Source organism: Candidatus Glassbacteria bacterium, from assembly GCA_019456185.1.
Classification (GTDB): domain Bacteria; phylum Gemmatimonadota; class Glassbacteria; order GWA2-58-10; family GWA2-58-10; genus JAJRTS01.
Window position 1 is genome coordinate 1 of record VRUH01000004.1, and the last position, 110468, is coordinate 110468.

Genomic DNA, 110468 nt, shown 5'->3' on the forward strand with positions numbered 1-110468 from the left:
GAGTGGTCTACGTGCCGGAAATAGTCGCTCCCGACTCCCGGCAGGCAGCCGGCTGGGAAGGGTCCTGGGACGGTCACGAGGGCCGCGGAGCCTGGATCCTGCCCTCGAACCGCCGCGACCTCGAACGCGCGGTCCGCAATGCCTGCGGGGGACGGCTGAGTGTGGAAGTCGAGGCTCCCGACTGGGTGGTTGTCGAACAGACCCAGAAAGACAGGCTGATCGTGGTCCATCTGGTCAACTACCGCGACGGAGACACGCGGACAGCGATCCCGGTGGACGTCCGTCTGGATCAGGGGCGAAAAGTCAGGGCGGTCCGCGTGATTAGCCCGGACCGGCCGGATGAACAGAACCTTCAATATACGGTCGATAACGGCCGGGTATATTTCGTGGTGCCTGAACTCGAAGTCTACGACATGATAGTAATCGAGCAATCCTGACAAGCTTCGGGAGAGAACTTTTACTCCGCTCCATTCTCAACTCGATGACAGGAGTTAGCGATGAGAACTGCTGCCTGGTTTGTCTCGTTGTTCCTGCTGGCCGCTGTGCTGGTATCCTGCGGGCCCGGTTCCCGGCAATACCCGATCCGCTGGGTTTATATCAGCCGCGGACTGAGCAACGATCAGCACGTGGAGGATATCCGCGAGATCGCCAGAACCGCCAGCGAGCACGGCATGAACGGCATCTACCTCTCGTCTGGTTTTGACGGGATCGACCTCAAGGGCAAGGAATATTTCCGTCGCCTGGGCGAAGTCAAACAGATTGCCGACGAGTATGGCCTGGACATTATCCCGCGCTGCATGGATATCGGCTACAACGGCTCGATGCTGGCGCATAACCGGAACCTGGCCGCAGGGATCCCGGTGCGCGACGCCCTGTTTGTGGTCAAGGGCAAGCGGGTCATCCACATGGCCGATCCAGCCGTGAGCCTTGGCAACGGCGGGTTCGAGAAAGCCGGCCGGAGCGAGGTGCCGGGCTGGGAACTCCCCGGTGCGCTGGGAGAGGTGACGTTTATCGACAGGGAAGAGGTCCGCGAGGGCAGGATCGCGCTGCGGTTCGAGAATTTTGGCGGCAAGGAGGATAATCCCGGCCGTCTGGTGCGCAAAGTGGAAGTCACTCCAGACAGGCTTTACCGGCTCAAGCTGTGGGTCAAGACCAGCGGGATGGATGAGTCCGGCGCGTTCGGCTCCGGCAATTTCCAGGTCCATGTCCTGGGCGGCGAGGACAGGCGCGAACTGACCTACCTCCGGCCCCGGGTGGGACAGGACACCGACTGGACCGAAGTGGTGGTGGGCTTCAACAGCCGCGGCTACGAAATGGTCGAAATCGTGATCGGGATGTACGGAGCGGACCAGGGTACTTTCTGGCTGGACGGGATCAGCCTGGAGGAGATCGGGATGGTCAACCTGCTGCGCCGCGCCGGAACTCCGCTGACCGTCAAGGGTGAGAAAAGCGGCACGGTCTATGAGGAAGGGCGGGATTTTCTGGAAGTCGCCGACAATAACCTGGATTTCAACTGGGACCACGACAGCCCGCCGATCGTGCTCACCGACGACAGCCGGATCAGCGACGGCGAAAGACTGAGGGTCAGTTTCTACCACGGCGTCAAGGTTTACGCCAGCCAGGTTACTGCCTGCATGAGCGAGCCGGAGATATTCGACGTCTGGCGGCGGACGATCCCGCTGATCGAGAAACACCTCGATCCCAAATACTATTTCATCAGCGTGGACGAGGTCCGCGCCGGCGGGACCTGCGCCGCCTGCACCAGCCGCAACATGACCATCGGGCAGATCCTGGCGGATTGCATCACCAGGCAGGTGCAGCTGGTCCACGAAATCGCGCCCGATGCGGAGTGCATAACCTGGAGCGATATGTTTGATCCCAACCACAATGCCGGAGACCGTCGCGGACGGGGCTATTACTACCACGTTGACGGCACGTTCGACAACAGCTGGGTGGATATCCCCCGCGAATTGATCATGGCCTGCTGGAATCACCGGATGCGCCACGAGAGCCTGAGTCATTTCTCTAACCTCGGCTTCCGTACGTTCGGCTGCGGTTACTACGACAAAGACGATATCTCCAATGACACCACCTGGGTCGAGGCGCTGGACGAGACCCCCGGCGCGCTGGGCCTGTTGTACACCAGCTGGCTGAACAAGTTCGAGCTGCTCGATGAGTTCGGCGACATGTTGAGCGCCCATGTTGTGCCCGAGGAAATTGTCCGGAGCTGGAAGCGGTATCCGGTCACAGACTGAATGCTGAAGAGGAGTTGCAATGATGATTGCGATCCGCGGAACCATCCTGCTGGCGGCCGCGCTGATGCTGGCGGCCGGTGCGCTGCACGCGCAGAAAGACTACCGGTATAAATTGGTTTACGTCACGGGCAAGCCGCTGGATAACGCCAGCTTGACGGGGCAGGTCAAGGAACTGGCCGTGACCGCCGGTAACAACGGTCTCAACGGCCTGGTCCTCGATGCCTATTTCGACCGGATCACCCGCGAGGCGCCTTACAGCTACAAGTTCCTCCGTGAGATGGTGGACGCCTGCCGGGAAAACGGTGTCGAGTTTATTCCGGCCATGATGGGCATGGGCTACAATGCTCCGATGCTGAATAATGACAAGCATCTGCTCGAGGGCCTGCCGGTCACCGACGCGCTGTTTATTGTCAGGGGAAGAGAGGCCAGAGTGGCCGACGACCCGGCGGTGGCACTGGTCAACGGCGGGTTCGAGCAGGGCAGCGGCGGCAGCCCGGCGGGCTGGAAAGTCGGCAGCGACAGGGCGAAAGCAGAGATCGACAGCAACGAGAAATACGCCGGGAAATCATCGCTCAAGGTAACGATGAGCGCCGAGGCCGAGGACGATTTCGTTCCGGTGGTCAGCCAGGAAATCACAGTTGCCCCCTGGCGTAATTACCGTCTGACCCTGATGATCAAAACCGAGGGGATCGAGAGCAGGGGCGACGTGTTCCCGATACTGGTGCAGGGCCCCGACGGCCGCCGGCTGCAGTACTACATCCCTCCGCTGCAGGCCACCGCCGGCTGGACCGAGGCCAGGGTGGCGTTTAACAGCCGGGAATACACTAGCGCAAGGATTTCTGTCGGCGCACCCGGCGGCGGCGGCGGGACATTCTGGATCGACAACTACGCTATCGGCGAGGAAGGGCCGGTCAACATCCTGCGCCGCGAGGGCACACCGCTGGTGGTCAAGGGAGAGAAGTCCGGGGTCGTGTATGTCGAGGGCCGCGACTACGAGCCGCTCTACGACCCCCTGATGACCATGCTCTACGATCACGAGCCGCCCGCGCTGAAGCTGACACCCGGCAGCAGGATCGCCGAGGGTGAGCGTCTGAGGGTCAGCTACTGGAACAATCACCCGATCTACCACGGCCAGACGCCGGCCTGTTTCAGCGACCCCGGCATTTACGACTGGTGGCGCAGGAGCGTCAAGTTCCTCCACGAATATATCCGTCCGGAGACGTACTACCTGGGCGTGGATGAGCTCCGCCTGGCCGGCACCTGCGAAACCTGCCGGGCCAGGGGGTTGAGCCTGTCCGAGATGCTGGGCGAGTGTGTCAAGAAGCAGGTGTCGATCATCCGCGAAGTCAACCCCGATGCGGAGGTACTGATCTGGAGCGACATGTTCGATCCGCACCACAATGCCGACTACCCGGATAAGCGGAGGGACTACTATTACCTCAACTATGAGGTTTTCGACAACAGCTGGGAGTATATCCCCAGGGACCTGATAATCGTCTGCTGGTACGGCACCAGGCGCGACCTGAGCCTGGAACATTTTTCCAGCCACGGGTTCCGCACGATCGGCTCCAGCGCGGGCAACCTGGACACTGCCCGGGGCTGGCTGAAATCGCTGGATGCGACGGATAACGCGGTGGGGATGATGTACACCACCTGGAGCAGTAACTACGACATTCTCCCGGAGTTCGGCAAGCTGGTGAACCGGAAGATGGAGTGAGCCTGCCGTCTCTCGTTGCATAAAAAAGCCAGCAGACAGAGCTGTCCGCTGGCTTTTTTACTGTGGGCGAAGAAACTCTCGTCACGATTATAATGTCGGGGCAGACCCATGTGTCTGCCCGCGGGCGCACACGCGGGTGCGCCCCTACAAAATACGGAATGTTATTTCTGATACAGAACACTAACGCTACTGTGACTCCAACCGTCTGGCCGCGCCCAGGAGGTTGACATCCAGCTCCAGCGCCTCGCGGAACTCCGCCTTCGCTTCTCCCTCATTGCCCCGGCCCAGCAGGCCGAGTCCGAGCAGGTAGTGGGCTTCGGCCAGCCACCGGTTCTCGCTCTCGCCCACGCCGAACTTGGCGAAGTAGTCTATTTCCCGGCTGCTTTCCAGACGGTCCCGGCCGGTCGACTCCAGCGCCTCGAATATCTGCGCGGCCTTGTCCCGCTGTCCCAGTTCCAGATAAGCCAGCGCCTGGGTGTAGGCCAGCTCGCTCACCGGCGGCCTGAGGTTTTGCACAGCCAGTTCGTACTGTTTTCCCGCCTCCGCGCTTTGTCCCATCGCGGTATAAGCCCTGCCGATAAAGTACATCACCTCCGGCTCCCGTCCGCCGTTACGCGGGCGGCCCACTGCCAGGTTGGGCGGCCAGGTCAACGCCAGCATGAAATCCTCGAGCGCGGCCTCGTGCCGCCCGTTATTCATCCGGTTGCGGCCGCGGGCCAGCAGGGCGTCCACCCACACGTCGTGGATGTTCCCGCTGCCCTCCCAGACCGCGAACGTATGGCTTGTCAGCAGGTCTATCGCCCGGTCGTAACTGCCCTGGCGGACATAGAGCACGATCTCGCGCGCCAGGATACCATCGTGCTCGTCCACAACCGGCTGGCGTTTTTCCAGCAGGGCCAGCCGCTCCACCGGAGTTTTGCCGGCCGTTTCATAAAGCTGATCCAGTTCCAGCAGGATCCGCGCGTCATCTGGCTCCAGTGCGTGCGCCCGCTCCAGGCTGACAATCGCCTGTGACCGGTTACCGTTTACCCGCGAGTATGCCAGCCCCAGGTTGCGGTGCAGGGTGGAGAAATCGCCGCCCAGCCGCCGGGCTTCCTCCCAGAGGGCCAGCGCTTTTTCGGGCTGATGGTCGAACAGCAGGTTGCCCAGGTAGTAGCGCGGCATCGGGTCGCCGGGGCGGCTGGCGATGGCGTCGCCGAGGATCATGATACTCTCCAGCCGGAACGGAAACACCAGCTCCGGAGTTTGGCTCGACGCCTGCGTGTAATATTGTCCGGCCAGGGTGGAATTTCCCATCATTTTGTGACAGTAACCGAGGAAATAGTAGGCCATCGCTTTCGAGCCATCGGTCAGACTCGGCGCGTCGGTGACTCCGCCGGCGTTATAACTCCGGTATGTTTCCTCAAGGTCCACCAGCCGTTCGAGCACCGCGATCGCTTCATCCCACAGGCCGCAGCCGCCGTAGTCCGCCGCCAGTTCGAGATAGCTCTGGCACGAGCCGCGCATCCTCACGGCCAGGGAATCCATCACGGCCCGCCCTGCCGAAAACCCGCCCATTGCCTGCAGGGCCAGGCCCAGTTCGTTGGCGGCCCAGTGTTCCAGCGGGTCTTCTTCCAGCAGCAGGCGCGCCACCTCGACAGCCACCTCGGGGCGGTCGGTTCTGCGCAGGATTGCGGCTTTGAGGCAGAGCGCGCGGTTGTTAAGCAGGTTTGCGCTCAGGCTGCGGTCCAGATAGTCGAGGGCCTGGTCGAACTGTCCGTTCCAGGTGTCGAGCCGGGCGATCTCGTAGAACGCGGGGGCGTAAAACGCTAAGCTCCAGCTTGCGTCGAACAGGGCGTCGCGCGCGCCGTCCAGGTCTCCCAGGGCGCGGCGGGCCAGGCCGAGATAGTACAGCGCCTCTCCATCGCGCGGCCGGGTATGCTTGGCCGTAATCCTGGCCACCGCCCGCTCCAGGTGCTTTTCGGCTTTATCGAACATCCCCCTGCGGATCGCCAGGATTCCCAGGGCCATGTTGTTGCGGTAGTCGCCGGGATCGCGGCGGAGCGCTTCCTCGTAGTACGGTTCGGGAGCGATTGCGGAGTTGTGGAACTGCTCCAGCCGCTGGCCCGCCAGGTAGAGTTCCTCGGCAGAGCCGATTTCCTCCGGAGCATCCGGCGGGGTAACCGCCTCGGGTTCCGGTCGCTCCTGCTGCGGCTCCTCCTTGTATCCGACAAGCACGTTGCCGCCCGAGTCGAACAGAATCGCTTCCAGCCCGCTCGCTTCAACACCCGCGGGAAGAGAAAGCTCCATGCTGAACGGCGCATCCGGGGCCACGTCGGCAGTTTCGTCCAGCAGCACCTGATCCCCGGCGCGAACCAGCACGCGGGCGGACTGGAACGCGGCCGATGCGTTAAATGCCACCTTAGCCCGGCCCCCGCCCGCCGGCTCGATATTCACCGCCGCGTCGAGCGTAGCCTCCTTGACCCCGCCGATCCCCGACAGGGGCCACCAGGTCATGGTGAACTTCTTGGTCTCGAACGGCTGGATCCAGCTGTAATCGGGCTGGTTGTCGCTGTACGCGCCGATCATCAGCTCGATATAGGGCCCGTCCTCGTCGGTAAGCACGTTGTCCCACATCCGGCCTGCGTCGCCCGGACCCCATTCCCAGAGTTTCTTGCCCGGCACCAGGTGATGATCGGCCACATGCACCACGCCGGCGCGCAGGCGGTGGTTGTAGCCTGCCAGGAAATCCTGCTTGGAATTGTAGGCGAAAATGGAGATCGGCGAGGGATGGGCTTTCCACCAGTTGAGGTCGTCGCCGGGACTGTAACCGTCGCGGCCCAGCACGTCGCCGCCGGGATGAATCGGCCAGCGGGTGAACTCGTGCTTGCCATGACCCGTTCCCCACTGCTGCGGCGGCGGGAAAATGATCTGGTAGGACGAATCCGCATGGACAGCCACGTTGGCGAAAAAGAGGAAAGAGTTGACCATCGGAGTGCGGTTATACAGCCTGCCGGTCACCTCAACCTGGCTGCGACCGGGTTTGAGCGTTACGCCGACCATCCATTTCATCCGGTGCCGCCACTCGGTCTCGCCCATCCAGACCGTTTTGCTTCCATCCGGCTTTTCCTCCAGCCGGTAGTCGACCGGCTGGAAGGTGGAGGTGCGGTGATGGTGCGGGACGTTCCACTCCACGCCGCCCGAGAGCCAGGCTCCCAGCACCGAGATCAGGCCTGGTTTGATCACCTGCTGGCGGTAGAAAAAATCGTAACCGGTGGTTTTGTCCACCGCGCTGAAAATCCTTCCTCCGCCGCCCGCACCGGGCATCAGGCCCACTTTCACGTACTCGTTCTCCAGGTATACCATCCGATGGGAGCGCATTTCCTTGCGGTGCTTGATATCGGCCAGCAGAGGATAGGGATACACCCGGCCCTGGGCGCCCTGATACACGCGGCCGGCGTAGAATATCGGGTCGTCCTCGGGCGGCCCGATCAGATAGGTAGGCAGTTCCACGTCCTCTTCCCACATCGTCACCTCGGCCGCGGCGGGGGATGCCGCCAGCACGGCGAGAACCGACATCAGCAGAACAGCGGTAAACATTTTGTGACGCATGCAAACACTCCGACAGGAAGAGTTATAGTGTGTAACCGGTTTGGATGAATTGAAATATAACCGGCGGCAGGTTGATGGAAAAGGTAAAACACGGCCACGGGATATTTTTTTTTGAGACCTTTGATTTAATCCCAAACCGGTTGCAGAAAATATTTTTTGGCACCCCTATGGCGGATTTTATATGATAAAATGAGCTTTAAACTCAAATATATTACATATTTCGTAGGGGCGGACACATGGGTCCGCCCGCGGGCGACCGGCGGTCACCCCTAAGGGCTCGGCGGTATTATTGTTTCAAAGTTCTCTCGTTTACAGCTTGCGGGATTGGCTAAGTTGCACGTTGCAGCCCGTGCCCCCCGGAGGCTCTACCTCAGTTGCTGGCCCTGGACCGACAGATCGACTCTCCCGGTGCGCGAACGCAACGGAGGGCTCTACCGCACAGAAGACGGCGGAGCCAGCTGGAAACTTGTATTCGACCAGTCGGCCCATGTCTATGCCGCCGCGCTGGACCCCAACAGTCCCTCCACAATCGTGATCAACACGTTCGACAGCGCCGCTTTCCGCAGCGATGACCGCGGGCAGAGCTGGTATCGGCTGGAGGGCTACGACTTCAAGTGGGGCCACCGTCCCGCGTTCGATCCGCATAATCCGGGGATGATTTACCTAACTACCTTTGGCGGCGGAGTGCATTACGGCCCCGCGATGGGTGCGCCGGGGGCCGAAGGGACGTTTGTGAACGGGGATTTCCTGCGCTGGCGGTAGGAAAGATCATTCCGGCTCGCCGATCATTTCCAGGTAGCGGCGCGACCGGTCGTCGCCGGGGTCATACTGCAGCGCCATGCGAAACGAACTGACGGCCTGCTCCGCCCGCCCCTGGGCGTACATCACTATTCCCAATCCTCTCCAGGCGCGGGCCAGTGTGGGGTCTGTCCTCAGCGCTCCGGAAAACATCTCTCCGGCTTCGGCGAACATTCTCTGCTCCAGATAGCGGATTCCCAGATTGAGCATCGACTCCACGTGCTGCGGGTCTTTGGACAGCGCCTGCTTGTACTGGTTCAGTTCGAGCTGTTTTTCGCCCAGCCTGCCGTAGCCCAGTCCCAGATAATAGTGAGCCTCGGCGCTGGTTGGATCTACCACCACGGCCTGCTGGAGGGCTTCCATGCCCTCGTCGTCAAGCCCTTCGGAGAAAAGCGCCAACCCCAGGTTAATCAGCAGCGCCGCGTTTTCCTGCCCGAGCCTCCGCGCGGTCCGGTAGTGGCGTACGGCGCTGCGGTAGTTCTCCAGCTTGAACTCGATATTACCCAGGGTGCTGTGAATCGACGGATCGTCGGGGCTTTGCTCGATCAGCCGGCCGAACAGGTCCCGGGCCTCGCCGAAGCGCCCGTGCTCGGCCAGGGCCATGCCGGTCCGCAGGCCGACCCTGTAATTGTCACCGGCGTAGCTCAGCATCCGCTCGTAATAGTCGCCCTCGGCCAGGTAGTCGTCACGGTAGCGGGCATACTTGCAGCTTGCCGGGTTCATCCGGGCGGCCGAGAGGAAATCGCGGCGCAGGAGATAGGCTTCCGCCCGCCAGTATGGCCTCAGACTGTCGTCGAGCGCGGCCGCGCTCAGGCTGTCCAGCCCGGACAGGTAACCCGTCACAGGTTCCCGGTTGCCCTCCAGCATCGACAGGATTTCATGCGGGCCGGACTGTTCACCGGTGAACTGGTAAAACGGCAGGTCGTCGGTGCTGACCCGCGCTCCCGCGCTCATCCGGCGCGCGCCCTCTGGTCCCATCAGGAAACAGTCCAGCAGCTCCAGCGGACTGTCGAGGCACCACGGCTCCAGATCGGCGGCAACATGCTCCTCGGCCAGCGCCGACCTCAGCGCGGGGAAGTCGATATCCAGCGCAGCGGGTGTGCCCGCAAGCACAGTATAGTCCTTGGTCTGCCAGATACTGGTGTTGGGAAACACGGTCTGGAACGTCCGCACGACCGTATTGTACGTTTCCGGGGAGCCGGAATGCACCGGCAGCCACTGAGCCATCACCCCGCCCGGATTGAGCCGGGAGGCGCACAACCTGTAGAATTCCACCGTGTAGAGCAGCCAGCTGTCCACCGACGCAGGATTGGTGGCGTCGGAGATAATCACGTCGTAGCTGTCGCGGGTGACAGCCAGGTAGTGACGGCCGTCCTCGAGGTGGATTTTCACTCTGGGGTCTTCGACAACCGCCCGGTTCTCCGTCCGGTAGGCGCTGGACGCCGCTGCTACCACGGCCGGTTCCAGTTCCACTACGTCCAGCCTGTCGATCGGGTGGACCGCCACCGCGCCGCTGGCAATCCCCCCGCCGAAAGTGACCATCAGCACGTTGCGCGGCTCGCCTTCGTGCAGCAGCAGGGGAAGGTGGCCCAGCACCTTGAAAGTCTGCATCCCGGTGAACGAGTTTTCGACCTCGCCGATGGAGTTGATATACAGGCTCCTCATCCCGCTGATCCTGTCCTCCAGCACGACCACCGTCCCCGAGAGTCCCTCGCGGTAGAATACCGGCGTAGTGTAGGGACGGTCTTTGAGAGCGAACCGGCGTACCTGGTTGCCGGGCAGCGCCGCCATGACAACGAACACGGTAACCGCAACCGCGGCGGCGGTCCGCTTGATGGCCGTTGCGTGCCCGGACACTGTCCGCTGGTGGAACAGCAGCCAGAGTCCTGTGGCCAGCACAACCGCGGAAATCAGGATCAGCGAGCCCTGCACGCCCACGGAGCTGATCAGCAGGAAGCCGGCCAGCAGGGAGCCGGAGATTGCGCCCAGCGTGTTGATTGCATATACCTCACCGGTCTGCCCGCCGATATTGTCCGGCTCGGAGACATAGACCGCGCAGACAGCCGGGAATATCGCGCCCAGCAGCAGGGCGGGGACGAGCATGGCGATCAGGGTGTAGACCAGCCGCAGCAGGATCATCGAGACGAACGGGCCGGCGCCGAGGGTGACAAACAACTCCCGGACTGCGGTGTTGATCAGCAGGCTGTCATCGCGCAGGTAGAGTCCGGCGCAGGCCAGGTAGCAGACAATTACGCTCAACGCAAGCATGATTTCCATCCCCGCCAGCAGGAGCAGACGGTCCTTGAACCTGCCGAGCCAGCGGGCATAGATCAGGCTGCCTGCTCCGATGCCGAACAGCATGGTGGAAAGCATCAGGTAATAGGCGTAGATGTCGTTGTGCAGGATATAGCTCAACAGACGCGCCCAGACTATCTCGAACGCCAGCGCGGCAAAACCGGTTATCCCGGCTGCCAGCAGCAGCAGGTGACGTGTATTGGCCGGCAGGAGTGGGGCAGGCGGCTTATCCGCGGGCGGAGACGCGGGGATTCCTTCCGGCAGGCCCCGCGGCAGCAGACGTAATAAGAGCGCCAGCGAGGCCACCGCCAGGTTGAGCATCACTGCGAATTGAAGAGATGAGGTGATACCGGCGGTGCGCAGCAGCCAGAAACCTGTCAGTGCGCAGCCCGCAACCGCGCCGAGCGTGTTCCAGCCGTAAAACGCGCCCACCCGTCTTCCGGAAAGCTCCACATCGCTGGTCGTGAATGCGACCAGCACGGGCAGAGTCCCGCCCATCAGTGCGGTGGGCACAAGCAGGATAGCCAGGGCCAGCAGCACCCTGAACAGATCGACCAGCAGGGGCAAACCTGAGAGCAGATGCCAGGCGGGAGCGACGAGGAAATGGAGCTGGGGGATCAGCCAGCTGGCCGCCAGAGCGGAGAGCGCAACCCCGGTTTCCAGCAGCACGTAGAGACGGAGTCGGTCGGAGACCAGCCGGATCCGCGAACCGACCAGCCAGGCTCCGAGCGCGAGTCCGCCCATGAACGCCGCGAACACAGTGGCGGCCGAGTGGAGGCTGTTGCCCAGCACGAGGGCGAACATCCTCAGCCAGATGGCCTGGTACACAAGTGCCGACACGCCGCTGAAGAGAAACAGCAGGTACAGAGAAACAGTCAGGGCGGACCTGTTAAAGTTCATCCGGTGTGCTCCACCGGCGTCCCGGTATCTTTTATTGAACCGGGGCCGGTACAGAGGAGTTATCTGCTAAAGCAGAATATTATCCATGCGAGCTTTTCAAAGGGTCCTGCCCTTTATTCCCCCCTCGAATAAAACATCACAAGCTCGCCATTGCCGGATATCCGTGGGGAGGTATTCCCGATAATCAATCTCAGCAGAGTGATTACGTCACCAATGCTCCAGACACCGTCACCGTCAATATCGTACGACGGTTCCGCCCTGTTGCGCAAACCTTTCAGCAGCAGGGTCAGGGCGTCGGCCACACTGAAGCGGTTATCGCCATTGAAATCATAGGACGATTGCAGAGCGGAACCAAATTCGTAGGCGCCGATATCGGGAGCTCGTCCCGCGGGTCTCGACTTTTGCAGGAAATCTTCCGGCGGGAGCGAGTCGAGCCGGGCGAGAAGCCAGTCCGTGCCCTCCAGCCCGGAGACCATTGCGCGGACGGTATCCAGCGGCGCGGCGGCGTCGATTGCCGGGCTGGAATCCAGGGGGAAGAAATCGAATTCCGGGATACCGCGGAACAGCGGGTCGGCACGGAAGGAGTGCAGATCGTTGCCGGTATCGGTGCGCCACTGCTCCAGGCTGAGCACAGTCTCGTTGCGTTCCACCAGCGCGCTTTCCTGAACGCCCCAGAACAGGTTGTAATCGCTGATAATGGACCGCAGGTGCTCGGAATTAACCTGAATGTTGCCGCGGCTGCCGCCGGAGACGAATATATTGCCGGTGATAACCACTTTTTCGCTGGTTGTCTGGACATTGACCCCGCTGCGACCCTCACCCGGCGCGTAATAAAGCGTATTGCCGGTGATCAGCACCCGCTTGGAACCCTGCTCGAACGTGCCGGTGTCCTGATAGACTGTGATCCCGCCCGCCAGGTTATTGTGAATCAGGTTGTTGCGGACAATAATATCGTGGACGTGGGTCATGTTGATCGCCGCGCCGCCCGCTGCGCCGTTGTGGTGGACGTGGTTGCGCTCCACCACTCCCTCGTTCAGCACCCCGTCGCCGCCCGGGATCTCCGGGTCGCCGTTGAGATGGATCCCGTTGCCCCGGTTGTGGTGGACATGGTTGCCGCGAATGACAAACCGGTCGCCGCTGTTGGAGTGGTAAATTCCATGCTCGACCTTGCTGTTGCGGGTCTCGTTGTATTCGACAGTCAGGTCGTCGGCGAAACTGGTAAAAATACCCCAGGTATTGTTGTCGGTGAACAGGCAGCCGGAGATTCGCACGTGGTGGGAGAAACGTACCGCTGTTCCGGCTCGCCCGGCGTTACGGACTGTCAGGTTTTCCAGCACCACATAAGCAGCGTCCTGGATCCGGAGCGCATCGATACCTTCCGGGCTGCCGTCGATAATTGCTTCCAGGCTCTCGCCACGGATCACCAGCGGGTTTGTCTCGCCTGCTTCGACAGAGACCTGCACGCCGCCCGCGTACACGCCGTTGCTGATCAGCAGCGTATCTCCGGGGATCAGGCAGGTAACCGCCCGGGCCAGGGTGGCGAATTCGGCGCCGGGGCCGCAGTCGCTGGCGTCGTCGCCGTCCGGGCTTACGTAAAGCGTTCGGGCCTGCGCCCGTGACCCGAGCGCCAGCATGGCAACCAGCACGAGCGCCGGGAAACACTTTTTATAAAGAGTATGCGTCATCGTTTGCGGCAAGCAGCGAAGAATTTTCCATCATTATCCTCAGCAGCGCGATTACGTCACCAATGCTCCAGACACCATCGTCGTCAATATCGTACGACTCCTCACCCGGATTGCGCAAGCCTTTCAGCAGCAGCGACAGGGCGTCGGCGACGTTGAACCGGCCATCGTTGTTGAAATCATAGAGCGACTCTGGCCCTGCGCCCACCTCGAACGCACCGATATCCGGCCCGTCACCCGCGGGGCGCAGGTTTTCGTTGATATCCTCGATCCTGATCGAGTCCAGCCGCCCGAGCAGCCAGCCGGCGCTGTCGAGACTGGCGACCATGGCGCGCACCGTGTCCATCGGCGCGGCCGCATCCACCGCCGCGCTGGTATCCGACGGCACGAAGCTGGTGTCCGGGACCGAGACGAACGAGGGGTCGGCATAGCGGGTATGCTTATCGTTGCCGCTGTTACTACGCCAGTTGCCCAACGAGTATCCCAGCCGGTCGCTGGTGGTGACGATATTGTTGCTGCTGTCGATTCCCCAGAACAGGTTGTAGTCGCTGATCATGGTGCTGGAATAATCGGACCACATCTGCAGCACGGGCTCGAACCCGCCGGAGACCAGGATGTTGTTGACTATCACCGTGCTTTTGCTGGTGGACTGAATATTGATTACAGCGCGTCCACCGGACTTGAAATGGACCGTGTTGTGCATGATCAGCGCGCGCCTGCTGGTATATCTCTGATCATCCGTGTCCGCATAATACGTGAATCCTCCGGCGAAGTTGTTGTAAATCAGGTTATTGCGGCAGATAATATCCTGGACGTGGGTCATGTTGATCCCGGCCCCGCCGCCGGCCCCGTTGTCGTGGATGATATTGCGCTCGACAATGCCGAAGTTCAGCACGCCGTCATCACCTGGCTCGGACATCAGCTCCGGGTCGCCGTTGAGATGGATCCCGTTGCCCCGGTTATGGTGGACATGGTTGCCGCGGATGATAAACCGGTTGCCGCTGTTGGAATGGTAAATCCCGTGTTCGTCCCTGGCGCCGTAACTCTCGTTGTTCTCGAACAGAACATCGTCGGCGAACCCGGTGAACAGCCCCCACTTGTAGTTATTGGCGAATACGCAGTTGCGCACGGTGATATGGTCGCAGCGGATCAGGCTCAGCCCGGCGCGGCTGGAACGGCGGAACGTGAGGCCGTCAACGATAACGTGCGAGCTGTGGTCCAGACGCAGGTTGTCCCTGTTGTCCCGGTTGCTGGTGTCAATCACGGCGTTCAGGCTCTCGCCCATGAGCACGATCGGCGCCTCGGCGGTACCATCCAGTTCCACGAGCGGTCCGCCGGTGTACTCACCCTCGCGGACGAATAAGGTGTCTCCCGCATCCAGACAGCCCAGCGCCGCCTCGAGCGTGGCGAACTCCGCTCCGGCCCCGCAGGCTGAGTTATCATCTCCGCCGGCGGACAGATAGATCGTTTTGGCCGGCGCCGGCAGCGCGGACAGGCACAGGACGAGTGTGATTTTAAGCATGCTGGAATGAAACAGCATGAGAGCCTCCCGTAAAAGCACCGGTTATTGCTCTTTTCCAGTCGATGAAAAGAACCAAAAATCTCCGCTGCGCCGGACTCGCTGGACCATTTGGACAATGCCGGCCGACTTGTAAGCGCGGTTAAACAGGCGCTGCCGATCGTGCTCGCCCCGTCGCATAACGCCGCGCCGGACCTCGCGAAGTACGCCCGGGAATGCAGGTCATTTGAGCCGAAACGGATGTGCCTCTTACGACCTCAAGCCGACCTCGTCCATCAGCCGGGCGGTCTCGGTGTAAGCCTTGCGCACCCACTCGACAATTGCCTCCGGCTGGGGGCAGTACTCTAGCTCGATACTCAGCGCCCCGTCGATATCCATCTCCTTGAGCACCTTCATGAACGGCCGGAAATCGATCACGCCGTCGCCGGGGGGAAAGTCGCCGTGGACCTTGCCGTCGCAGTCGGAGAAATGAACGTGGTGCGCCTTGCCGTCGAGCAGGCGCAGCTTCTCCGGCTGGTCGCCGGCCAGGGCCACGTGGCTCACGTCGATATTGGCGAAGACGGCCGGATTGGCGACATCGTCGAGAAAGCGGGCCATGTTCTCCACGTTGTTGACGATCGAGAGTTTGAACGGTTCGAGTTCCAGCACGATCTCCAGGCCGTTCTCCCCGGCGTAATCACCAATTTGTTTGCAGCCTTCCACGGCCCAGTCCCACTGGGCCTGCGGGGGGATAACTTCCTGCTGCCAGAGGTACTCGCCCAGCACGAGCAGGACATTGCGCGCGCCGATATCGCGGGCGAAATCGACAAACTTTTTGGTCCGCCGGACGTGGAACGCCCTGACGGGGTCGGCGAAATCGGCGATTCCCAGCGAGCAGACCGGGACCGAAATAATCGGCAGGCCGTTGTCTGCGCACACGCGGATAATGGTATCCTTTTGCTCTTTACTGATATCCCAGGCTTCGGTATGGATATCCACCGTGTCGAAGCCGATCTCGGCGATATGGCGGATTCCCTCGCTGAACTCGATCCCAACCTGGTCGAAAGCGCTGTTGATCAGTCCCAGTTTCATGCTTGTTCCCCTTTCAGCCATTTGTCTGGTGCGACGGCGACATGGTTCACCGCCGACTCGTAAGCCGCCTCCACAACGGCCATCGTGCCCAGGTTGCTTTCACCGCCCAGGTTCGGTTCCGCGCCCGTTTCCAGGGCGACCAGCAACTCGGCCATCGGCCCGGCGAACGCGTCAGGGAACCAGACCTCCTCCCAGCGGGGGCTGTGCCACTCGCCGTTGTCGTCAACCGTCGTGTAGTCGATCGTGCTCGGCGTACGCGCCGGGTATTTGGGCCACCCGATAGTCCCTTTGGCCAGCCCTTTGGTGCCCTCGATACGCCAGTGGATTCGGATATCGTCACCCGCCCCCTCGCGTGCCGGACCTGTCCAGACATCATCCCAGGAGGTGGCCCGCAGGCCGGTGTTATCGTATTCCAGGATGTAGAGGCAGATACCGTCCGTGTGCTCGAACTTGGTACGCGGGTCGGGGCGCGTGCTGGCGAACACGCGGTCCGGGTTGCCGAACCAGAAGCGGAACGTATCGAGGTGATGGATCGACATGATCCGCAGGGTGCACCAGCCCTGACGTTCCTGCCACGGCATCCAGTGGGGGATAGCGCGCATGTCGATCGTGGCCAGGACAGGTTCTCCCAGCGCCCCATGATCCAGCAGACTTTTAGCCGCGCGGATACTCTGGTCGTAGCGCATGTTCTGGTTCACCGCCAGGGTGATTCCGGCCTCGCGGCAGAGCCTGACAATCTCGGCGGCCTCGGCGTAATCCGCTCCCAGCGGTTTCTGGGCCAGGATCCCTCGGACATGGTCGGCGTGCCGGACCGTTTTACGCACCATCTCCAGCTGGATATCCGGCGGCACGCCGATATCGACCACCTCGATTTCCTTATCGGCCAGCAGCGCGTTGGCCGTGTCGTAGACTCTGGGGATCTTGTGACGGTCGGCGGCTTTGCGGGCGCTATCGCCCCTGGAGGCGATCGCCACCGGATTGAACCCGGCGTCGCGGTAGGCGACCAGGTGGCAGTCGGCGACGATAAAGCCCGCGCCGATACACCCGATCGGCACGTCGCGGCGAGCGGGCATCACCGGCTTGTAGTCGAGTTGAACACTCACGTAACCTCCTGTCACTTGACAATGATATCGAGCAGAGCGTTGCGCACACGGTCGTAGTCGTCGCCCCGCTGGCTCCAGGGCACGGGGTCCTTCATCTCGACTTCATCCAGCCCGCGCGGGACAATCTCCTTGACCATCGCCAGCACCTTGTCCCTGCCGACTTTGTGCTGGGCCAGCCACATCAGCTCGAAATCCTGCTGGCCGCGGCGCATGTTCTTGAGCCGGATCGAGGGCAGGATCCGGGTCAGGCCGCGGTCCTCTTCGGGGTAAAACGGCATGCGTCCGGGGTAGAACACGATCCCGTCGCCGTTGCCGAAATTCATCCCCCAGCTGATAAAGGTCAGCGGCTCGGTGAATACCCGCTGATGCAGCCGTCCCTTGGGTCCCTGCGAGTTGTGCTGCCAGTGGTTGCCGTGCCAGAGGAACCAGGTGTCGACTCCGTAGAGATACTTGACCCAGGCGTTGACCCGCAGGTCAACAGCTTCGGCTTCCAGGATCACCGAGCCGTAGCGCGGGCGGGAGCCGTTGTAGAACCAGTGGTTCTTGCCCTGCTGTTTAAGTTTCGGCAGGGCTTCCAGGTCCACACCATGGCCGCCGGCCCAGATATCTATCGCCTCATCGAGTTCGGGCGTGTACTGGCGCGTGGTAAACACGGGCAGGCGCTTGCCGGGTCCGGGGTTGGAATGGACCCAGTCGGCATGCTCCTTGATCCAGGGGAACTGCACCTTGCCCGGCTCGTCGATCATGTACCAGAAATAGGTGACATCCGGCGCGTTTTTCTCGAACCAACTCACCCACTTGTCGCTTTCGGCCCGTGTGTTCTCCATGCTGTTCATCACCCTGTCGGTGATCGCACCGTACATCCCGACCGAGAACAGTTTTTCGCCCTCGCCCTCGCCGGGGCCGTGGTAACCGTTGGCGGGAGTAAACGCACTGCCGTCGAGCCAGCCCTTGTACGAATCCATATCCGCCTGGTCGAACGGGTTGCGGTGGGCGTCGCTGCCGCCGACCAGGTCGGCCCGGTGACGGTGGGAGATGAACTTGAGCATCTTCTCGGCTTCTTCGTCGCTCAGCTCCGGGAGATAGGTCTTGATCGTGCCCACGCCGGCATAGAGCCAGATATTCGAGTGGTTCTCGTCGGGAAGGCGGGCCGGCAGCAGTTCGACACTCAGCGGGATGCGGCGTACTTCCGCGCCGTTTTCGCTGACCCGTACCGTGCTGGTATAGACTCCCGCCGGCCAGCGGCGGTCGCGGGGCAGATAGAGGTCCACCCAGAAGCCCTGGTTCTGGGCCGCCTGGCGGGGATTAATCTCCAGCGTGTTCTGCCGGCGGTTGACTTCCTGACGGGTAGGCTGGATATCCAGCGGAAACCCGCCGCGTCCTGTGCGGGCGTCGGTCGGGATCAGCGCGTCCGGAATCCAGCCGGTCATCTTCTCCGGTGCGCTGGCCTCCGATCCATAGAACCATTGCGGTTTGGTGGGGCGTCGCACGCGAAGGTAGTGCTGGCTGAACAGCTCGACAGTCCCGCCCGGACCATAAAGCATTCCACCCGAGCTCATCGCCACGCCCGCGCTCTGATGTACCGGCGGGTCGACAGCGATCTCCACGCCCTTGGCGCCGAGGCTGTCGGCAACGACAATCACCTGGAAGGCCAGCACCTCGTTATAGAGGCCCCGCAGGCTGATCCGCCGGCCGTTCCAGATACTATTTTTGGCTTTGGAGGGATGGTCTTCCTCGTAGCGGAACACTTTCTCGCCATCGCCGAGCGCCCAGGCGTCGATTACCGCCGCCTGCGAGATTGCGCCCGAAAGGAGAAGAGACAACAGTACGACAAAGCTCGTTTTCACCAGACTTCCGTTGGTCACTAGCGCACCTCCATCTGTAAAAGTGAGAACAGAGAACTAGTTCAAATCCACGTAGGCGCCATCGGGCAGCAGGTACTCGATCGGCCAGGTTTCCTGCATGCGCTCGACAATCCCGGCCCAGTCGACCAGCTTGCCGTCGGGAGAATTGACCAGCCCGAGCCCGTCGATTGACCCGGCGGCGGCCGCGGCGAGAGTGTGGGCGTATTCGCGTCCGCTAATATCGAGTGCGGGCAGCCCGAGTTTTTCACTGGCGAATTTACTCACGATTTCCACATCCTCCACCATCTGCAGGAAATACGGCCGCCCGGTGAGCAGGGTATTATAGACGTAGTTGGCCATCACACCGGAAAGCTGGCTGTAATACTGCTCCTTCAGCGCTACCGCCGCCAGCCGGGGATCATCGATACTGGCGACAGCATAGCGCATCATGTTCTCGCCCTGGCCGCGGAAATCGAAACTGATGACATCGTAGCCCTGCTCCAGCAGTTGTTCCACCTGGTTGAAATTGTCCTCACCCAGTTTGCGACGGTGGCCGAGCCAGAGGATCGCTCTGCTGCCGGCGGACCCGGCGTTGGATTTGACATGCAGCACCGGGATACTCAACAGTCCGCTGTGGTGCAAAACGTACCTGTCGATTGTGTAGCCGTTATGTTCAGCCGAGCCGGCTGCCTCCCAGCCGATTTCCTGCAGCGACTTGCCGTAGCGCCAGGGGACTACTGTCCAGCGCGCGATACCGGGATAGTTTCTGCCATGGTAGATGTCCCTGATCCCGATACTGCGGGAGTCTTTCCGTTTGTGATAATAATCGCGGACGAGCTCGAGGAAATGCTTGCCGTCGGGATATTCCACCCGGACCTGGCCGGATTTGGTGGCGTTGAGCTCCTCGACATCCAGCAGTTTGAACGGTTCGAAGCCGTGGCGCTCGGGCAGACCGTTCTGACGGTCGAGGAAGCCGAAAGCGAACAACTGGTTATGGTCGCTGAAGCTGTGCGGATGGTAGCCCTCGCTGATCGCGACCTTGTCCGCATGCCCGAACCGCCGATAAGCGGCCTCGACCTCGCGCCAGGTCTTGCGCGCGCCCTCGATCGGGAAGAAATCCTCGACGGCCACCGACAGCACAAGCGGCCGCGGGTAAGTCAGCAGGCAAAGGCCGGGATGGCCGACACCCGAGGAAACTATCCGGTGGACATCCTGCTCGGGATCGCTGTCGGGATCGCGGAAGATGCGGTTGGCCATTCTCATCGGCAGGCTGCTGATATAGCACGACGGCAGGCCGGCGAAAATCCGCGGCTCCAGGGCCATCGCCAGCGCGCTTTGCACGCCGCCGCCGCTGGTCCCGGTGATCGCAATCCGCTCGGGATCGACTTCGGGGCGGGTGGCGAGGTAATCGAACGCCCGGATGCAGTCCCAGGCCTCGTGGCGCGCCAGGCTGGAACCGGCCAGGTAGGCGACGTTGCCGAAGATGCCGTGTTCCCCGCAGACACGGTTGTAGCGGCTGTCGTTTTTCGTTTTATCCCAGTACTGGCTGCGCTCGCCCTGGCCCACCGGGTCGAGGCAGATAACCAGATAGCCCCGCTGAACCAGGCGGGCTGATATTTCCTGATAGTTACGGAAAGCCTTCGCAACCGGCGAGTGCCCGCAGGTTACAATGACTGCGGGACGTTTACCCTGAAACCCGGCCGGGACATACACCGCCGCGGTCACATGGAAACCGGGCAGGCTTTCAAACACCAGCTTTTCTATCCTGTAACCATCCATCTCGATAGTGCCCGTGATACGCGGCCTTAGCGGCGTTTTCTCCTCCGGCAGACCGCCGATAATCTCCAGCAGGCGGCCGCGCAGATCGCGCTGGTATTCGAGAAACTCGGTCTCGGTTCGGACAGCGGCCAGTTCGGCCTGACGGCGTTCATCCTGACGCCAGGCCATTTCCACCTGGTAGCGCAGGAACGGTGTAACCTGCATACCAGAGTCGGGCGGGGGACTGATGGCGGTGAAAATGTCCTGACCGGCGGCTGACACCGCCAGCGGTAAACTGAATGATATCAGCAGCGTAAGTAAACATATAATGCATGATCGGCGAACCGTAGCAATAAACAGGGTGAGAATTTTCACCGGTATCCTCTCTGCAAAGTTTGAGTGCGAACAGCGATTAATACCAGCTAAGATTCACGGTTAATTGAATTGATTACGGTCGGGAAGTATTGTGCGCAAGTATATAGTAAACAAATCCGCTGGTTTTTTGAAGTATCTGGTTGTCGGCACTTCAAATTCAGGACCGGGCATTTAATTAAAAGCCCGGCCCGGCATTATGCCGGGCCGGGCTTCATCTTCACATGAGTTCAGATCCGGAACACTGGTGTTAGAACCCGAAGCTCACGGTGAAGAAGTTATCGGCGGTCAGGCGGCCTTTGTTGCGATAGGCATAGTTGAACGTGATCGCCTTGCCACCGATATCACGCCTGAGGCCACCGCCGAAACTCAAGCCGCGCCAGGTGGGGTCATCACCCAGGTACTCGTAGCCGAAGTCGTCCATGCTGTCCGTGTACTCGTCGGTCTGGATCAGCCAGCCCCCACGAAGCGCCGCGGACATGAACGGGGTGAAGTTGAAGTTGATTTCCGTGCCGGTGGCATAGCTGAGCGGCGTGGTGCTGTTTCTCCACAGCTCAGTGGAAACCAGCCAGTTGGTGTTTTCGGAAGTGAGCAGGTTGTACGACAGCGCCAGCTTGACCACCGAAGGCAGACGGTAGGTGTGAGTCTGGCGGTACGCCCAGCGGTTCTCCCTGCGGGGCAGGGCGAGGGGGCTCGAGCTGTAGTCGGTATAACCTGTCGGGATATTACCACCCATGCTCTCGGGACCGACCTCGTAAAGCAGGTTCGGACCCTTCATGGTGATGTTGGTTCCGAGGTTCTGGATCGCGAAAGCGAAACGGATCTCGCGGTCGTTGAGCTCGGTGTGGTAGATCGCACCCGCATCGATTGCGAACGCGCTGCCGCCGATGTTGTTGAACATGTCCTGGTGGACATACTTGAGGTTCATACCGGCGATGAAGCGGTCGCTGAACGTGTAGGCGAACGACGCACCCGCCTGGAAATCGTAGGCGTTAAATGTACGCCCGATACCCTGCGGGGAACTGAACGTCGTTATTTCCATCTCGGGAATGTCGAGATACCCGAAGAACGCGCCCAGCACCAGATTGCCGTCGGCAACAGGGACCGCCGCCGCGGCGTAGCTGTAGGTCAGGTCCATGGTGTAATCGACAACCGTCAGCATCACTTCCTTCTGCTGCAGGAATCCCAGTCCGGCGGGGTTCCACCAGATCGAACTGATGCCGTCGGTGACTGCCGAGTAGGCGCTTCCCATCCCGATGCCCCTGGCTCCCACTGGAATCTCGAGGAACTCAGCGGCTCTTACGCCGACAAAGGAAGCAGCATCCGGACGCCCCTGTGAGAGATACTTATCCAGACCGGTGTACTCCTGTCGCAGGATACCCTGTGCCATCAGCGGCACGGCGACGAACGACACGAGTACGCCGAGGATAATCAAGGCGCGTGTGGCCGTTTTGGTTAACATAAACAACCTCCATTTGGTCTCAAGAGAGAAATTCTTATCTGTGTAAGTCGTCATCTTTCATCATCCTTTGCGATTTAGTTGATGACGTAGAACTTACCAGTGTGAGTTTCTCCCCTCTCGTCCGTCACGTGGAAGAAGTACAAGCCGCTGGCCACAGTCTGGCCGAAACGGTTCCGCAGGTTCCAGGCTTCTGTCCCGCCGTGGTTGTCCCAACCCGTGAACTCACGCGGGTCGCCAGCGATACTCAGACGGTCAAAGTCATCGTAGTTACCCCAGCCGTGGCGGTTGGCGCCGATATGGTTGAGCACGTTGACCAGGTGGCCGCCCAGTGAATAAATCCGAATGGTGCAGCGCGCGGGCAGGTTGACAAACTCGATCCGCCGCTGGTCGGGTGACAGATCGAGCGCGGAGGAAGCCATGTACGGATTCGGCACCACCATCACCTTGCTCAGGTCGGCGTCGTTCGGATCAAAAGTCATCGGCTTAATGGTGAACTTCCATTTGTCACCGGGCATCAGCACGTCGGCGCCCTGGATGAATGTGTTGTCATCCCACGAGCCCAACGCGCTGCGCAGCACCATCACAGCGCTGCCCGGCATCGTAATCGGAGCGCCGGACAGGTGGATAATGTGGCCGGCGACCCACAGGGCGCAGTCCTCGGTGTTGCCCGCCGGCAGTGATTCCACCAGCAAGGTCGAACGGTCCGACTGCGGAGCATAAGACCTCGGGCCCCAGCCCACGTTGGTTTCGCTCTTCAGCACGGACGGGTCCACTCCAACAGGAACGAAACCCCAGCCCACGTCGTCGATATACGGGCTGAACGGAATGCTGACGCCATGGGTGCGGTCGGTTACGCTGACAGTTACGTTGCCACCCGAGCTGCTCCAGCTGATCTCGTAGGCGGCGTTCCGAATGTAGGCCTGATAGTAACCATTCTCGGAATAATGGGAAGCCCCGCTGGCGGCCAGGCTTTTGTTGCCCAGAGCAACGGTGGCGCCGGTGTAGCCGCCCGGATCGATCTGAACCTGTAAACGCCGGCCTTCGTTTAATTGCCGGCGGCCGGTGTATGTCAAGGCCGACACAGCCCAGGACACGCCATCCGCACTCATGTTCCCGGAATAAGCTAAGGTAAAAAGGTGCGAGCCTCGATTCCTGGTACGAACGTCGACACGAAACGGATCGGTCACCGCGTTACCGCTGGCATCGGCAAACACCACGGAGCGTCTGCCGTTCTGAAAACCCATGGTCTCCATTTTGTCGGTAGCCTGGAGATAGAACACCTCTTCCGAGGTGATCCGCTCACTATTCACCGCATCCCATGACACATTGGTCAGGAATCTCGGGATAAAGGCCGGATCCTCTGTCAGCAGGGTTCCGTCACCGGCCAGGGCGACAGTCCCCCCTGCGGTCGGCGTGGCACTGTATCCGGAGGGCGGGACGTATTCATAACCGACCAGTTCCGCCGCTTTGAAGCTACTGGCATCGCTGCGGGGCTGGACCGTGTACAACTGCGCGCCGGGTCTGTTCCACAACTTACCGCTGGCGGGATCGGGCAGACTGAAGTAGGCGTCCTCACCCGGATCGTAGTTGTAATCGTAAGGAACGAGCGCATACCAGATGCGCATGCCGTTGTTCATCCGGAACAGCGGGTTGTCACTGCCACGCGTGTCGATAAAATGGAACGCCAGGTCGCCGCCGCCGATGCTGCCTTCCCAGATCAGCTCGGAATGCGAGTCGCTGGGACCGACAAACGAGCGATACAGGCGGTAACCCTCGAAATCGTACTCCCGGTACAGCCCACTGGGATCGAGCGAGGGGTTATCCTGCAGGAAGCCATAATACGCATCGGGCGTATTGATGTTGACGTCGCTCCAAGTGATGGTCACCTGTTTCGCGCCGGGGATAATCGTCAGTGGCGGCGGAGCCGGTGTTTCAGGCAGTATGAAGCCGCCGGCAGAGACGATCTCGGCCACGTCATTGTAGGCCAGCACCGTGCTCAACTGATCCTGCACATCGGGATTGTCCAGATTGGGAATATCCGATGGCGGGAAAGTGAACGGCGGGTTCTTGGGCTGCACCCACGAATACACCGCGTCCAGGCTGAAGCTGTCGCGCGGTGCGAAGTCATGGTACTCGCCCCAGAAGTTGTAGGAGTTGTAGGCGTTGCGCGTACCCCACCACCACTGGTCGTAACGCGGCTCTTCCGGCAGAGGCACGCCGGGCCAGCCGTACACCGGACCGCCGGTCCAGGGATTTACGTAGCCGGGATAGAACGGAGCGGTGGGATCGTAGCGGCCGTTGCCGTAACGGTAGGCCCTACCCGTCGGATAACCGCCCTCGAGCACTTCCTCGGGCTGCATCAGGCCGTACTCTGTCGACCAGCCATGGGCGGAGCTGTTGGAGAACCGGATTTCCTCGCCCTTCCAAACGGGTTTACGCAGCATCATCATCGACACCATCGCCGGATGCCCGGTGAAGCTGCCCTCGATGCCGTCCCGGTCCGCTACGACAATGATTTCGCGCGGGAAGTAATATGCCCACGCTTCATCGCGGCCGCCGATCAGGAAGCCGTTGCCGTAGTTATAATTCAACTGCATACCGATCCAGACCTGGCCGTTAGGCGTGGAGGCGATCTGTGCCGTTATGTCCGGATTGCCGTTCCACTTGTTGTACTCGCTCATGTTACGGAAGAACACATGGGCGTAAACCATGTTGTTGCTTTCCGCGAAGTTGAGGAAATGGAAGCGCCATTCGATCGAACCGCCCATAGCTTGGCTTTGGTTGAAACAGTCGCCATTGAAGGTAACGATAGTTTCAGCGCCGTGGAAGATCGGGGCGCCGCCGGTGGAGCGGCCTTCACGGAACTCGGCGGGCCAGTCGGCGATGTCGCCGGGATCGGAGGTGGTATAGACCCGGCTCTGGGGTAGCCGTCTCGCGGCGTCTTCCATATCCTCACCGGCTGCTTGCAGAGATGTCAGCAGATCGAGAGCTTCCAGCGAGCAGAGCATGCCCGGGAAGCGTCCGGCCCTGGAAAGGTTGGCCAACGTGTCGTTAGCCACACCGTCGCCGGTGCCGTCTCGAGCGACACATAATCCCCAGTTCCAGCGACCTGGCTTGTAGATGTTACCCGAACCGCGCGGGAATTGGGTAGGCGTTCCACCGCGCATCGGTCCGCCGTAGCTCGTAGACACCGTTAAGCCGACGTTGTTGCCCTGGGCCTGGGTACTCTGCTTCCATTCTGCATTCGCAGTGGAAACGAATAGAACCAGCAGGGTCACAACCGCCAGCTTGATCGGAATAATGAGATATTTATGAAGCATAGGTTATCTCCTGTGAATTTGCTATGGAATAACCGGCAAAATGCCAATCAGCCACGGAGTTAGAAAGTAAACTCGGCGCCGAAACGGATCTGCCTGGCCAAGCCATAGGCGCCCTTGTCCATCGTGGACATCATCACCGAATGGGCGATGTTGCCCTTGGCCTGCTCTTCAAGCGAAAGTACGCCGTCCTGGTTGAAATCTGCATTGAACCAGGTTTTGGTTTCCCGGCTCGCGTTGTCGTCCCACTCCATCACCACTCCGCCGCCGGCGCGCCTGTAATAGGACTCGAAGTGCAGGCCCGACGGGTATGCTGTCGGATACTTCTTGCTGAACGTGTTAAAGATTTCGCTGAAGAGGTTGATCCGATAGGCTCTGCCCAGGCGGATCTGCTTGGTGAAACGCAGGTCCAGGTTATAGTCCCAGCGCCCGCGGAAGTAGTTGACGCCACCGATCGGACGCCCGTTGCGGCGGGTCAGCCACGAGACGTTCTCGTCCGCGGCCATCCAGTAGGTGGAACCGGAGTTGACGATCCTGTCGTAAGCAGGCGCCCCGCTTTGCAGGGTGAACAGCGCAAAGATGCGGATGTCCCTCAGGACCGTATTGTAGATCGTCCCGGACTTGAAGTCTTCCGGGAAGAGGTAGTTGAGGGTGGCGGTCACCTTGTGGGTCACGTCACCGTTGATCGGCCTCAGCTCGTCGGGCGGAACGAAGACCGCGCCGGTTGAGGGATCGAGGAAGACGTCAAACTCACCGGTGGTGGCGTAATCACTACCGGTGGTGCGGGAGAACTGCATGGTGTACATCAGGTTGTAAGCGAAATTGTTGCTGAAGCGCTTACGCATGGTAAGGTCCATGCCCTTGATGTTACCACTGTCCCTGTTGGTGAAACCCGTGGTCCAGTCGCGAATCGGGCGTTCCTCGTGCCACTGGTAGTAGTCGCGGAAGAATTCCTTGCGAGCCACGTTGCCGATAACGTCGCGATAGTAACCCACCACGTCCATCACCATGTCATCGCTGATCAGATAGCTCACGCCGCCCTCGAACGAGTCCGTGCGGCTGTATTCCAGACCGCCGGGGTTGCTGCCGCTGAAGATGTAGCTCATGCTGGGCAGCTGGGAGAACACGCCGTAGCTGAAACGCATCTGACTCTTGTCGGTAACCGGGAAGCCGACATCGAAACGAGGCGACCACTCGTCGATAACGTTGGCGAAATATCTCTCGCCCCAGTCGTCGCCGCTGCGGAATCCCCAGTTGTCTACCGGATCGAACCTGTCAAAGCGCAGGCCGTAATTGAAGATGAAGTCGCCGAGATCGGTACGGTTCTGAAGGTAAAGAGCCAGTATCGTCGGCTCGTAGTTGAACTCGTTATCTAAATCTCTGCGGAACCTCATGTTATGCAGCTCGTACTTCTGGTTCTCGAAGTCCGAGAACTGCAGGCCCAGCTTGGCGCGGTTGTAACGGTTAATCTGGAAATCGATATCGACCTTGTAGTTGTTCTGCCACTCGCGCTGGTAGAAGTAGCTGAGCCAGTAGAGGTCGTTACCGGTAATCAGCCGGTAAGGATACTCCAGGTCCCAGTTACGGTGCCATGGACCGTCGCCGTCGGGATAATAGATCTTGCCTAAGTCGGAGCCCTGCAGCGGCATGTTCATCTCGGGGAAGGTCTCGATCTCGAAGGGGATGTCGTGCATTGACCAGCCCATGAACGTGGTGTTCTCGCTGCGGACGTAGCCATCGCGCGGGCTCCCGCTCGAAATATCCTGGGTCCTGAACCTGGTGTAACGGAATATCAGCGATGCGCTCCGGTCTGCGCTGCGGTAGAAGTCCCAGTCGCCGCCCAGCAGCAGGTTGCTTGTGCGGGTACGCCGGGCGTAGCCCTGCGGGACCACCAGCATCGTATCCGACTCGTTCTCCCAGGCCCTGGCCGGCAGGGTGGATTGAGTAATAACGCCATCGGTAAAGTAATTACCCTGGCTGCGGGGGATGCTGTTCTGGTTGCGGCTGTAGTTGATCGAGCCCAGCAGCTTCATACCCTGGAGCGGGTAGTAAGTAATCTTGCTGCTGGCCAGGCTCCTGTCGCCCCAGTTTTCCGGGACACGCACGGGGTTGCCCGGATTGAACAGCGCTGCGCTGTTGCCGGTCTTGCCGGCGTAGAAGTCGCGCCCTGCCTGGAGGTCTTCCAGGCTGAAAGCTGGGGTCTGAATGCCGAAAACCGGGTCGTTACGGACCGCGGCGTTCAGCCGCGCCACGAAATCTTCGTTGATGCCGCGGAAGCCCTCGTCGGCGTGAGTCGGCTGACGGTCGGCCATTCCCTGAATTTCACCCGAACCGTGGATGTACAGGTTGGGGATGAAGGAAAGCGGTCCGCCGATCGAGACGGTCATCTGGTTATAGCCGTAATCGGAGGTGCGGGGGTTGGTTTCATCGGTGGTGTACCTGATGTTACCGTGCCAGTCCGCGCCACCTTCCTTGGTTACGATATTGATCACACCGGACTGGGCGTTGCCGTACTCGGCCTGGAACCCGCCGGTGATGATGTCCACCTGCTCGACCGCAGCCGCGGAGAACTCCAGAGGAGACGCATCCTCGGCGCGGGAACCGAGCTCCTGCTCCCACACCCAGCCGAGACCGCTTCTGAACGGGTCGGCGGTGTAGTTGCGCACGGTCATGCCGTCGATGATCATCACTTCTTCACCCAGGCGGCCGCCGCGGATACGCAGGCCGCGGCCAAGGGCGTCGGGACCGCCGGTCTGCACGCCGGCCTCGAGAATCATCATGTCCTCGAGCGTGGTGGCGGGTATTTCGGCGATTTTCTCCGCGGTCATCCTCTGTTTACTGACCGTGTTATCACGCGGCATCAGCACATCGGATTCACCCTCGATAGTGATTCCCTCGAGCTGGACCACGGTGGAACTCATGTTTGAATTAACAGTCGTGGTCTGGCCGGCGAGCAGCAGTTGATCACCAATCGTCACCTTCTGATAACCGGTGTATGTGAAGGTGATATCGCGCCGTCCAGGCGGTACGTTCAGGATAAAAAAGTAACCGTCCGCATTGGTTACGTTTCCCAGCCTGGTGCCTTCGATCACGACCTGCGCACCCTGCAGGGGTCCGCCCGTATCGGCGTCCCGGACTGTGCCCTCAACCTTGGAGGTATTGAGCTGAGCCATTGCAGGCAAGGCCCAGATCAATGCAGAGAGCAGCAGTATGCCGGACCTTCCGAAAAGACGTTTGTTAATCGACATAGATCCTCCTTCAGGATCCTTCTGGAACAATTTGCGAATGTAAATGCTTCCTGTTGCCTTCTTTGCGCCTGACCGAAATTCCTGAAAACCGCTCATCTCTTTCAAGCCACTCATCAGTGCAAGTGCTTCATTCGCCCTCCTTGGAATTGAGTTGTGGTTTCGCTGGAACATTCGGTACGAAAGATGAGTTCCAGCATTTTGTCGAAATTTAAACCGAGCAGAGCAATTACTTTCCGTTGCCCCTCTTCGGAAATAAAAGTTGACGAGATTGCGAATAGTTTATATATTAACGTAGCAATCCCTTGGGATTGCGCTTGTGGCCCATGCCGGATGAACCTTGGCGGAACTGACGGCATGGGCCCTTTTATATTATTCCGTTCAAACAAAAATCCCCTGGATTGCGCTCGTGGTCCATGCCGGATGAACCTTGGCGGAACTGACGGCATGGGCATTTCTTATTCGTTGTCAGAAATTTGCTCTGAGCAAAAACTTGTTTTTCATCAATGAATTATGATCTTTTTGTCCTTTTTTATAATCCAGATTACCAGCTTTATATGGTGAATCCCGGATGAAATCAGGCTGGAACTCCTTCCAGCCTGGATGTTTTGCTCGTTGATTTTCTCGTTCTGGCTACCGGCTGGGATCCGTCGTCGTGATCGCCGAGCATGTGCTGCAGGACGAGGGCGCGCGCGCCGCTGAATGTAGGATTCTGCAAGGAGCACGGTACAATCAGGTCCGGCAGGTGCTCCATCGGGTACGGCGCCCTGCTGCGAAGCTGGTCCAGCAGCTCGGGATAAATCAGTTTCCACGCCTTTACGAGGTGGCCGCACAGAATGATCCGCTCCGGGTCGAGTCCGTTGTTGATATTGGCCAGGCCCGCTCCCAGCCATTTCGCGGTTTCCCGCAAGGCCTTGCGCGCATCGGAATCTCCCTCGACAGCCATATCGATCAGTCTGATCGCCTGGCTGCCGAAATCGTCTTCCCTCGGCTGACCGGAAAGCTCACAATAACGGTCGACAATACCCTCGAACGACGCCTTGTCCTCCCAGGTAGTGCCTTTGGAAGGTGTTTCGTAATCCCCGTCGATCTCCACAATCCCCGAGTAGAACCTACCGTCCATGAACCGGGCTCCGTTATAGAGCTTCCCGTGGATTACCGTACCGATGCCCACACCCTCGCAGACGAGAACGTAAACGAAATTACTCAGCCCCCTCGCCTCATCGGCAAACCAAAACTCGGCTACCGCACCTGCCTTGGCGTTATTTTCAACAAAGACAGGGCACTCGAAATGGCGCTCGACCGGTTTGCGGCAGGAAACGTTTTTCCAGCCCAGACGGTTGTTCCAGAAGATCATGCCGGTCTCCGAATTAAGCACCGCAGCGACAATCACGCTTACGCCGGCCAGGGGCTGCGTAAATTCATCGACCATCTCCGCAAGTCTGGCGGCGCAGAGATCGAAGAATTTGTCGGCGTCGTTGGGGAAAGTTTCGATTTGTTGTTGAGAAAGGACTTCGCCTGAAAGGTCGCAGACCGACAGGGTAGCATGGCGAATGGTTGTATCAATCGATCCGTAAATCCGGTAACTCGGGCTGACCCTCAGGTTGACCGGCTTGCGGCCCAGCGCGTTGGCGTCGTCCTGGCTCGCCTCGTAGATCGCACCCTCGCCGATAAGCTCGCTGGTGATCTTGGAAACAGTGCTCTGGTTCAGCCCTGTGCTCCTCGACAGTCTGACCCGGGAGATCGGACCGTGTGTGATGATTGTATTCAATACCGCCGAGCGGTTGAGTGCCCGGATTTTCTTGTGGGCATGCGGCATTAATTTTTTTACCCGTATAGTTCCTGAGATACGGTATGGAGGGAATGACATCTTGTCGTTCCAAATACCAAACGACAAAACGCTGTACTCATATCTGTTTAGCCGCTAACTGTTGAGAATCCCGGTCAAGTAATTTACATGGGAAATGAGTGGATAGGTATCTGCAAAAATTTTCTTTCGGAAAGAATATTTGTATTATATTAGCATATTCCGCAATCGTTGTCAAGAAAGAAGTCCAAAAAAACAGAGCAAAACCGTGAATCGTGTTCGCAACTGTGATCCCGTTATCTAAAGTACAAGCAAGGGTGTCCGGGATGAAAAAACGCCTGTTGGCACAACACCGGTTTCTGGAAAGAAATCTTTTTTTTCCATCAAACTAAATATTAACACAATCCATCGAAAAAAGATTATCCGGGCAATCTGGTTTCAACTAGATTATTTTCTGGAAACTTGAGAACAGCAGAATAATCCTTGTAGTTTAACCCATGTCACGTCCGGATGATAAAACTGTCATACTGAGCCGGAACATACCGGGAACGCAAACCATCGTTACAGGGGAGGGACAATTGATCATTACAATTCGCCGTCTGACTCAAGTGGCTCTGTCGGTATTCATGTTTGCAATCGGTACAGCTGCCTGCGGAGTTGAACAGTCCCGTCCTGTTCAGCCGTCGGATACCGCGGATCAGGCCGCCTGGCGTGTAATCGGTCCGGGCGGTGGCGGAGCGCAGTTCCTCTCGACAATCAACCCGCAGGACCCGGATCACGTTTTTGTCCGCTGCGACATGACCGGGGCCTATCTGACAGTCGATGGCGGCAAGAGCTGGCGCATGTTTAACCTGCGCACGGTTGTCCGCGATTTCGAGTTCGACCCATCCAACCCGAGCACGGTTTATGCCTCCAACAGCGGGGTCTATCGCAGCGATGACCGCGGCGGGAGCTGGCGGCTGATCTATCCCCGTCCCGAGGATATCGCCGAGGAATTGATGGTGGGCGATCACGCTAACCACGGCTTCCGCACGAAAGATAGTGAGGTGCTCCGCAGCATTCCCCAGGTCCTGGTCGATCCGGAGGATGGGAACAACCTCTATATCGGTGATGTCCGCCAGGACGGGGTCAGGGTGATGCACAGTCCGGACCGCGGCGCAAGCTGGCGCCGGGTGGCAACGGTGGAAGGCTCCGGCGTGCTGAATATCTTCCCCGGATCATGGTACGGCGAACCGGACCAAATCGTCCTGTTTACCACCACTTCCGGCTGGCGGATCGACACCGGAGCCGGAAGCGCCGAGGAGATCGAACTGCCGCGCCAGGATATCCTGGTCGCCGATGGCGGCTACACTGCCGGCGGGGCAGTCTTCTATGTAACTGCCCGGACCAGTGAGGAGTCAGGTAAATTGGCGGGCGGCGTGTACCGTTCCTCCGACGGCGGCGCAAGCTGGCGGCAGATCAACAACGGTCTTGCCGGCGACTGGAAGAGCGGCATGCGCGTACCCGGGTTTTACGCCCTGGCGGTCTGCGAAAGCGCTCCCGAAGTGGCGTATTTATCCTGCGGCTACAATCCGGTCGTCCGGGCAGATGGTGAGGTGGAGCGCCGCTTCGGCGTGTTCAAAACCACTGACGGCGGCGAAAGCTGGCATTGGGTATACCGGGCGACCAGTGAAAAAGTGCTCAGCGAGAACCACGAGGGCGGCTGGATGGTCGAAAACTACGGCCCCGAGTGGGGCGAGTACCCGCTCAGCCTGGGCGTGAGCCCGACCGACCCCGAGATCTGCTGGGCCAACGATTTCGGCACCACCTACCGCACGCTCGACGGAGGCGCACACTGGGCGCAGGTATATACCAGCCAGATGCCCGACGGTTCCTGGGTCAGCCGGGGCCTTGATGTCACCACCAACTACGGCGTCCATTTCGACCCGTTCGACCCGCTGCACGTATTTATCTCCTACACCGATATCGGCGCGTTCCACAGCTTCAACGGCGGAGAGAGCTGGGTCCACTCTATCGAGGGCGCGCCGCGCGCCTGGCGCAACACCTGCTACTGGATGGTGTTCGATCCCGAGCTCAGGGGACGGGCCTGGGGAGTCTGGGGATCGGGCCACGACCTGCCCCGGCCCAAGATGTTCCGCAGCGGGCGGTTCGACCGCTACGTGGGCGGCGTGACAGTCTCCGATGACGCCGCCCGCACCTGGCGACAGAGTAACGAGGGGATGCCGCCCAACACGGTCAGCACCCATATCCTGCTGGACCCCGACAGCCCGGCCGAGTCGCGCACGCTCTATGTCAGCGGCTTCGGCAAGGGAGTGTTCAAGAGCACCGACGGCGGGGCGACCTGGACGCTGAAAAACGAGGGGATCGCGGGTAACCTCAACGCCTGGCGGATAACCCGTACTCCAGACGGCAGACTCTACCTGCTGGTGGCCCGCGGCCTGGAGAAGAGCCAGGTGGTGGACGGCGCGATGTACACCAGCACCGACGGGGCCGAAAGCTGGCAGCCGCTGGCTATGCCGCCCGGGGTCAACGCGCCCAACGACCTGATCTACGACCCGGCCGAGCCGCGGCGGATGTATCTCAGCTGCTGGCCGGAGCCGGTGAACGGGGTCGATAAAGGCGGCGGGTTGTGGCGCACCGGGGACGGCGGCGCGAGCTGGAAGCTGGTGTTCCGCGAGGACGCCCATGTCTACGGCGCGGCGCTGGACCCGGAGAATCCGAACACGGTGATAATCAACGGCTTCGACAGCGCGGCGTTTCGCTCCGATGACCGCGGGGAGAGCTGGTATCGGCTGGAGGGCTACAATTTCAAGTGGGGACACCGCCCGGTGTTCGATGTCCACAACCCCGGCATGATCTACCTGACCACCTTCGGCGGCAGCGTGTTCCACGGCCCGGCCACGGGCGTGCCCGGAGCGTTCGAGGATATCCTGGAGCCCACCTGGCAGAAATGGTACGGCAGGTACTGAAACTGATTTACTGCCTCAATGCTTGATAAGGCCCCGTCAGGGGCCTTTTTTTGTGCCCCCGCTCCATTCGATCCATCCCGCCAAACCGCACGGAACAGCCCGTTCGCACCGAAAAGATATTTTCGCGATAATTATCTATTCACTTCACCCACGCCGGCCAGCTCACCTCCGGGCGGTAGTTGGACTCGTTGTAAGCAGGTGGCCGCACGGGTGCGTAAAGGCTGTCCCCGTCGAATGCGTCGGACTGGGTGTAGATATAGATCCACTCCGGGTCCCAGGTAATTATCTCGTCGCGCGCATCGCCGGTCAGATCGTGGACCAGGCAGGCCAGGTCCGGGTGGCCGTCGTCGGGGAACATCACCGCGCGCCGCCCCCAGCCGTCCACCATCCCGCCGGATATAGGGTTGGTACTGAGCAAAATCAGCTCGGTCCCGTCGCCCCGCCAGTTGACCGGCAGGATCGGCGAGCCCTGGTGGATCGGCTCGAAGTCGATAATTTTTTCACCCTGTGCTGAGTAGAGCGTGATCAGTCCCGGTTCGCCCCAGAAATTGATGTTGCACATCTCAAGGCCCGGAATATCCGGGCGGAACTGGCCGATCGAGGGCGTCTGGGCGTGGCCCACCCTGTCGTGCAGCAGGATCTTGCCGTCGATATCCGCCACCGCCACCCCGTCGTCACTGGCGGTGATAAACACCCGCTCGGGCCCCTGTCCCAGGCTGAAATCCCCGGCCACTATCCCGTCGGCGTGCTCCTGCAGTTTGTCGTCCAGGCTCCAGATTATCGTCCCGTCATGGTCGAACAGCGTGTAGCCCAGGAACACCTCGTCGCGCCCGTCGCGGTCGTAGTCGTAAAAGTAGGGGTAGTGGCCCAGGTTGGCGCTGTTGGTCCAGAGCAGGTTGAACTGGTTGTCGAAGGCCCACAGCCGGGTGTGACGGTCCTTGATGATAAAATCCAGCGGCTTGCCCGTGCCGCGAAGGTCACAGAAGCTGAAGCAGTCGACATTCAGGTAGTGAAGGTGGTCGCGGCGGTAGTAGTGGTCGTATTCGTCCCAACTGGTCTCGCCGGGCAGGATCCTGCTTTCGGGAACCAGGTGCTGCTGCTCGAGTTCTCCGGTTTTGCCATTAAGGATTTTGATCCAGCGCTCATCGGCGTAAACCACTTCCGCCTCGCCGTCCCCGTCGAAATCATGGATCTGTACAGCCACGTCGTAGGTGACCCAGGCGTGGTCCGGGTCCGGGGTGCCGGTCTGCCACAGCACACGGCCGTCGGCGTCCAGCGCGGTCATGCAGCTTATCCGGTTGTAGTTCCGCCCCAGGAACGCGATATTCTGCACCAGCAGGAAATCCGTGCGCTTGTCGCCGTCCAGGTCGCCCAGGCGCATCGCCCGGGCCACGCCGAACTCGCTGGTCCTGATCCGTTTCCATAGTACGGGCCGGGGATTGGTCCGGCGAAGGCTGTCCAACTCGGCCTGGCGGGCTGTTGCGGCCCGCTCGAATTTTTTCTTAGCATCCGCGGTGGCGGTCACAGTCACATTGTGGTAACGTACCGGGGCCTGGGGGATCAGGCCCACCTTGCCGCCGGAGTAACGGCTGTCGTTTACGTCGAATTTTTTTACCCCGTCTACATAACAGCGAATCCGATCACCTTTGGTTTCGACCCTGAATGTCCGGGGCCGGGTCAGATCCAGCTCCATCGTGCCCGTGCCGAGTATTTTCCAGCCGTCGCGACGGAAATCCTTTTCCCCGTCGCGGTAGCGCAGGCTCAGCGTGTCGCCGGGGCCGAAAGCGAACACGTAGTAATGACGGCCGTCCCGGTAGCGGAAGACAATCCCCGACATGTCCTTGGTGCTCAGGGGAGTGATATCCACTTCCAGCGCGTAGTCCTCCCACAGTAGGTCGCCGGTGACAATGATCGGGTAGATATAGTCTTTCGTCCAGACCGTGCTGTTGTAACCCATGTAGTCCAGCACCTTGCCGCCCTCGTGCTCGAACACGTACCACTCGTCGGGCGTGCGGTTGTTGACCAGCTCCCAGCTGTCCATGAACTCCATCGGCACGTGATGGTACTCCGGGAAAGCGGGCGAGGCCCACTGGGCGAACTTGCCGGGGGAGAGAGTGGAAAAATCCGTGTGGAACAGCAGGGTGTCGGCGGGAGCGGCGGAGAGCAGAGATGCAGCTAGAATCGTAAAACATACGAACAATAAGTTGCGCATTTCAATCCTCCAGACTCTAGTAAATTAGGATCGCTTTTTCTTCGGCACCGCCCGGGTGGCCCCGGTCGAAATCCCGCCGTCGACCAGCAGCGTCTGCCCGGTGATATAGCGGCTGCTTTCGGAGGCCAGGAACACCACCGCCCCGTCCAGGTCGTGGGGCCGGCCCGGACGCTTGAGCGGAATCCGGTCGGTCAGGTACTCCAGCCACTCGCGGTCCTCGTACATCACCGCGTTCTGGGCGGTCTTGAACCAGCCCGGCGCCAGGCAGTTGACCGTGATCCCATGGGGGCCCCAGTCGTCGGCCAGGCTCATCGTCAGCTGCCTCACCCCGCCCCGGCTGGCGCAGTAGGGCGCCAGCCCCGCGTAGCCGAACACGCTGGTTACACTGCCGATATTGATTATCCGCCCGTAGCCCGCCGGGATCATTTTCTTTGCCGCTTCCTGGGCGGTAAAGAAAGTGCCTCGTAAATTGGTGTCCAGCACCAGATTCCAGTCGTCCCAGGTTATCTCTGTCGAGGGCTTGCGGACGTTGCAGCCGGCGTTGTTGACCAGGATGTCGATCCGGCCGTAATGCTCGTGCGCCGCAGCGGCCATCGCGATGATACTCTCCCGGTCGCGGACGTCGAGTTCCAGCGGCAGCGCCCGCCGCCCGATTTTTTCGATCTCGGCCTTGAAATCACCGAGCGAATCCAGTCTGCGGCTGGTGATCGCAAGGTCGGCTCCCGCCCGGGCCAGCGCCCGCGCAAAATACTGTCCCAGGCCGCGGCTGCAGCCGGTGACAATCGCCACCCGGCCCGAGAGGTCGAACAGTTTGGCATGTTTATTATCGGACATTGCGACAGTTCCTTAATTTGTTAAAATAATGTAGGGGAGAGGCATGCCTCGCCCGAAAGTTCTTGTCAGGGTCGCAGGATAACTTTGAACAGCCCCGGCTCGCCATCATAGAGCCGCTTGAACCACGACGGACCCTCCTCCAGCGGGGCCACCGCGGATATCAGCGGATCGACCCGCACTTTGCCGGACTCCAGCAGTTCCAGGCATTCCGGGTATTCCCCGGCCGAGGCGCAGCTTCCCCTGATCGTGATCTCGCGCACCACCGCCCGCTGCAGCGGCAGCCCGGCCACGGGACGGAAATTACCGACCAGCACGCATGTCCCCTGCTTGGCCAGGCAGGTTACCGCCGCGGCCAGGGTCTCATCCACCCCCACCGCGTCGAACGAGAGCGCCGCGCCACCTCCGCCGGTCAGCTTGCGGGTTTCGGCGGCGATATCGGTTTCCCGCGGGTCGAATGTTTTATCCGCGCCAAGTTCGGCGGCCAAGGCCAACCTCTCTTGATTAACATCCACCGCCCAGACCTGCTCGACACCCCGGGCTTTAAGCACTTGAACGATTAAAATACCGATCATCCCCGCGCCGAACACCACCGCCGGGCCGCCCGGCACGCTGCCCGCCCGGTTGACCGCGTGCAGCGCCACGCTCAGCGGCTCCACGCAGGCCGCCTGCTCGAATGAAACTTTATCGGGTATTTTGTAAATACCACGCGCCGGCACGGTAACATACTCCGCGCAGGCCCCGTCCTGACAGTACTCGTCGCAACTGACTCCGAATACTTTCCTGTGTTCGCAGAGGTTTACATTTCCGCTCTCGCAGCAGGCGCATTTGCCGCAGTAGATCGTGCTGTCGAATGTCACCCGTTGGTTGGGGTCGATACCGCTGACCTCGCTGCCGGGCTGGATCACAATCCCGGCGGCCTCGTGGCCCATCACCACCGGCGGAATCCGCCGCCCCGTGCTGCCGTCCATCCCGTGGACGTCGCTGCCGCAGATTCCGACTGCCCGCACCCGGATCAGAACCTCGTCGGGGGCCGGCTCGGGGTCCGGGCGCTCGATGATTACCAGTTTATTGTATTCTTCCAGCAGAAGTGCTTTCATTCGGATATCCTTCCGTGGTTGGTCGATCGTTCAAATAATACGGACGGCGGTGCTGGAGGTCAACTGTCCAGTTGCTGCCGAGCCAGTTGACATGGCAGGGTTGGGGATGTTAGGCTGTTGCGGAGGATCAATCTTGTACAGCATTGCTGAGACAGTCTTCTATCCGAGTACAGAACGGGAGGACAAGATGGGCAAGGTGCCGGCGCCGAAAGGACCGTATTCGCCGTGGGTCAAGGCCGGCGGTTTTATCTATGTCTCCGGCCAGGGCCCGGTGGATATCGACACCGGCGAGCCGTTCCTGGGCGATATCGCCCGGCAGACCGAGATGACCCTGGACAACGTGGCCGCCGTGCTGGCCGATGCAGGCGCGGGGCTGGGCGATGTGGTCAAGACCACGGTTTTCCTGACAGACATCAACGATTTCACCCGCATGAACGAAGTCTACGCCAGATATTTCGGAGACAGCAAGCCCGCGCGCAGCACGGTCCAGGTGGCCAAACTGCCGACAGGAATCAATCTCGAGATAGAGGCGGTGGCGGTGGACCCGGCCGCCGGAATCGATATCGTGCGCCTGGGCGACTGATCGATCGTTAACCTTTCCACCTCCCCGGAGGCGCCGATGAGATCCAAGCTGATCCTGGCCGGTTTAATCGTCCTGGCGGCATCGCTGGCCGCCTGCGCCGGAAAAACAAGTCCCAAATTCGATATCCTGATCACCGGTGGGACCGTAATCGACGGCACCGGCGCTCCGCGCAGGCAGGTCGATGTGGGTATCATCGCCGATACGATCGCCGCGGTGGGGGACCTGGCTGGAGCCTGGTCCGGCCGGCTGATCAACGCCTCCGGGCGGATTGTCGCTCCCGGGGTGATCGACATCCACGGCCACAGCGATTACAGCATCCTGGTGGACGGCACCGCCCAGAGCAAGATCCGCCAGGGCGTGACCACCGAGATTATCGGCGAGGCGCTCTCCGCGGGGCCGATCAGCAGGGCAGGACAGAATTTCAAGCGGGTCGAGGCGCCGCTGTGGGACGCGGATATCGAGTGGAGTACCCTCGGCGAGTATTTCCAGGTGCTCGAGCGCAGGGGGAGCTCGATCAATATCGGCTCGTTCGTGGGTACGATGAGCGTGCGGCGCTACGTGATCGGCGACACCAACCGCAACCCTTCCGATGTGGAACTGGACAGCATGTGCGTGCTGGTGGACGCGGCCATGCGCCAGGGCGCGCTGGGAGTGTCCTCGGCTCTGCTGGGCAGCCCGCTCACCACCGCTGAGCTGATTGCGATGGCCAGGGTGGCCTCGCGCCACGGCGGGATTTACAGCACCCATGTTCGTGATGAGGGTTCGCTGATATTTTCCTCCCTGGACGAGGCGTTCCGGATCGGCCGCGAGGCGGATCTCCCGGTCGACGTTATCCATCTCAAAGTGGCTGAGCGCGACCTGTGGGGCAGGATGGACAGCGTGCTGGCCCGGTTCGAGCAGGCGCGCGAGGAGGGGCTCGACGTCACCGCCAACATGTACCCCTATATCGCCGGGCAGAACAACCTGTCGGCCCTGATTCCGCCGGAGGGACAGGACGGCGGCCGGGATAAGATGCTCGAGCGGCTGCATGACCCCGGCTGGCGCAGGCAATTCAAGGAAACGCTCTATGCCGGCGGCCGCCCCGACTGGTACAACCACTACACCTCCAGCGCCGGCTGGGAAAGCATGCTGGTTGTCTCGACAAAGGCTGAAAAGAATCAGGACCTGATCGGCAGGCGGATGAGCGAGGTGATCGAGATGCGCGGCGGCGAGCCCACCGACGTCCTGTTCGACTTGCTGCTGGAGGAGGGCGGCTCCGTGCCGACAGTCTATTTCCTGATGAGCGAGGAGGATGTCCGCACGGCGATGGTCCATCCGCTGGTCTCGTTCTGCAGCGACGGGGTGGCGGTCCGCCCCGAGGGTCCGTTGGGCAAGGGCAAACCGCACCCGCGCTGGTACGGAAGTTTCCCGCGGATTCTGGGCCGCTACGCCCGCGATCAAAAGGTCCTGAGCCTGGAGTCGGCTGTCCATAAGATGACCTGGCAGAATGCAGAAAAACTGGGTATCACCGGGCGCGGTCTGATCAAAGTGGGTATGGCAGCCGACCTGATGCTCTTCGACCCGGAAAGTGTGCTTGACCGCGCCACGTTCAGCGACCCGCATCACTACCCCGAGGGAATCGAATACGTGCTGGTCAACGGCACGGTTGTCATCGATAAGGGCGAGCACACGGGCGCGCTGCCGGGCCGGATTATCTACGGCCCGGGCAGGGAATAACGTAAAAAAGCAGGAGTAAGAAGAAAAGATTAGCTTTGCAGAATAACAGGAGAGAGAGTGAGACCTCCGGCCTAAGGGTATGTGTATTGAAGTCTTAGTTATGACCTAATATGTGTTAAGCATTTTATAATGACCAGATGGGTAACCTTCTGTATTCATTAAACTGATGTTAGGAGCCATCTCTTTTTTCGATTGCTTTTCTCTTTTCCTCAGGTAGCGATTGGTATAAGGCATCAACTTCTTTTGGTTGTGTTATCCTATCATGAGCTATGAAGTTAACCAGACGAAACATTTTTTGGACTGTATCGATATCGTCTTTTAAATCCAATACTCCAGGATGAACGGCTTCGTTTCCAGTGACCCTTACAATATCAAGTGCCTTTTGAATTCCTACGGGCATTCCATCTTTTACTAATGAGGCTATATCTTCATTGATATTTTTGCCCGGTTTACCCAATTGCTTACATAATTTTTGAATGCATAAACGCAATAGGGCAGCGGCTGCTCTCGGCGATTTAGGCGTTATGGATTTTGCTTCATTGAAATCATCTTGAATATCTTTTTTTAAATCCGGATTAGGAGTATCGGAGATTTCAATGTCCGGCAAAATCATTTTTTTATTGACCCAAACGGCTTGATTATTACATGCGTTGCATTTTGAAATATACAGATAATCTGCTGGGTTATCTGCATCGGGAGAAGCGCTATCATCTTTGAACCATTTTATTACCCTGTACCAGAATTGTTGAGCGTGAGCATTACAAACAGGACATTCAAAACTTCTTTTTTTATAATTTGGAACTACAGCCATTTATCCTCCTGGCAAGAGTTTTGTTAAATATAACGCATGTCAAAGCAAAAAAAAAGACACACTTGTAGATGCAAGGTATTACCTGTTTATTGCTGATTCTTTTAATATTAAGGATACTTCACTACACTTGGCCTAACAGGAGGAGGACAGTTAACTGTTCAATGCCTATTAATAGCGATTCTGGCTTCTGACTCCTGACTTCTAAGGTAGACCTATGAATAGTAAAATAAATATAGCTTTAGTGGGACTTATTCTACTTTGCCTGGCGCCTTCTTTCTCCCCCGCACAGTACCAGGACACTGAGCGTCAGTGGGAAAAAATCTACGGCAACCGGCTGTTCGAGCTGATCGAGGAACGTCCGCTGGCCTGGCTCCCGTTCGGCGTACTCGAGCGCCACGGCGAACACCTTCCCTGGGGCCTGGACGGCGACAAGGCTCACCTGGTCTGTGTGCGGCTGGCCGGGAAAATGGGCGGAGTGGTGCTGCCTGCCAGCAACCTGGCCGGGGTTCACGGCGACCGCCGTCCTGACCAGGACGAGGAGCAGTTCCGCAGAACGCACCGTGAGGTCGGCGATTTTCTTTTCAGCGAGGGTTTTCTGCACCGTTTCCTGCTCGAATCGTTCGATGGCCTGGCCAATCTGGGTTTCGCTGTGATTGTCGCCTACTCCGGCCACTGGTCCTCCATTCAGGGTGAAATCCTTAAGGCCGCGGCGGAGGAATTTAATTCTACCGGCAAGGCCATTGTGATACCGTTCGGCGAGATCATGGCCTGCGGTGTGGTAGATCATGGAGCCAAATACGAGAGTTCGATGTGGGCCGCGCTGGTGCCCGGCGGCGTCAGGATGGATTCAATTGTGGACTACAGCACCGGCCGCAAGGACTGGTACCGGGGCAAGGAGATCGCCAGCCAGATCAGCGCCGAGTTCGGCGAAGAAGTGTTGAAAATGATCGAAGACTACATGGCCCGTGAGTTGGACAAGGCGTTCAGCAGCGTGGATAACGGCAGGGGAGAGGAATGAGCGCTAAGAGGCTGATGTTATTCATCATCTGTTATGCTGTTACCGGTTGCGGCGAAATATCCAAACAAAAATCACCCGCCCCGCTAACGCTGCCGATCAAGCTGTTCACTCATCACGATACCTCGATGTCGATGCTCAACATGCTCTATGTCAGTTCGCCGTGGCAGGCCGGCGAGTACATGGCGCTGGATTTTCCAGAGCACAGTTGGGGGAAGAATTTCAGCGGTGTGAGCACTGACACCCGCGACGGCAATCCGCACCCCAGCCGCTGGCAGTTCAACGCTGATTCAACCGAGGCCTGGTACGAGGTAACCGCCCGCGATGGAAACCTGTACCGTGCCTCGGCCAGCGTGGACTCGATGGCTGTCCGGCTGGAAATGAAATTCACCAATCGTACCCAGCAGCCGATCAGCGATATCCGTATCCTGGTCTGCACCAGGCCGAACACCATGCGGGCATTCGCGGATACTTCGTTCGCCATGACCTGGGTGGCGGTAGATGGCAAACCGGTGCAGTTGGGCGAGGGCACGACGATGATCGGCGAAGTGCCCGAGGACCACGTGCGGCATGTGATGAATATTCGTGGAGGACCTGATAACCGCGATCTTGGCGATCTCGGCTGGTTCACCGCCTCCTGGGGCAAGCCGTTTTGCCGCCTGGCCGAGGAGCACGCCTGGCCGCCGGTTGTCGCCACCCACGCGCGCGGGGACATGACCCGTTGGCTGGGCACGATCTGGAACCCCTCGCGAGCCATATTCTCCAACCCGCGTATCCCGTGTATCCACTCTGACCCTGTGCCCGCGGACTGTCCCCCCGGTGAATCGACCGTGGCCCGGGGCGCGGTGTTTTTCCACAACGGGACCATGGCTGGCCTTATCGAGCGCGCGGGCCAATGGAAGGATAGTCTGACGGAATAGCTCCGACGAAAGGATTTGAGATGGACAGGCGTGCTTTTATCACCAGTTGTGCCGCGGGAGCGTTGGCCGCCGGACAGTTGTATTCCGGCCCTGCCGCTGAAGCCGAAAAAGGCCTGGCGGTAAAATATCCGAACGACAGAAATATCGAATCGGATCCCGACGTGCTGATGGTCGAGGGATTCGAGCGGGACGACTGGCGCGACAAGTGGCAGGAAATCAGCGGGAACAGCCGCAAATACGGCCTTATCGAAGCCGATCCGGAAAAAGTGCTGACCGGTGAGCACTGCCTGCGGCTGGATTTTGTCCCCGAGGCGGGCAAGGGCGCGGCCGGCTGGATGCACCACTGGTGGGATGGCTCCGAGGTGGCCTACATGCGTTACTACTTCAGACTCAGTGCGGGTGGCAACTGGGGTAATCAGAAAATCATGCAGCTCCACGGCCACCCCAGAGGTAAGCGCTACGGTACCGGTGCCGGCAACCGCCCCACCGGCTACGACTGGTTCTGTACGGGAACGGGGATCGGTGGGAAGGATGGCCCGCCCTGGAACAGGGTTATCCTCTACACCTACTACCCGCACCAGATTGGGCCCTACGGTGATAACGTGACGCCGAACCAGGGCTGGCAGCCCTCTGTGGACGAGGAGCGCTGGACCTGCTATGAGTATATGATCAAGCTCAACGACGTGGGCAACTTCAATGGAGAGCAACGGCTGTGGATCGATGGCCGCCTGGCGATAGAACAAACCGGCATGGAGTGGCGTAAAAGCGAAGACATGGTGATCAACAACGTGATGCAACCCACCTACACCCACACTCCTCCCGCGGATGGACGCCGGCGCTCGCTGTGGCTCGATAATCTCGTGGTGGCTCGCTGCTATATCGGTCCGCTGAACAGGATTTAGACCGGAGGTAAGATGAATCGGGTAACGGCTTTAGCAATATTTCCAGTTGTCGCGCTGCTGGCTTGTTCCTCGGAGAGCATCCAGAGGCAAACCATACCGGACCCGGTGCCCGGTCTTTCAACCTTCACTGAGATGCGTACCGGCGGCGTGCGGGATATTTTTATCCACTCGCCGTGGCAGCCGGAAAAATCCCTGTCGCTTGGCTTCCCCGAGCACTGCTGGGGAGCCGGTTTGCCCAACACCAGTCACGACAGCCGGGAGCCGGTAGCCTCACCGTGGGGCTTCAACGCGGACTCCACGGAAGCCTCGTACGAAAACGTGCCGAAGCCTGATGTTGTTTACCGTGCCAGGGCATGGGCGGACTCGATGGCGGTCTGGTTGAGCGCGACGATAGTCAACCGCACCGACGAGCCGATCACCGATATCCGCTCATTGGTCTGCCTCAAGCCCGATTCGCACAAGGGCGCGCCGAAACGGCCCGATGCGATTGCCGGTTTCCGCGATACGAGTTTCAGCCGCACATGGATATTCGTGGATGGCCGTCCCGTGCGGCTCGGCGAGGAGACCACCTATAACGGGGATATCCCCGACAGGGGCTGGGCCGAGCACGAAATCCGCAGCAAGATCAACTGGGGCGTGAATATCAAGGGCGGGCCGGACAACCGCACGATCCGGGATGTCGGCTGGTTCCGCGGCAACAGCCCTGGACGGATCGTGGAGGAGCTGGCCGAGCCGCCGCTGATCGCGGTCCGTGACGAGTTCCACGAGGACCGCTGGCTGGCCACGATTTGGCAGCCGGCGCGGGTGTTGTTCAGCAACCCGCAGAACCCCTGTTTCCACTCCGACCCCTCGTTCCCCGACTGCCCGGCCCGCGACTCAGTGACCGTGCGCGGCGCGGTGTTTTTCCACCAGGGTTCGCTGAAGGGCCTGCTGGCGCGGGTGGAAAACTGGCGGGCAAGTGTGCCGGAGTAAATAACTATAGCTGTTGTCAAAAGTCTTTCTTTTTGAAAAGGAAAGAAGACATTAAGAATGGTACGGAAAAACTTCCATTGCTAAAGAAAATCGTAGGGGCGACACATGTGTCGCCCGTCAACCTGTGCACCTGCTGAATTCTTTGCGGGCGAGGCATGCCTCGCCCCTACAACGTTTGGTGTTAACGGGGGTGTAAGAATTCTCATTCTGTTGCATAAGAGGCCCGGACAAAACGAGGTTTTACCGGTGGCTGCGGACAAAATCGGGTCAATATGCAGTGAGAAAATATGAGAAAAAACGAGTGGAAAATGAAAACCTCTAAACACTATATGTTGTGGTTTGAGAAATACGTCCGACCGCGCCCTTGGCAGTATTATAGGGCTTTTGCTTGTATCCTTTTACAGCCTCAATACAGACCTTAACCACAATATTTCGGAATTGCGTAAGTGTTATATTCACAGTCACATCAGGATCAATATTTTGCATAGACATTTTCCCGTCGGAGAAGAAAAACTGCCAATATTTACCTTCATGTACAACATCGCATCTGACATCGTACAAGAAGTCAATTATTTCTCTGAGAGTCAAAGGTTTTTGATTAGGATTAATAATATTGTGCCTGAATCCGTTTTTTAGGTATTCTCGTTCCTGTTGTGGGACAATTTCCTCAAAAAACTTTCGTGTGTAAATCCTCGATTTTCCTTCCTTATTGAAGTTATGGTAAAGCTTCGAAATGTTTTCTGCGCATATCAGCAAGAAAAGCAATTGAAGGGATTCGCGGTCGGGCTTAATTCGGGGCAAATCGTCTGCCAAGGATATGAGCCTTTGCGCTTGATGCATCATTATTGTAGCTTCATGTTTTTGATCATTTGGGCCCAAACTCTCTAAGCTTTCAACGAACTGCCTCGCATCTTCAAGTCTATTAAAAAAAAGGAGAATAAAAGTCTAGCCACTCATTCATGGCCTCAACTCCTGTTTAGAGAATACAGCAAAAAGTTATCATAAAGATATGTCTAAGTTATACAGCGAAATAATACAGGTAAATTCAATAGATATTTTGATCATGCTGATGAATCTCTCTCGCCATTAGAGGGTTATATATTACAACAAAGGGACACGGCATGCCGTGTCCCTTTGTGTTTAAAGAATAATTTTGTTGCTAATACAGATCTATCATCTTTCCAGTTCGGGTATTTTCACATCGTAGCGCGAGGCCTGCATCAGCACGTGGCGCGTATCGCTCAGCGGCCAGGGCCACGGGCAAGATGGCAGGTAGTTGAGGTCCACTTCCACCATCGCCACGCCGGGCCGCTCGGTGGCCTCGGCCAGCAGGGCGCCCCACGGGCCGTAGATCCTGCTCTCCACGTCGTAGCCGCAGCTTGCCACGTAGACATGGTTCTCTATCGCCCGCGCGGCGATCAGGGTGTTGTTGCCGCCCCAGATCGGCAGCAGGATAATCTCCGCGCCGGCGGCGGCAAGCGCGCGCGCCGGATCGACAAACCAGCTGTCCCAGCAGATCATGATCCCAACGCGGCCGAAATCAGTCTCCCAGACCGGGTAACTGTCGCCGGCGCTGCAGCCCTGGTCGTACTCTCCCTCGGGCAGATGGACCTTGCGGTACTTGCCCTTAACTTCGCCGTCGCGCCCGATCAGCACGGCGGTGTTGTAAATCACCGCTCCCTCACGCTCGCCCAGCGCCGCCACGATATACATCCCGTGCTCTCTGGCCACTTTACTAAGGGCCTCGGTGGTCGGGCCGGGAATCGGCTCGGCGACATGCTGGTATTTGCTGGCGCCTCCACCGGGCCGGCCCACGCCGATCAGGTTGATTCCCTCGCCGAGACAGACGATATCCGCACCCTGAGCACCTGCTTTATCCGCCACGGCGCAGAACTCGGCGACTGTTTCGGCCACCGATGAGTTCCCGCCGGGACGGCAGTTGACAGTTGCCAGTTGCACCACGCGATGCGGCGGCGGCCGGACCTCGATCAACTGGATATTGTCCCACCAGACACGGCCCTGGGGCGCCTGGCTGATAAACAGCTCAAGTGCCACGCTGCGCGCCGATTCGGGGGCCTGGAACGTGTGCTCCACGAACCGCCACTCTCCATCGGTGATCCCATTCTGCGGCGGGTATTCACGCGTATTGCCGATCTTCCCGCCCTGCGCGTTGCGCCACTCCAGGCGGGCGAACACCCGGTGGTGAGTCTGCCGGATACCCGTCGAGGCGAAAGCGGCGGAGAAAGTGTAAAACGCTCCGCCCTCGATTCCCTCGACCACCTTGCGCCAGCAGCCGCGGGCTGAGCTGTTGGAGGCGCCGTAGAGGCTGAGACTGCCCCGGCCGGTCATGCTTTTGTTCAGGTCGACACTGAACTCCGGGCTGATCTCCTGGCGCTGGCAGGCTGTTTCCCACCCAGCGCCGGAGGAATCGAACGTGTCCTGGCTCAGCAGGGTTTTCCCATCGTGAGAGTGACCCGGCAGCGGCAGGGCCAGCAGCGCCAGCAGGATCAGGGTTGGATGGATCAGGGCCGCTTCCACGGTGCGCCCGGGTGCAGCCGTGAGGGTTGATTCCTGCTTACCGGTAAGTCTGGTCATCCTGGTCTCCTCCAGGCAGAGATTTTCAGTTTCCGAAATGTTTTTGGCAGGCCGGGCGGAAAAATTGAAACCATCCGGCTGGCTGGCGTGTCATATATAACAGAAGCAACAAGTTATTTCACGGTCTCGGAAAAATTCACGGGTAAGGGAGGGCGCAATGAGCAAGCGCGAGCTTTTCAACATGGTCTGGCACACTGCGGTTGTGATCACCATATATTTCGGACTGGTTTACATGCCAGTCGGCATGGCTTGACAGCAGCGTATGTCGGATCGGCCGCACTCTGACAATTGGAGTGGCGGCCTTTTTTTGTCAATTTCCGTTCAGAACTTTTATCCTGATATTGCGGAAATCGACCCCGGTCTGGTGGTTCTGCACGCCGATATGGCCGCTGCGGGGCCGCTGTGCAAGGGGAGTCAAACCGCCCTGGCCCACCGTGTACTCGTCCATGTTCGCCCGTGTAACCTCCGTTCCGTTCAGCTCGATCACCACCAGGGGACCGTCGCAGGTGATCCGGAAATGGTTCCATTCTCCCGGAGAGTTGGCCGCACCCTGCCTGGCAGCCACCTGGTAATAAATACTCCCCGTCTGCTGTGCCGGCTTGATGTCGCGGTGTTTTTCAGCCTCGTCGTCAAGCACCTGGATCTCCATCCCGGTCTGCGAGACATGGCTTTCGGGCGGAAACCTCAGGCCGACCCCGCTGTTGCCCTCCGGCGGGATTTTCCAGTCCAGTTCGAGAATAAAATCGGCGTAGGTCTCGTCTGTGGCCAGCCAGCCGCCTCCCCCGCCCACGCAGCGCAGAACTCCGTCCTCGGCTTTCCAGGCGGCGATATCGCCGCCATCGGCGTGCCAGCCCTCCAGGGTGCGGCCATCGAAGAGCGGTACGAAACCATCTCCGCCGCAGCCGTTAAGAGTCAAACTCAATAAGACAGCTACCACCGCCAGCAGGACTCCGTTTCTCATTGGTCCCCCGCAAGATGTACGGTTCGATTACTCGAAAGCGCCGGCTTTTTTGAGCATGTTGGCCAGGTCCTTGCAGTGGCTGTGCTGGGTAATCATCAGCGCGGTCTGGCCGCCGGCGTTCTTTTCCTGAAGGTCGATACCGAGGTCGAACAGCATGTTGAAAATGCCGATATAACCGGCTTTTCGGTATGTCCAGAGCGCCCCTTCCGCGGCGTGCATCAATGCGTTGTGGCCGGAGTTATCGCGGAGTTTTTGGTTGGCTCCGGCCTCAAGGAGCAGCTCGAAAGTTTTTTTGAGCCCGCGGAACGCTGCGGCCATCAGCGGGGTGCGGCCCCTGTCGCTTGCAGCGTTGACATCGGCCCCGGCCTCGATCAGCGCCCTGAGCACGGGCAGGCGGTTTTTTTCCTGGAGAGTGCCGCCGCCGCTGCGCACCTGGGCTATCACCGCCGTGCGGCCCTTGCTGTCAGGGGCTTTGACGTCAGCCCCGGCCTCCAGTAGAATTTTCACGCGCGAAACTGTTTTGGACCTGCCGATCGAGGCCATCCGGGTGGCCCAGACAGTTGCCAGGATCAACGGGGTATTGCCGCGTTTATCGGCTGCGTTGACGTTCGCCCCGGCCGCTACAAGCGCTTCCATCACCGGAGCCTGTCCGTGTCTCGACGCGGCCATCAGCGCGGTCTCTCCGTCCGTGGCCGGGGCATTTGCCGCCGCTCCCGAGTGCAGCAACAGTTTGATCGCGGAAAGCTGGCCCAGGCCGGCCGCGATAACAAGCGGGGTCAAACCCTGCTTATCGGGCTCATCGAGATTTACTTTGTCCGCCAGGGAGCGGACCTTATTCATCTCAGCCTGCTTGATCGCTTTTATCAGGCGTGTATGCCTATTGTCGAATATCATGCCGGTTATCCGCTGAAGTTATATTCGTCCGCCGCAGGACCAAGTTTAGCACTCGCAGGCCCGCGCGGTCAAGTGCCAGCCGTATTCAGTAGCGATTCGCGGGAGAGACGGATCGAGGGATGGATCTCAACTGATCGGCGCAGCGGACGGTGAAAAGGGGCGCGAAACTACCGGGACCACGGTTTCAGGCTGATTCTGAAGAACGAGGAGTTTTTCAACTTGTAGTCTTCGATCATCGTGTCGTTGCGGTATGTTTCGAACTTGCGGTAGAGAGTTCCTCCGCCCTCGAGCATCAGCTTCCAACCCCTGCCGACCTGTGCGGAAAGGAACGGACCGGCGGTGATATTCGAGTAACGCAGCCCGTCGATACCCCCGGCCGCTCCGGTCATGCCGAACGCGCCCAGGCCGTAGCGGTCGCCATCGACACGCACGGCTCCGCCGATCTCAAGCCCGCGGCCAGTGCGCCAGGTAAGCTCGGTAACTGTGGGCAGGATAATTCTGAGGTGCGGGTTAGCGCCGAAAGGGCTTTCCAGGTGGACCAGGGGCAGGAGCAAGTTGTCGCCGAACGAGGTGGACCAGCTTGCTCCGAGACCGACTACAAATCCGCCGGACAGAACCCGGTCCAGGAGCAGACCGGCCTGGACCCGCCAGTGGCCTGAATCGGCGCCGCCCTCGAAATCGCTGTATACTCCGGGGTTGATTTGAATGATTGTCCGCCATTTAGGGGATGGACGCAGGAGCAGTGCCGCCTGGTATTCTGCTCCGTGGAGCCTGTCCAGCCGGTAGGCCGAGCTGGTGATCGACAGATTTTCGTACATTACCCGGCGCTGGTGGTAGGCCAGGCCGTGCATGATCGACCACCTTGTACCGCCCTCTCGATCCCTGCCCGGTCTGCGGATGCCGATGGGGGGGAGGTTCAGTTTTACACGCAGGGTGGTGAGTTCCACTTTGGCGCCGGGGTTGAACTCCGGCCCCGGACCGTCGAGTTCAGCCCCGGCAATGAACTCGTAATTCAGGCTGAGGGGGGAAAAGCCGCCAATCCTGCGTCCTCCGCGCTGGGCGTACAGTTCGCCGCCGGCCAGGGCAATTAACAGCGCCAGCAGTATTATCCTGTCACCTGTCCTCACGGTTCAGCCTCCGGCCGTTATGTCTGAATCAACCGTTCCAGCATTCCACTGACGATTTCAATCTCTTGCTCGTTAACCTCGTGTCCCAGGCCGTCGTAGAGGTGCATGTCCACTTCGGCGTTCATCCTCCGCAGAGCCTCGGCTGTTTCCTCTCGACCCTCTTGCAAGGGAATATAGGGGTCGGGGTCCCCGCAGCCAAGAGAGACGGGAGTACTCTCGAGTGAGCCCGGAGCGGGCCGGATGGGTGGCGGCCAATTCCAGGGCCATGCAGGCGCCCTGGGAAAAACCGATCAAAGCCGTGCTTTCAAGTCCGAGGCCCGCGCTGCCGGCCCGGCGCAGCAGCCCCTCGATCGTCCTCATTGAAATGCCTGGCGCCCAGTTTCTCCAGGTCCGTACGGGCGATCCTTTCCTGAGCGTTTACCGTACCTGTCAGCAGGATAAAAATAGCGGTGCGAAGCAAGAGTTTCTCTCCAATAGGTGCGTTTGCAACAAAAGGGGCCGCACCTCGTAACGGGATACGGCCCAATTTAAAGAATAAACTGAAGATACCCGGCTACCTGTTTTTCCGGTTATAGTCGATCTGCCGCTTGATCCCGGCAAGACGCTCCCGCATCGTGGTAATTTTATTTACGTGACGCTGGGTACTCCTAACCATCTTGGGATCATTCGTGGAAATTTCCCGCAAATCAGCCATGGCCTTGGCATAATAACTCAAGGCACGGTCGACTCTTGCATGGTTCATTATGCCGAAGCCGATAAGAGCGTCAATATCCGCAACCTCATCGGAGGCGTAGTCCAGCTCCCTGGCGTATTCCAGGTAGGCTGTGGCTCGAAAATAATGAGCCATTTCGTTCATATATATGTCATTGGTCTCCAGCGCGGCGGTTAAGGCGGTGACAGCCCGCGGGTAGTCCTTGATTTTCTGGAGGTTGATTACACCGATCTGAAAATTCAAAGCCGCTTTCTGGGCATCCTCCGCGCAATTGACCGCCTTTTCGTAATAGTCTATCGCTTCGTCGAATTTTCCGGCCAGATGGGCGTAGATACCCAGGTTATAGCAAGCGCCGGGAAATGCAGAATCCAACTCCGCGATCCTCCGCAGGGTTTCGATCTCCTTCCCGGTATCGTTGAGTTCGTGCTGCAACGTGGCCAGAAAATTCAATCTTTGACAATGAGATTCTATCCAGGATGGGTCGGACGGGTTGCCTGCCGAGTTGGATATCTCGCAGCCACGGGTCATGTAATCAAGGGCTTTGCGATCCAGGGGTCCGGATGTGTCCGATTTGCAGGCCGCTTCGAGTTCACCGGCTTTGTTGTAATAGTAGTCGGCCATCAGATGCCGGACATCGGCGTCTTCGTCCCTGATCCCGATCAATTTTTCATAGACCTCGATGGCCTCGTCCTGTCGCTCGAGCCTTGTCAGGCTGGTGGCCCAATAGTGGGTGTACGTGTAGCGCTCCGGATCTATTTCCGCCAGTTTGCTGAAATGCCTGAGTGCGCCCTCATAGTCATTGCTGGTGTAATAGTAATGGTTGGCCAGTATTTCGTGGGTTGGCACGTGCGAGGGATCGATATTGGTGAGGATTTCATTGAACCTGGCGACTGCCTCGGCGTACCGCTTCAGCTTCATTAAGCTCATCGCCACCATAAAGTTGAAAGTGCGATTTTCCGGCTCCATGGCTACCAGCTTACGATAGTTTTTCAATGCCTTATTCATGTTTTTCCGTGCTGGAAATAGTTTCCATACCTTGTCGTATATTTTATTGTTATAATAGGGGCGGGCAATTGACATCGTTATGATCAGCTTTCTGGCGGCGAAGACCACATCGACAAACTCTCCGGCCAGGTTCCAACTCTTCTTCTCGCTTTCCACCGAATACCACTTACTCTCTATCGTATAATCATCTTTCGTATAGTGGTCTTTCGGATAAATGTAAGTGACCTGGGCCGAGAATTCCGTTCCCGTGCCACCCGGCTGGCTGATTGTCGAGCGGGCAAAGATAATCGACTGGAGGTCTTCCATCATCTGCGGCAGGACTGAATCCGGGATGGCTTTGACTCCGGTCATGTTGTGCTCTTGCAGGTAGTTCTCGTATTCCTTTTGAGTGACGCTCTCGAAATATCGGCATTTATCGAGGACGTCGGTCAGGTCCCATTGGAACTCTTCCTTTACCTTCCGGTCTATTTCAGTTTCGGACTCTGGGGGCAGCACCAGAATTTTCGGCCAGCCGGCCTGTGCCGGTCTGCTTAGGAGGATGAAAAAAACCAGCATCACCAGGAGACGACCCGGGAAGACAGTCATGACTAAGCTCCATTCGAACTGAAATCAGGGACTGATCATGGCATCGACCGCAATTAATTGTGGTGACGATGGCGGGCACTACCTCCCGAACGGCAGTTTGAAAAAACATTATCTAACCTTAGATACCATCCCGGATTGTTGGTTGTTCCAAATCTGAGCGAAATCTTTCGTCCTTTTCAGCTTGAAGCGAGGGGTTCCTATCGTTTTTACAATATAATATAACACTATCATCGGGACACCATAGAGCACTCGGGCTGCGACACCTGTCAGCACTTTCATCCATTCCTCCTTTTTGTGGTGAACATTATCACCGTAACTATTCCCGTCTCCTCAGAAGCGGACGGTAAAAAAGGCAACGCCGGATCAACCTCTCAACTTATCGAGCAGCTCGTTGAGCCTGGCCGCCTGATGGCTGCTGACAGGATGGAATTTTTCGATCCGTTCACCGGCGGAACGGTCGAGTTCATTAAGCAGCTCAAGACCCTTGTCCGTGATGAGGATATCCACTGCGCGACGGTCCCGCTGGCACTCGCTGCGACAGACAAGGTCTTTCTGTCTTAATTTTTCAACCAGCCGGCTGGCATTGGATTCCCTGTCAAGCATCCGTTCCCGGAGGTCGTTGACCGAGGCAGGTCCGGGGTACCTGCCTCGCAGGATCCTAAGAACGTTATACTGCTGGGAAGAAACTCCGAATTTCTTCAGCCGCCGGTCATTCGACGAATTCAGCCAATTGCCGGTGAACAGCAGATTTGCGATCAGTTTCTCATGCTCGCTGCCGAAACTCTTCTGCTTGATTTCCTGCTCGATCTTCAATTGATTTTCTCCTCGAGGTTAAGTTGTCAATACCTGAAGTCAATTGTCACCAAATCCCTTGAAAATAGTTCTTTAACTCAGGTAAAAAATGTGATAGGATGGATATCGACTACACTTTTCGTGGTTTCCCGAAAATACTGTTTGGATGATAATCCGCTGATTCAGAAATTGAGTTTGGAGGCGACAGTGACTGACAGCAATGACATGGGTAAAATCGGGCGCAGGGGGTTTATCAGCACCGTACCGGGGATGGCTGCCGCGATTGCCGCCGTGCCGGGCGTGATGCAGGCTGCAGGAGAGAAGCCGGGCGGCTTGAAGGCGGGCGATGTGCGGAAGTATCTGATGGGCCTGGACGGCGGGTGGGTAAGGAAAGACAATACCGTGGATACGTTCAAATCCGGGAAAGCAATAAACGAGGTGACTGGGATTGCGGTGGGCTGGATGTCTTACACGTGGGCGCTGAAACGGGCACTCGAACAGGGCTGTAACATGTTTGTCACCCATGAGCCTACATATTATAACCACCGTGACAACGATGAGGAGATTTTCCGTTTCAAGAAAGTTGAACAAAAGCGCGAGTTTATCGAAAGCAGCGGCCTGACGATCCTGCGCTGTCACGACCTGTGGGACCAGTTTCCCGATGAGGGGATCCCGAACTCGTGGGGCAGGGTCCTTGATCTGGGCGATCCGGTCGACGGGGGCGGATATTATTACGTGTATGACGGCGAAGGCCGTAAAGCCGTACATGTCGCCCGGAGAGTGGCTCGAAAAGTAACCTCGATGGGCCAGCCCGGCGTGCAGTTTATCGGTGACGGGGACCGGACAGTGAACCGGATTGTGATCGGCTGCGGAGCCATTACGCCGATGTTCGACTTTATCGAGGAATTTAACGCAGATATGGCTATTTGTTCCGACGACGGGTTCACCTACTGGCGCGACGGCGCATTTGCAGTTGATACCGGGTTTCCCGTGGTGATTGTCAACCATCCGGTGACCGAGGAGCACGGGATGAAACTGCTGGCGGCCAGGCTGAAAGGAGCTTTCCCCCAAGTGCCGGTACATCATATCCCACAGAACTGCATGTACAAAGTGTTTACTGCATGACCGGCTACAGGGTCGAAACGGATGCGGGCCGGCACGTTCATTGCGGATCGCCTGGCTACGGGGAGTTGCCCGGAAGGTTGGTGCGGGCAATGAACGTGCCGGCCCGCACCGCAGCTCGCAAAATTCACACGTCAATATCAAGATTACTGCCAGGATTTCGATGTGCATAAACGCAAACAGCCCTGTCGATCAGGGCTGTTTGCGTTAGATCCGCAGGCGGAACTGATTCTATTCCATCACTGGCAGGATAATCAGGCTGGCCATCCCATCGCCGTGGTATACCTGCTGCTCGGCGACAACCATCTTTGTCTTGTCCGCGATTCCAGCGCCTGGTGTATTCAGGTTACGGGCGAACCTGGGAAAATTGCTGCTTGAAATTTCCACCCGGATTCTGTGGCCGGGCAGGAATGTTATCGCGGTCGGCCGCAGGCTGATTGTAAGATCGTACCGTTGGCCGGGAGTAAGTTCGTTCCAGCTGTCGAGTCCCTCGCGTTGGGGAGCGCGGATGATCCCGCCGGTTATGTTGATCGCGCGGCCGTCGGGATGGACATCCACCAGCTTGGCGGTGAAATCGGTATTGACTGCGCTGGATGATGCCCAGAGTTTGACTTTCACCGGACCGATTACGGTGATGGACTGGCCGAGCTTGTCGCTCGAATACACCAGGACGTCGTCGCGTCGCTCCACGGGCCGCTGATCATATGGGCCCTGTGTGACAATCGACTCGCGGCAGCAGTCGTTACCGCCGAGAGTCGGTACTGGATTGGAGGGATCGTAGCTGAATTTGTCGACGGTTTCTCCCGCTGATGGCGGTGTCATATCCAGGGTCCCGTCGCCCAGCAGGCTGTTTGCCCCCTTGACGGAGTGGAAATAGTAACTGATCTGCTTTGCGCCCTCGGGGGGCCATGACCCGTAATCGCGCCACTTGTTCTCGCCCATCACGAACAACCTCACCGGCGGTTTGTCCATCAACCCGTTGTCTTTACCTTTGAGCCAGTAATTGAACCAGTCCAGTTGGAGTTGACGGCTGTCGAGCGCCGCCTTCGGTCCGAAATCGAGTTGCCCTGATTCGGGATGGCCGAAACTGCCATGGAACCACGGGCCGATAACCAGACGCGACCCCTCCCGTGCCTGAGACGATCCTCCTATGGATATCATTCCGGCGAAATTCTCCAGCGTCCCTTCAAGGAACACGTCGTACCACCCGCCCATGTTGAATGCCGGCGCTTTGATATCCTCGTATCTGCGTGATACGCTAAGGTTTTTCCAGTAGTCGTCGTAGGTGGGATGAGCCAGCCACTCATTGTACCAGGGCACCTCTCGCCCCAGCATGGCCGGGATTTCGCTCAGCGGGAGCACACGGAACAACTGGTCCCAGTCCAACGGCTCGGCGCCCATGTCCTGCCCCACGCGCGCGGAGATACTCAGCGCACCCCACATGGTGTTGAAACTGAGCGCGAACACTCCGCCGCTGTAAATCCAGTGGCGGTAAAAATCGCTGGCGGCCACAACCGGCAGCATGCACATCAGGCTTTCGTGAGCCTGTGAGGCCGGCAGCCACTGGGTCGCCCCCACGTAGCTGCCGCCGAACGTCCCAAGCTTGCCGTTCGACCAGCTCTGGGCGGCGCACCAGGCCTGAGTGTCGTAACCATCGGTCGCCTCGTTGACAAACGGGTCGAACTCTCCGTAGCTGTCGTACTTGCCGCGCACGTCCTGCAGCACCACTGCGTAGCCCCTCTCGGCTAACCGATAGCCCGTACCGGGATCGAAATTATTGTACGGCGTGCGCATCAACAGCACTGGCCACTTTCCTGCGGAGTCCGGGTGGTAGATATCGGTCGAGAGCAATGTCCCGTCGCGCATCGGCACCTTGACGTTGAATTCGGCTTTGACATCATAAAGATTTTCCTGTGCTCGCGCCGGAGGAGCGGCTGACAGGAGGAGGCAGGTAATTACGGTCAACAGCCTGCCAGTCAGCCAGTCTGTCGGTATGCGGCCATGTCCTGCGAGTTTCATCCGGTTTCCTTGCGCGCGGTTGTTTGAGGTGAGGCTGGTCAGTTCATTCCATCATCTGATCGTAAATTGTGCAGACGGTGGTTCGGACCATGAGCGGTAGGCGGCGGCGACTTTGCCGGTGTCGGCATCTCCGGAATGGACCCACACCCGGTAACGGGCTCTCAGCGGCTTGCCCGCTACCAGCCAGTACGGCTCGATTCCCGGCCAGGCGATTCCGCTGAACCCGTAGTGGCGAAGGCACCAGCCGTTGGGGAAGTCGATATTATCTTCGTGGTCGAAAATTGCCGCGCCCGAATACTCATCGCTTCCGCCGAAACGCGCCGAAAAGTCGGCCCAGGCGAATGGAACACGGTTACTGTCGTCGCTCTGTACTCCACCGCTGGTGGTAATAACCGGCTCCTCGAACGGCGCAAACCGGAGGCTGAATCCACCGTAACCCTTGATATCCGCCGACCCCTGGATCCCCACCGGGTCTTCTGTCGCCTCCCAGCTCAGCTCGAAATCCATGATCCGGCCAAGCTCCGAGCCGCGATAGACCGTAACCCACACCCGCTCGTCCACGATCCGCCGGCCGCTGTCGGTATACCATCCGTTCCGGGCTCCCAGCCTGGCGAATACTGGTCCGGTTTCGCGCACCAGCCAGTCGTCGAACTGCTGCTTTACGCCCCTGATATCCCACAGGCTGAGAGTGTCTTCTCCCACGAACACCTGAGGCCAGGTCCAGAAGATACCCCGGTGATGGTAATGGTCCTCGGGGAAATCGTCGCTGATTATCCGTCCTGCCGGAGTCCGGACCGGATGGAAATAACTGGCGCGGCGCCTGTCCTCGGGGACTCCGTCGGCCAGGTGCATGCCGTAAACATAGCCGATTGCCGGAGAGCCGTTTTCGGTAACGAGCAATCTTTCTGCCGATACGGAATCGAATTCGAACGGGCTTTCTGCGAGCTCACGTCGGCGGACCGTGAACGTCTGCCGCATTTCAGAGTCACTTTCCGGCGGCCGCCAGAGGAATACCAGTTGACCTGTGCCGGTGAACTGGACAGGAACGGCTGTGGCTGGAGCTCCTCCTGCCGTGATAACTTCCCAATCTTGCCCCCCGGGGTCGAAACCCGGCGGAATCTCGGCCATGATCGGCACATGTACCGCGGAAGAGGTTCGCGGCGGATAGGTTGCAACCAGCCGGTACAGGTCACTGCCCGGTCCTTTTTTCCCGCCGCAGCCGGGAAGCAGCAGAAAGCCGCAGATCAAGGTGGTCCAAGCCACCGGGATTGCCAATCTGGTCGTCACCGGTCAGCCCTCCCTGATTTCGCGGGCCACCGGGTCATAGCTTACCCTCCTGCCGATATCGGCGGCACGGTGGGCCATGATCGCGGCCAGGGAATGGCTGAATCCGTGCTCCACGGTGGCGTTGGGGTCCTTGCGGGTCCGAAGGCACTGGACCCAGTTGAGCATGTGGTCCATGCCCGCCGGGTCTGGTTGGACTTCGATCCCAGCACCCTGCCCTTGCCCTTCGTGCATGGCGAACGCGCTGGTGGGGTACTGGCGGTTTCCTGGTTCCAGACGCTCCGGCAGCACCCGGCCCTCGCCGGTAATTTTCCAGGTCTTGGTGTCCAGCACTCCGGCGGTGCCGTAGAACATCGCCTCGGCTCTCATCGAGCTGTTGCCGAACCTGGTTTCGTAATGAACCAGGAAACCGCCGGGGTATTTGAATGAGGCGTGAATGGTGTCGTAGTGCTCGCGGTTGGGCCAGGTCAAGGTGGCCCCGGTGGCGGTGACGCTTTCCGGCCACTGCTCGTCCATGTACCAGTGGAGCAGGTCCGTATGGTGAGCGCCCAGCAATCCAACCACACCAATCGAGTAATCGCCGTAGAGGTGCCAGCAGCGAAACCGGCGGGCATCGAACGCCCGGGCGGGCAGGTGCATCTGATATCCCTCCCAGTCGATATCGCCTGCATGGACATTGCCGTACTGCCGCTCCCAGCGCGGCCCCGCGTCGTTCCACTTGAGTTCCACCACACAGACCTTGCCCAGTTTGCCTGCCTGGACAAGCTGCGCCCCGCCCATGTAGATCGGGTCGCTGCGGCGCTGGGTGCCGATCTGCACTACCCGGCCGTTGGTACGCACCGCGGCCACCGCCTCGCTGGCCTCCCCGACAGTCATCGCCATCGGTTTCTCGCAGAACGCATCCTTGCCGGCGCGGCAGGCCGCGGCCAGGATCGTGCTGTGACCGAGGTCCGAGGTGGTGACCATCACCGCATCCACCTCCGGGCTTTCCAGCATGTCCGTGTACCGTTTGAATACTTTTGGTTTTGCGCCGAACTGTTCGGTTATCTGCCCAATCCTCGCCTCCCGGTTGATCTTCCAGACATCGCAGACCGCGGAGACGGTGAAATTTTCCTCATTGTGAAACCCGGCCATCGATTCCAGCAGGTAAGCCGCCCGGTTGCCGCAGCCGATCACGCCGATATTGATCCGGTCGTTGGCGCCGGGAACGCGGGCACGGGAGACGGCGCTATCGCTCAGCAGCGCCCCGGCGACTGAGGCGGCGGAGGCGGAAATGAACCGTCGGCGGCCCATGGGGTTGATTTGGCGGTTATTTGCAGGCATGGCTTACCTCCCGGCGAGGATAAAAGAAATGGATGGCTATGCTTTGTCCTTGCGGTCTGTCTGCGGGTGATTATAACACCCGGCGGGAATGGCGGTCAATCGTTTCAGAGGGAAGTCGTCTCAGCCGTTGCCGTTGCTTTTGCGGATCTCGATAGCCATGCGCTACCGGTCCATCAGCCATGCAATACTTGTCCAGCCGCTTTCAATGGTTAAATTATGGAGCGAACTGTATTTCTGTTCCATGAGCCTGTGCGAAGCAGCAGCTTAACCGCAACCGCCGCCTGCCGGCAGGAGGAACACATGGCCCGACTCATATCTTATCTCCGTCTATCCGGTTACTTTTGTCTCACTCTGGCCGTGCTGACCGCAGCCATGGTGATTTCACCGCCGAGCGAAGGGCTGGCAATGGACAATCTCAAAATCGCAATCGCCCAGCCGCGCTGCACCGACAGCGACCTGGATGGCAACCTGGCCCGGCTGGGAGCGCTGACGGCCCGGGCAGCCGGCGAGGGAGCCGGAATCGTCTTTTTCCCCGAGACTGTTGATCTGGGCTGGGTAAACCCTGACGCCCACAGGCTGGCCGGGCCGGTGCCGGGAGGAGAAGCCGCGGAGGCGGTCTGCGCGATGGCTGCGGAGAACGGGATCTGGATCGGGATCGGGCTGAACGAAAAGGACGGCGACAAGCTCCACGACACGGTGGTGCTGGTAAACAGCGAGGGCAAGATCGTGCTTAAGCACCGCAAGATCAACCTGCTGGACTGGCTGATGGACCCGCCGTACACCCCGGGCGCTCCGGCCGATATTTCCACGGTCGAAACACCGTTCGGCAGGGTGGGTCTGCTGATCTGCGCCGACAGTTTCAAGGAAGAACTGGTGCGGAAACTGGCCGGCCAGAAACCTGACCTGGTCTATATCCCCTACGGTTGGGCGGCAAAACAGCCCGACTGGCCGGAACACTCGTTCAGCCTGGTTCAGCGGGTGCAGAAAACCGCCAAAGCGATCGGCGCGCCGGTGATCGGCCCAAATCTGGTGGGCAGGATCAGCAAAGGCCCGTGGACAGGATATACCTACGAGGGCCTCAGCACCGCCGCCGATGCTTTCGGGATGAGTCTGGTGCAGGGCAAGTGGAACCGGGAGGACCTGATTCTGCTCGAGATCGAGCCGGGAAATATCTACAACTGACAACACCCGTATCACTCACTGGATGAGAATTCCGCAAGCTTGAGCATTCAAAGGAAGCGAGCTGAAGATGGCCAGATTTCTTACCGTATTGATCTTTGTTGCCGTTGCCTCCTCCGCCAACGCGGCGGTCGATATCTGGGTGCACCCGTGGCTGGCCCCGATGGAGAAGGCGGCTGTGCGGCCCTCGGCGGTCCCGGAGATAATCGCGCTGGCGGTCACTCCCGGCGAGTACGAGCCGGGCGCATTCGCCGTCCGCAGCGACAGAAACGCCACCCTAGCAGTCTGGCTCGTTCCCGGACGTGGCCCCGGCGGCATCCCTCCCGACTGGTGCGAGCTGCACGTTGTCGAGAGCCTGGCCGACAGCACCGAGCCTAATCGACTTTACGCTTTCTCACTGCCGGTTGATGTTGTAAAAGATCAAACGCGCTATTTCTGGCTCACTGTCCGGCCGCCAGCGGGGACGCCTGCCGGTACCTACCGGGCGAGTGTGCGGGTTAGCGCTGACGGATTCGAGCAATCGGTAAAGATAGCCTGCACCGTGCTGCCCTTCGAGCTGCGGCCGGCGAAAGTCGCCAGCGGGGCGTTCATGGCCGGTACCAATCTTCCGGAAAGCTACTACCGCGACATGAAAGAACACGGCCTGGACGCGATCCAGTTTTTCTGGGGCGGAACGGGCGTGGAGATCAGCAATGTCGATGGCGAAATCGTGCTCGATTTCAGCCGCACGGAGCGGTTCATGCGCCGGGTTGCCGCCGCCGGGCTGAAAGGGCCGGTCACCTTCAGCCTGGGCAACGACCACAGCCTGCACTACGAGCGAAGGATCGCCGAGGCGTTCGGCTTTGAAGTGATCACGGAGGAGAAAGTGGGCAACAAGGCCGTGATCGGCCCGCGGGTGACTCCCGAACTGGACAGCCTGTTCGTGGAGGGCCTTCGCCAGATAAGAGACTGGTGGGAGGAGATGGCCTGGCCCCAGGAGCTGGTAATCCTGATCTACGACGAACCAACCGAGCGCCTGCTGGCCCGCTGCAAACAACGATACGACCTGCTGAAATCGGTCATGCCGGGAACGAGGGTCTACGGCGTGGTGATGAACCGCAGGACGTGGGCCGAGAGCATGGTCGACCAGTGCGATATCGTGGTCTCGAACGGCGATTTTCTGGGCTGCCTCGAGGTGACGCAGAACTACGATCTCGGTTACTGGGTCTACAGCTTTCCGCTCAGGGCCGTGCATGTCAGCCGTCACGACATGGGGTTCCTGCCCTGGCGGGTCCGGGCCGAGGGCGCGTTTTTCTGGATGTACAACTACTGGAATTATGACCCCGACAACTGCGCGGTGTATCGTGATCCGGTCAACCCCGGCCTGCCGGTGCGCTCAACTCCCTGGGAGGCTATCCGCGAGGGCCACGACGACCTGCGCTACGCGGCTACCGCGGAGTGGCTGATCGGCCGCGCGCCAACCGGGCTGAAACAGAAAGCGCAGCGCAGGCTGGAGGAAATCAGGATGTCGGTCGTGCCGAACCGCCGCAGGCGGGCCCCGCGCGGCGAGTTCCACGACGAGATGAGCGTGCTGGCCCACTACAGCGAACCCCAGCGCGTGCGCGAGGAGTTGATACACCTGATAATGGAGTTACTGGGAGAGGGCTATCCGGGTGATAAGGAGAAAAATTGGGAACTGTAAACGGCTCTTACAAGCGACTGATAAAACTTGTCCGCGAAACTGGCATATTGCACTCCGTGGCGGAGTTGCTGGAGTGGGACCAGGAAGTCTGCATGCCCGCCGGGGGGAATGCCCACCGGGCGGAGCAGATGGCATTGCTGGCCGGGATGGTGCACGAGAAAATCACCGCGCCCGAGATCGGAGAGCTGCTGGCTGAATGCGAGCAGGCTGGTTTCCCCGCCGGCGGCAGGGAGGAGGCCAATGTCCGCGAAATCGGGCGCAGGTACCGTAAAAAAACCTGCTTGCCTGTCGAACTGGTCCGTGAACTGGCCCGGGTGACAGCCAACGCCCACCCGGTGTGGGTACAGGCGCGAAGCAGCAGGGATTTCTCCCTGTTCCGTCCCCACCTGGAGCGGATTGTGGCCCTCAAGCGCGAACAGGCGGCGGCGGTCGGCTACGAAAGCAGCCCCTACGATCCCCTGCTGGACGATTACGAGCCGGGGGAAACCGCCGGTCATCTGGCCGGGCTGTTCGACGGCCTGGCGCCGGCACTTGCCTCTCTGCTGTCCGGAATCCGGGAGGCTCCGCGCAAGCCTGACAGCACGCTGGTCCGCCGCCGTTACCCGGCCGAGGCTCAGCGTAAGCTGGGTATCGAGGTCTCGCGGGCGATCGGGTTCGATTACGAACGCGGCCGGGTGGACACGGTTGTCCACCCGTTCTGCCTCACGGTCGGTCCCGGCGATGTGCGGATCACCACCCGCTATAACGAGCGGTTCTTCAACGAAGCCTTTTTCGGTTTCATGCACGAGACCGGCCACGGCCTCTACGAGCAGGGGCTGGTGGCGGAGGATTTCGGCCTGCCCGCGGGCGAGAGCGTATCGCTGGGGATCCACGAGTCTCAGTCCAGACTCTGGGAAAACGCGATCGGCCGGGGAAAGCCGTTCTGGAAGTTCTTCTTCCCTAGGCTGGCCGCGGCGTTCCCCGACGCCCTGGCGGGCGTGAGTCTGGACGACTGGCTGCTGGCGATCAACGAGGTGAAGCCCTCGTTTATCCGGGTCGAGGCCGATGAGATCACCTACAACCTCCATATCATCCTGCGGTTCCAAATCGAGCGGGCGCTGATCGAGGGCGACCTGGACGTGGCGGACCTGCCGGATGCCTGGAACGGAAAGTTCAGCGAAATGTTCGGGCTGGAGGTCCCCGACGACTCCCAGGGCGTGCTGCAGGATGTCCACTGGTCGGCCGGGCTGTTCGGCTATTTCCCCACTTACTGCCTGGGCAACATCTGCGCGGCCCAGTTTTTCGCGGCCGCCAGGGAACAGATCCCTGGACTGGAGTCCGGCCTGGAAGCGGGTGAGTTCGCGCCGCTGCTGGAATGGCTGCGGGAGAAAATCCACCGCCGGGGGATGCTCCTGATGCCCCGGGAGCTGGTCCGCGATGTCACCGGCAAGGAGCTTTCGGTGGACTGCCTGCTGAGTTACCTGGCAGAAAAATTCGGCAACCTGTACGGGATCTGATTTATGACTCCGCCACGTAATCTCCGCTTGATATTTCACCTGGTACTTTTATCCCTGACAGCGCTCGTTTGCGCCACGACGAGCGATATGTTGCACCCGGAAATGAGCATCGCGAGCGGCGAATCTGCCGTTGCGGAGCTGGCTGTCTGCGGCTGGGACGAAGTGTTTATCCTGCGGCTCGAGGGGCCGACCGACAGTATCGGCCGGGTGGTCTGGAGCTGGAATGCCGCCGATGAGCAGGACCTTCCCGATACGATGAAAACCAGGTTCGGTTCAACCGACGACTGCAAGCCGGTGGACGGCGGCCGGGCGATCCTGGTCACCTCCTCGGGCGATGGGGTAGCGCTGGTGGAGCGGGCCACAAAAAAAGTGCTGTTCTGGGCTTCGGCGGTCAACGCCCACAGCGCCGACCTTCTGCCCGGAGGTCTGGTGGCTGTGGCCGCCTCGCATGACCCGGACCGGCCCGGAGACAGGCTGGTGCTGTTCGCGCCCGGTACTCCCGGCCGCGAGATAGCTCACTACGAATTACCCAGCGGGCATGGAGTTGTCTGGGACAGCCGGCGCGAACTGCTTTACGCTCTGGGCTACGACCTGGTCCGGGTGTTCAGGCTGAGTGGCGGTTTGACCGGGGAAGGTGCGCTGGAGGAAGTCAGCCGGATCGAGCTGCCGGCCACGGGCGGCCACGAGCTGTATCCGGTCCCCGGCACGCCGTACCTGAGCGTGAGCACGAGCAGGCAGTGCTGGCTGCTGGACCGGGACACGGAGACGGTTGTTCCCCATCCGGTGCTGGCGGACCATGCCGGTGTGAAATCGATCGGTGTCAATCCCCGCAGCGGCCAGCTGGCCTGGACCGAGGCCGAGGGCAGCCACTGGTGGGCCACCAGGATCAGGATGCTCGATCCGCCGAATCTCGTCCGGATGCCCGACCGTCGGCTCTACAAGGTCCGCTGGCTCGAGCAGGAGTGAATTTCAGGCGCCTGCTAGTGTTGTGTCCCGGAAGTATATGTAGTAACTCGAAGCTCTGGTAATGGTTCGATCAACTCAAGCAGAAATCCCACCTGGCCCCCCTTTGGTAAAGGGGGGAAGCGGCCTCCCCCTTTCGTAAAGGGGGATCGAGGGGGATTTATAATTCGTTTTATGTACATTATTTGCAGGACACCACAGTAGTTGCCGTTACAATTCAGCCACCCTTATCGGCCCGTCTGCTGATCCCGGAGGCGGGCTTTTTGTTGTCGTGGGACTTGACACGAAACCCGCTGCTGTCGTTTATTGAGAGAGATCGAGCGATCAACATTCTCGCACGGGGACACAACGATGATAAGCAGAATTATCGGTACGGCAATGCTGATGTCTCTAACCGTCCCGCCTCTTCCGGCCTTTTCGGCTTTCAGCATCGAGGACCTGACCGTGCTGGATGCGCCCGCGGACACGATGATGCGGGCATATCTCACGGAAAAAGTCGGCCGCCAGTTCGCCAGGCGCGATTCCCTGCTGGCCGGTTTCACCACGAAGGCGCAATGGGAGCGGCACGCGGATTATATCAGGGAAAAATTCCGTGAGTGGACCGGGCCGTTCCCCGAACGTTCCCCCCTGAAAGCCCGAGTCGCCGGAGTATTGCAGCGCGAGGGCTACCGGGTGGAAAAGCTCTGCTTCCAGAGCAGGCCGGGATTCTATGTCAGCGCGAGTCTTTACGTGCCGGCCGCCGGCAGCGGACCATTCCCCGCCGTGCTCTATGCAGTCGGCCACTCTATCGCCGGCAAGGCGGCCGCCTATGTCCAGCCCTACTGTATCGCCCAGGCCCGTAAAGGGTTTGTCGTGATGGTGATTGACGCGGTGGGCCAGGGAGAGCGCAGGCAGGAGGAGTACTTCGTGTTCGGAGGGTCGCCGGGTTCCGTCCACCAGGCCGTCGGTTTCCAGGCATTCCTGGCCGGAACGCACGTGTTCAACCTGATGGTCTGGGACGCGATCCGTGCGCTGGATTATCTGGAATCCCGGCCGGAAGTCGACAGGCACAGGATAGGGATTACGGGGAGCTCGGGCGGCGGAATGATGAGTACCTATATCCTGCCGTTCGAGAACCGGATCGCCGCGGCTGTTCCGGCCTGCAATCCCAATACCTGGCTGGCCCGCGTAAAGGCCGGCCTGGCGACCGACCACGAGCAGGTATTCTTCGGCGCGTTCTCCGAGCTTGTCGACCCCCGCGGCGACCCGCTGCTATGTCTGGCCCCCCGTCCGCTGCTGATCGACGCCACCAGCCGCGACCAGCTCAACCCGCCGATGGGAGTCTGGGCGCTGGACAGCTGGCTCTACCGCGCCTGGGCCTCGTACGGCTCGCCGGAAAAAATCCATACTTCGATGGTTGACGCCGAGCACGCTTACAACCGCGATCAGCGCGAGGCAGCCTACGCCTGGTTTCGGCGCTGGCTGGGGGACGGAGGGCCGGCAGGTTTCAGCGAGGGAGAATTGGAAATCGAGCCGGAAAGTCTGTTATGGAGCGCTCCGGACGGCAGTGTGTTCGAGCTGCCCGGCAGCCGCGATCCGCACAGCCTGGTCCTGGAGTACTTCCAGCACAACCGCGCCCGCTGGAACACCGGGCCGGGCACCCCGGAATTCAACCATCGAGTGCGAGATGCGCTTCGCGAGGTGACCGGGATCGGCCGCAACCCCGCAGCGCCGGCGGTAGAAATAATCGCCGCCGGGAGCAGCGATGGCGTTGAGCGGACAAAATTGCTGTTCCGGCCCGAGCCAGGGATTGTCCTGCCCGCGGTGCTGATCGGACCGGTTGAGGGCGACTGGAAAAAGTTTACGATTTATCTGAATGACCTGGGTAAACAGGGACTCGCGGCGGATTCGCTTGAATACAAAGAGTTCCTCGAAGACGGCGGCAGCCTGCTGGCGGCGGACTTGCGCGGCCAGGGCGAGACAGCGCCGGGGCTGGAGGGTAAGTTCTGGGATTTCCTGGCCGGTGACCCACCGCCGTCGCAGAAGATCCGTGATATCCTTGCGGTCCTGTCCTGGGTCAAGGCCGAGTATCCGGATGTCCCGGTCACTATCCGCGCAGTCGGGACCTCGGGACTGTGGGCTGCGATTGCCGCCGTGCTGGACGGCCGGGTCGACGGGCTGTACCTGGCAGAAACTCCGGTGGATTTCGCCGACATGCTGGAGACAAAACTGCCGCGCTACAACGAAGAGTTGATCCTGCCGGGTATCCTGGCCAGGCTTGACATGCAGCAGGTTTACCAGGCTCTCTGCCCGCTACCGGTTACACTCGATTCACCCCTGCGCGCGGACCGTCAGCCTGCCGGGCTGGAATTCCTGCGGCAGCGATTCGCGCCGGTCAGCGAGCGGTACGCCAGCGCGGGCAAACCGGATAATTGGGCCGTGAAGGTTGAGTGAGTGTTCAATGCCGCATAAAATTTTGAGTTTCGGCGAAATTCTCTGGGACCTGCTGCCTGACGGGCCGGTGCTGGGCGGCGCGCCGTTCAATCTGGCCTACAGACTGGCCGAGTTGGGAGAGCACGCGCTGATCGCCAGCAGGGTGGGTGATGACGACCTGGGCAGCAGCGCGTTGATCGCCGCGCAAAAGCTTGGAGTGGACACTTCGCTGGTGCAATCCGACCCGGACCGTCCCACCGGAACGGTGGAAGTAAAACTTAGCGGCGGCGAGCCGGAGTTCCGGATCGTTTCCGGGGTGGCCTTCGACTGGATCGAACTGACCGCCGGCCTCGACGACGCCGCGGCGGGTGCGGACTGTATCTGTTTCGGCAGCCTGTCCCAGCGCGCGGAGATATCGCGAAAGACGATCCAGACCTTGCTGTATTGCCACCTGAAAGTACTTACGTTCTGCGACATTAACCTTCGCCGGGACTGCTACAGCGCGGACACTGTGGAGGACTCGCTGCTGCGGGCCGATATTTTCAAGCTGAACGAAACGGAAGTACCCGAGGTCTCCGCGATCCTGTTCGATGAGCAACTGTCCCCTCAAACTTTTGCCCGGCAGGTGCTGGAGCAGTTCAACCCCAGAACCGTGCTGGTGACTCTGGGCGAAAGGGGAGTATTGGCTGTGACCGGGAACACAGATCCTGTATATGTTCCGGGATACAGGGTGCAGGTAGTGGATACGGTTGGCAGCGGCGATGCATTCAGCGCGGGGTTCCTGCACCGCTTCTTGGCCGGCGATACCCTGGCCGGGTCCTGCGATTTCGGCTGCAGGCTGGGTGCGCTGGTATCTGCCCGCAAGGGAGGGACCGCCGCGGTGGAGCAACAGGCGCTGGAGAGTTTCGGGAAAGAGGAAGAAAAAATAGCGGATCCCAGGTTCCGCGAATACGGGGTATAAAAAAAGGGCCGCTGTCAGCGGCCCTTTCTCTTGAATCGGATAACCGGGCGGCCGCCGAGGTCCACTGTATCTGCTATGGAACACTGTGCCAGGCCTGATCGGCCTGGGCCTACTCCAGGAGCAGGAGATAGACATTGCAGTCGCCGCCGGAATCGGAGGTAAAGGTTATCATCTTATCGTCCGGGCTGAACCGCGGGTGCGGATGGGCTATCTGCCTGCTGAACTTGCCGCCGTGCCGGAATATTTTACGGGGCTTGAGGTTGATTCCATCGCGCTTGTAGATAGTCAGGTAGGGCTTCTCGGCGGTGCCGTCCCCGACGATCAGCTTGCTGTCCGATGAGCCGTGGTTGTGGAACTGTGAGTCCTTTGTCGGTATCTCGAGACGGGCGCCGGTGTTGATATCTATTATCCCGATGAATTCTCCCCGCTTGTCGGTCCCGTGATAGCCTACTCGAACTCCGTCCCCGAACCAGTACTCGTGACCGATACTTACCTGGGGTACTTCCTCTACACGCAGCTTCCTTTTTCCGCTGCCATCGGTCCTGATAAGCCACATCCGCTGGGCCACGTTTTTCCAGGGACCCTCGTGACAGAAAAGGACCAGTTCCGGGTCGGTAGGGGAGGTCTGTACATGGGTAAACCATGCGTTCTCGCGAAAGAATTCCGTGCTTTCCGACCCATCTGTCGCCACCCTGACCAGGATACTCAACGGCTTTGCCGCCCAGTGCTCCTTCTGAGAGGAGTAAATGACTTTAGTTTGAGTCTTAAGCTCAAGTTCCTGGGAATAGCCGAAAACGAGGTTCTTCTCATCGGAGGTGATCGAGAGGATGGTATTGCCGGTAAAACCATCCGGGATGGTGAAAAGCTCCTTTTCCTGGAAGTTGCTGGTATTTACGGACTTGACCACCCGGCCATCGATGAAATAGACCTCTCCCCTGCCAGGGGCGAAACACGGGGTGTGCACCTTAAGGTCCTGGCAATCGGTCAACTGGGTAAATTTTCCGGTTTCCAGATCGCCGTAAAAAATATTCCAGCTTCCGGACCTGTCCGAATTGAAAACTATTTTTCGGCAATCGTTGGACAGGTCGTTGTTGGTGAAATAGAGATGGTGGTCCTCGGAGGCAGCCGTGGTAAACTGGACCACGGTCAGGCCTGACTCGGGGGAGATGATCCGTTTCATTTCCGATGGGTAGACTTTACCCTTGCCCGCGCCCAGGGCGGTGGCGACTGAGATCACGGTGAAAAAAAACAGGGTCCCGGCGGCATTTGGGATTTTTATGACAGTGCGCACGCCTGTTTCAGCCATGAGATACCTCCGTTACATCTTGGAGTTCAGAGTACAGAAAACAAGAGTCTGCCCCGATAGGGGGCAGACTCTTGTACGTCCCCTTTGCATGGTATCATTCTGTTCCGTGTTGCAATCAGCCGCCGATCAGCAGCAGTTCCCAGTCCTCGCTGTGCACCGAGCGTTCCATCGCCTCCAGCGCCGCGATAGGCGGGATCAGGCTCTCGTGGCTGCGCGGCTCCTCGCCGGTCTGGAACATCCTGATCATCTTCGAATACATGTAGTCCGTGCCGTTCTCGACTTCGAACCGGGGCTTGATCTGCTGCAAGCCCTTGCTCAAGCCCACGTACAGGTCCCAGCCGCTTACGGGCACGTAGGTGGCAATCAGCCCGCCGGTGTACTTGAACTGGAACGTGAAACGGCCCCGGTTGCGGGTTGCACGCACTGCCTCCACATCATCGCCGAAGAACCTGAACAGGCGTTCGACCGTGTGGATGCCATAGAAGAAAATGCCGCCGTACTTGCTGGTAATACTGCTGGGGCCGGTGATCACCACCGAGCGGATATCATCCGGGTCGAGCGCGGCCACCTGGGCCACCATATCATCCATTACCGGGTTGACCGCGGCCGAACTCATCGAGGTGATCGGCGTGCCCTTGCTCTCGGCGATCTCGATCAGCTTGAGCCCGTTTTTGGCCCGGTAGCAGAAGGGTTTGTCGACGAAGGTGGGGATCCCGGCCTCGACAAACGGGATCGCCGAGGCGACGTGGTACTTGGCATGGCGATGGTCGATAATCAGCGCATCGATCTGACCCATCAACTCGCTCTGGTGCTTGACTATCTTGGGAATGCGGCCCTTTTCGGCGGCGTTGCGCGCGAACTCGTCGGTTTCGCCCCAGACGGCCACCACCTCGACCCCCGGGAACATCTTACGCTCGTTGAACGTCCTGCCGATCCCGATAGTGTGGCTGTTCTCGGCCCCGATAATACCCACGCGGACTTTTTTGCCCGTGCCCGTATCCGGCGGTCCGGGAGCGGTCTGTGCCCGCACGGCCGCTGCGGCTGTCAGCGCTGCCAGCGCTCCAGCACCGAGCGTATGCATGAACTGGCGGCGATCTGTCATCGCGTCCTCCTGAAAAAACTGAGTTTTATGATGGAGAAACCCGGTCGGTTAAAAACCCGCAACAGAGAAGGGGCTCGGTTGCAGGCCCCATTCCGATTGAAACCAGGCACAAGTCTTATCCTACTTCCGGTACTTCCTTCAGGGCTTCCTCGATCATGGCCGCCGGGTACTCGTAATCCTCGAGGGCATGCTCGTGGTACTTCTCATAAGCGGTAAGGTCCAGGTGGCCGTGGCCGCTGAAGTTGAAGGCGATACATTTCTCCTCGCCGCTTTCCTTGCATTTCAGCGCTTCGATAATCGCGGCGCGGACAGCGTGGGTCGTCTCGGGAGCGGGAATGATCCCCTCGGTCTGGGCGAACAGCGTACCGGCCTCGAAACACTCGATCTGGTGCAGGCTCATCGCCTCGATCAGGCCCAGTTCCTTGAGGTGGCTCACCAGCGGGGCCATCCCGTGGTAGCGCAGGCCGCCGGCGTGGATACCGGGCGGGACAAACACGTGGCCCAGGGTGTACATTTTCAGCAGCGGAGTCATCTGGCCCGTGTCGCCGAAATCGTAGCGGAATGGACCCTTGGTCAAGGTGGGGCAGGCGGCCGGCTCGATGGCGATAATGCGGATGTCCTTGCCGCCGATCTTATCCGGGATGAACGGGAAAACGAACCCGGCAAAATTACTGCCGCCGCCCGCGCAGCCGATCAGCACGTCGGGAAAATCGCCGGCTATCTCGAACTGGAGTTTCGCTTCCTGGCCGATCACGGTCTGGTGGAGCATCACGTGGTTCAGCACGCTGCCGAGCGAGTAGTTGGTATCGTCGTGGGTGGCGGCGTCCTCCACCGCCTCGCTGATCGCCATCCCCAGGCTGCCGGTGGTGCCGGGGAAGCGTTCGTTGAACGCTCGTCCGCTCTGGGTCCGGTCGCTGGGACTGGAATAGACTTCGGCGTTCCAGATATGCATCAGGTTCTTGCGCATCGGTTTCTGCTCGTAACTGACCCGCACCATGTAAACCGTGCATTCCAGACCGAATTTGTTGCAGGCCAGGGCCAGCGCGCTGCCCCACTGACCCGCTCCGGTCTCGGTGGAGATCCGCTTGATACCGGCTTCCTTGTTGTAGTATACCTGGGCCACCGATGTATTGGGCTTGTGGCTGCCGGCCGGACTGACGCTCTCGTTTTTGTAGTAGATTCTGGCCGGCGTGCCCAGGGCTTTCTCCAGGTTAAACGCCCTGTGCAGCGGGGTCGGCCGCCAGATTTTGAGCATATCGTTGATCGGGTCGGGAATCTCGATCCAGCGCTCGGAGGAAACTTCCTGCTGGATCAGCGCCATCGGGAAGATCGGCGCCAGCGCCTCGGGTCCCAGCGGCTTGCCGTCGGCCGGATTCAGCGGAGGAGCCATCGGCGCGGGCAGGTCCGCGACAACGTTGTACCACTTCTGGACCAGATCCTTTTCAGAGAGAACAATCCGGTAGTCGGCCATCTTTTAAACTCCGTGGAATGCTTAACAAAACCAGTGCGGACAGGTTGATAACGAAAGAAAGCAATAGTTAACACCTGACTCAGCACGTGTCAAATTTTTCTCGTTAATGTCCTGACCCGTGCCGGAGGTGGTTTCAGCGGCGTGCCCGTAAGATTGTGTTGATAATCGATTTGCGGCGTTTTAGATTGTTCACCTCTCTGGCGGGTATGTCTCGTGTTTTTTCCCGCCGACGACTTGGGCGGGAACCATCGCCGCCGGCATGGCAGCCTGGCATTCGGCCTGTAAAGAGAGCAGCGGGAGTGATGGAGATAATCGACGCCCATACCCATTTTTTTCCCGATCAGGTGGCGGCCGGGGCGATCTCCAGGCTGGAGGCGTCATCCGGGGAGAAAGCCTTCCACGACGGCACCCTGGCGGGCTTGCTCGGCTCGATGGATAAAGCCGGGATAGCGACCAGTCTGGTCCTGCCGGTGGCGACCAACCCGGAGAAAGTGTCATCGCTCAACCGCTTCTCCGCCTCGCTTGGCCAGGAGCGGGTGGTGATGGCCGGGGCGCTGCACCCCAGGTCACTGTCCTGGCGCGAGGAGCTGGACGAAATGCTGGAGTTGGGATTCAGGTCGCTCAAGCTGCATCCCGATTACCAGGAATTCTATCCGGACGACCCTGAGCTGCTGCCGTTTTTCGCCGCGGTCCGCGATGCCGGGGTGACGGTGATTTTCCACGCCGGGGCCGACCTGAGCTACAAGCCGCCCTACGGCGGCCCGCCCGCGCGGATCGCCCGGCTGATGGACAGCCTGCCGGGACTGCGGGTCTACGCCACCCACATGGGCGGTTTCCGGATGTGGGATGAAGCGGAGCGCTGCCTGGTGGGCCGCGAGGACGTGGTGCTGGACACCTCGTTCAGTTTCGGCTACATGCCCGCTGAGCGGATCAGGTCGATAATCCGGGACCACGGCGCCGACCGGGTGATGTTCGGCTCCGACAGCCCCTGGCTCGATCAGAGCGAGCAGGTGGCTAAGCTGAGGCGGCTGGCTCTGGAGAGCGAAACCGAGGAAAAAATTCTCGGCCGCAACGCGCGCCGTCTGCTCGATGGCTGGATTGTACCGGCGGAATAAGGCCGGCTGTCTGTCACCGCGCAATGATCCCGTTCAAGCTATCGAGACATCGTTGGGGCTGGTCGATTCGATCAGGAAATCGTAGCAATTGTCCTTGTTTTTCTCGTCGGCCCGCAATTTCATCGCCTGGCGGGGATGCTGGTTCAGGTGGCCGCTGATCCCGTAGATGTCGTTGAAGCCCCACTCGATCGTTTTGCGCAGCGGCACGAATTCTTCCTGGATCACCCTGTAGAGAGACCGCACGTCGAACTTCGGGTTCTTGAGGAAATTCAGCAGCAGTTCCAGGTTGCAGTTACCCGCGCCCCGGCCGATCCCGCTGACCGTGGCGTCAAGCAGGTTGACCCCGTCGATTATCGCCTGCTGGGTGTTGGAGAAAGCGAGCTGCTGGTTGTTATGGGCGTGGAAGCCGAGTTCCTTGTTCGGTGCGTACTTGCGGTAGAGATCCAGATAATAGGTGATCTGCTCGGAATAGAACGCGCCGAAACTGTCCACCAGGTAGAGGTAGTCGATCTCCTTGACCTCATTGACCTGACTCAGCGATTCGATCAGATCGCTCTCGATCGCGGCGGAGACGGCCATGATGTTGACCGTGGTCTGGTAGCCCAGGTCCTTGGAGCGCTTGACCAGGTCGATTCCCTTGTCGATATCGGGTACGTAGCAGGCCACGCGGATCATGTCCAGCGGGCTGTCATCGATCGGTTTCAGCTTCGAGACGTCAACCCGCCCGACATCGTACATCACCGCCACCAGCGGCCGGAACTCCGAATCGCAGGAATCGATTACCGCTTTGATGTCCTCGTCGTCGCAGAAATTCCATTTGCCGAATTTTTCCCTGGTGTATTCGTCGCTCACTTCGAGCTTCTTGCCGAGCTCGATAATATCGACTCCCGCCGCGCAGACCGCCCGGTAGACAGCTTTGACAAAATCGTCGGTGAACTGGTAGTTGTTGATCAGGCCACCATCGCGGATCGTGCAGTCCAGAACTTTGATTTCCTCGCGAAACATCGGGCGGTCTCCTTCCAATGGGAATCTACAGTACTACGGTGCAATGGTTTGCGTAATAATGTCATCTCGTCCAGAGTATGGCGCTGTCCGAGGCAGGCAAACAGATTAATCACTTTTGCCCGAAACATCAAGGGTGCGCCGCCAGCAGCTTCCGGACTGCCTGGCAGTTTGTGATCCGGTAATGATTGTTTTACTTGATGAAAATTGCAGGTTCTTTAATTCTCCACCGCCAGAAATTTTTTCTTTTTCTCGTATTTCCCCTTCCGATCCGCGCGCGCCAGCCCCTGGCGGATCAGCCGGAGATTGACAAACGTCCGGTTGGCCAGGTAGAGGTAAACCGGCCTGGTATCGCCGTTCGCTGCTTGCTCCGGGTCCTCGCGGAGGTAGACTTTCCTGCCGGCGGTGAGTTGGCGAAGGTACTGCACGGCTTGCGCCGTTTTACCTTTCAGGGGCCGCAGCCCGATCAGGCGCACAGCTTCTCCGTTGTCCAGTTCCAGCTCCACCGGGGATTTCACTTTCGCGATCCTGAAATAGTTCTCCCTGGGGCGTGAGCGTTCATTGACCCGCGAACCGTAGTTTTTCCTGCGCGGGCCGGTTTTGGCGGTCAGGCCCACCGGGTCCTTGAACCGGTAAGGCAGATCGTCGAGCAATCCCTCCGGGTCCACCGGTTCCCGCTCCGGCCGCGCTAGAGCCAATACCGGCGGGGAATCGCAATTGGCCATCCGCCGCACCAAAGACTCGAGGCACCGTTCGTTTATCTCATAGCCCACCGAGCTGCGGTCCAGCCGGGCGGCGGCGAGCGCCGTGGTCCCGGACCCGGCGAACGGGTCGAGCACGGTTTCGCCGCCGAAGGTGAACATCCTGATCAGCCGCCGGGGCAGCTCCTCGGGGAACGCGGCCAGATGGTTTCTCGAACGCTCTCCCGGTATCTTCCATTGCCCGCTGAAATATTCCGACCACTCACTGTTACTCAATTTTGCCGCTTCCTTGCGCTCGCGGCTGATTGCGGGGGCTTTGCCGGGTTTTTTGAACAGCAGGATAAACTCGTAGTTCAGCCGCAGAATCCCGTTGCGCGGATAGGGGAACGAACCCATCACGGTGCCGCCGCCGGTGGTGTGGGTGCTGGTCACCTTGCGCCAGATTATCGCGCCCATGTAATCCAGTCCGGCGCTCTCGCAGAAGCGGATTATCTCGGTACGGATCGGGATCACCTTGTAGCGGCCGTAGTGGGCAGAGCGGGCGAACTGGTCGCCGATATTGACGCAGAGACGGCACCCGGGGTGCAGCACCCGGACACACTCGCTCCAGACAAGGTTCAGGCTGTTGACATACTCCTCGTAACTCTGGCCGAACCCGATCTGCCCCGGCTGGCTGCCGTACTCCTTGAGCTGCCAGTAGGGGGGCGAGGTCACCACAAGCTGGACCGAGCTATCGGCCAACTCGTCCATCCGCCGGCTGTCGGCGACGAGTATCCTGTGTGTTGTTTTTCCGCTCACTGGAACTTGGCCCTGAACCTTTCCAACTCCGCCGCCAGCGGCACAGAACCGGCGAACAGGAACAGCGGGTACAGCCGGATGAAAGTTTTCTCGATCAGCTCCACAAAGCCCCGGCCCAGCCGCACGACTTCACCGGCGGGCAACATGGTTCCCATGTGGTAGTTTTTGCGCTGCGCCCAGCCGAACGCCGGTTGGGGCAGATTTTCGATCCTGGGCTTGGAGTAGCTTTCGCCGCCGATAGTCATGTCGCTGTGGGTTCCATTGGGCCACTCTTAAGTTTTATTTTTGTTATCAATTATCTACAGAAAGCGCAATCAGGAAAATCGCTCCACCGAGGCTGAGAATCACTATCGCAATATTAGAACGGCCTATCCAGGATATTTCCTGGACGACCACTATCCCCGCGATAACGATGGCGATGATGTTAAGAGTTCGAGGATTCATTTTTCACCTCCTGCTCCTCGAGAGTTGAAGACATTTTCATTGTTACCTCAGAATCATCGTTAATAATATATCCAAGGAGACAAATTTGTTACATTAGGCTCCTCCATTAATAAAGTTAAATAATAATATTGGCTAAATCTTTCCCTTAGCAATCGATAGATATTACTAGTGCATATCCTTCTTTGCGCTTTTTTTATTTTTCTTTCCTTAATTATTTTTAGATCATTAGGTCTATTAAGCTCAAAGCAAAGCTCTTCTTTATTAAAAAACCTCAACTCTAAACATACTAATATGTTACAAAGTCCGAATAATGAGTGTGGTCTGTTAGCAGGCGGTCCCGTTTTGAATAAATCCAATCTTCTCAATTCGATTTCGCCAAGCTTGGAGTGTCCCAAATAACCATCTATATATAAACCACGGATAATCTGCTCCCATGTTGAAAGATAGCGCAGGAAATGATCACTATATATCGGAACGAGCCGCCTGGCATCGATATGGTATTTTTTTATATTACCCGATGAATCGTATCTATCACCCAACACTTCTAATAAAGCCCTCTTCTTTATTTGCATCTCTATTTTACTAATGAAGTGGCTTGATAGAGATTTCTTTTCTGATCTCTCCAAGGGCAGGCAACCTGCGATCCTGTATTTATAGGCACCGAAAGACCAGGCCACGATATTATCGATAATAATGTTGCTTAAAGCGTCCATCTGCTTTTCCAATCGGTCATAGGTATTACTAGTTAGACGATTCTTGCCATAAACATGCGCTGTAGAATATCAATCAACTACTTGGGGAGCAGACCGGGGAAATGTCAATCTTCGTCCAAACCGGCTAAGCCTTGAACCCTCAGGGCGCGCTCCATATTAAATAACCGTCAGAGTTAAATAAGCGTAGTGACGACTCAGGATAGGTCATAGTTTTTCCATCCGTTGACTCAGTCTGTCCTAGACCAAGTCCGGCACGCGCTTTTTTCGTTTTTGCCGTACAGGGCCAACCAAGGCCCCTGACCATCGACTAGCAACTCAGCACGGAATTCACCGTTCCCATCATCTGGTGTCAGTCTCGCCCCCGAACGCATAACCCCCCAGGGTGACACTATTCTCGCCTTTTGCGTCAAACATGTGTAAGACTACCGTCGCAGGATTTTGCGTATCCAGAAAGACATTTCCGCCTAAAAACTGACCACCACCATCAATGCTGTCAGCAGAACAAACTGTTTGCGGCTCACAGTCTCCCCCTTCTGTTGTACGTGAACCGTCTACTACTGGCCTTTGCGTTTCATCCTTTCCGCACTTCGCTTTATTTCAATTATACGGCAAGAGAAAGTGCTGTCAATCAAATCAGGCCAAAGTAAAATGATTTCTCATTTGACTACAGTATATCAGACCAGCAAAATAACCTGTTGTCTCAGCCCGCAGGTCCGTGATGTCCGGAGTAGTGTGCGGAGCGTGGTGGAAAGGAGCCAACAATGCGACCGGGGAAGGGTTCGGGCTTGTCGACGTGGGCGGAGGGGATGTGAAATGCAGTTATTTCGACTACGGCTGGGAAGTCTGAACCGAAGATAAAGGCTGCGCACCGCCCGCGGCCGGAAGGCGCTCCGGACGGTGCGCAGTGTCCCGAAAACCAGCGGTCGGCAAACGGGTTCAATCCTGTCCAGCCGCGGGCGGCTGGTCGGTTGCCTTGGGATTGAACTCGGGGGCGCAGAGATGGCTGATCGCTTCCGCCTCCACGCCGCAGACCGCGCAAGTATATGGCGCCGCAAAACCGGCCGCCTGCCGGGAGGAGCGGTCTTCCAGGTCGTATTCGCACTGGTAATTGCGCTCGTCGGAATTAAGCTGTTCATCACTCATCAGACCTCCTCCACGCTGAATGTATTAAAGTACCTGCTTCCCTGCCGGAATCGCATTCCGCGCCGGGAGTAATCTAAACGTAATTAAGTAACTACAAGTTGCCAAAAATGTCAAGATTAATATCTTCACGGTCCCGGCGCTGTTGACCCGCCGGATCACCAGCCTTAATTTTTCGATAATCATCCGCCTGCCCCCGTTTTTCTGACCGAGAGTGTGAAAGCATGAATTCTCGCGAGCGTGTGCGTGCGGCTCTCGAGTTCCGCGAACCGGACCGGGTGCCTGTCGATCTGGGCGGCTCCAACTCCAGCGGGATCGCCGCGGCTGCCTATGCGGCTCTGAAAGGGCATCTCGGGATAACCGACGGGCAGGTTGTGGTGCACGACGTGGCTCAGATGCTGGCTACGGTCGAGGACCCGGTGCGCGAGCGGCTGGGGATCGACGTGGTCGGCCTGCCGAACCACGGCGCCGGCTGGGGCGGGGACTGGAACGTCGATAATGACAAAGGATACCGGCCGTGGACCATCCCCGGCGGACCGGCCGTCCAGGTTCCCCGCGCCATGCGAACGGAGTCCGCCCCCGACGGTTCGACCGTTCTGATCGGCTCCCACGGCCGTCCGGTGGCACGCATGCCCGCCGGCGGGCACTATTTCGACCCCCTGCCCGATCCTCCCGGCCAGGTTGTGCCCGAGCCGGAGGATTTCACCCTGCCGGCCATGCTGAGTGACGAGGCGTACGAGTACTACCACGCTGCGGCAAAGGAACTTTACCTGAACACTGATTGCGCCGTGCTGGGAGCCGCGGTCGGTTACGGGCTGTTCAACCTCTCGGCCGGCGGGTTAGAGAACTGGCTGTGCGCCATCCTGGACAACCCCGCCAGGGTCGGCGCGATCCTGGACCGGGCCGTGGAGTGCAACATTCCGCTTATTGAACGGTATAACCAGGCAGCCGGACCGTACGTGGAAGCGGTTGTATTCAGCGATGACCTGGGCACCCAGAACGCCGAGTGGCTCAGTCCCGAGGTGTTCGAGGAACTGTTCGCCCCGCGCTACAAGCGTTTGTTCGATTGGATCCACCGGCATACGGACCTGAAAGTGTTCTTCCACTGCTGCGGCTCGATCTCCAGCCTGATCGAGATCCTGATCGGTTGCGGGGTGGATATCCTGAACCCGGTGCAGACGTCGGCGGCCGGAATGGACCCCCGTCGGCTCAAGGAGCGATTCGGCGGCCGGGTTGTGTTCTGGGGCGGCGGGGTCGACACCCAGCACTTCCTGCCCTACGCAAGCCCCGCGGAAATCGAGACCCACGTGGCGGAGCGGATCTCGATTTTCGCCCCCGGCGGCGGGTTCGTATTCAACCCGGTCCATAATATCCAGGCCGGCGTAAGCCCGGAGTGTATCACGGCCTGTTTCGACGCAGCCCGCAGGTACGGTTCTTATCCTGTTGCATGAATGGAGTACCGATTATATTGTATTCATTCCGGGGAAAATTGGATTCAGCAGAACGTCTGGTATCAGGAGGGGAGCATGATCGATCAGTTGAAAGCCGATTTCGTGAGTAAGAAAAAGATTTTCGGGATACCGCTGCTGCATATTTCCAGCGGTTCGGCCAAAGGCGTGATCGCTATTGGCGAGAAAGCAACCGGTGTGCTGGCGGTCGGCAGGCTGGCGATGGGTTTCATCGCGACCGGTGCGGTCAGTATCGGCGTGATCAGCGCCGGGGCGATCAGCGTGGGACTGGCGGCCGCCGCGGGAGCGGTGGCGATCGGGTTCGGGCGCAGCGCCGGAGCGATTGCCGCCGGTGCGAGGGCCACCGGCGCGGTTGCGCTGGGTCCGCACACCGAGGGCGGTATCAAGATTCACGTGCCCTCGCTGACTGGTGATGACGACGAGGAGGAGGACGATTACTAACTAGCCCCGGTACTTTTCAACGGTTAACCCGCAGGTCACGGGCGCAGCGGAAGCCCACGTAGCTGTTTCCGCTGACCGGATAGAGCCAGTCGCGGCTGAACAGCGACGGGTCGTCCTGATTGACGTAGAAACTCCCTCCGCGAAACACCCGGTAAGTGCGCTCGCTGTCGCTCCAGCCATCCACCCACTCGGCCACGTTGCCCGCCGTTCCGTAGACCCCGTAAGGGCTGACGTCGTCGAGATACTCATCCACCGGTGATGTCCCCCCCAGGCCCTCGCTCCAGGTATTGGCCATTCCGGGACGGTAACTGTCGCCCCACGGGTATTGCCTGGTTACCTGCCCCATGGCGGCCAGCTCCCACTCCAGCTCGCTCGGCAGGCGTTTGCCGCTCCAGGCGGCAAATGCGGCGGCGTCCTCGTAACTGACACCGGTCACCGGATGATTTTCGCTCCCTTCGGGAAACTGCCCCTCCTTCCAGTGCCGGGGGGGAGTGCGTTCGGTGGCCTCGATAAAATAAGCGTACTGGCGGTTGGTTAGCTCGTATGTATCGATATAGAACGAGTCCACCCGCACGGAGTCCCCGTCCGCCAGTTCGATCGTCTCCGCCGCTATCAGGGTCATCCCGGCCGGAAAGTAGCCGAACCAGCTCTCGCGGATTTTCATCTCGAGCGTGATATCCTCGCCCGGAACCACTTCCACCGTGTCCACCGCTGCGCCGAATCCCGGCACGGACGCCAGTATTACGTGCGGCCCCGGCTCCAGGCGCACCAGGCGCCGGGGAGTGGTCCGGCCCAGAAATGTCCCGTCCAGCGACACCCGTGCTCCGGCCGGCTCGGAGGTGACCAGCACGCTGCCGGGGTGGGGTTCAAGTTCGATCCGGATGATGCTGTCAGAGCGGAAGTCCACCTCCACCTTGCGCCGCCAGGTTACGTAACCCTGCTTGCGCGCGGTGATATGGTACTCGCCGGCGGGGAAATTTTGCAGTGTAACCGTGGCGGTTCCTTCCAACATTAATTCAAGTGTGTCCACCCGCAGACTGACATCCGGCTGGCTGGTGACAATGGTCAGACGGCCCGTGCGGCGCTCCATCGCGAAATTATACTCCCGGACCTCGCCCGGCACGGCTAATATCGAATCCCAGACTTCCTCGTAACCCTCCAGGGCCAGCACGAGCTCGTGACGGCCCGCGGCGAGCTGGGGAACTTTCACCGGCGTGCGTCCCACATCCAGCCCGGCCACTATCGCCAGCGCTCCGGGCGGGTCGCTGGTGACCGAGACCGCGCCGAATCCCCGGCCCTCCAGCCCGGTCATTTTCTCGCCCATGCGGGATTTTTCCAGCAGCTCGTCGGCTCCGACGGGCGAGAGCACTGTCGCGCCGGGACCCAGCCAGCGGGCCGCGCCCTCGACCAGGGGCACCAGCGAACAGCTGCCGGTGTCGAGTTTCTCGACCCGGTAGCGGGCGCTGCGCACTCTGTGCGTTTCCAATCCCCGTTCGCCGGGTTCCAGGTCGGCGACTGTCAGCTCCTGTCCCGGCAGCACCCCGTCGGCCAGCCCGATATCGGCGATCAGCGTGTCGCCGCGCTGCTCCACAACCCGTCCGGCCAGCGGGAAATAAGCCAGCATCTTGCGCGCCAGCGCGGCCGTGCCGGCTGTGATCCCGGACACTCCGCCGGCGTGCTCCACCGTTTCGGCGGCCAGCACCTCGCCGCTTTCCGCATCCACAATCCGCGCGGCCAGGATTATCGATTCTCCGGGGCTGGAGACCGAGCCCGTGAGCACGTAACGGCTTTCGAGCAGTTCGCCCACCCGGCGCAGGCTGCCCTCGCTGAACAGGTCGCGCCAGCGAACGCTGCTGCGCTGAATGCGATACAGCCTGCCGGTTTCCTCCAGTACCGACAGCCTGCTGGAGCGGGCCAGTTCGTTGCGCATCAGTTCTGTGACAGTCCCGGCCAGAGTCTCAGCGGTCCCTATTGCCTCGAACTCCTGCACGGAGAGCAGGACGCGCCGGCGGCCGCTCTGCGCCAGGCCGCCGCCGGTTGCAAGGGGCAGGATAAAAAGCGAAAACCCCAGCCAGAGGAGAATATGTGCGGAGGGAACTTTCATCTGCCTTCTCATCACGCCGGGGTGTAAGTAGGAATGTCGGTAAGTCAGAGCGACCTGGAGCGGCCGGTTTTACCCTCTCCGGCCAGGTTGCATTCAAAATGCCGCCAGGCTTCGGCCGCGAATTTCGGCAGGATCTCCGTGCGCAGCTTACGCATCGCGTCCAGCGCGGCGCGGGCCGGGTCGATCCCGAAACCTTTCAGCGGATATACGTTGCCGAACAGCATCGAGCCGCCGCCGGGTTCACTGATGCTCAGGGCGGCGCTCCAGCGGCTGAAATGGAATCCCGGCTCGATCTTGTAGCCGGTCTCTTCGGTCACTACCAGGCTGACTATGGGCAGCGCGCCCGCCGCGGCCGCTTCAGATGACCGCTCGATTCCGAACCCCTCATCCCGCAGGTCCGCTTCCAGAGCGCTTTGGATTGACCGGCCGCCGTCATCTGCCGGGACATCGCCGCCCGGGAATTCGAGCTCACCCACGCTCACCCTGCGCAGCGGAATACTGAGCGCCCGCGCCCGGTCCACGAGCTGCTGACGGACCATCGCAATCCGGCTGCCGGTTGCGGGATCCGTCAGCACGCTCAATTGTCCGGTCAGTTCGAGCGCCTCCGCCACCAGGTCCCAGGCGCGGTGCGGGTAGCCCAGGCTCTCCATTCTCCGGCTCTCGGCCAGCTGGCTTTCGGCGGTTGATACCCGCGCCTTGGCAAGCTGTTCCAGGCGCGAGGTTTCGTTTTCCAGTGACTCGACAGGATAACGGGCAAGCACGTGGGCGTTCCAGGAGGTTTTCACGGACCTATCCCCGGTAATTGTCTGTTTTTCGTAATAAGTTTCGATCCGTTTGAGGCCGACAATCCTGCTGTTGCCTGCCAGTTCGATCCTGTCGGCCAGCAGGACATCCGCTTCGCTGCGCAGTCTGTCGTAGTTGAACGAAGCCTCCAGGCCGATCGCGGTTACGATCTGCCGGACGACATCGGCGGCCGCGTCGTTCTCGGCTGCTTCAAGGCTGGGAGCGTTGGTGGCGCGGCCGACGAAATACAGATAGGTCCGGTCGGCATCCGGGGTTCGCACGGTCCATTCCGGTGCGCGGCGATGGGAGCGCTGGATCTCGATTTCCCCGCCTGCCAGCCGGCCTCCCGCCGGCAGGGCGGGAGCGCACAACACTCCGGCCGCAACCAGCGGGAAGATCCATCTCGTCCGGAACTGTCCGGCGTATCGCGGCATCCGGCGCATACCCCCTGATAAGATCAACGGATCCGCCATCGGCTCAGTAGGTGGGCAGACCCTTGTCAAGGGCCTCCAGAACTTCCTGGGCCTGGGCGTTGTTCTGCCGGCGGATCTCGGCCTGGGTCCCGCGTGCGGCCAGGGCGACTGCCTTGTCGTACTCCGCGATGGGGTAACGGACCAGGGTATAGACATTGAAGAAGTAGCGGATGCCGCCGGGCGTGTATCGCTCGACCTTCTCGGTGTAGCTTTCCAGCTCCTTGACACCGTTGGCGACAGTCTTGCTCAGGATTTTCAGTCCGTCCTCGGTCACGCTGCCGACATCGTCGCGTGTCTCGGCCAGACCGGTCTCCACGCGGGCTTTCTTGTAGTCGATCAGGCCCTGGGCCTGGATCATCTCCAGCACCTGGCGGATCGCGTTGCTGCGTGCATCGGTGAGGCCGTCCTCCAGCGACAGCGCGCCGGTCTTGAAGCCGCGGAAGAAATAGTACTCATCGCTTTCGCCGGGGATTTTCTTGATCCAGCCGGGCTTGTTCCCGCTGCTTTCGACCAGTCGTTCGCTGCCGATGGCGGTCAGTTTGTGGCTGCTGCAGCCGGCCGCGATAACGCCGGCCAGGATGATTAAGCTCAAAGTCTTCAACATCTTTTTCCTCCTGAGTAAAACAGGTTCGGGTTAACTGAAGTTTTGCCTAGTCGATTGAGCAAGAGATATGCCACAATTTTCGTCAGACAGGGATGGACGGAAAACGGTTAACCATTGCGGGCTTAGCAGGCAGGAATTCAAGCGCTGCCCGCGGGGGGCCGGTAACTTTGTCCGGGAAAGGTATAAATTGCCGCCCGCATAATTCGTCACTGGCTTTATGATGGAAAGGGCTTTTGCCGGACCGGTTAAATTTCGGCTTGCCTTCGTCCCGTGCGACCGGTATTTTTCGCAGGGTTGAGATTTGATTTTCGACTTATTTCAAACGCAGATTACGAGCCGGAGCGCGGGCTTTGACAGAGATCAGGATTCACGGCCGGGGAGGCCAGGGCGCGGTGGCCGCGGCCCACGTGCTGGCGATTTCCCTGTTTGCCGAGGGCAAATGGGTGCAGGCATTCCCTCACTTCGGGGTCGAGAGGCGCGGCGCGCCGGTGGCCGCTTTCGTCCGTTTCGACACCGACCCAATCGAGCTGCGCTGTCACATCTACCACCCTGATTACGTTATCGTATTAGACCCAACTCTGTGCGATACCGGCGCCGTAACCGAGGGCCTGGCTCCCGGTGCCTCGGTTCTGCTCAACTCCGACGCCGATCCCGTGGAACTCGAGAAGTTCAAGGAGTACCGGATCGCCACTGTCGACGCCAGCTCGATAGCCATCGGGCACAAGCTCGGCAGCCCGGCCAGCCCGATAGTCAACACGGCGATCCTGGGGGCGTTCGCCAGGTTCTCAGAGCTGGTATCCCTGGAGAGCTTAATCGAATCGATCGGCAAACTGATCAAGCGAAAAACCGAATCCAATATCGCCGCCGTGCGCGAGTCCTACGAAAAGTTACGCGTGGCTGTATCGTCTTGACAACTCAACGGTGCGAGAGGTGACTCCTTGAGTCCCGAGCGGGATAAAGACAAGCGGAATACCCTGCCCGAAGTATCTTCCAGCACAGCGGACATGCAATGGAACCGGACCGGCGACTGGAGCTTTTTCGCACCGGTCTACACCGACCGGACCGCTCCGTGCGCGGTCAAGTGCCCGCTGAAAGTTCCGGTCAATAATTACATGCACCTGGTCAACGGGGGAAGCCACCGGGAAGCGTGGGAGGCGATTGTGGCCGCCAACCCGCTGCCGTCCGTTACCGGACGGGTGTGCTACCACGACTGCGAAGGCGGCTGCAACCGCCGCGAGTTCGACGATGCGCTCAATATCCACGGTATCGAGCGCTTCCTGGGCGATACCGCAATCGATAAGGGCTGGGACCTGCCGGCTCCGCCCGATGACGCGGCAGCCGCGCCGGTGGCGATCCTGGGCAGCGGTCCGGCGGGGCTGGGCTGCGCCTACGCCCTGCGCATGGCCGGTTACCCGGTGGAAATTTACGAGCGCGAAAACGCACCCGGCGGGATGCTGAGAGTGGGGGTGCCTGAGTTCCGCATGCCCCGCAAGCTGCTGGATGCGGAACTGACCCGCCTGGAGCGGATCGGGGTCCGCTTTCGCTGCGGGGAGAATATCGAGGAGCTGGAAAGTATCCGCACTCAGGTGCTGGGCGTGTTCCTGGCCAGCGGGGCGCATGGCTCGCGCGAGGCCGGGGTGGAGGGGGCGGACCTGGACGGGGTCCATTTCGGCCTGGACTATCTTAAAGCTTATAACGGCGGTACGCCTCACGAAACCGGGGGGCGGGTGGCGGTGATCGGCGGAGGCAACACCAGCCTGGACGTGGCCCGCGCCAGCCGTCGCCTGGGCGCCGAGGTCGACCTGTACTACCGCCGTACCGAGGCCGAGATGCCGGCCCACCCGGAAGAGCTCGAGGAGGCCCGCGCCGAGGGGGTCCGCTTCCATTTCCAGGTTGCCCCGGAAGCGCTGCTCGACGGCAGCGGCGGCCGGGTGGCCCGGATTCGGATGATTCGCATGGAGCAGGGCCGGCCCGATGAGAGCGGCCGGGCGCGGCCGGTGCCGGTTGAGGGCAGCGGGTTCGAGGTCGAGGCGGCAACCGTGGTTTTCGCAATCGGCGAGAGGCCGGAGTTAGGCTATCTAGGAGATAACGGGGCGCGCGCCGGCGGCTGTCTGGCCGTGGACGGCTACGGACGGACCGGCATTCCGGGCGTGTTCGCCGGCGGGGATATCGTGCCCGGCGAGAACTCGGTGAGCCATGCCCTGGCCGACGGGATAGCCGCCGGGCGCAACATGGCGGCCATGCTGCAGAGCTACGGCCCGGAGAAGATCAAAAACGCCGAGGATGACGCAGTGCCGGCGGGCCGGATCAATTTCGACTATTTCAGCAAAGCGCCCCGGCTCGAACCGTCCACCAGCCTGAGCACGAAGCCGAGCGGCAACGGTGAGACCAGTATCACGCTCGAGGATTCCGCGGCCCGCGACGAGGCGGGGAGGTGTTTCAACTGTGGCACCTGCGTGGACTGCGACATCTGCCTCGTGTTCTGTCCCGACCTGGCGATCTACTGCCGAGAGGGCTCCTACCTGGTGCGTACCGAGTACTGCAAGGGCTGCGGAATCTGCGCCGAGGAGTGCCCGCGCGGGGTGATCTCGATGGAGAAAAAGGACAAGTGAAATCCCTGATTACAGGCAACGATGCTGTTTCCACCGCCGTGCGTCTGGCGCGGGTGGAGGTGATCGCCGCCTACCCGATCACGCCCCAGACCAGTATCTCCGAGAAACTGAGCCTGTACTGCAGCGAGGGAACGCTGGACGCGGATTTTATCATGGTCGAGAGCGAGCACAGCGCCCTGGCCACCGTGATCGGCGCGGCCAGCACGGGGGTGCGCACGTTCACGGCCACCAGCAGCCAGGGTCTGGCGCTGATGCACGAACTGCTGCACTGGGCCAGTGGCGCGCGGCTGCCGATCGTGATGGCCAATGTCAACCGCGCGCTGGGCGCACCGTGGAGTATCTGGGGCGACCAGACCGACAGCCTGGCCCAGCGCGACACCGGCTGGCTCCAGTTCTACTGCGAGAGCTGCCAGGAGGTGCTGGACACCACGCTGATGGCTTTCGCCGTGGCCGAGACTGTCAACACGCCGGTGATGGTGATGCTCGACGGGTTTTTCCTCAGCCACACCGCCGAGCCGGTGGAGGTGCCGGAGCCGGAGGAGGTCGACTCGTTTCTCGGCGGCCGTCCCGAGCCACCCGCCCTGGTGGACCCATCCGAACCCCATACCCTGCACGCGGTTACCAGTCCCGAGTATTTCATGGAATTCAAGCACCGTCAGTTCAAAGCCGCGGAGCAGGGGGAACAAGCTGCAATAGAGGTCGCTCAGGGGTTTGAGAAGAAATTCGGCCGCAGTTACCCGATGACGGAAAATTTCATGTGCGCCGACGCCGAGACCGTGCTGGTCACCAGCGGCACGGCCGCCGGCACGGTGCGCCACGTGGTGCGCAAACTTCGCGAGCAGGGCAGGAAGGTTGGCATGATGCGGGTGCGGATGTTCCGCCCCTACCCGTTCGACGAGGTGCGGGAGATAATCGCGGGGGCCAAACGGGTGGCCGTGCTGGAGCGGGCGATATCCCCGGGCAGCGAGGGGGTGATGGCCCAGGAGCTGCGCTCGGCCGCCTATGGCCTTGACGACGCACCGCGGATTTACGATTTTGTCACCGGACTCGGCGGGCGGGATATCGTGCCGGAGTATATCGAGCAGATGGTGGAGCTGGTGGAAAACGGCGCGGATAAGCTTGAGAGAGTTAATTGGCTGGGGTTGAAAGAGTGATACTTACTATTGAGGTGTTTTAAAATGCAAGCCACCGATTACAGTTCGAACAAAGACCTCAAGGACGAGCCGTTCGGCTGCGGCAACCTGGCCTGCCCCGGTTGCGGCGAGCCGATAGCGATGCGCGAGGTGCTCAACGCGCTCGACGGCGACGCGGTGATCGTGATCCCGGCCTGCTGCGGCTCGATTATCGACGGCCTGTTTCCCTACACGTCTGCCCGGGTACCGGTGCTGCACACGCCGTTCGCCACGGCGGCAAGCACCAGCGCCGGAGTGCTCCACGGCCTTCGCCGCCTGGGCAACAAGCACACCACAGTGGTGGCCTGGGCGGGTGACGGCGGCACCTACGACATAGGTCTTCAGGCTCTTTCAAGCACGGTGGAGCGCAACGAGGAGTTCCTCTATATCTGCTACGACAACGAGGCCTACATGAACACCGGGATTCAGCGCAGCAGCAGCACACCGCTCCTGGCCTGGACCACCACCACTCCCGAGGGCGATCTCAAGCAGGTGCCCAAGAAGAATATTATCGATATCATGGCCGCCCACCGGATTCCCTACGTTAGCGCCGCCACGATCGCCTACCCGGACGACCTGGTGGCGAAAGTCAGGCGGGCGAAGGAGACGCCGGGCAGTAAGTTCATCAACATCCTTTCGCCCTGCCCGACCGGCTGGCAGAGCAAGACCAACCTCTCGATCAAGATCAGCCGGCTGGCCGTACGCAGTAATGTCTATCCGCTCTACGAAGTGTTCAACGGCGAAAGGCTGGTTCTTCGCGACAACCCGGACCCCGTACCGGTACGGGAGTACATGGAGCTGCAGGGCCGCTTCCACGCGCTGACGGACGATGAAGTGGAGCAGGTCCAGCGCCATGTGGACCATGTCTGGGAGCGGCTGCGCGGCCGCGCCGACGAACTGACCTGAACGGGGCTGTCGCTGCCACGAAAAGCGTGTTTTTGCGATAAAAAAGGAAGTTGAAAGAATTATTGCGGCAGGAAGCAATTTTTTTCGACTTTAGTATTGCATTACGGGGCGAAGATAGATAGAATAGTAGGAGAGTATTTTGTAAGGTTGTGCTAAGTATAATACAGGCAAAGGGTTAACATATTGGTGGCACCGGCTAAAAATACCTGGCGCTCGCTCGGTTTGAATGTGCTGGGAGGAGTGTCCGCTTTTTTTATTGCCCAGGGAATCGCCTCGGCCGCCGATGTTTTTCTTGTCCTTCCCCAGGGAATAACCACCGCCATTTTCGTCACATCCTATTCCGGCATGGTAGTCGTTTTTGTGATCAGGGTCTGGGAAGACGCCACGGTTCTGACCCAGGATTTGAAGATCCTGATTATCACCGAGGAGCAGGAGATGCTCCAGGCTGACCACAACGCTCCGCAGATCCAGCCGACCTTGTTCGACAAGGAGACATACGAGGCATTTAAAGCACTGTTCTGCTGTTTACCAAGGGAGTTTACGGTAATCAAGCTCAACAGACTGTTTTTCCTGGAAAAGCTGGGTGAATTTCCCAACATCAAGATGCAGGAGCTGGTCAGGGACCAGAAAGCTTTCTCCCAGTTGCTGAGTTGCCTCAAATCAGCTAATTATATCAGGACCGACGGGTTTTCATTTTCAGTCCAGCCCGGAACGTGGGAAACAAAAAGGCAGGAAATGCAAGCGAACCAGCAGGAGTTCAACCGCTGGCGAAGTGTGGCCAACGGTCTGCTTGGGGTGTCATCGAACTGAAATTTCTTAGCCGGTTTCCTCATTCTTTTCCAGACTCGTGGTAACTACTCCATCCTCGCTGTAAGTGTACATCACTCCTTTCGCGTCCTCTTCGATCTTGACATGTTTGTTGCCCAGGGTCAGTGCGACTCCGGGGAAAATAGTGCCGTAGACCTTGACATAGGCCTTTTTGAAAATATTTCCCTCGGCCTCCAGCTCTTTCAGTTCGGCGCCCAGAGTGGCGCCGATTTCCACTTTCTTCTTTCTGATTTTATTCAGGGTGGCGATCAGCTCCAGCCTGTCCGGCGGAAGGGCCTTTTTGACAAGCTGCCTGCGCGAGGACTTGTTCAGGATTTTATCGATCTCCTTGAGATGTTCCGCGTTTTTCCACAGCCGGGCCCTGACCTGTTTCATCCTGCCGCCGGTTTCCCTGTCGACACCGGCCATAACCAGCGTGTGGGTAAAGTTGTCGTTGCCCAGAATATTGGCCTCGATTCCCTTGAACGCGCAGCACTCTCCGCCCACGATAAGTCCTTTTTTCTCGGTAACCAGCAGGCAGCCCCGCGCCTGGACGTGGCTGTGCATGATATATTCGCCGATATTTATGTCCCCGTCGCAATAAATCTGCTGGTTGACACAGTACCTGGCCGTGACACTGCCGGCAGCCGTGATCTTTCCCTCGCCGCGGCCGATAAAGCCCATCTTGATCAGCACATCGCCCCCGCATTCTATCTCGGCGTCCTCGACAATCCCGTTGATTTCGATATCTCCGGATGACTTGATCCTGAACCCGCTCTTGACATCACCGTTGATCACCACCGCGCCGATAAAGTCGATATTGCCGACCGAGTAGTCGATATCCCCTTTGACGGCGAAGATGGGGTCCACCTGGACCACGTCACCGACTTTCTTGACCGTCCCGTCGATATCAGTGACCAGTACGTCCGGGTCGCCCGGATCGGGCGAGGTATTGTCACCCTTGGGCATGGCGGGCTTTTCGCCCTGCCCGGGGGCAACCGTTTTACCGAAGATGGTTTTGCCTTCCTTGCCTTCCACCGGATCGGTGATCCTGACCAGTTTATCGCCCTTTTTCACGTTCTGGATCAGGTTTAACTCTTTGAAATCGACATTTCCCTTCTCGTCGAACCTGGGCTTGATCTCGGTCTCGAAAAAGAACTCCAGCTCGCCATCACTGCCATCCACCGGCGGCAGGCCCCTGGCAACCAGGACCGGCTGGTCGAACTTTTCCTTATTGAACACCGAATCGATCACATCGTCGAGCACTCCGTAAACAATGCCGCTGTCGGCCAGGTACTTTTTCAATTCCTCCGGCCCGAAATCATCTTCCTGCAGGCGCGGCGTAACCTTAACCGCGGCGCCATACTCGTCGGTCACGTTTTCCATCGCGAAAAACGGCTGAACCTTAAGCGTGTTCGTCGAAAGGTGCAGGTAGCCGTCCATTGTCGCCACGAGGATTTTGTTGTTGTCCGGGGAGTAATCAGCGTTCACAAGGTCGGGAATCCTTGCCGAGACTACTTCCTGCGCCGGTATCTCAGCTCCAAACACGTCCATCCCGTCCTCGCCGTCCTCGGCGCGAACGATTTCGGCGATCTTGTCCCCTTTCTTGACCCGTACCGGTTTGCCCGGCTCGGTAATATATTCCGCGCCCCCGTTCTTACCCTCTTTGGGAGCGGTGCCCTCGGCGATCAGCAGACGTTCGTTCAGCTTGGGGGCTTTTTCGAGCTGGGCGAGCAGCTCGTCCCTGATGCCGAATTTGATCCCCTCGCCGGCCAGGGCGACGTCAACCGCATCCTTATCGAACTTGGCGGATTCTCCCGGAGCCGAGAGCGTGAGATAAGCTTTCAGCTTGTCTTTGGTAATTTCGACCCTGGCCCGCATTTTCTCTTCGGAGCTTTCGGCTTGTGCGCCGGGATCCTCGTCCCGCTTGCCGGGAGAGGGCTGGTCCGCGGGGTTTTGCGGTTTGGCTTGGTCGTTCATGATTTTTTAGTGCCCGCAACGTGAGAAATGATGTCGATTGTGCTCACCAGGCCGGTCAGTTTCCGGCCTTTCATGACAATCAGCCTGTGTATTTTGTTCTCCAGCATCATTTGGGCCAACTGCTCCACTGCCATCGTCTCTTTAGCCGTAACCGGATCGGGAGACATGATACTTCCGACATTGAGCTGGCTTTCGGTTTCGATCGACAGCTTTTCCAACTCCGGCGTGGTGTCCATCAGGTCTTTCAATCCGAGCTTGACTGTCAGGTCGAGATCGAGATCCATAAAGTGCCCGATAATATCTGTTTTCGTCACGATCCCGACCAGTTTTCCTTTCTTGTCGACTACCGGCGCACTGCTGAAATTGTGCTTGATGAACAGGTCGATCAGGTCGTTGACTTTCATCTCTTTTCCGACTTTAATGACCTTGCGGGTCATGATGTCCCTGGCTTTGACGCTCAACGGTTCTCCTTTCGGAGCGAGGTCCGCCCGTGGTCAGGATTAGCTGAAAGAGAAAAATGGAATAGAAATGCGGGATGAGCACGCTGAATTATGCGCAAGCCCATCTGTGAAGAAGGTTACCACCGAACAGGAGAGATTTCAAGAACGAAGCTCACAGCGCCGAACTATAACCTGTTCCGGCTTCAGCTTCTATCTCAAAGTGATGGATTGGTTAAACTCCTCATGGTGTGCGAGATTTTTCATCCTACAGGCTGCTTCAGCGGCAATTAGTACAACAGTTAAGTTTAACAGTACAAAGAATATTCGTTTTTTATGTCCCATAATCAGCAGGCGTCTAACTTGAGAAATTTAACAGAAATCTCGCACAATACCTCCCCCGCACCTGTCGAGGAAGTGTAATCAAACGTTAACGGCCACGCCGGCGCTGTCACTTCGGTCAACCGGCCGCAGTATCTTCCCCGCGGCCTCCACCACCATCCACACCGCCAGCACGAGTGTGAAAGCGTTGATCGCGGCCAGCAGGTACTGCCGCTGGGTCAGGAATATCCACTCGTTGAGCAGCATCGCCCAGGTAGTCATCAGCAACATGAACGCGCAGGGCAGCCCGCTGACCAGGTAGGACAGCCCGCCCCGGCCGCGAAGGTAGATCGTGATCAGCAGCAGAGCCAGGGCTGCCAGCAGCTGGTTCACCGCCCCGAACATCGGCCACAGCGCCAGCGCTCCGGTCCCGTTGGCCCCGCTGGCGAACGCCAGGGCGGCCGCTGTAACTACGGCGATCCCGGTGGTGACATACCGGCCCGAAATCTTCTGCAGCCGGAGTTCGCTGAACAGTTCGCTGAGGATATAGCGCTGGGTGCGGGTGGCCGTGTCCAGCGTGGTGCCGGCGAAACTGGCGATAAAGACGCCCATGATCGCCTTGCCGATCGGTGGCGGGATACCGATGGCGTTCATCATGTTTGCGCTGCCCACCACCACCGCGTCGATCTTGGAGGCCAGTCCCTGCGCCGCGCCCCACGAGTGGTAGTGATACTGCCAGGCGGTGGAACCAGTCAGCATCACTCCGTCCTCGCCAACATAGCCCAGCCCGATCCCCGCGCTGACCGCCACCAGTACCAGCACCGCCAGCGCCGACTCGAACAGCATCGAACCGTAGCCGACAAACAGGGCGTCCGGTTCACACGAGATCTGTTTGCTGCTGGTGCCGCTGGAGACGATGCAGTGGAAACCGCTCACCGCCCCGCAGGCGATAGTGATAAACAGGAACGGCCAGAGCGGAGGCGCGCCGCTGGCGCCGGGATTGAACGCCGGGGCCACAATATGCATCCCGCCGACACCGCTGGCCACCAGCGCGCCCAGGGCCAGCAGGCCCATCGAGATGAACAGCTGCCAGGCGTTGATATAGTCCCGCGGCTGCAGCAGCACCGTTACCGGCAGGGTGGAGGCGATAAAGGCATAGATCAGCAGCAGGATGGTCCACGCGCCGGTGGCCGGAATACCGGCTACCGACTCGAATGAAACGGGCAGCAGGGTGCCAAGCCAGATAGTCAGGTACATTGCCGCCACGGCCGCCGCTGTCGAGAGCACGATACTGGCCGTGGTCCGGTACATCAGCAACCCGGCTCCCACCGCAATCGGGATCTGCAGCCATACCGGCAGCACGGCCGATGGGAACATGTTGAAGATCAAGGCGATAACCAGCCCGAAAATCGCGATCACGATCCACAGTTCCAGGAACATGATCAGGAAGAATATCAGCCGCACCCGCCGGTTGATATAGCGGCTGGTGACCTCGGTGAGGGTCTTGCCCTGGTTGCGCAGGGAGATAACCAGCGAACCGAGGTCATGCACGCCGCCCATGATTACCGCTCCGAGAAAGACCCACAGCAGCGCGGGCACCCAGCCCCAGATAATTCCGATTGCGGGGCCGACGATCGGACCGGTGCCGGCGATCGAAGTGTAGTGGTGGCCGAAGATGATCCCTTTGCGGGTGGGCACGAAATCGATCCCGTCCTGCTGCGTGCGCGAGGGCACCTCGGCGTTGCGGTCGAGGCCGAACACTTTCCGTCCCAGAAACCGGCCGTAAGTATGGTAGACGGCCAGGTAGCCGAAAAATGTGACCAGTATCAGCAGCAGAGCATCCATCCGGTATCCCCTCGTTAATCGGCGCGCCCTGATGTCGCACCCTTAACTTTACGCCATCAGCTTTCTCACACCTTTCAGATGTTGAAACTAATTTAACCATCTCTCTCTGCCTGGGGCAAGTGGAAGCGATCTTTACGCTGGCCTGAATTATGCATATGCTGAGAGACTAAGAAAATCGTTTTGGCGACAGGAAAATAATGCCGACAGTGCATTGTACGGCATAAGTTCTGTTCTAATAGTTAGATATCTATAATGCGGCGGCGCCTGCGGAAGTGATTGCACCGCCTGAATAACAGGCTACCGGGGGGTATCGTTATGCCGGAAATCGGCATCAATTTCCGCTATTTAAAACTAGTCCTGGCGCTGGTTATCTCCTTATGCGCCGTTCCCCTGGCCGATCTGGGCGCCGAAAACGGTACGGTTGCGGTGATCACCAACCGCTTCGCCAATATCCGCTCCGGGCCGGGAACAAAGTTTACCCGGCTCGGCCGGGTGTACCGGGGAGACCGTTTCCCGGTCAGCGATATCCGTCCTGAATGGATCGAAATATCTTACAGCGGACGCGCCGCCTGGGTATTCGGTGAACTGGTCCGCCTGGAGCAGGCGGGACTGGAGCCTGAGAAAATCGAACGCGTGGATATCAGGATCGACGACCTGAACAACCGCCTCGATCGCCTGGTGCGGAAAGTCGAGCAGGTAGCCGAAATGATCGATCAGCGCTACCCGGACCCCCCGGCCGTCGATTCGACCGCAATACTGACCGTGGAGCCGAAGAGAAAACTGCAGCCGGCCGAGTTTGTCTCGCCCGCCTGGGTGTTTATCCCCGGCGGACCGCGCCTCTCGGCGGGCGACAGGCTTCGCGGCTGGGGACTGCTGGGCCTGACCGCGGCCTGCGCAGGAGGAGGCTACTACTTCCATGCGAAACACCTGGACTACCGCGACGACTACCGGGCCCTGGGACCATCCACCCCGGCTGAAGAGTTCGAGAAACTCTACGCTAAGGCCGACAACCGGCGCAGGGTCAGCGACGCTCTGTTCTACGCCGCGGCCGGGTTGTACGCACTCAACGTGCTCGACTACTTCTTCTTCCTGCCGCACACCATGGCCGGGATGGCCGTGGCCGCCGACCATGAGGGCGGAGGCAGGATCAATCTCAGTATGAGCAAGGAATTTTGAGTTCCGGGCGATACATACCGCTGGTCATGGTTATCGCGACGGCCTTGTTTCTCGCCTGCCGCGACACCCCGCGCGACAACCCGTTCGACCCGGACACCGAGGTCCTGGTTGTCGAGGTGCTCTCGCCTCCGGAGGGACGGAGCTATACGACCGGACACCCGGTCAGGTTCGAGATGGCCGCGCGCACGGCTTTCGACAACCAGCCGGCCGGCGACAGTTTCCTGTGGAAGAGCGATATTTCGGGCACGCTTTCCAGACAGCGGTCTTTCACCGCCAGCCTGCCGGCGGGAACTCACAGGATCTCCGTTACCGTTACCGACGCCGCCGGGCGCGCCGGCAGCCGCTCGTTCCTGCTCAAGATACGTTCGGCCACCGAGTTCGGTGTCGAACTGGTTGTACCCTCTATAGATACGGCATTTATCAAGGGATCGGTGATCGCGCCCCTGGCGGCGGAATACTTACCGGAGGGCTTCTCGGTGATCGGCAGGGTATGGAATTTCGGGGCCGGCAGCGGGATCGCCCCATCGACCCTGCAGGAGCCGGGCCTGGTGACCTACGACCTGCCGGGCACTTTTCCGCTGACCTACCTGGTAGTCGATGCCCAGGGCCGGGTGGCGGCCGATACCGTGCAGGTGGAAGTGGTGGCATCGGCACAGCCGCCGGTGGCCGAAATTTACTCTCCCGCTGCGGATACCACGGTCTCGGTGGGCGACAGTGTTTACCTGGAGGCGGTCGCCCTGCAGACCGCCGGCAGGATCGTTTCCATCGGCTGGATTTATCCCCCCGGCAGCGGGCTGGAAAACCGGACCGATACGGTTGAAACTCCCGGCTGGGTAATAATGGTCAACCCCGGCGTCTTCCCGCTGCGCTTCATGGTCTCCGACCTGCTGGGAGTTACCGCCGCGGACACGGTGACCGTGACGGTCAACGACACGCTGGACCCGCCGGTCGGTTCTATCGTCCAGCCGGCGGCGGACACCACGATTGTCGCCGGGGACAGCATATTCTTCAGCGGCCAGTTCACCCCCGCCGCACTGGTGGGCGTAACCCACCTCTGGGACTGGGGCAGCGGCAGCGGACTGGCGCCGGACTCGGTGATCGAGCCGGGCTGGAAAGTTTTCGACTCGACCGGGACCTGCGTAGTCACTTATACCGCCCGCGACCTCTCCGGCCGGGGCGCGCCGGACAGTGTTACCATAACAGTCGACCCCAACCAGCCGCCGCTGGCCTCGATTCTCAGCCCCTCCAGCGATATTGCGGTCGGCCTGGGCGGGGAGCTGATGTTCGAGGCCGATGACTCGGACCCCGAGGGCAGGGTGGCTGTCAGGGCCTGGGTCTGGGACCCGGCCAGCGGTATCGCACCCTCGCCGGCCGACAGCGGCAGGGTGGCGGGTATGCGAAGTTTCACCGCAACCGGCAGTTTCCGGATAAGTTACCATGTAGTGGACGACAAGGGTCTTGAGGCGGCCGACACCGTGACCGTCACGGTCTCCAGCAACCAGCTGCCGCTGGCGCAGATATCTTCGCCCTCCGGGGATACGACTGTCTACGCCTGGGCTCCGGTCGTGTTCGCGGGGACCGACTCCGACGGCGACGGATCGATTGTTTCCCGGCAGTGGGATTTCGGCCTTGCGGACCTGACAGTGACCGGCGATACCACCCGCAATCCCGGCGAAGTCTATTTTTCCAGCGCCGGCAGCTATGAGGTCGTCTACTCGGTGACCGACGACAAAAGCGCGCGCAAAGCCGACACCCTGGCCGTGACAGTCAACGCCAACAGCCGTCCCCAGGCGATGATTATCTCTCCGGCGGGCGGTATCTCGATCTCGGCCGGCGACAGCCTGAGCCTGCTGGCTACCGATTTTGATCCGGACGGTTCGGTGGTGTCGCGGGTATGGACTTACGGCGACGGGAGCGGGATTCCCCCGGACTCGGTTGCGATCCCTGATTACCGCACCTTTCTCAACCAGGGATCTTTCGTGCTGGAATACAGAGTGACGGACAACGTGGGCGGTGTGTCTGCGGATTCTCTGCTGGTGACTGTCGGACCATGACGGAGAAGGCTTAACTTCCCCCGCTATTTTCATCCGGGACCGTTTCCGGCAGGCTGCCCGGCCTGATCCTGGCCGGCCGCGCCGAGGGCATCCGGCCCAACTCGTAACGGTCCGGGTGGATCATTCCCAGGCTCAGCACCAGTTTCAAGCCTTCCTCCACGGTCAGTTCCAGGAGGTACAATTCCTCCTCCGGCACCAGGATGATATAGCCCGAGGTCGGGTTGGGCACGGTGGGCATGAACACATGGGCGAACCGTCCCTTGCTGTCCTCGCCGCTGACGCTGAACGGCACCAGTTGCTTGCTGGTAACAAAGCCCACCGCGAACAGCCCCTTGCGCGGATACTCGATAATCGCCACCTGCTCGAAACTGCTGGCGTCCATCTCCAGGAACCCGTCGCTGACCTGTTTTATCGCCCCGAAAATATTCCCGATCAGCGGGATTCTGACTATGGCCAGATCCTTGAGCCGGTTCAACCTGCCGCCGATATAAGTCCGGCTGACCATCCCCACCAGCCAGATTACCAGGATCAGGCTGATAAAGCCCACTCCATGGATATACTCCCCGAACAACTGGGCGAAATAACGTCCCAGGATCCCGTCCAGTACCCGGAACAGCCAACTGACAAGGAATATCGTGGTAATTACGGGCAGCAGGATCAGGATGCCGGTCGTGATCTGTTTGCGGAGCGTGCGCAATGCGTTGCTGTCGAACAATCCGGGCCTCCATCAGCGCTTGGAGCGAAAGTAATTTGGTTAATACGCCTTTATAATCTAAAATAATGCGTTTTACCGCGCATGCAAAGCTGATTTATTGAACACGTGGCCGGGTCCGTGGATTTGCAGGCTCACGATTAACGATGTCGTAAAAAGTCCGAATTGACAAACCATTCTTCCGTGGTTAATTTTTTCAGTTGTTGATCGAACTTTTACCCTGCGCACCGGAGACGAGATGGATAAGGGATACAGTGTCGTGGTGGGAATGACCCTGGCCTATGCGGTTAGTTTTTTCGGTATGCTGCTGGCCTATATCGTCTACCAGCGCAATCACAACGAAAACGAACTCTGGCGCCGTCGTCCGGTCGGCGTATCGTTTTTCAGCGCGGTTTACGGGTATATCATTCCAGCAGTGTTTGTGCTCAACGCGCTGCTGACCCTGTTTATTAAAATTTTCCGCGGCTGGGATTTCAATGCTTTCGTCTGGACCAACCAGGCGCTGGGCTGGCCCCTGGCGGCAGCGGCGCTGCTCTACTGGCTGGTGGGCAGACACTCCTGGCGGCTGGATCGCTGGCTTGGCTACGGTATCTGCCTCCTGCTGGCTCTTGCCGGAACCGCCGCCCTGCTGGCCGGCACGGTCTCGATGATTTCTGCCCGGATCGCCGACCTGCATATAATCGGTTCCTACGTCACGGCTTTAATCTGGCACGTGCTCTGGTCGGTTTATTTCATCCGCGCCGGCACACGGACCTCGTTTTTCCAAAGCAGCATTCCTACATCCTGACCCTGATTGCTCATTTTGCGAATCAGTGCGATCTGCTCCCCTGCGCTGGATTGCCGGGCGCCTCCGCCCGTGGCGCGCTTGACAATTCGACGGTGCTTGAGTATGTTTAAGTCCATGCAATTTAAGGCTTTCGGCAATATGACGTGCAGGGTGGCGTAAGATGCAATTCAAGCGGCTCGACGATTATCGCTGGGAGATTCCCCGCACCGGCGGGATGAATGTGCCGGGCCTGGTTTTCGCCTCGGCGGAGATGATCGATAACATCAGGCGGGACAAAGCAGCCGATCAGGTTGCCAACGTGGCCTGGTTGCCGGGTGTGGTGGGCAGCAGCATGGCCATGCCCGATATCCATTGGGGCTACGGTTTCCCGATTGGCGGGGTGGCCGCGATGGATGCGGACGAGGGTGTGATCAGCCCCGGCGGAATCGGTTATGATATCAACTGCGGAGTCCGGCTTGTCGCTACCGGGCTGGGATATGAGGAGATCAGTTCCAAAGTCCGCGGGATGGTAAACGGACTGTTCCGCGACGTACCCTGCGGGGTGGGCAAGGGGGGCGAGCTTAAACTCGACCGCAGGCAGCTCGAAAAAGTGGCCCGGCAGGGCTCCCGCTGGATGGTCGCCAACGGCTACGGTTCCGAAGCGGACCTGGAGCACTGCGAGGATGGCGGCTGCTATCAGGGAGCCGATCCGGATGCGGTCAGCGACCGGGCTTACAGCCGCGGCCGCGACCAGTTGGGCACCCTGGGCAGCGGCAACCATTTCCTCGAACTGCAGGAAGTGACCGAGGTGTACGACGAGGAGGCCGCCCGCGCTTACGGCCTGTGGCAGGGCCAGTTCGTTGTTTTCATCCATTCAGGTTCCCGCGGGTTCGGCTACCAGGTTTGCGAGGACTCGCTGAACGCGATGAACCGTGGCATGGCCGGACTCAAGCTCGATCTTCCCGACAAACAGCTCGCCTGCGCATATATCGACAGCGATGCGGGCCGTCGCTATATTTCCTCCATGGCCGCCGCGGCCAATTACGGGTGGGCCAACCGTCAGCTTCTCCAGCACCGCGCTGTTGATTCGCTGATGCACACGCTCCGGATTTCACCCTCGAAGCTGCAAGCGCGGCTGGTATACGATATCGCTCACAACAACGCCAAGCTGGAACGTCACACGGTCAATGGCCGTGAGCGGGAGTTGATGGTCCACCGCAAGGGGGCCACCCGCTCGTTCGGCCCGGGCCGTCCCGAGGTGCCCCCGGCATACCGCGCGGTCGGCCAACCCGTACTGGTTCCCGGCGACATGGGCACGGCCAGCTATGTCCTCGCCGGCACCGAGCAGGCGATGAGCCGTAGTTTCGGTTCCAGCTGCCACGGCGCTGGGCGGGTGCTGAGCCGCAAGGGCGCTATCCGTCAGGGGCGCGGCCGCTCGATAGCCGCTGAGCTTGAGAAGGCGGGTGTCTACGCCGTAGCCCGCGGCAGGCACACGCTGAGCGAGGAGATGCCCGAGGCCTATAAGGATGTCAACGAGGTTGTCGATGTGGTGGACCGGGCGGGCCTGGCCCGTAAAGTGGTTAAAATGAGGCCGGTCGGAGTGGTAAAAGGCTGAATAGATGATGCTATGCCGATGGTGCGCGGAGCGATAAAATTATTTGTACCAGTTAAGAAGCAGGCAGGATCGGGAAGGGCAGTGCTGAATGTCGAGAGCCGTTCTCAGCCCGGATGTGCTTGAGATCATGCGGGCGGCCGATGTGATGGTGCCCGCGCCGCTGGCGGTGGACAGCTCGGGCAGCCTGCTGGAGAGCCAGCAGAAACTGCTGACCCGTTATTATCTGGAAGCCGGTGCGGCCACGGTGGTCCCCGGCACCCATACGGGCCAGTTTTCACGTGGCGATCTCGATTTGTACCGCCGGTGGCTTGAGCTGAACGCCGAGATGATCGACACCTGGGGCGACAGTTCAAGTACGTTCAAAATGGCCGCGGTCGGCGGCTCGATCGCGTTCGACATGCTGCGGGCCGCTGCCGAGGCCAACTACGACCTCGTGATGGTGGCGCCCACATCGTTTGTCACCGCCGACGGGAAGGCCATGAGCGAGCAGGACTCTCTGCAACTGCTGGCCGAGATGGCCGAGGTGGCGCCGCTCTATGGTTTCTATCTGCAGAAAGCTGTGGGCGGCCGGGAGTACAGCGCGGATTTCTGGAGCGGGATGTTCGAGATCGCCTACGGGTCCAAGGCAGCGCCGTTCAGCAGGGCGAAAACCGACGTGATGATGCACGCGGCGGTAACCTCGCAAAGGCTGGACGAGCTGGTGATGGTGACCGGCAACGACGACTATATCGTCGGCGATCTGCTCAAGACCTGGTACGACCCTGAAGACAAAAGCCGGTCTCTGCGCTTTTCCGCCGGACTGCTGGGCCATTTCGCCAGCGACACCCGCGCGGCCGTCAGGATGGTGCGGAGGGTGAAAAAACACCGCGACGACGACCATCCCGCCGGCGATCCGTGGCCGGGCGAGGCCATGGTGGAGCTGGCCGGGGCGGTGAGCGCGATGAACTACGCGGTTTTCGATACCGCCGAGCTGCCCGGGTCGCCCCCGTTCGAGTGCTGCGTTATCGGCGTGGAATACCGTCTGCGCAAGCTGGGGCTGATGTTCGAGGAGACGGATATCCGCTGGCTCGGCCCCGACGATACGGTCCGCCTGGAAACCGGCCGGCCGGGCCTGTGGCATGAAATCGATATCGCCTATTCAGCGAGACCGGAATTGACCGACGATGACTGGCTGGATGCCGAAAAAATTCAGCTGTGGAAGAACGAACTGAGAATTGACTGAGCGGAGTATCGGCCGGATGAGCTGGAAAAGCCTTGCCCGGATCGACAGTGTCGACCGGTGCGATTTGAACGAATACATGTCCCGCCCGGACGAGCGGGTGCTGAAGCTGATTGAGCGGCGCGACGACCGGGACGTGGTGATTTACGGGGCCACGGGCAAGTGGACCATGGATATAACCGAGATGCTCCTGCGCGCCATGCAGCAGACCGGTAAAACCGGCGTCAGGGTGCACCTGGTGGCGCGGTTCAGCAACGAGGACGGAGTCCGCTCCCGTCTGGCCCGCTACGAGGGAATGTATCGTATCCACAAGGTCGATTTTCTCAATCTGTCGATGAGCGACCTGGTGGCGATCGACGCCGCGTCATCATGGGTTTTCTATGGAATCGGCTACAAATTTCGCACCAGTGAAACCGAGGAGGAATACCGCCGCCTGTGCGACATGTACGGCAAGGTCATTCCCTCGCTGATATTTACCTGCCACATGAAAAAATCCGCTATCGTGATGATCGGCTCGGGAAACGCGCTTTCGCCGACTCCGGTCGACATGCAGGCCCCGGACAATGCGCCGCTCGTCCCGTTGCCCCGGCAGGTCTACGGGGAGTCGATCAAGAACAAGGAGGACATCCTCAGGCTGATCCTGGACGGCGGGGGCAGCGACAGCAGCCGGGCGGTGATCCTGCGGGCTATGTACACGACCAACCTGACCTACGGCGGTCTTGAAAAACCGATGGTGGCCGTGATGAAGGGCGAGCCTGTCAATCTCGAACAGGCCGGAGTGTTCAACATTATCAGCCACCGGGACGCCGGTATCCTGGCTATCCTTTCCTCCGAATCGGTCTCGAATCCGGTAACCACTCTCAACCTTTCGGGCCATACGGTAGCCGTCCGCACGGCCGCCGAGGTGGCCGCCGAAGTGTTCGTCAAGCCGGTGAACTATCTGGGCAGGATGAGGAACTTGCACCTGCTGGCCGATGACAGCAAGATCAAGAGCCTTTACGGCGGATGCCTGGATTCGCTGGAAGAACTGCTGGAAGCTCAGGCGTTCTGGATCAAGCACCGGGGCGGGTCGCTCGAACTCGACCACAAGGTCGGTATGGCGATCTGAGCTTCCGGAGGCGGAACCGCTGACAGGTTGGGCCCTGGAACAAAGTGGCAGACGGAATGTAGAACAATCCAGACAGAAGGTCAGCGGCCAAGAGAGCGGGAAATCAAACGGTCCTGGGAGAGACGTAATGCTCAAGATGGACAAAACTCTCGAACAGTTACAGAGTGAGATCCGGCAGCTGCGCTCACGGCTGAAAAAGGCCAGCAGTACCGAGGACCGCCTGCACGACATCGAAAAGCGCTACCGGGAACTTCTGCAGAGCAACGACAGCCTTACCCGCGAAATATACGCTATCCGCTCGATAGTCAACATGCCCCAGCTCTACCTGGACGATGATCTCAGGATCGTGGGCTATTCAGCCGATTTTGTCCGCCAGACCACCAAAGTGATCGACTATGCCCGTGAAGGCACAGACCTCAGCGTTCTGGTCAAAAAGAAAGACGTGGATAATCTGCGCGAGTACCTTGAAAGGCTCCGAGCTCTCGAGAACCTGCCGTACGAGGACGGCGAAGCCTGGCAGTTATGTTACAGCGGGCCCACCGAGCAGGACCGGATCGGCGGTCAATGGACGATGCACACGGCGAACGATAACTGGAAATTCGCCAACCATGAGGGTAAATGGCGTCTCATCCACCTTCCGCACACCGGGGATCGCCTGGATTGCTGCCTCTTGTCAGCCAGGGAGTACGGCGGACCGTCCGAGGACGTGCGGCTGGTTTATAAAACCCGTACCTCCAAAAACCCGGACAACATCCTCGACAACACCTGTTTTATCTCCGCCACCTCCGGCAAGGAAGCGGTAATGCCGGATATCAACGGCTACACGGTTTGCCTGGGATCCAACTACAACTCGCTGGCAAGAATTCAGAAGCAGGGAGCTGATGTTGTCAGCAGGCACGAAATACTGGAGCCGGATACGGAATACCTCGTGGAAGTGGAACGGATCGGCGGCAGGGTGAGCCGTCGGGCAACCAATCTGGATACGGGCGAGGAAATGCCGCTGCTGTATTTTATCGATTTCGACGCAATTTACGACCGCGAAAACCACATCGGGTTCTATACTTACAGCGGAGAGGCCCATTTTTACGATATCGAGATCTACACCCGTCCGTCACGGTTCGATATCGAACAGTTCTGCCTGCCGTTCCAGATCGAAATAACTCCCAGGGGCTACGGTCTGAAGAGCAAGTACTTCGAATTGAAATACGTGCGCAACGAACTCATGGGTAAAACGCTGCACACGCTGATATTCAACGATATTACCACGCGCAAGGCACACGAAAGCAGGCTGCGCGAGAGCGAGGAGAAGTACAGAAAACTGTTCGAGGAGGGCCGGGTGGCTCGTTCCACAACCACTCCGGACGGCCGGTTTATCGATGTCAATAAGGAGATGGAGCGGCTTACCGGCTATACGCGTGAGGAGCTCTGCGGGTCCAGGGCGGAAGTATTGTACGTCGATCCGGAAGACCGCAGGATATATATCGCCCAGTTAGAGCGCGACACGTATGTCAGGGACTACGAGCTGAAATTCAAGAAAAAAGACGGGACCCTGATGGATTGCATGATTACCTCCAGTATCCATCCATCCACCGACGGCAGTGCATTCTTCATTGAGGGCAGTATTCAAGATGTTACAGAGCGCAAGCGGATGGAAGCCAAGCTGAAGGAAGTGCAGAAGATGGAGGTTATCGGCCGGATAGCATCAGGCGTGGCCCACGAGGTGCGCAACCCGCTCAATGCCATCCTGGCCATCAGCGAGGCTCTGAACGAGGAAATCGGCGACCAGGAAGCTTACAAGCCTTACATGGACCATATCTGCAGTCAGGTCGACCGACTTTCCACCTTGATGAATGACCTGCTTGAATTGGGTAAGCCGCTCAAGACCACCGAATTCATGCCCGCGGCTGTATTTGATATCTGCCGCGGCGCGCTCGAACTCTGGCGCCAGAGTTCCTCGCTCAAATCGTGTACCGTGGTGATGTTCGACAGGACCGATGGAGCCAGGCTCAAGGTCCTGGGCAACAGTTCCAAGCTTAAGCAGGTAGTGTTGAATTTACTGGAAAATGCGGCCCAGCACAGCCCGGAAGGCGAGACAATTGAACTGGAGTTGTCGCGCTCCGGCGAAAACAGGGTTATTATTCGTGTCACGGACCAGGGACCCGGGATTCCCAATGATGTTATGCCGGAAGTGTTCAAGCCGTTTTATAGCACACGGGTCAGAGGATCGGGCCTGGGCCTGAGTATCGTGAAAAATATTGTGGAAACCCACGGCGGCACGATCGAGATGATCAACAATGACCCGCCCCCCGGCCTGCGGGCCGAGGTAACCCTGCCGCTGTTCGAGGATACAGGTGATGAAGCATAATCTGTTGCTTGTCGATGACGATGAGTCTATCCAGTTCGGCTTCTCGAAATACTTTATGAAACACGGTTTCGGGATTGATTCAGTCAGTTCCCTGGCCGAAGCCCGCCAGGCGGTCCAGGACCGGCAGTACGACGCGGTGCTGTTGGACCTGATGCTGCCCGACGGCAAGAGCGTGAGCTGGATACCGGAAGTCCGGGACAAGTTTCCGGGCACGGCCATTGTCGTGATCAGCGGCCATGGCGACGTGCCGGCGGCGGTTGAAGCCGTCAAGGAGGGGGCGGATAATTTTCTGACCAAGCCGGTGTCGCTCAAAGACCTGAAAGTAGTGCTGGAGAAGAGCCTGGAAATCGGTTCGTTACGCCGCAGGCACGTTAATTCACAGCGGTTGAGTAAAAAGGCGGAACCCTATTTCGGCAGCAGCGATGCAATCAAGAAGGTTCTCGAAATGGCGTCCCTGGCCACCGAGAACGATTCAACCGTGCTGATCAACGGGGAAACCGGCGCGGGAAAAGGGGTGCTGGGACGTTGGATACACGATAACAGTCCGCGCAATCAGGCGGCATTTGTCGAAATCAATTGCAGCGGTCTCAAGGGCGAATTGTTCGCCAGTGAATTGTTCGGCCACGCCAAGGGCGCGTTCACGTCCGCGACCCAGGATAAGCCCGGGTTGATCGAAGTCGCCGACGGCGGCACGCTGTTCCTGGATGAAATAAGCGACATGCCGTTACCGGTGCAGGCCGAGTTTCTTAATGTTATCGAGGAGCGCAACTACCGCCGCCTGGGCGAGGTGTCGCTCAGGCGCAGCGAGTTCAAACTTATCTGCTCCACTAACCGGGAACTGCTCGACAAGACCACGGACGGCAGTTTTCGCCAGGATCTCTACTTCCGGATAAACGTCTTTCCGATCAGGATTCCATCCCTGCGTGAGCGGATGGAAGACCTTGACGGCCTTGTCAGCCACCTGCTGGCCTCGATGGGAGGAGAGCAGACCGTCATCGGGGAAAATGTGATGCAGCTGCTGCGCTCTTACAGCTGGCCGGGAAATATCCGCGAATTGAAAAACGTGCTGGAAAGAGCTATCTTGTTAGCCAGAGGCGGAGAACTTGGACCCGAGCATTTCACCGGTTTGCGCGCCGATTTGTCTTTCGATATCCAGGGAAATTCGGGAGTTATGAGCCTGGAGGAAATGGAAGGCGTCCATATTAAGTCGGTTATGGCGCGTTACGATGGCGACGCGCGGCGGTCGGCTGAAGCACTGGGTGTTTCCCTGGCTACGCTTTATCGCAAGTTGAAAAAAATATCCTCCCCAGGTTAAGTGCTTCCCTTAGAATCCTTTAACACTGATTCAATGCTGCATAGTGCAGAAAATTCAACACTTTGGAATGATTCTCATAAGTGAAACTGGAAATTGCGATTATGAGAATCGACGCCATGACTTGTAAAGTATAAGATTTTATGCAATAATAAGTTAACCTGTCCGGGATTTGTGGCATTTTTCTTGTTTAAGGTAAATGACCAATACTTCCTTAAATGTCAGGAATCCCGGATGGCAAAACGAATCCTGCTTGTCGACGATGAATCAGCGGTTCTGTTCGCTTATAAAAAAGTGCTGCAGCGCGAGCAGTTCAAAGTTGACGCCATAGACAGCAAGGATGGGTCGTACGCTCTGCTCGAGCGCAACAGCTACGACGTCGCGATCCTGGATTTGCGGCTGGGCGGCGAGTCCTCGGAAGAGGGATTCGAGTTGCTTCGCCACATCAAGGACGAGCACCCGGAAACGGTGATCATTATGATTACCGCCCATGGGAATCAGGAAGTTCGCGACCGGGCCTATCAGTTGGGCGCGGATCACTATTTTGAAAAACCGGTAAGTACCAGCCGGATTCGCGAGGCATTGGCCGTTTCGGGAGTCATGCCGGCTGACAGGGCGATAAGTAACGGCGCCCTCGAGGCTCCCGCTCCGAAAGTGATTGAGAAATAGCTGCTTTCGCCTCTGAGCAGGAGACGAAAGTCTGAAATGTTGCCTTTGGCAGGTGTTTTTTCGATTGCCCCCCCCGAGGCGGCCCGGTAAGCCGCTGAATGAATTTATAAAAGGAGGTGCGAGGCTTTGGAAAATGGGTTAGATTGTACTTCTTAAATCCCACATCTCCTCTAACCCGCTTTACAGGGAGGAAAGCCTATGTAACTGCCGTCGTTGTTTTCTGCGATTGACAAAGTTGCAGACCGAACCATTTTATTGGAGGATTTTATGCAGCAAAAATCGTTTATTACGAGCATGTCGGCATTAATGGCTCTGCTCACATTGCTGGTAGTCAGCGCATTCGCCCAGATCACCACCGGAAAGGTGGAGGGTGTCGTGCGCGATTCAGATACCGGCCAGCCGTTGCAGGGCGCACAGGTCGTGATTGAGGGTACACGGCTTGGCAACGTCACCAATGTCGATGGTTACTACTTTATCCTCAACGTACCTCCTGGACGCCGTGATGTGACTTTCACCTACACCGGCTACCAGAAGACCACGGTTGCAGGCCAGCTGGTCCTGGCCGGTCAGACTCTGACTGTCGACGTCGGGGTGAGCTCGACTGTCGTGCAGTTGGAGGGAATCACGGTCGAGGGTGAGGCCGATGTGCTGATGCCGCGGGATAACACGGTTACCAAGCAGCGTCTCACCTCCGAGAGGATCCAGGAAATCCCGGCCGAAAGGATCGAGGACATGATGATCCTGGAAGCCGGCGTCGAGATCGGCGGCCGCGACGCGATGGGCCGCGGCCTGCGTATCCGCGGCGGCCGTATGGGCGAGGAAGCCATGGTGGTCGACGGCGTGATGGTCCGTAACTTCACCGCCGACCCGTTCCGTCAGGGACAGGGCTGGATTTTCGACGAGGAAGTCGGCTCCCGCAGTGAAGATACCACCCCGCTTGAATTCTCCTCTGCCGCAGTTGAGCAGGTGGACATCATTACCGGCGGTTTCCAGGCTGAGTATGGTAATGCTCAGTCCGGTATCATCAATATCATCACCAAGGAAGGTGGTCCGCAGCTTCGCGGCGCAGTGCGCTGGTCAACCGACGAAGTCATGCAGCGTACGGCTGACTGGGGTTACAACCAGGTTACCGGCGATATCGGCGGACCGGTCCCGGGCATTCCCAACGTTTATTTCCACGCTTCCGGCGAATTGCAGGGACAGGCCGACCGCAGTTATACTCACGCGGACGAGGGTTTCCGCGCTATCGACCAGACTTTCGTCGACAGGCTCAACGATGCGGTCCGTAACGACCCGACTGTTATCGCCAGCGGCGTAGCGCCGTTTACGCTTGAAAAACTGCAGATCGGCCGTGAATTCTTCGGGACCCAGACTGGTACAAACCAGTCGCTGTTCACCGCTCCCCACCCGGTGCGCCTGCCCGGTAACTGGGGAGACAGGACACTCGGTACGGTCAAGCTGACCGCTTCGCCGATTTCAACCCTGAAGCTGCTCGGTTCGTTGAACCGTTCGCGCAACCAGTATTCCTATCCGCAGGGCTGGACCGGTAGCGGTAACTACTTCGAGGACGGCTTGTTCTACAAAGGAGATCCCGACTGGGCGTCCCGCGACTGGGGTTCGGATACGGTTGTTTACGTTCCGCAGTCCTATGCGCGTAAGACCAGGTCCACGAACCTCCTGCTGGGCGCCGACTGGGACGTGTGGCGCAGCGCAGAGCGCACCGCCGCCGTGCAGCTTCGCTTCACTAACTTCCGCTCGGTGGAGAACAACAACTCCAGTCTCAAGAACAACTACGATCGCCCTTCGTTCCTGGGCTGGAACATGCACGACATTCCGTTCGAGTTCGAGCGGTTCCCCAACCGCGAAGGCCCGCCGTCTGCGGCCTGGTGGCCCGACGGAGCCGTCGGCTGGAAGAGTGACGCCAGGAGCCTGGGACCGTACGAGATACAATCGTACGGCGCCTATTACCTGAACTACTACTACCTGCGCGAGAAGCAGAACAACTACAAGGCAGACCTGGATTTCCAGTGGGACCGCTATAACAGGGCCAAGCTGGGCTTCCAGTTCACGACCTTCGAGAACCTCTCGTTCCGCTCGGATTACCGGACCACCATCCGGGATCCTTTCAACGAGTTCCGCTATAAGCCGCAGATGTACAGCGGGTACCTGCAGAACCGGACCGATCTCGGTGATTTCGTGTTCGATTACGGGCTGCGTTACGATGGCTTCACGCCTCGCGCCAACTGGGGTATCACCACTTTGGATGCGGTCGCTGAGCGTACCCATCCTAAGACCATCACCGAGTGGTCGCCCCGTTTCGACGTTGGCTTCCCGGTTACCGACAAGGCGCAGTTCCGCTTCAGCTACGGAGTGTTCGCCCAGTTGCCGCAGTTCAACCTGCTTTTCAGCCGCGGCAGAAACCCCGGCGGCCTGGAGTACCAGCGCACCGACTCGTTCGAGAGCGGCTTGAGCTACCTGCTGACCGACGACATGGTATTCGACCTGGTGGCCTACTACCGCGACATCCAGGGTAACGTGGCCAGAAAGCAAGTCTTTATTGACGAGTACCTCTGGCATTCCGGTTACCAGGTGCGCGGGTGGTCCAACGTATACACCAACCGCGACGTCGGCAACATCAAGGGCATTGACTTCACCATGCGCAAGCGGTTCTCGGATAACTTCTCGTTCAACCTGAACTACACCATGCAGTTCTCCCGGACCACCGGAAGCGCATACAACACTCCGAGCCTGTCGGGTAACCTCGACGTGGCCACCGGCGAGAGCTACATTCCGCCCGATGAACTGCGGCCGATCGACGGCGATCAGACGCACAAGTTCAGCTACCAGTTCAACTACCTGTTCCCCGAGGATTTCCAGCAGGGAACGCTGGCCAACACGATTCTCAAGGATCTGAGGGCCTACGCTGTATTCAACATGATTTCCGGTGAACCCATGCTTGACTGGGGCGGAGGTCTGTGGACCCGCAGCGACAATCCGGGGCTGACCCGTGATAACCAGGGCCGGCGGATTGGCGGGTTGAACTACTTCCGCAACAAATGGTACTACAACATCGACCTGCGTTTCACCAAGAGGTTCCCTCTCGGCGCAGCCAGGTACCTGTCTGTCTTCACCGAGATCTATAACGTTACCAGCCGTAAGGACGTCTCCCCTTACCCGAGCGGATACCAGCTCGACAGTCAGGTCTTCAACACGGTCACCGACGGTGTCGATGTTGTATGGGCCGATGAGTACGCGAGAGATCCCAACCTTCTGTCCAATAAGATGCTGCTCCGGTTTAACGCCGATTTCAACGGCGACGGTATCCTGACGGTCGAGGAGGCAGGCTTGGGCGAGGTCGCATCGCGCGTGGCGGGTTCAACGATGGATAAGCGCAGATGGGGTCGGGCCCGGCGTATCCGTCTCGGTGTTAACTTCAGCTTCTAAGCTGGAACCGTGGATCGTCAGACAATGCTTTTTCACAGGTTTCAGTACACAGGAACAAGCAGGAGTTTACTTATGAAGATTAAGAAGCTTTTGTATACTACGGTTGCCATGGTAGTTCTGGCCTCACTCATGGCCCCCCCCGCGTCGGCCGAGTGGCGGAGGAGCAGAGTTAGCTCTGGTAACAATCTCGGAATGACTTGCGGAGTCGGTTGGGGCATGCCCTGGACCGGCGGTGGCAGGCCGTTGAATATCCCCAAGGGTTCCGGGAACCGGATCACAAACGACGGTAACACCTTCGCAATCTCCGCCTACCGGGACCTCAACGGCGATGGAGTTTTCAACGACACCTCGGGTATAAACCACATGCGGGCCCAGATGCCCGGCCTGTGTTCGCTCGAGCAGGC

At 59.4% G+C, this 110468-nt stretch carries 76 protein-coding genes; 34 read left to right on the top strand and 42 right to left on the bottom strand.

Features of this window, described 5'->3' with window-relative positions; all coding sequences use genetic code 11:
* The first annotated feature begins 497 nt into the window (after positions 1–497).
* Together FVQ81_02535 and FVQ81_02540 are read left to right on the top strand one after the other, a co-directional pair.
* Complete coding sequence (locus tag FVQ81_02535) at positions 498–2255, top strand: hypothetical protein (GenBank protein ID MBW7995449.1); 1758 nt, start codon at positions 498–500, stop codon at positions 2253–2255.
* Between the two features lie 19 nt (positions 2256–2274).
* Positions 2275–3972 (top strand): hypothetical protein, encoded by a 1698-nt coding sequence (locus tag FVQ81_02540; protein ID MBW7995450.1) that lies wholly within the window; start codon positions 2275–2277, stop codon positions 3970–3972.
* A gap of 186 nt (positions 3973–4158) precedes the next feature.
* On the opposite strand, the gene FVQ81_02545 is transcribed toward FVQ81_02540, so the two are convergent.
* Positions 4159–7563 (bottom strand): DUF5107 domain-containing protein, encoded by a 3405-nt coding sequence (locus FVQ81_02545; GenBank protein MBW7995451.1) that lies wholly within the window; start codon positions 7561–7563, stop codon positions 4159–4161.
* 333 nt (positions 7564–7896) lie between these two features.
* Here FVQ81_02545 and FVQ81_02550 point away from each other — a divergent pair, with 333 nt between their 5' ends.
* A complete protein-coding gene (locus tag FVQ81_02550) occupies positions 7897–8325 on the top strand; it encodes a hypothetical protein (GenBank protein ID MBW7995452.1) in 429 nt (142 codons plus the stop codon).
* 6 nt (positions 8326–8331) lie between these two features.
* Here the strand turns inward: FVQ81_02550 and FVQ81_02555 are convergent, their stop codons facing one another.
* From FVQ81_02555 to FVQ81_02605, 11 genes are all read right to left on the bottom strand, one after another.
* Entirely contained in the window at positions 8332–11556 is a 3225-nt protein-coding gene (locus tag FVQ81_02555; GenBank protein MBW7995453.1) for a tetratricopeptide repeat protein, read from the bottom strand.
* 113 nt (positions 11557–11669) lie between these two features.
* Entirely contained in the window at positions 11670–13241 is a 1572-nt protein-coding gene (locus FVQ81_02560) for a hypothetical protein (GenBank protein MBW7995454.1), read from the bottom strand.
* On the bottom strand, positions 13222–14778 hold the full coding sequence (locus FVQ81_02565; protein MBW7995455.1) for a hypothetical protein: 1557 nt from the start codon (positions 14776–14778) through the stop codon (positions 13222–13224). Before FVQ81_02565 ends, FVQ81_02560 begins: the two co-directional genes overlap by 20 nt.
* Before the next feature lie 228 nt (positions 14779–15006).
* Positions 15007–15828, bottom strand: a complete 822-nt coding sequence (locus FVQ81_02570; GenBank protein ID MBW7995456.1) for a sugar phosphate isomerase/epimerase — start codon at positions 15826–15828, stop codon at positions 15007–15009.
* Positions 15825–16901, bottom strand: coding sequence for a Gfo/Idh/MocA family oxidoreductase (locus FVQ81_02575; protein MBW7995457.1), 1077 nt, complete (start codon positions 16899–16901; stop codon positions 15825–15827). Before FVQ81_02575 ends, FVQ81_02570 begins: the two co-directional genes overlap by 4 nt.
* Before the next feature lie 41 nt (positions 16902–16942).
* A complete protein-coding gene (locus tag FVQ81_02580; GenBank protein ID MBW7995458.1) occupies positions 16943–18796 on the bottom strand; it encodes a DUF4091 domain-containing protein in 1854 nt (617 codons plus the stop codon).
* Positions 18797–18832: 36 nt separating this feature from the next.
* Positions 18833–20758, bottom strand: coding sequence for a prolyl oligopeptidase family serine peptidase (locus tag FVQ81_02585; GenBank protein MBW7995459.1), 1926 nt, complete (start codon positions 20756–20758; stop codon positions 18833–18835).
* 397 nt (positions 20759–21155) lie between these two features.
* The gene (locus tag FVQ81_02590) at positions 21156–22421 is read right to left on the bottom strand and encodes a PorV/PorQ family protein (GenBank protein MBW7995460.1); all 1266 of its coding nucleotides are present in this window, start codon (positions 22419–22421) and stop codon (positions 21156–21158) included.
* A 20-nt stretch (positions 22422–22441) separates the two neighbouring features.
* Positions 22442–25687, bottom strand: a complete 3246-nt coding sequence (locus FVQ81_02595) for a hypothetical protein (protein MBW7995461.1) — start codon at positions 25685–25687, stop codon at positions 22442–22444.
* Between the two features lie 59 nt (positions 25688–25746).
* On the bottom strand, positions 25747–29103 hold the full coding sequence (locus tag FVQ81_02600; protein MBW7995462.1) for a TonB-dependent receptor plug domain-containing protein: 3357 nt from the start codon (positions 29101–29103) through the stop codon (positions 25747–25749).
* 403 nt (positions 29104–29506) lie between these two features.
* Positions 29507–30799: an ROK family transcriptional regulator gene (locus FVQ81_02605; GenBank protein MBW7995463.1), complete on the bottom strand. Its 1293-nt coding sequence runs from the start codon at positions 30797–30799 to the stop codon at positions 29507–29509.
* Positions 30800–31314: 515 nt separating this feature from the next.
* Here FVQ81_02605 and FVQ81_02610 point away from each other — a divergent pair.
* Positions 31315–33705, top strand: a complete 2391-nt coding sequence (locus tag FVQ81_02610) for a hypothetical protein (protein ID MBW7995464.1) — start codon at positions 31315–31317, stop codon at positions 33703–33705.
* Between the two features lie 139 nt (positions 33706–33844).
* Here FVQ81_02610 and FVQ81_02615 read toward each other — a convergent pair whose 3' ends face one another.
* The 3 genes from FVQ81_02615 to FVQ81_02625 form a co-directional block, all read right to left on the bottom strand.
* Complete coding sequence (locus FVQ81_02615; protein MBW7995465.1) at positions 33845–35917, bottom strand: hypothetical protein; 2073 nt, start codon at positions 35915–35917, stop codon at positions 33845–33847.
* 24 nt (positions 35918–35941) lie between these two features.
* The gene (locus FVQ81_02620; GenBank protein MBW7995466.1) at positions 35942–36751 is read right to left on the bottom strand and encodes a glucose 1-dehydrogenase; all 810 of its coding nucleotides are present in this window, start codon (positions 36749–36751) and stop codon (positions 35942–35944) included.
* A 65-nt stretch (positions 36752–36816) separates the two neighbouring features.
* Entirely contained in the window at positions 36817–37848 is a 1032-nt protein-coding gene (locus FVQ81_02625) for a galactitol-1-phosphate 5-dehydrogenase (protein ID MBW7995467.1), read from the bottom strand.
* Between the two features lie 187 nt (positions 37849–38035).
* Here FVQ81_02625 and FVQ81_02630 point away from each other — a divergent pair, with 187 nt between their 5' ends.
* Both FVQ81_02630 and FVQ81_02635 read left to right on the top strand, forming a co-directional pair.
* Positions 38036–38431, top strand: coding sequence for a hypothetical protein (locus FVQ81_02630; protein ID MBW7995468.1), 396 nt, complete (start codon positions 38036–38038; stop codon positions 38429–38431).
* A 36-nt stretch (positions 38432–38467) separates the two neighbouring features.
* On the top strand, positions 38468–40147 hold the full coding sequence (locus FVQ81_02635) for a D-aminoacylase (GenBank protein MBW7995469.1): 1680 nt from the start codon (positions 38468–38470) through the stop codon (positions 40145–40147).
* 169 nt (positions 40148–40316) lie between these two features.
* Here FVQ81_02635 and FVQ81_02640 read toward each other — a convergent pair whose 3' ends face one another.
* The gene (locus FVQ81_02640; protein MBW7995470.1) at positions 40317–40958 is read right to left on the bottom strand and encodes a DUF4145 domain-containing protein; all 642 of its coding nucleotides are present in this window, start codon (positions 40956–40958) and stop codon (positions 40317–40319) included.
* 214 nt (positions 40959–41172) lie between these two features.
* On the opposite strand from FVQ81_02640, the gene FVQ81_02645 reads away from it, so the two are divergent.
* From FVQ81_02645 to FVQ81_02660, 4 genes are all read left to right on the top strand, one after another.
* Positions 41173–41976 (top strand): hypothetical protein, encoded by an 804-nt coding sequence (locus FVQ81_02645; protein ID MBW7995471.1) that lies wholly within the window; start codon positions 41173–41175, stop codon positions 41974–41976.
* Positions 41973–42893: a hypothetical protein gene (locus FVQ81_02650; protein ID MBW7995472.1), complete on the top strand. Its 921-nt coding sequence runs from the start codon at positions 41973–41975 to the stop codon at positions 42891–42893. Before FVQ81_02645 ends, FVQ81_02650 begins: the two co-directional genes overlap by 4 nt.
* A 20-nt stretch (positions 42894–42913) precedes the next feature.
* Positions 42914–43795 (top strand): hypothetical protein, encoded by an 882-nt coding sequence (locus FVQ81_02655; GenBank protein MBW7995473.1) that lies wholly within the window; start codon positions 42914–42916, stop codon positions 43793–43795.
* Between the two features lie 132 nt (positions 43796–43927).
* The gene (locus FVQ81_02660) at positions 43928–44767 is read left to right on the top strand and encodes a hypothetical protein (protein MBW7995474.1); all 840 of its coding nucleotides are present in this window, start codon (positions 43928–43930) and stop codon (positions 44765–44767) included.
* A gap of 318 nt (positions 44768–45085) precedes the next feature.
* Here FVQ81_02660 and FVQ81_02665 read toward each other — a convergent pair whose 3' ends face one another.
* From FVQ81_02665 to FVQ81_02700, 8 genes are all read right to left on the bottom strand, one after another.
* Complete coding sequence (locus FVQ81_02665; protein MBW7995475.1) at positions 45086–45580, bottom strand: hypothetical protein; 495 nt, start codon at positions 45578–45580, stop codon at positions 45086–45088.
* 360 nt (positions 45581–45940) lie between these two features.
* Positions 45941–47362: a carbon-nitrogen hydrolase family protein gene (locus FVQ81_02670; GenBank protein ID MBW7995476.1), complete on the bottom strand. Its 1422-nt coding sequence runs from the start codon at positions 47360–47362 to the stop codon at positions 45941–45943.
* A 310-nt stretch (positions 47363–47672) separates the two neighbouring features.
* Entirely contained in the window at positions 47673–48323 is a 651-nt protein-coding gene (locus tag FVQ81_02675; GenBank protein ID MBW7995477.1) for a DUF1080 domain-containing protein, read from the bottom strand.
* Positions 48324–48350: 27 nt separating this feature from the next.
* Positions 48351–49217 (bottom strand): hypothetical protein, encoded by an 867-nt coding sequence (locus tag FVQ81_02680; GenBank protein ID MBW7995478.1) that lies wholly within the window; start codon positions 49215–49217, stop codon positions 48351–48353.
* Positions 49218–49384: 167 nt separating this feature from the next.
* Positions 49385–50344: a hypothetical protein gene (locus tag FVQ81_02685; protein ID MBW7995479.1), complete on the bottom strand. Its 960-nt coding sequence runs from the start codon at positions 50342–50344 to the stop codon at positions 49385–49387.
* Between the two features lie 72 nt (positions 50345–50416).
* Positions 50417–50704 (bottom strand): hypothetical protein, encoded by a 288-nt coding sequence (locus tag FVQ81_02690; protein ID MBW7995480.1) that lies wholly within the window; start codon positions 50702–50704, stop codon positions 50417–50419.
* A 193-nt stretch (positions 50705–50897) separates the two neighbouring features.
* Positions 50898–52646 (bottom strand): tetratricopeptide repeat protein, encoded by a 1749-nt coding sequence (locus FVQ81_02695; GenBank protein MBW7995481.1) that lies wholly within the window; start codon positions 52644–52646, stop codon positions 50898–50900.
* Positions 52647–53009: 363 nt separating this feature from the next.
* Entirely contained in the window at positions 53010–53459 is a 450-nt protein-coding gene (locus tag FVQ81_02700; protein MBW7995482.1) for a MarR family transcriptional regulator, read from the bottom strand.
* On the opposite strand from FVQ81_02700, the gene FVQ81_02705 reads away from it, so the two are divergent.
* Positions 53412–54563, top strand: coding sequence for a hypothetical protein (locus FVQ81_02705; protein ID MBW7995483.1), 1152 nt, complete (start codon positions 53412–53414; stop codon positions 54561–54563). The genes FVQ81_02700 and FVQ81_02705 overlap by 48 nt on opposite strands.
* A gap of 228 nt (positions 54564–54791) precedes the next feature.
* On the opposite strand, the gene FVQ81_02710 is transcribed toward FVQ81_02705, so the two are convergent.
* Genes FVQ81_02710 through FVQ81_02720 form a run of 3 tightly spaced genes read right to left on the bottom strand, consistent with a single transcriptional unit; the run spans position 54792 to position 59186 of the window.
* Positions 54792–56579, bottom strand: coding sequence for a CocE/NonD family hydrolase (locus tag FVQ81_02710; GenBank protein MBW7995484.1), 1788 nt, complete (start codon positions 56577–56579; stop codon positions 54792–54794).
* A 51-nt stretch (positions 56580–56630) separates the two neighbouring features.
* Positions 56631–57866: a hypothetical protein gene (locus tag FVQ81_02715; GenBank protein ID MBW7995485.1), complete on the bottom strand. Its 1236-nt coding sequence runs from the start codon at positions 57864–57866 to the stop codon at positions 56631–56633.
* 3 nt (positions 57867–57869) lie between these two features.
* On the bottom strand, positions 57870–59186 hold the full coding sequence (locus FVQ81_02720) for a Gfo/Idh/MocA family oxidoreductase (GenBank protein ID MBW7995486.1): 1317 nt from the start codon (positions 59184–59186) through the stop codon (positions 57870–57872).
* 216 nt (positions 59187–59402) lie between these two features.
* On the opposite strand from FVQ81_02720, the gene FVQ81_02725 reads away from it, so the two are divergent.
* The 6 genes from FVQ81_02725 (at position 59403) to FVQ81_02750 (ending at position 67878) form a co-directional block, all read left to right on the top strand.
* Positions 59403–60368: a carbon-nitrogen hydrolase family protein gene (locus tag FVQ81_02725; protein ID MBW7995487.1), complete on the top strand. Its 966-nt coding sequence runs from the start codon at positions 59403–59405 to the stop codon at positions 60366–60368.
* 67 nt (positions 60369–60435) lie between these two features.
* Positions 60436–62046, top strand: coding sequence for a hypothetical protein (locus FVQ81_02730; protein ID MBW7995488.1), 1611 nt, complete (start codon positions 60436–60438; stop codon positions 62044–62046).
* Positions 62034–63542, top strand: a complete 1509-nt coding sequence (locus tag FVQ81_02735) for a carboxypeptidase M32 (GenBank protein MBW7995489.1) — start codon at positions 62034–62036, stop codon at positions 63540–63542. Before FVQ81_02730 ends, FVQ81_02735 begins: the two co-directional genes overlap by 13 nt.
* 102 nt (positions 63543–63644) lie before the next feature.
* Positions 63645–64508 (top strand): hypothetical protein, encoded by an 864-nt coding sequence (locus tag FVQ81_02740; GenBank protein ID MBW7995490.1) that lies wholly within the window; start codon positions 63645–63647, stop codon positions 64506–64508.
* 348 nt (positions 64509–64856) lie between these two features.
* Positions 64857–66938 carry a hypothetical protein gene (locus FVQ81_02745; protein ID MBW7995491.1) on the top strand — a complete coding sequence of 694 codons (2082 nt, stop codon included), beginning with the start codon at positions 64857–64859 and terminating at the stop codon, positions 66936–66938.
* Positions 66939–66945: 7 nt separating this feature from the next.
* Positions 66946–67878 (top strand): carbohydrate kinase, encoded by a 933-nt coding sequence (locus tag FVQ81_02750; protein MBW7995492.1) that lies wholly within the window; start codon positions 66946–66948, stop codon positions 67876–67878.
* 109 nt (positions 67879–67987) lie between these two features.
* Here FVQ81_02750 and FVQ81_02755 read toward each other — a convergent pair whose 3' ends face one another.
* The 3 genes from FVQ81_02755 to FVQ81_02765 all read right to left on the bottom strand — a co-directional run bounded on the left by FVQ81_02755 (position 67988) and on the right by FVQ81_02765 (position 71757).
* A complete protein-coding gene (locus FVQ81_02755; GenBank protein MBW7995493.1) occupies positions 67988–69184 on the bottom strand; it encodes a hypothetical protein in 1197 nt (398 codons plus the stop codon).
* Between the two features lie 115 nt (positions 69185–69299).
* Positions 69300–70286 (bottom strand): hypothetical protein, encoded by a 987-nt coding sequence (locus FVQ81_02760; protein MBW7995494.1) that lies wholly within the window; start codon positions 70284–70286, stop codon positions 69300–69302.
* A gap of 115 nt (positions 70287–70401) precedes the next feature.
* On the bottom strand, positions 70402–71757 hold the full coding sequence (locus FVQ81_02765; protein ID MBW7995495.1) for a TrpB-like pyridoxal phosphate-dependent enzyme: 1356 nt from the start codon (positions 71755–71757) through the stop codon (positions 70402–70404).
* A 185-nt stretch (positions 71758–71942) separates the two neighbouring features.
* Between FVQ81_02765 and FVQ81_02770 the strand changes: the two genes are divergently transcribed.
* Positions 71943–72872, top strand: coding sequence for an amidohydrolase (locus FVQ81_02770; GenBank protein ID MBW7995496.1), 930 nt, complete (start codon positions 71943–71945; stop codon positions 72870–72872).
* A gap of 33 nt (positions 72873–72905) precedes the next feature.
* On the opposite strand, the gene FVQ81_02775 is transcribed toward FVQ81_02770, so the two are convergent.
* The 5 genes from FVQ81_02775 to FVQ81_02795 all read right to left on the bottom strand — a co-directional run bounded on the left by FVQ81_02775 (position 72906) and on the right by FVQ81_02795 (position 77673).
* Positions 72906–73877 (bottom strand): nucleoid-structuring protein H-NS, encoded by a 972-nt coding sequence (locus FVQ81_02775; GenBank protein MBW7995497.1) that lies wholly within the window; start codon positions 73875–73877, stop codon positions 72906–72908.
* Between the two features lie 215 nt (positions 73878–74092).
* Positions 74093–75325, bottom strand: coding sequence for a site-specific DNA-methyltransferase (locus FVQ81_02780; protein MBW7995498.1), 1233 nt, complete (start codon positions 75323–75325; stop codon positions 74093–74095).
* 44 nt (positions 75326–75369) lie between these two features.
* Positions 75370–75618, bottom strand: coding sequence for a hypothetical protein (locus FVQ81_02785; GenBank protein MBW7995499.1), 249 nt, complete (start codon positions 75616–75618; stop codon positions 75370–75372).
* A 258-nt stretch (positions 75619–75876) separates the two neighbouring features.
* Complete coding sequence (locus FVQ81_02790) at positions 75877–76530, bottom strand: hypothetical protein (GenBank protein ID MBW7995500.1); 654 nt, start codon at positions 76528–76530, stop codon at positions 75877–75879.
* Between the two features lie 936 nt (positions 76531–77466).
* The gene (locus FVQ81_02795) at positions 77467–77673 is read right to left on the bottom strand and encodes a hypothetical protein (GenBank protein ID MBW7995501.1); all 207 of its coding nucleotides are present in this window, start codon (positions 77671–77673) and stop codon (positions 77467–77469) included.
* Between the two features lie 221 nt (positions 77674–77894).
* Between FVQ81_02795 and FVQ81_02800 the strand changes: the two genes are divergently transcribed.
* Together FVQ81_02800 and FVQ81_02805 are read left to right on the top strand one after the other, a co-directional pair.
* The gene (locus FVQ81_02800; protein ID MBW7995502.1) at positions 77895–79121 is read left to right on the top strand and encodes a hypothetical protein; all 1227 of its coding nucleotides are present in this window, start codon (positions 77895–77897) and stop codon (positions 79119–79121) included.
* 75 nt (positions 79122–79196) lie between these two features.
* Positions 79197–79580, top strand: a complete 384-nt coding sequence (locus FVQ81_02805; GenBank protein MBW7995503.1) for a hypothetical protein — start codon at positions 79197–79199, stop codon at positions 79578–79580.
* A gap of 16 nt (positions 79581–79596) precedes the next feature.
* Here FVQ81_02805 and FVQ81_02810 read toward each other — a convergent pair whose 3' ends face one another.
* Genes FVQ81_02810 through FVQ81_02820 form a run of 3 tightly spaced genes read right to left on the bottom strand, consistent with a single transcriptional unit; the run spans position 79597 to position 83544 of the window.
* Complete coding sequence (locus FVQ81_02810) at positions 79597–81696, bottom strand: SUMF1/EgtB/PvdO family nonheme iron enzyme (protein MBW7995504.1); 2100 nt, start codon at positions 81694–81696, stop codon at positions 79597–79599.
* 32 nt (positions 81697–81728) lie between these two features.
* Positions 81729–82901, bottom strand: a complete 1173-nt coding sequence (locus tag FVQ81_02815) for a hypothetical protein (GenBank protein MBW7995505.1) — start codon at positions 82899–82901, stop codon at positions 81729–81731.
* A gap of 43 nt (positions 82902–82944) precedes the next feature.
* Complete coding sequence (locus tag FVQ81_02820) at positions 82945–83544, bottom strand: hypothetical protein (GenBank protein MBW7995506.1); 600 nt, start codon at positions 83542–83544, stop codon at positions 82945–82947.
* Between the two features lie 350 nt (positions 83545–83894).
* Between FVQ81_02820 and FVQ81_02825 the strand changes: the two genes are divergently transcribed.
* From FVQ81_02825 to FVQ81_02845, 5 genes are all read left to right on the top strand, one after another.
* Positions 83895–84455 (top strand): pyruvate ferredoxin oxidoreductase, encoded by a 561-nt coding sequence (locus tag FVQ81_02825; protein ID MBW7995507.1) that lies wholly within the window; start codon positions 83895–83897, stop codon positions 84453–84455.
* Positions 84456–84482: 27 nt separating this feature from the next.
* Positions 84483–86156: an NAD(P)-binding protein gene (locus tag FVQ81_02830; protein MBW7995508.1), complete on the top strand. Its 1674-nt coding sequence runs from the start codon at positions 84483–84485 to the stop codon at positions 86154–86156.
* Positions 86153–87310: a pyruvate ferredoxin oxidoreductase gene (gene porA / locus FVQ81_02835; protein ID MBW7995509.1), complete on the top strand. Its 1158-nt coding sequence runs from the start codon at positions 86153–86155 to the stop codon at positions 87308–87310. Before FVQ81_02830 ends, porA begins: the two co-directional genes overlap by 4 nt.
* A 24-nt stretch (positions 87311–87334) precedes the next feature.
* Positions 87335–88234: a pyruvate synthase subunit beta gene (locus FVQ81_02840; GenBank protein ID MBW7995510.1), complete on the top strand. Its 900-nt coding sequence runs from the start codon at positions 87335–87337 to the stop codon at positions 88232–88234.
* Positions 88235–88420: 186 nt separating this feature from the next.
* Positions 88421–89044, top strand: coding sequence for a hypothetical protein (locus FVQ81_02845; protein ID MBW7995511.1), 624 nt, complete (start codon positions 88421–88423; stop codon positions 89042–89044).
* Positions 89045–89050: 6 nt separating this feature from the next.
* On the opposite strand, the gene FVQ81_02850 is transcribed toward FVQ81_02845, so the two are convergent.
* The 3 genes from FVQ81_02850 to FVQ81_02860 all read right to left on the bottom strand — a co-directional run bounded on the left by FVQ81_02850 (position 89051) and on the right by FVQ81_02860 (position 93624).
* Complete coding sequence (locus FVQ81_02850; protein MBW7995512.1) at positions 89051–91021, bottom strand: DUF342 domain-containing protein; 1971 nt, start codon at positions 91019–91021, stop codon at positions 89051–89053.
* The gene (locus tag FVQ81_02855; protein MBW7995513.1) at positions 91018–91482 is read right to left on the bottom strand and encodes a CBS domain-containing protein; all 465 of its coding nucleotides are present in this window, start codon (positions 91480–91482) and stop codon (positions 91018–91020) included. Before FVQ81_02855 ends, FVQ81_02850 begins: the two co-directional genes overlap by 4 nt.
* Positions 91483–91881: 399 nt before the next feature.
* Entirely contained in the window at positions 91882–93624 is a 1743-nt protein-coding gene (locus FVQ81_02860; protein ID MBW7995514.1) for a carbon starvation protein A, read from the bottom strand.
* A 315-nt stretch (positions 93625–93939) separates the two neighbouring features.
* Here FVQ81_02860 and FVQ81_02865 point away from each other — a divergent pair, with 315 nt between their 5' ends.
* Positions 93940–94800 (top strand): SH3 domain-containing protein, encoded by an 861-nt coding sequence (locus FVQ81_02865; protein ID MBW7995515.1) that lies wholly within the window; start codon positions 93940–93942, stop codon positions 94798–94800.
* Positions 94797–96854 carry a hypothetical protein gene (locus FVQ81_02870; protein MBW7995516.1) on the top strand — a complete coding sequence of 686 codons (2058 nt, stop codon included), beginning with the start codon at positions 94797–94799 and terminating at the stop codon, positions 96852–96854. The genes FVQ81_02865 and FVQ81_02870 overlap by 4 nt, the downstream gene beginning before the upstream one ends.
* A 10-nt stretch (positions 96855–96864) precedes the next feature.
* Here the strand turns inward: FVQ81_02870 and FVQ81_02875 are convergent, their stop codons facing one another.
* Positions 96865–97569: a DUF502 domain-containing protein gene (locus FVQ81_02875; GenBank protein ID MBW7995517.1), complete on the bottom strand. Its 705-nt coding sequence runs from the start codon at positions 97567–97569 to the stop codon at positions 96865–96867.
* A 235-nt stretch (positions 97570–97804) separates the two neighbouring features.
* On the opposite strand from FVQ81_02875, the gene FVQ81_02880 reads away from it, so the two are divergent.
* The 7 genes from FVQ81_02880 (at position 97805) to FVQ81_02910 (ending at position 110064) form a co-directional block, all read left to right on the top strand.
* Positions 97805–98353: a hypothetical protein gene (locus FVQ81_02880; GenBank protein ID MBW7995518.1), complete on the top strand. Its 549-nt coding sequence runs from the start codon at positions 97805–97807 to the stop codon at positions 98351–98353.
* A gap of 160 nt (positions 98354–98513) precedes the next feature.
* Positions 98514–99947 (top strand): RtcB family protein, encoded by a 1434-nt coding sequence (locus FVQ81_02885; GenBank protein MBW7995519.1) that lies wholly within the window; start codon positions 98514–98516, stop codon positions 99945–99947.
* Positions 99948–100035: 88 nt separating this feature from the next.
* Positions 100036–101169: a hypothetical protein gene (locus FVQ81_02890; protein MBW7995520.1), complete on the top strand. Its 1134-nt coding sequence runs from the start codon at positions 100036–100038 to the stop codon at positions 101167–101169.
* 971 nt (positions 101170–102140) lie between these two features.
* Positions 102141–104639, top strand: a complete 2499-nt coding sequence (locus FVQ81_02895; protein MBW7995521.1) for a PAS domain S-box protein — start codon at positions 102141–102143, stop codon at positions 104637–104639.
* Complete coding sequence (locus FVQ81_02900) at positions 104629–105954, top strand: sigma-54-dependent Fis family transcriptional regulator (GenBank protein ID MBW7995522.1); 1326 nt, start codon at positions 104629–104631, stop codon at positions 105952–105954. The genes FVQ81_02895 and FVQ81_02900 overlap by 11 nt, the downstream gene beginning before the upstream one ends.
* A 231-nt stretch (positions 105955–106185) precedes the next feature.
* Positions 106186–106620, top strand: coding sequence for a response regulator (locus tag FVQ81_02905; protein MBW7995523.1), 435 nt, complete (start codon positions 106186–106188; stop codon positions 106618–106620).
* A 267-nt stretch (positions 106621–106887) separates the two neighbouring features.
* Positions 106888–110064, top strand: a complete 3177-nt coding sequence (locus tag FVQ81_02910) for a TonB-dependent receptor (protein ID MBW7995524.1) — start codon at positions 106888–106890, stop codon at positions 110062–110064.
* Positions 110065–110468 lie beyond the last annotated feature (404 nt).

Bases quoted from the DNA above. Each gene is read 5' to 3' on its own strand.
- FVQ81_02705 (MBW7995483.1), top strand. From the start codon at position 53,412: ATGCTCGCTGCCGAAACTCTTCTGCTTGATTTCCTGCTCGATCTTCAA.
- FVQ81_02640 (MBW7995470.1), bottom strand. From the start codon at position 40,958: ATGGCTGTAGTTCCAAATTATAAAAAAAGAAGTTTTGAATGTCCTGTT.
- FVQ81_02790 (MBW7995500.1), bottom strand. From the start codon at position 76,530: ATGGACGCTTTAAGCAACATTATTATCGATAATATCGTGGCCTGGTCT.
- FVQ81_02780 (MBW7995498.1), bottom strand. From the start codon at position 75,325: ATGGACGAGTTGGCCGATAGCTCGGTCCAGCTTGTGGTGACCTCGCCC.
- FVQ81_02615 (MBW7995465.1), bottom strand. From the start codon at position 35,917: ATGCGCAACTTATTGTTCGTATGTTTTACGATTCTAGCTGCATCTCTG.
- FVQ81_02680 (MBW7995478.1), bottom strand. From the start codon at position 49,217: ATGATATTCGACAATAGGCATACACGCCTGATAAAAGCGATCAAGCAG.
- FVQ81_02625 (MBW7995467.1), bottom strand. From the start codon at position 37,848: ATGAAAGCACTTCTGCTGGAAGAATACAATAAACTGGTAATCATCGAG.
- FVQ81_02810 (MBW7995504.1), bottom strand. From the start codon at position 81,696: ATGAGAAGGCAGATGAAAGTTCCCTCCGCACATATTCTCCTCTGGCTG.
- FVQ81_02745 (MBW7995491.1), top strand. From the start codon at position 64,857: ATGATAAGCAGAATTATCGGTACGGCAATGCTGATGTCTCTAACCGTC.
- FVQ81_02695 (MBW7995481.1), bottom strand. From the start codon at position 52,646: ATGACTGTCTTCCCGGGTCGTCTCCTGGTGATGCTGGTTTTTTTCATC.
- FVQ81_02535 (MBW7995449.1), top strand. From the start codon at position 498: ATGAGAACTGCTGCCTGGTTTGTCTCGTTGTTCCTGCTGGCCGCTGTG.
- FVQ81_02905 (MBW7995523.1), top strand. From the start codon at position 106,186: ATGGCAAAACGAATCCTGCTTGTCGACGATGAATCAGCGGTTCTGTTC.
- FVQ81_02720 (MBW7995486.1), bottom strand. From the start codon at position 59,186: ATGCCTGCAAATAACCGCCAAATCAACCCCATGGGCCGCCGACGGTTC.
- FVQ81_02660 (MBW7995474.1), top strand. From the start codon at position 43,928: ATGCGTACCGGCGGCGTGCGGGATATTTTTATCCACTCGCCGTGGCAG.
- FVQ81_02850 (MBW7995512.1), bottom strand. From the start codon at position 91,021: ATGAACGACCAAGCCAAACCGCAAAACCCCGCGGACCAGCCCTCTCCC.
- FVQ81_02910 (MBW7995524.1), top strand. From the start codon at position 106,888: ATGCAGCAAAAATCGTTTATTACGAGCATGTCGGCATTAATGGCTCTG.
- FVQ81_02645 (MBW7995471.1), top strand. From the start codon at position 41,173: ATGAATAGTAAAATAAATATAGCTTTAGTGGGACTTATTCTACTTTGC.
- FVQ81_02865 (MBW7995515.1), top strand. From the start codon at position 93,940: ATGCCGGAAATCGGCATCAATTTCCGCTATTTAAAACTAGTCCTGGCG.
- FVQ81_02595 (MBW7995461.1), bottom strand. From the start codon at position 25,687: ATGCTTCATAAATATCTCATTATTCCGATCAAGCTGGCGGTTGTGACC.
- FVQ81_02670 (MBW7995476.1), bottom strand. From the start codon at position 47,362: ATGACCAGACTTACCGGTAAGCAGGAATCAACCCTCACGGCTGCACCC.
- FVQ81_02600 (MBW7995462.1), bottom strand. From the start codon at position 29,103: ATGTTCCAGCGAAACCACAACTCAATTCCAAGGAGGGCGAATGAAGCA.
- FVQ81_02785 (MBW7995499.1), bottom strand. From the start codon at position 75,618: ATGACTATCGGCGGCGAAAGCTACTCCAAGCCCAGGATCGAAAATCTG.
- FVQ81_02805 (MBW7995503.1), top strand. From the start codon at position 79,197: ATGATCGATCAGTTGAAAGCCGATTTCGTGAGTAAGAAAAAGATTTTC.
- FVQ81_02655 (MBW7995473.1), top strand. From the start codon at position 42,914: ATGGACAGGCGTGCTTTTATCACCAGTTGTGCCGCGGGAGCGTTGGCC.
- FVQ81_02620 (MBW7995466.1), bottom strand. From the start codon at position 36,751: ATGTCCGATAATAAACATGCCAAACTGTTCGACCTCTCGGGCCGGGTG.
- FVQ81_02590 (MBW7995460.1), bottom strand. From the start codon at position 22,421: ATGACGACTTACACAGATAAGAATTTCTCTCTTGAGACCAAATGGAGG.
- FVQ81_02860 (MBW7995514.1), bottom strand. From the start codon at position 93,624: ATGGATGCTCTGCTGCTGATACTGGTCACATTTTTCGGCTACCTGGCC.
- FVQ81_02570 (MBW7995456.1), bottom strand. From the start codon at position 15,828: ATGAAACTGGGACTGATCAACAGCGCTTTCGACCAGGTTGGGATCGAG.
- FVQ81_02895 (MBW7995521.1), top strand. From the start codon at position 102,141: ATGACAGCAAGATCAAGAGCCTTTACGGCGGATGCCTGGATTCGCTGG.
- FVQ81_02840 (MBW7995510.1), top strand. From the start codon at position 87,335: ATGCAAGCCACCGATTACAGTTCGAACAAAGACCTCAAGGACGAGCCG.
- FVQ81_02815 (MBW7995505.1), bottom strand. From the start codon at position 82,901: ATGCCGCGATACGCCGGACAGTTCCGGACGAGATGGATCTTCCCGCTG.
- FVQ81_02565 (MBW7995455.1), bottom strand. From the start codon at position 14,778: ATGCTGTTTCATTCCAGCATGCTTAAAATCACACTCGTCCTGTGCCTG.
- FVQ81_02795 (MBW7995501.1), bottom strand. From the start codon at position 77,673: ATGAGTGATGAACAGCTTAATTCCGACGAGCGCAATTACCAGTGCGAA.
- FVQ81_02775 (MBW7995497.1), bottom strand. From the start codon at position 73,877: ATGTTTCGCGAGGAAATCAAAGTTCTGGACTGCACGATCCGCGATGGT.
- FVQ81_02710 (MBW7995484.1), bottom strand. From the start codon at position 56,579: ATGAAACTCGCAGGACATGGCCGCATACCGACAGACTGGCTGACTGGC.
- FVQ81_02725 (MBW7995487.1), top strand. From the start codon at position 59,403: ATGGAGCGAACTGTATTTCTGTTCCATGAGCCTGTGCGAAGCAGCAGC.
- FVQ81_02820 (MBW7995506.1), bottom strand. From the start codon at position 83,544: ATGTTGAAGACTTTGAGCTTAATCATCCTGGCCGGCGTTATCGCGGCC.
- FVQ81_02900 (MBW7995522.1), top strand. From the start codon at position 104,629: ATGAAGCATAATCTGTTGCTTGTCGATGACGATGAGTCTATCCAGTTC.
- FVQ81_02730 (MBW7995488.1), top strand. From the start codon at position 60,436: ATGGCCAGATTTCTTACCGTATTGATCTTTGTTGCCGTTGCCTCCTCC.
- FVQ81_02575 (MBW7995457.1), bottom strand. From the start codon at position 16,901: ATGCCCGCTCGCCGCGACGTGCCGATCGGGTGTATCGGCGCGGGCTTT.
- FVQ81_02675 (MBW7995477.1), bottom strand. From the start codon at position 48,323: ATGAGAAACGGAGTCCTGCTGGCGGTGGTAGCTGTCTTATTGAGTTTG.
- FVQ81_02885 (MBW7995519.1), top strand. From the start codon at position 98,514: ATGCAATTCAAGCGGCTCGACGATTATCGCTGGGAGATTCCCCGCACC.
- FVQ81_02690 (MBW7995480.1), bottom strand. From the start codon at position 50,704: ATGAGGACGATCGAGGGGCTGCTGCGCCGGGCCGGCAGCGCGGGCCTC.
- FVQ81_02650 (MBW7995472.1), top strand. From the start codon at position 41,973: ATGAGCGCTAAGAGGCTGATGTTATTCATCATCTGTTATGCTGTTACC.
- FVQ81_02760 (MBW7995494.1), bottom strand. From the start codon at position 70,286: ATGACAGATCGCCGCCAGTTCATGCATACGCTCGGTGCTGGAGCGCTG.
- FVQ81_02890 (MBW7995520.1), top strand. From the start codon at position 100,036: ATGTCGAGAGCCGTTCTCAGCCCGGATGTGCTTGAGATCATGCGGGCG.
- FVQ81_02750 (MBW7995492.1), top strand. From the start codon at position 66,946: ATGCCGCATAAAATTTTGAGTTTCGGCGAAATTCTCTGGGACCTGCTG.
- FVQ81_02540 (MBW7995450.1), top strand. From the start codon at position 2,275: ATGATGATTGCGATCCGCGGAACCATCCTGCTGGCGGCCGCGCTGATG.
- FVQ81_02555 (MBW7995453.1), bottom strand. From the start codon at position 11,556: ATGAACTTTAACAGGTCCGCCCTGACTGTTTCTCTGTACCTGCTGTTT.
- FVQ81_02585 (MBW7995459.1), bottom strand. From the start codon at position 20,758: ATGCAGGTTACACCGTTCCTGCGCTACCAGGTGGAAATGGCCTGGCGT.
- FVQ81_02635 (MBW7995469.1), top strand. From the start codon at position 38,468: ATGAGATCCAAGCTGATCCTGGCCGGTTTAATCGTCCTGGCGGCATCG.
- FVQ81_02755 (MBW7995493.1), bottom strand. From the start codon at position 69,184: ATGGCTGAAACAGGCGTGCGCACTGTCATAAAAATCCCAAATGCCGCC.
- FVQ81_02545 (MBW7995451.1), bottom strand. From the start codon at position 7,563: ATGCGTCACAAAATGTTTACCGCTGTTCTGCTGATGTCGGTTCTCGCC.
- FVQ81_02880 (MBW7995518.1), top strand. From the start codon at position 97,805: ATGGATAAGGGATACAGTGTCGTGGTGGGAATGACCCTGGCCTATGCG.
- FVQ81_02765 (MBW7995495.1), bottom strand. From the start codon at position 71,757: ATGGCCGACTACCGGATTGTTCTCTCTGAAAAGGATCTGGTCCAGAAG.
- FVQ81_02740 (MBW7995490.1), top strand. From the start codon at position 63,645: ATGAGCATCGCGAGCGGCGAATCTGCCGTTGCGGAGCTGGCTGTCTGC.
- FVQ81_02800 (MBW7995502.1), top strand. From the start codon at position 77,895: ATGAATTCTCGCGAGCGTGTGCGTGCGGCTCTCGAGTTCCGCGAACCG.
- FVQ81_02560 (MBW7995454.1), bottom strand. From the start codon at position 13,241: ATGACGCATACTCTTTATAAAAAGTGTTTCCCGGCGCTCGTGCTGGTT.
- FVQ81_02630 (MBW7995468.1), top strand. From the start codon at position 38,036: ATGGGCAAGGTGCCGGCGCCGAAAGGACCGTATTCGCCGTGGGTCAAG.
- FVQ81_02605 (MBW7995463.1), bottom strand. From the start codon at position 30,799: ATGTCATTCCCTCCATACCGTATCTCAGGAACTATACGGGTAAAAAAA.